The organism is Polynucleobacter sp. KF022, from assembly GCF_027924105.1.
In the GTDB taxonomy this organism is placed as follows: Bacteria; Pseudomonadota; Gammaproteobacteria; order Burkholderiales; family Burkholderiaceae; genus Polynucleobacter.
Genome location: NZ_AP026972.1, coordinates 1,310,997 through 1,423,507, shown reverse-complemented (window position 1 = coordinate 1,423,507; position 112,511 = coordinate 1,310,997). Strand labels below are relative to the sequence as shown.

Annotated in this window: 119 protein-coding genes, 1 other RNA gene and 2 pseudogenes (2 of these 122 cut by a window edge); 81 read left to right on the top strand and 41 right to left on the bottom strand. The window is 45.4% G+C overall.

The features are described 5' to 3' along the window. The 4 genes in view from PKF022_RS07395 to ccmI are tightly spaced (each overlapping or abutting the next) and all read left to right on the top strand, a layout consistent with a single transcriptional unit that may run on beyond the window. Positions 1-1,130, top strand: partial view of a heme lyase CcmF/NrfE family subunit gene (locus tag PKF022_RS07395; protein WP_281776421.1) — the 3' portion only. It extends 790 nt beyond the left edge of the window; the window shows 1,130 of its 1,920 coding nt (coding positions 791-1,920); its start codon lies off the left edge, out of view; the stop codon is at positions 1,128-1,130. Beyond that, positions 1,127-1,657 (top strand): DsbE family thiol:disulfide interchange protein, encoded by a 531-nt coding sequence (locus PKF022_RS07390; protein ID WP_281776420.1) that lies wholly within the window; start codon positions 1,127-1,129, stop codon positions 1,655-1,657. Before PKF022_RS07395 ends, PKF022_RS07390 begins: the two co-directional genes overlap by 4 nt. Continuing rightward, positions 1,654-2,124 (top strand): cytochrome c-type biogenesis protein, encoded by a 471-nt coding sequence (locus PKF022_RS07385; RefSeq protein ID WP_216230728.1) that lies wholly within the window; start codon positions 1,654-1,656, stop codon positions 2,122-2,124. The genes PKF022_RS07390 and PKF022_RS07385 overlap by 4 nt, the downstream gene beginning before the upstream one ends. Continuing rightward, positions 2,121-3,320: a c-type cytochrome biogenesis protein CcmI gene (ccmI, locus tag PKF022_RS07380; protein WP_281776419.1), complete on the top strand. Its 1,200-nt coding sequence runs from the start codon at positions 2,121-2,123 to the stop codon at positions 3,318-3,320. The genes PKF022_RS07385 and ccmI overlap by 4 nt, the downstream gene beginning before the upstream one ends. A 4-nt stretch (positions 3,321-3,324) precedes the next feature. On the opposite strand, the gene PKF022_RS07375 is transcribed toward ccmI, so the two are convergent. Next, on the bottom strand, positions 3,325-4,089 hold the full coding sequence (locus PKF022_RS07375; RefSeq protein ID WP_281776418.1) for an SDR family oxidoreductase: 765 nt from the start codon (positions 4,087-4,089) through the stop codon (positions 3,325-3,327). 112 nt (positions 4,090-4,201) lie between these two features. Here PKF022_RS07375 and PKF022_RS07370 point away from each other — a divergent pair, with 112 nt between their 5' ends. The 4 genes from PKF022_RS07370 to PKF022_RS07355 are packed head-to-tail and all read left to right on the top strand — an operon-like array spanning position 4,202 to position 8,016. Next, complete coding sequence (locus PKF022_RS07370; RefSeq protein WP_281776417.1) at positions 4,202-5,503, top strand: TAXI family TRAP transporter solute-binding subunit; 1,302 nt, start codon at positions 4,202-4,204, stop codon at positions 5,501-5,503. A gap of 53 nt (positions 5,504-5,556) precedes the next feature. Next, a complete protein-coding gene (locus PKF022_RS07365) occupies positions 5,557-6,312 on the top strand; it encodes a 2OG-Fe dioxygenase family protein (RefSeq protein WP_281776416.1) in 756 nt (251 codons plus the stop codon). Positions 6,313-6,324: 12 nt separating this feature from the next. Further along, on the top strand, positions 6,325-7,683 hold the full coding sequence (locus PKF022_RS07360) for an acyclic terpene utilization AtuA family protein (protein ID WP_281776415.1): 1,359 nt from the start codon (positions 6,325-6,327) through the stop codon (positions 7,681-7,683). 9 nt (positions 7,684-7,692) lie between these two features. Further along, positions 7,693-8,016: a hypothetical protein gene (locus PKF022_RS07355; protein WP_281776414.1), complete on the top strand. Its 324-nt coding sequence runs from the start codon at positions 7,693-7,695 to the stop codon at positions 8,014-8,016. A gap of 12 nt (positions 8,017-8,028) precedes the next feature. On the opposite strand, the gene PKF022_RS07350 is transcribed toward PKF022_RS07355, so the two are convergent. Beyond that, positions 8,029-9,012, bottom strand: coding sequence for a tripartite tricarboxylate transporter substrate binding protein (locus PKF022_RS07350; protein ID WP_281776413.1), 984 nt, complete (start codon positions 9,010-9,012; stop codon positions 8,029-8,031). Between the two features lie 85 nt (positions 9,013-9,097). Between PKF022_RS07350 and PKF022_RS07345 the strand changes: the two genes are divergently transcribed. The 10 genes from PKF022_RS07345 (at position 9,098) to PKF022_RS07300 (ending at position 18,315) form a co-directional block, all read left to right on the top strand. Beyond that, positions 9,098-10,333 carry an MFS transporter gene (locus tag PKF022_RS07345; RefSeq protein ID WP_281776412.1) on the top strand — a complete coding sequence of 412 codons (1,236 nt, stop codon included), beginning with the start codon at positions 9,098-9,100 and terminating at the stop codon, positions 10,331-10,333. An 8-nt stretch (positions 10,334-10,341) separates the two neighbouring features. Beyond that, positions 10,342-12,774 (top strand): heavy metal translocating P-type ATPase, encoded by a 2,433-nt coding sequence (locus PKF022_RS07340; RefSeq protein WP_281776411.1) that lies wholly within the window; start codon positions 10,342-10,344, stop codon positions 12,772-12,774. Positions 12,775-12,783: 9 nt separating this feature from the next. Then, entirely contained in the window at positions 12,784-12,939 is a 156-nt protein-coding gene (gene ccoS, locus PKF022_RS07335) for a cbb3-type cytochrome oxidase assembly protein CcoS (RefSeq protein WP_216223553.1), read from the top strand. 189 nt (positions 12,940-13,128) lie between these two features. Continuing rightward, positions 13,129-14,568: a cytochrome-c oxidase, cbb3-type subunit I gene (gene ccoN / locus PKF022_RS07330; protein ID WP_281776410.1), complete on the top strand. Its 1,440-nt coding sequence runs from the start codon at positions 13,129-13,131 to the stop codon at positions 14,566-14,568. 12 nt (positions 14,569-14,580) lie between these two features. Beyond that, positions 14,581-15,231 (top strand): cytochrome-c oxidase, cbb3-type subunit II, encoded by a 651-nt coding sequence (gene ccoO / locus PKF022_RS07325; RefSeq protein ID WP_216230720.1) that lies wholly within the window; start codon positions 14,581-14,583, stop codon positions 15,229-15,231. Between the two features lie 34 nt (positions 15,232-15,265). After that, positions 15,266-15,433, top strand: coding sequence for a CcoQ/FixQ family Cbb3-type cytochrome c oxidase assembly chaperone (locus tag PKF022_RS07320; RefSeq protein ID WP_068324448.1), 168 nt, complete (start codon positions 15,266-15,268; stop codon positions 15,431-15,433). Then, positions 15,430-16,356 carry a cytochrome-c oxidase, cbb3-type subunit III gene (gene ccoP / locus PKF022_RS07315; protein WP_281776409.1) on the top strand — a complete coding sequence of 309 codons (927 nt, stop codon included), beginning with the start codon at positions 15,430-15,432 and terminating at the stop codon, positions 16,354-16,356. The genes PKF022_RS07320 and ccoP overlap by 4 nt, the downstream gene beginning before the upstream one ends. Before the next feature lie 12 nt (positions 16,357-16,368). Then, a complete protein-coding gene (ccoG, locus tag PKF022_RS07310) occupies positions 16,369-17,826 on the top strand; it encodes a cytochrome c oxidase accessory protein CcoG (RefSeq protein WP_216230718.1) in 1,458 nt (485 codons plus the stop codon). 25 nt (positions 17,827-17,851) lie between these two features. Then, positions 17,852-18,058, top strand: coding sequence for a FixH family protein (locus tag PKF022_RS07305; protein WP_216230717.1), 207 nt, complete (start codon positions 17,852-17,854; stop codon positions 18,056-18,058). Next, a complete protein-coding gene (locus PKF022_RS07300) occupies positions 18,055-18,315 on the top strand; it encodes a hypothetical protein (protein ID WP_216230716.1) in 261 nt (86 codons plus the stop codon). The genes PKF022_RS07305 and PKF022_RS07300 overlap by 4 nt, the downstream gene beginning before the upstream one ends. On the opposite strand, the gene fnr is transcribed toward PKF022_RS07300, so the two are convergent. Continuing rightward, positions 18,312-19,082, bottom strand: a complete 771-nt coding sequence (fnr, locus tag PKF022_RS07295) for a fumarate/nitrate reduction transcriptional regulator Fnr (protein WP_281776408.1) — start codon at positions 19,080-19,082, stop codon at positions 18,312-18,314. The genes PKF022_RS07300 and fnr overlap by 4 nt on opposite strands. A 54-nt stretch (positions 19,083-19,136) precedes the next feature. Beyond that, on the bottom strand, positions 19,137-19,271 hold the full coding sequence (locus tag PKF022_RS07290; RefSeq protein ID WP_281777508.1) for a hypothetical protein: 135 nt from the start codon (positions 19,269-19,271) through the stop codon (positions 19,137-19,139). On the opposite strand from PKF022_RS07290, the gene PKF022_RS07285 reads away from it, so the two are divergent. Continuing rightward, entirely contained in the window at positions 19,228-19,878 is a 651-nt protein-coding gene (locus PKF022_RS07285; RefSeq protein ID WP_281777487.1) for a sulfite exporter TauE/SafE family protein, read from the top strand. The genes PKF022_RS07290 and PKF022_RS07285 overlap by 44 nt on opposite strands. A gap of 7 nt (positions 19,879-19,885) precedes the next feature. On the opposite strand, the gene PKF022_RS07280 is transcribed toward PKF022_RS07285, so the two are convergent. Both PKF022_RS07280 and PKF022_RS07275 read right to left on the bottom strand, forming a co-directional pair. After that, positions 19,886-21,511, bottom strand: a complete 1,626-nt coding sequence (locus tag PKF022_RS07280) for a SulP family inorganic anion transporter (RefSeq protein ID WP_281776407.1) — start codon at positions 21,509-21,511, stop codon at positions 19,886-19,888. An 18-nt stretch (positions 21,512-21,529) separates the two neighbouring features. Then, positions 21,530-21,931 carry a DUF2177 family protein gene (locus PKF022_RS07275; RefSeq protein WP_281776406.1) on the bottom strand — a complete coding sequence of 134 codons (402 nt, stop codon included), beginning with the start codon at positions 21,929-21,931 and terminating at the stop codon, positions 21,530-21,532. Positions 21,932-22,017: 86 nt separating this feature from the next. Between PKF022_RS07275 and PKF022_RS07270 the strand changes: the two genes are divergently transcribed. Further along, complete coding sequence (locus tag PKF022_RS07270) at positions 22,018-22,458, top strand: universal stress protein (protein WP_281776405.1); 441 nt, start codon at positions 22,018-22,020, stop codon at positions 22,456-22,458. An 89-nt stretch (positions 22,459-22,547) separates the two neighbouring features. Here PKF022_RS07270 and PKF022_RS07265 read toward each other — a convergent pair whose 3' ends face one another. Both PKF022_RS07265 and PKF022_RS07260 read right to left on the bottom strand, forming a co-directional pair. Beyond that, positions 22,548-24,002 (bottom strand): M23 family metallopeptidase, encoded by a 1,455-nt coding sequence (locus PKF022_RS07265; protein WP_281776404.1) that lies wholly within the window; start codon positions 24,000-24,002, stop codon positions 22,548-22,550. Between the two features lie 64 nt (positions 24,003-24,066). Then, complete coding sequence (locus PKF022_RS07260) at positions 24,067-24,993, bottom strand: 3-hydroxyacyl-CoA dehydrogenase NAD-binding domain-containing protein (RefSeq protein ID WP_281776403.1); 927 nt, start codon at positions 24,991-24,993, stop codon at positions 24,067-24,069. Between the two features lie 105 nt (positions 24,994-25,098). Here PKF022_RS07260 and PKF022_RS07255 point away from each other — a divergent pair, with 105 nt between their 5' ends. After that, complete coding sequence (locus PKF022_RS07255) at positions 25,099-26,232, top strand: mandelate racemase/muconate lactonizing enzyme family protein (RefSeq protein WP_281776402.1); 1,134 nt, start codon at positions 25,099-25,101, stop codon at positions 26,230-26,232. A gap of 90 nt (positions 26,233-26,322) precedes the next feature. Here PKF022_RS07255 and PKF022_RS07250 read toward each other — a convergent pair whose 3' ends face one another. The 4 genes from PKF022_RS07250 to PKF022_RS07235 all read right to left on the bottom strand — a co-directional run bounded on the left by PKF022_RS07250 (position 26,323) and on the right by PKF022_RS07235 (position 31,274). Next, on the bottom strand, positions 26,323-28,335 hold the full coding sequence (locus PKF022_RS07250; protein ID WP_281776401.1) for a TRAP transporter fused permease subunit: 2,013 nt from the start codon (positions 28,333-28,335) through the stop codon (positions 26,323-26,325). A gap of 84 nt (positions 28,336-28,419) precedes the next feature. Continuing rightward, positions 28,420-29,370: a TAXI family TRAP transporter solute-binding subunit gene (locus tag PKF022_RS07245; protein WP_216230707.1), complete on the bottom strand. Its 951-nt coding sequence runs from the start codon at positions 29,368-29,370 to the stop codon at positions 28,420-28,422. A gap of 32 nt (positions 29,371-29,402) precedes the next feature. Further along, positions 29,403-30,329 (bottom strand): dihydrodipicolinate synthase family protein, encoded by a 927-nt coding sequence (locus PKF022_RS07240; RefSeq protein ID WP_281776400.1) that lies wholly within the window; start codon positions 30,327-30,329, stop codon positions 29,403-29,405. 15 nt (positions 30,330-30,344) lie between these two features. Further along, positions 30,345-31,274 carry a 2-hydroxyacid dehydrogenase gene (locus PKF022_RS07235; protein WP_281776399.1) on the bottom strand — a complete coding sequence of 310 codons (930 nt, stop codon included), beginning with the start codon at positions 31,272-31,274 and terminating at the stop codon, positions 30,345-30,347. Positions 31,275-31,358: 84 nt separating this feature from the next. On the opposite strand from PKF022_RS07235, the gene PKF022_RS07230 reads away from it, so the two are divergent. Beyond that, positions 31,359-32,300 carry a 3-hydroxyacyl-CoA dehydrogenase NAD-binding domain-containing protein gene (locus tag PKF022_RS07230; RefSeq protein WP_281776398.1) on the top strand — a complete coding sequence of 314 codons (942 nt, stop codon included), beginning with the start codon at positions 31,359-31,361 and terminating at the stop codon, positions 32,298-32,300. A gap of 20 nt (positions 32,301-32,320) precedes the next feature. On the opposite strand, the gene PKF022_RS07225 is transcribed toward PKF022_RS07230, so the two are convergent. Continuing rightward, the gene (locus tag PKF022_RS07225; RefSeq protein ID WP_281776397.1) at positions 32,321-33,526 is read right to left on the bottom strand and encodes an MFS transporter; all 1,206 of its coding nucleotides are present in this window, start codon (positions 33,524-33,526) and stop codon (positions 32,321-32,323) included. A 43-nt stretch (positions 33,527-33,569) separates the two neighbouring features. Here PKF022_RS07225 and PKF022_RS07220 point away from each other — a divergent pair, with 43 nt between their 5' ends. After that, a complete protein-coding gene (locus PKF022_RS07220) occupies positions 33,570-34,250 on the top strand; it encodes a cytochrome b/b6 domain-containing protein (protein WP_281776396.1) in 681 nt (226 codons plus the stop codon). A 17-nt stretch (positions 34,251-34,267) separates the two neighbouring features. On the opposite strand, the gene PKF022_RS07215 is transcribed toward PKF022_RS07220, so the two are convergent. Continuing rightward, entirely contained in the window at positions 34,268-34,720 is a 453-nt protein-coding gene (locus PKF022_RS07215; protein WP_281776395.1) for a cytochrome c, read from the bottom strand. 69 nt (positions 34,721-34,789) lie between these two features. Further along, positions 34,790-35,452 (bottom strand): site-2 protease family protein, encoded by a 663-nt coding sequence (locus PKF022_RS07210; protein WP_281776394.1) that lies wholly within the window; start codon positions 35,450-35,452, stop codon positions 34,790-34,792. A gap of 28 nt (positions 35,453-35,480) precedes the next feature. On the opposite strand from PKF022_RS07210, the gene PKF022_RS07205 reads away from it, so the two are divergent. The 4 genes from PKF022_RS07205 to crcB are packed head-to-tail and all read left to right on the top strand — an operon-like array spanning position 35,481 to position 37,007. After that, positions 35,481-35,648, top strand: a complete 168-nt coding sequence (locus tag PKF022_RS07205) for a hypothetical protein (protein ID WP_216212126.1) — start codon at positions 35,481-35,483, stop codon at positions 35,646-35,648. A 44-nt stretch (positions 35,649-35,692) separates the two neighbouring features. Continuing rightward, positions 35,693-35,830, top strand: coding sequence for a hypothetical protein (locus tag PKF022_RS07200; RefSeq protein ID WP_012358215.1), 138 nt, complete (start codon positions 35,693-35,695; stop codon positions 35,828-35,830). A gap of 9 nt (positions 35,831-35,839) precedes the next feature. After that, positions 35,840-36,619 carry a 4,5-DOPA dioxygenase extradiol gene (gene ygiD, locus PKF022_RS07195; protein ID WP_281776393.1) on the top strand — a complete coding sequence of 260 codons (780 nt, stop codon included), beginning with the start codon at positions 35,840-35,842 and terminating at the stop codon, positions 36,617-36,619. Positions 36,620-36,629: 10 nt separating this feature from the next. Next, on the top strand, positions 36,630-37,007 hold the full coding sequence (crcB, locus tag PKF022_RS07190; protein WP_281776392.1) for a fluoride efflux transporter CrcB: 378 nt from the start codon (positions 36,630-36,632) through the stop codon (positions 37,005-37,007). A gap of 41 nt (positions 37,008-37,048) precedes the next feature. Here crcB and PKF022_RS07185 read toward each other — a convergent pair whose 3' ends face one another. From PKF022_RS07185 to PKF022_RS07165, 5 genes are read right to left on the bottom strand one after another with little or no spacing between them, the layout of a single operon-like run. After that, entirely contained in the window at positions 37,049-38,026 is a 978-nt protein-coding gene (locus tag PKF022_RS07185; RefSeq protein WP_281776391.1) for a tripartite tricarboxylate transporter substrate binding protein, read from the bottom strand. A 15-nt stretch (positions 38,027-38,041) separates the two neighbouring features. Continuing rightward, a complete protein-coding gene (locus tag PKF022_RS07180) occupies positions 38,042-38,563 on the bottom strand; it encodes a chromate transporter (RefSeq protein WP_281776390.1) in 522 nt (173 codons plus the stop codon). Continuing rightward, positions 38,560-39,105, bottom strand: coding sequence for a chromate transporter (locus PKF022_RS07175; protein ID WP_216230694.1), 546 nt, complete (start codon positions 39,103-39,105; stop codon positions 38,560-38,562). Before PKF022_RS07175 ends, PKF022_RS07180 begins: the two co-directional genes overlap by 4 nt. Before the next feature lie 14 nt (positions 39,106-39,119). Further along, complete coding sequence (locus tag PKF022_RS07170) at positions 39,120-40,097, bottom strand: D-2-hydroxyacid dehydrogenase family protein (RefSeq protein ID WP_216230693.1); 978 nt, start codon at positions 40,095-40,097, stop codon at positions 39,120-39,122. A gap of 23 nt (positions 40,098-40,120) precedes the next feature. Next, a complete protein-coding gene (locus PKF022_RS07165) occupies positions 40,121-40,903 on the bottom strand; it encodes a sulfurtransferase (RefSeq protein WP_281776389.1) in 783 nt (260 codons plus the stop codon). 89 nt (positions 40,904-40,992) lie between these two features. Between PKF022_RS07165 and PKF022_RS07160 the strand changes: the two genes are divergently transcribed. From PKF022_RS07160 to PKF022_RS07140, 5 genes are read left to right on the top strand one after another with little or no spacing between them, the layout of a single operon-like run. Continuing rightward, positions 40,993-42,006, top strand: a complete 1,014-nt coding sequence (locus PKF022_RS07160; RefSeq protein WP_281776388.1) for a tripartite tricarboxylate transporter substrate binding protein — start codon at positions 40,993-40,995, stop codon at positions 42,004-42,006. Positions 42,007-42,028: 22 nt separating this feature from the next. Then, positions 42,029-42,580 carry a carboxymuconolactone decarboxylase family protein gene (locus tag PKF022_RS07155; protein ID WP_281776387.1) on the top strand — a complete coding sequence of 184 codons (552 nt, stop codon included), beginning with the start codon at positions 42,029-42,031 and terminating at the stop codon, positions 42,578-42,580. Positions 42,581-42,601: 21 nt separating this feature from the next. After that, positions 42,602-43,456 (top strand): pirin family protein, encoded by an 855-nt coding sequence (locus tag PKF022_RS07150; protein ID WP_281776386.1) that lies wholly within the window; start codon positions 42,602-42,604, stop codon positions 43,454-43,456. Then, a complete protein-coding gene (locus PKF022_RS07145) occupies positions 43,457-44,638 on the top strand; it encodes a class I SAM-dependent methyltransferase (RefSeq protein ID WP_281776385.1) in 1,182 nt (393 codons plus the stop codon). It abuts the gene before it with no gap. 31 nt (positions 44,639-44,669) lie between these two features. Continuing rightward, positions 44,670-46,532: a tetratricopeptide repeat protein gene (locus PKF022_RS07140; protein ID WP_281776384.1), complete on the top strand. Its 1,863-nt coding sequence runs from the start codon at positions 44,670-44,672 to the stop codon at positions 46,530-46,532. 67 nt (positions 46,533-46,599) lie between these two features. On the opposite strand, the gene ssrA is transcribed toward PKF022_RS07140, so the two are convergent. The 4 genes from ssrA to ompA form a co-directional block, all read right to left on the bottom strand. Then, positions 46,600-46,958: a transfer-messenger RNA gene (gene ssrA, locus PKF022_RS07135) on the bottom strand. A gap of 65 nt (positions 46,959-47,023) precedes the next feature. Beyond that, positions 47,024-47,704, bottom strand: coding sequence for an HAD-IA family hydrolase (locus tag PKF022_RS07130; protein ID WP_281776383.1), 681 nt, complete (start codon positions 47,702-47,704; stop codon positions 47,024-47,026). An 8-nt stretch (positions 47,705-47,712) separates the two neighbouring features. Further along, on the bottom strand, positions 47,713-48,402 hold the full coding sequence (gene ubiG, locus PKF022_RS07125) for a bifunctional 2-polyprenyl-6-hydroxyphenol methylase/3-demethylubiquinol 3-O-methyltransferase UbiG (protein ID WP_281776382.1): 690 nt from the start codon (positions 48,400-48,402) through the stop codon (positions 47,713-47,715). A 96-nt stretch (positions 48,403-48,498) separates the two neighbouring features. Continuing rightward, the gene (gene ompA, locus PKF022_RS07120; RefSeq protein ID WP_216230685.1) at positions 48,499-49,068 is read right to left on the bottom strand and encodes an outer membrane protein OmpA; all 570 of its coding nucleotides are present in this window, start codon (positions 49,066-49,068) and stop codon (positions 48,499-48,501) included. Between the two features lie 159 nt (positions 49,069-49,227). Between ompA and gyrA the strand changes: the two genes are divergently transcribed. The 19 genes and pseudogenes from gyrA to cysM all read left to right on the top strand — a co-directional run bounded on the left by gyrA (position 49,228) and on the right by cysM (position 71,846). Continuing rightward, entirely contained in the window at positions 49,228-51,936 is a 2,709-nt protein-coding gene (gyrA, locus tag PKF022_RS07115) for a DNA gyrase subunit A (protein WP_281776381.1), read from the top strand. A gap of 26 nt (positions 51,937-51,962) precedes the next feature. After that, positions 51,963-53,060 carry a 3-phosphoserine/phosphohydroxythreonine transaminase gene (gene serC, locus PKF022_RS07110; protein ID WP_281776380.1) on the top strand — a complete coding sequence of 366 codons (1,098 nt, stop codon included), beginning with the start codon at positions 51,963-51,965 and terminating at the stop codon, positions 53,058-53,060. Next, positions 53,060-54,139 carry a prephenate dehydratase gene (gene pheA / locus PKF022_RS07105; RefSeq protein WP_281776379.1) on the top strand — a complete coding sequence of 360 codons (1,080 nt, stop codon included), beginning with the start codon at positions 53,060-53,062 and terminating at the stop codon, positions 54,137-54,139. Before serC ends, pheA begins: the two co-directional genes overlap by 1 nt. 66 nt (positions 54,140-54,205) lie before the next feature. After that, complete coding sequence (gene hisC, locus PKF022_RS07100; protein ID WP_281776378.1) at positions 54,206-55,324, top strand: histidinol-phosphate transaminase; 1,119 nt, start codon at positions 54,206-54,208, stop codon at positions 55,322-55,324. Further along, entirely contained in the window at positions 55,324-56,205 is an 882-nt protein-coding gene (locus PKF022_RS07095; protein ID WP_281776377.1) for a prephenate dehydrogenase/arogenate dehydrogenase family protein, read from the top strand. Before hisC ends, PKF022_RS07095 begins: the two co-directional genes overlap by 1 nt. Positions 56,206-56,213: 8 nt before the next feature. Then, positions 56,214-57,533 carry a 3-phosphoshikimate 1-carboxyvinyltransferase gene (gene aroA, locus PKF022_RS07090; RefSeq protein ID WP_281777486.1) on the top strand — a complete coding sequence of 440 codons (1,320 nt, stop codon included), beginning with the start codon at positions 56,214-56,216 and terminating at the stop codon, positions 57,531-57,533. A gap of 4 nt (positions 57,534-57,537) precedes the next feature. Next, a complete protein-coding gene (cmk, locus tag PKF022_RS07085; RefSeq protein ID WP_281776376.1) occupies positions 57,538-58,200 on the top strand; it encodes a (d)CMP kinase in 663 nt (220 codons plus the stop codon). Between the two features lie 143 nt (positions 58,201-58,343). Continuing rightward, complete coding sequence (gene rpsA / locus PKF022_RS07080; RefSeq protein WP_068324328.1) at positions 58,344-60,017, top strand: 30S ribosomal protein S1; 1,674 nt, start codon at positions 58,344-58,346, stop codon at positions 60,015-60,017. Between the two features lie 52 nt (positions 60,018-60,069). After that, a pseudogene (locus tag PKF022_RS07075) lies at positions 60,070-60,366 on the top strand (integration host factor subunit beta); the annotation flags it as partial. Positions 60,367-60,474: 108 nt separating this feature from the next. Further along, positions 60,475-61,686 carry a lipopolysaccharide assembly protein LapB gene (lapB, locus tag PKF022_RS07070; RefSeq protein ID WP_281776375.1) on the top strand — a complete coding sequence of 404 codons (1,212 nt, stop codon included), beginning with the start codon at positions 60,475-60,477 and terminating at the stop codon, positions 61,684-61,686. 19 nt (positions 61,687-61,705) lie between these two features. After that, positions 61,706-63,070 carry a UDP-glucose/GDP-mannose dehydrogenase family protein gene (locus PKF022_RS07065; protein WP_281776374.1) on the top strand — a complete coding sequence of 455 codons (1,365 nt, stop codon included), beginning with the start codon at positions 61,706-61,708 and terminating at the stop codon, positions 63,068-63,070. Between the two features lie 40 nt (positions 63,071-63,110). Beyond that, a complete protein-coding gene (gene rfaE1, locus PKF022_RS07060) occupies positions 63,111-64,040 on the top strand; it encodes a D-glycero-beta-D-manno-heptose-7-phosphate kinase (RefSeq protein ID WP_281776373.1) in 930 nt (309 codons plus the stop codon). Further along, positions 64,037-65,056, top strand: coding sequence for an ADP-glyceromanno-heptose 6-epimerase (gene rfaD / locus PKF022_RS07055; protein ID WP_281776372.1), 1,020 nt, complete (start codon positions 64,037-64,039; stop codon positions 65,054-65,056). The genes rfaE1 and rfaD overlap by 4 nt, the downstream gene beginning before the upstream one ends. Before the next feature lie 115 nt (positions 65,057-65,171). Continuing rightward, the gene (locus PKF022_RS07050; RefSeq protein WP_281776371.1) at positions 65,172-68,336 is read left to right on the top strand and encodes a CHAT domain-containing tetratricopeptide repeat protein; all 3,165 of its coding nucleotides are present in this window, start codon (positions 65,172-65,174) and stop codon (positions 68,334-68,336) included. A 44-nt stretch (positions 68,337-68,380) separates the two neighbouring features. After that, the gene (locus tag PKF022_RS07045; RefSeq protein WP_281776370.1) at positions 68,381-68,818 is read left to right on the top strand and encodes a hypothetical protein; all 438 of its coding nucleotides are present in this window, start codon (positions 68,381-68,383) and stop codon (positions 68,816-68,818) included. Beyond that, positions 68,818-69,606 (top strand): hypothetical protein, encoded by a 789-nt coding sequence (locus tag PKF022_RS07040; protein ID WP_281776369.1) that lies wholly within the window; start codon positions 68,818-68,820, stop codon positions 69,604-69,606. Before PKF022_RS07045 ends, PKF022_RS07040 begins: the two co-directional genes overlap by 1 nt. Beyond that, positions 69,596-70,333 (top strand): hypothetical protein, encoded by a 738-nt coding sequence (locus PKF022_RS07035; protein ID WP_281776368.1) that lies wholly within the window; start codon positions 69,596-69,598, stop codon positions 70,331-70,333. Before PKF022_RS07040 ends, PKF022_RS07035 begins: the two co-directional genes overlap by 11 nt. A 134-nt stretch (positions 70,334-70,467) precedes the next feature. Beyond that, positions 70,468-70,893, top strand: a complete 426-nt coding sequence (locus tag PKF022_RS07030; RefSeq protein ID WP_255532677.1) for a helix-hairpin-helix domain-containing protein — start codon at positions 70,468-70,470, stop codon at positions 70,891-70,893. A 41-nt stretch (positions 70,894-70,934) separates the two neighbouring features. Then, positions 70,935-71,846 carry a cysteine synthase CysM gene (gene cysM, locus PKF022_RS07025; protein WP_216186269.1) on the top strand — a complete coding sequence of 304 codons (912 nt, stop codon included), beginning with the start codon at positions 70,935-70,937 and terminating at the stop codon, positions 71,844-71,846. Here the strand turns inward: cysM and PKF022_RS07020 are convergent. After that, positions 71,843-73,105, bottom strand: coding sequence for a lytic murein transglycosylase (locus PKF022_RS07020; RefSeq protein ID WP_281776367.1), 1,263 nt, complete (start codon positions 73,103-73,105; stop codon positions 71,843-71,845). The genes cysM and PKF022_RS07020 overlap by 4 nt on opposite strands. Positions 73,106-73,188: 83 nt before the next feature. On the opposite strand from PKF022_RS07020, the gene PKF022_RS07015 reads away from it, so the two are divergent. From PKF022_RS07015 to PKF022_RS06995, 5 genes are all read left to right on the top strand, one after another. Continuing rightward, entirely contained in the window at positions 73,189-74,109 is a 921-nt protein-coding gene (locus PKF022_RS07015; RefSeq protein WP_281776366.1) for a histone deacetylase family protein, read from the top strand. Positions 74,110-74,151: 42 nt separating this feature from the next. Beyond that, positions 74,152-75,804: an acyl-CoA synthetase gene (locus tag PKF022_RS07010; protein WP_281776365.1), complete on the top strand. Its 1,653-nt coding sequence runs from the start codon at positions 74,152-74,154 to the stop codon at positions 75,802-75,804. A 56-nt stretch (positions 75,805-75,860) separates the two neighbouring features. Further along, positions 75,861-76,616, top strand: a complete 756-nt coding sequence (locus PKF022_RS07005; protein ID WP_281776364.1) for an electron transfer flavoprotein subunit beta/FixA family protein — start codon at positions 75,861-75,863, stop codon at positions 76,614-76,616. Further along, positions 76,617-77,552, top strand: coding sequence for an electron transfer flavoprotein subunit alpha/FixB family protein (locus tag PKF022_RS07000; protein WP_281776363.1), 936 nt, complete (start codon positions 76,617-76,619; stop codon positions 77,550-77,552). Positions 77,553-77,614: 62 nt separating this feature from the next. Further along, on the top strand, positions 77,615-79,402 hold the full coding sequence (locus PKF022_RS06995; RefSeq protein ID WP_281776362.1) for an acyl-CoA dehydrogenase: 1,788 nt from the start codon (positions 77,615-77,617) through the stop codon (positions 79,400-79,402). A 68-nt stretch (positions 79,403-79,470) separates the two neighbouring features. Here PKF022_RS06995 and PKF022_RS06990 read toward each other — a convergent pair whose 3' ends face one another. Next, the gene (locus PKF022_RS06990; protein ID WP_216230668.1) at positions 79,471-79,917 is read right to left on the bottom strand and encodes a hypothetical protein; all 447 of its coding nucleotides are present in this window, start codon (positions 79,915-79,917) and stop codon (positions 79,471-79,473) included. Positions 79,918-79,943: 26 nt separating this feature from the next. Next, a complete protein-coding gene (locus PKF022_RS06985; RefSeq protein WP_281776361.1) occupies positions 79,944-80,468 on the bottom strand; it encodes an META domain-containing protein in 525 nt (174 codons plus the stop codon). Between the two features lie 224 nt (positions 80,469-80,692). Between PKF022_RS06985 and rpsP the strand changes: the two genes are divergently transcribed. The 6 genes from rpsP to PKF022_RS06955 all read left to right on the top strand — a co-directional run bounded on the left by rpsP (position 80,693) and on the right by PKF022_RS06955 (position 84,654). After that, complete coding sequence (gene rpsP / locus PKF022_RS06980) at positions 80,693-80,938, top strand: 30S ribosomal protein S16 (protein ID WP_011902362.1); 246 nt, start codon at positions 80,693-80,695, stop codon at positions 80,936-80,938. Positions 80,939-81,030: 92 nt separating this feature from the next. Next, positions 81,031-81,597, top strand: a complete 567-nt coding sequence (gene rimM / locus PKF022_RS06975) for a ribosome maturation factor RimM (RefSeq protein ID WP_281776360.1) — start codon at positions 81,031-81,033, stop codon at positions 81,595-81,597. A 25-nt stretch (positions 81,598-81,622) separates the two neighbouring features. Further along, positions 81,623-82,369 carry a tRNA (guanosine(37)-N1)-methyltransferase TrmD gene (trmD, locus tag PKF022_RS06970; RefSeq protein WP_281776359.1) on the top strand — a complete coding sequence of 249 codons (747 nt, stop codon included), beginning with the start codon at positions 81,623-81,625 and terminating at the stop codon, positions 82,367-82,369. Between the two features lie 133 nt (positions 82,370-82,502). Further along, positions 82,503-82,898 carry a 50S ribosomal protein L19 gene (gene rplS, locus PKF022_RS06965; RefSeq protein ID WP_068324277.1) on the top strand — a complete coding sequence of 132 codons (396 nt, stop codon included), beginning with the start codon at positions 82,503-82,505 and terminating at the stop codon, positions 82,896-82,898. A 62-nt stretch (positions 82,899-82,960) separates the two neighbouring features. Then, complete coding sequence (locus tag PKF022_RS06960) at positions 82,961-83,698, top strand: CoA pyrophosphatase (RefSeq protein ID WP_281776358.1); 738 nt, start codon at positions 82,961-82,963, stop codon at positions 83,696-83,698. Next, entirely contained in the window at positions 83,695-84,654 is a 960-nt protein-coding gene (locus PKF022_RS06955; protein WP_281776357.1) for a CobD/CbiB family protein, read from the top strand. Before PKF022_RS06960 ends, PKF022_RS06955 begins: the two co-directional genes overlap by 4 nt. On the opposite strand, the gene rsgA is transcribed toward PKF022_RS06955, so the two are convergent. Beyond that, the gene (gene rsgA / locus PKF022_RS06950; protein WP_281776356.1) at positions 84,599-85,612 is read right to left on the bottom strand and encodes a ribosome small subunit-dependent GTPase A; all 1,014 of its coding nucleotides are present in this window, start codon (positions 85,610-85,612) and stop codon (positions 84,599-84,601) included. The two genes, PKF022_RS06955 and rsgA, sit on opposite strands and share 56 nt — an antisense overlap. A gap of 2 nt (positions 85,613-85,614) precedes the next feature. Continuing rightward, positions 85,615-86,868 (bottom strand): M48 family metallopeptidase, encoded by a 1,254-nt coding sequence (locus tag PKF022_RS06945; RefSeq protein ID WP_281776355.1) that lies wholly within the window; start codon positions 86,866-86,868, stop codon positions 85,615-85,617. Positions 86,869-86,883: 15 nt separating this feature from the next. Between PKF022_RS06945 and orn the strand changes: the two genes are divergently transcribed. Continuing rightward, entirely contained in the window at positions 86,884-87,480 is a 597-nt protein-coding gene (gene orn, locus PKF022_RS06940) for an oligoribonuclease (RefSeq protein WP_281776354.1), read from the top strand. A gap of 79 nt (positions 87,481-87,559) precedes the next feature. Here the strand turns inward: orn and mog are convergent, their stop codons facing one another. Further along, positions 87,560-88,183 (bottom strand): molybdopterin adenylyltransferase, encoded by a 624-nt coding sequence (mog, locus tag PKF022_RS06935; RefSeq protein ID WP_281776353.1) that lies wholly within the window; start codon positions 88,181-88,183, stop codon positions 87,560-87,562. 26 nt (positions 88,184-88,209) lie between these two features. Between mog and pmbA the strand changes: the two genes are divergently transcribed. The 3 genes from pmbA to PKF022_RS06920 all read left to right on the top strand — a co-directional run bounded on the left by pmbA (position 88,210) and on the right by PKF022_RS06920 (position 91,572). After that, positions 88,210-89,556, top strand: coding sequence for a metalloprotease PmbA (gene pmbA, locus PKF022_RS06930; protein ID WP_281776352.1), 1,347 nt, complete (start codon positions 88,210-88,212; stop codon positions 89,554-89,556). Positions 89,557-89,625: 69 nt separating this feature from the next. After that, on the top strand, positions 89,626-90,708 hold the full coding sequence (dctP, locus tag PKF022_RS06925) for a TRAP transporter substrate-binding protein DctP (protein WP_281776351.1): 1,083 nt from the start codon (positions 89,626-89,628) through the stop codon (positions 90,706-90,708). A 78-nt stretch (positions 90,709-90,786) separates the two neighbouring features. Further along, positions 90,787-91,572 (top strand): sulfite exporter TauE/SafE family protein, encoded by a 786-nt coding sequence (locus tag PKF022_RS06920; protein WP_281776350.1) that lies wholly within the window; start codon positions 90,787-90,789, stop codon positions 91,570-91,572. On the opposite strand, the gene PKF022_RS06915 is transcribed toward PKF022_RS06920, so the two are convergent. Continuing rightward, positions 91,565-92,230, bottom strand: coding sequence for an alpha/beta hydrolase (locus PKF022_RS06915; protein WP_281776349.1), 666 nt, complete (start codon positions 92,228-92,230; stop codon positions 91,565-91,567). The genes PKF022_RS06920 and PKF022_RS06915 overlap by 8 nt on opposite strands. A gap of 33 nt (positions 92,231-92,263) precedes the next feature. Next, the gene (locus PKF022_RS06910; RefSeq protein WP_281776348.1) at positions 92,264-92,905 is read right to left on the bottom strand and encodes a hypothetical protein; all 642 of its coding nucleotides are present in this window, start codon (positions 92,903-92,905) and stop codon (positions 92,264-92,266) included. A 180-nt stretch (positions 92,906-93,085) separates the two neighbouring features. Here PKF022_RS06910 and PKF022_RS06905 point away from each other — a divergent pair, with 180 nt between their 5' ends. Further along, the gene (locus tag PKF022_RS06905) at positions 93,086-93,313 is read left to right on the top strand and encodes a hypothetical protein (RefSeq protein WP_281776347.1); all 228 of its coding nucleotides are present in this window, start codon (positions 93,086-93,088) and stop codon (positions 93,311-93,313) included. Further along, complete coding sequence (locus PKF022_RS06900; protein WP_281776346.1) at positions 93,313-93,687, top strand: hypothetical protein; 375 nt, start codon at positions 93,313-93,315, stop codon at positions 93,685-93,687. Before PKF022_RS06905 ends, PKF022_RS06900 begins: the two co-directional genes overlap by 1 nt. Positions 93,688-93,696: 9 nt before the next feature. Here the strand turns inward: PKF022_RS06900 and PKF022_RS06895 are convergent, their stop codons facing one another. Then, the gene (locus PKF022_RS06895; RefSeq protein ID WP_216230652.1) at positions 93,697-93,915 is read right to left on the bottom strand and encodes a hypothetical protein; all 219 of its coding nucleotides are present in this window, start codon (positions 93,913-93,915) and stop codon (positions 93,697-93,699) included. A gap of 125 nt (positions 93,916-94,040) precedes the next feature. After that, complete coding sequence (locus PKF022_RS06890) at positions 94,041-94,391, bottom strand: HNH endonuclease signature motif containing protein (RefSeq protein WP_281776345.1); 351 nt, start codon at positions 94,389-94,391, stop codon at positions 94,041-94,043. Positions 94,392-94,467: 76 nt separating this feature from the next. Between PKF022_RS06890 and PKF022_RS06885 the strand changes: the two genes are divergently transcribed. Genes PKF022_RS06885 through PKF022_RS06870 form a run of 4 tightly spaced genes read left to right on the top strand, consistent with a single transcriptional unit; the run spans position 94,468 to position 97,039 of the window. Further along, positions 94,468-94,731 (top strand): TIGR03643 family protein, encoded by a 264-nt coding sequence (locus PKF022_RS06885; protein WP_281776344.1) that lies wholly within the window; start codon positions 94,468-94,470, stop codon positions 94,729-94,731. Next, complete coding sequence (locus PKF022_RS06880; protein ID WP_281776343.1) at positions 94,728-96,263, top strand: cryptochrome/photolyase family protein; 1,536 nt, start codon at positions 94,728-94,730, stop codon at positions 96,261-96,263. The genes PKF022_RS06885 and PKF022_RS06880 overlap by 4 nt, the downstream gene beginning before the upstream one ends. 5 nt (positions 96,264-96,268) lie before the next feature. Continuing rightward, entirely contained in the window at positions 96,269-96,424 is a 156-nt protein-coding gene (locus tag PKF022_RS06875) for a DUF2256 domain-containing protein (protein ID WP_281776342.1), read from the top strand. 12 nt (positions 96,425-96,436) lie between these two features. Next, the gene (locus tag PKF022_RS06870) at positions 96,437-97,039 is read left to right on the top strand and encodes a glutathione S-transferase (RefSeq protein ID WP_281776341.1); all 603 of its coding nucleotides are present in this window, start codon (positions 96,437-96,439) and stop codon (positions 97,037-97,039) included. Between the two features lie 17 nt (positions 97,040-97,056). Here the strand turns inward: PKF022_RS06870 and PKF022_RS06865 are convergent, their stop codons facing one another. The 3 genes from PKF022_RS06865 to PKF022_RS06855 are packed head-to-tail and all read right to left on the bottom strand — an operon-like array spanning position 97,057 to position 99,796. Continuing rightward, the gene (locus PKF022_RS06865; protein ID WP_281776340.1) at positions 97,057-97,899 is read right to left on the bottom strand and encodes a DUF6671 family protein; all 843 of its coding nucleotides are present in this window, start codon (positions 97,897-97,899) and stop codon (positions 97,057-97,059) included. Between the two features lie 29 nt (positions 97,900-97,928). Then, positions 97,929-98,897 (bottom strand): sodium-dependent bicarbonate transport family permease, encoded by a 969-nt coding sequence (locus tag PKF022_RS06860; RefSeq protein ID WP_281776339.1) that lies wholly within the window; start codon positions 98,895-98,897, stop codon positions 97,929-97,931. 20 nt (positions 98,898-98,917) lie between these two features. After that, positions 98,918-99,796 carry a LysR family transcriptional regulator gene (locus PKF022_RS06855; RefSeq protein WP_281776338.1) on the bottom strand — a complete coding sequence of 293 codons (879 nt, stop codon included), beginning with the start codon at positions 99,794-99,796 and terminating at the stop codon, positions 98,918-98,920. A 134-nt stretch (positions 99,797-99,930) separates the two neighbouring features. On the opposite strand from PKF022_RS06855, the pseudogene PKF022_RS06850 reads away from it, so the two are divergent. The 7 genes and pseudogenes from PKF022_RS06850 to PKF022_RS06820 all read left to right on the top strand — a co-directional run. Next, positions 99,931-100,500, top strand: a pseudogene (locus PKF022_RS06850) (TerC family protein); the annotation flags it as partial. Next, positions 100,474-101,187: a universal stress protein gene (locus PKF022_RS06845; protein WP_348773182.1), complete on the top strand. Its 714-nt coding sequence runs from the start codon at positions 100,474-100,476 to the stop codon at positions 101,185-101,187. The pseudogene PKF022_RS06850 and the gene PKF022_RS06845, both read left to right, overlap by 27 nt. Before the next feature lie 158 nt (positions 101,188-101,345). Next, entirely contained in the window at positions 101,346-101,678 is a 333-nt protein-coding gene (locus tag PKF022_RS06840) for a hypothetical protein (RefSeq protein WP_281776337.1), read from the top strand. A 294-nt stretch (positions 101,679-101,972) separates the two neighbouring features. Further along, positions 101,973-103,238 carry a TolC family protein gene (locus PKF022_RS06835; RefSeq protein ID WP_281776336.1) on the top strand — a complete coding sequence of 422 codons (1,266 nt, stop codon included), beginning with the start codon at positions 101,973-101,975 and terminating at the stop codon, positions 103,236-103,238. Further along, positions 103,235-104,581: an efflux RND transporter periplasmic adaptor subunit gene (locus PKF022_RS06830; protein WP_281776335.1), complete on the top strand. Its 1,347-nt coding sequence runs from the start codon at positions 103,235-103,237 to the stop codon at positions 104,579-104,581. Before PKF022_RS06835 ends, PKF022_RS06830 begins: the two co-directional genes overlap by 4 nt. Before the next feature lie 4 nt (positions 104,582-104,585). After that, positions 104,586-107,681, top strand: a complete 3,096-nt coding sequence (locus tag PKF022_RS06825; protein ID WP_281776334.1) for a CusA/CzcA family heavy metal efflux RND transporter — start codon at positions 104,586-104,588, stop codon at positions 107,679-107,681. Beyond that, the gene (locus PKF022_RS06820) at positions 107,678-108,001 is read left to right on the top strand and encodes a P-II family nitrogen regulator (protein ID WP_216230638.1); all 324 of its coding nucleotides are present in this window, start codon (positions 107,678-107,680) and stop codon (positions 107,999-108,001) included. Before PKF022_RS06825 ends, PKF022_RS06820 begins: the two co-directional genes overlap by 4 nt. Positions 108,002-108,027: 26 nt before the next feature. On the opposite strand, the gene PKF022_RS06815 is transcribed toward PKF022_RS06820, so the two are convergent. The 4 genes from PKF022_RS06815 to PKF022_RS06800 all read right to left on the bottom strand — a co-directional run bounded on the left by PKF022_RS06815 (position 108,028) and on the right by PKF022_RS06800 (position 110,402). After that, the gene (locus PKF022_RS06815; protein WP_281776333.1) at positions 108,028-108,564 is read right to left on the bottom strand and encodes an isochorismatase family protein; all 537 of its coding nucleotides are present in this window, start codon (positions 108,562-108,564) and stop codon (positions 108,028-108,030) included. A 111-nt stretch (positions 108,565-108,675) separates the two neighbouring features. Then, a complete protein-coding gene (locus PKF022_RS06810; protein WP_281776332.1) occupies positions 108,676-109,101 on the bottom strand; it encodes a universal stress protein in 426 nt (141 codons plus the stop codon). Positions 109,102-109,179: 78 nt separating this feature from the next. Then, positions 109,180-109,416 carry a hypothetical protein gene (locus PKF022_RS06805; protein WP_281776331.1) on the bottom strand — a complete coding sequence of 79 codons (237 nt, stop codon included), beginning with the start codon at positions 109,414-109,416 and terminating at the stop codon, positions 109,180-109,182. Positions 109,417-109,499: 83 nt separating this feature from the next. Next, positions 109,500-110,402, bottom strand: a complete 903-nt coding sequence (locus tag PKF022_RS06800) for a LysR family transcriptional regulator (protein ID WP_281776330.1) — start codon at positions 110,400-110,402, stop codon at positions 109,500-109,502. A gap of 112 nt (positions 110,403-110,514) precedes the next feature. Here PKF022_RS06800 and PKF022_RS06795 point away from each other — a divergent pair, with 112 nt between their 5' ends. Further along, positions 110,515-111,708, top strand: a complete 1,194-nt coding sequence (locus tag PKF022_RS06795) for a CaiB/BaiF CoA-transferase family protein (RefSeq protein ID WP_281776329.1) — start codon at positions 110,515-110,517, stop codon at positions 111,706-111,708. A 72-nt stretch (positions 111,709-111,780) separates the two neighbouring features. Continuing rightward, positions 111,781-112,511, top strand: partial view of a hydroxymethylglutaryl-CoA lyase gene (locus PKF022_RS06790; RefSeq protein ID WP_281776328.1) — the 5' portion only. 205 nt of this gene lie beyond the right edge of the window; the window shows 731 of its 936 coding nt (coding positions 1-731); it begins with the start codon at positions 111,781-111,783; its stop codon lies beyond the right edge, outside the window.

Here is a 112,511-nt window from a genome sequence, read left to right as displayed (position 1 = left end):
TTACTGAAAAGCGTGGTGGGTTCAAGAGTTGGACTGTGCTTTTGGCAATTACAGCATTCTCTTTATCGTTGCTGGGCACCTTCTTAGTTCGCTCCGGTGTATTGACCTCGGTGCATGCGTTTGCAACTGATCCTCGGCGCGGTATTTTCATCCTGATCTTTTTATCGCTAGTAGTTGGATCTTCTCTGGTGCTTTACGCGTGGCGCGCACCTAAAAGTACGATGGGCGGTAAATTTAATCTCAGTTCAAGAGAGACATTTATCTTGCTTGGGAATGTTTTTCTGGTCGTCTCAGCTGGATCTGTCTTACTGGGCACACTCTATCCTTTATTAATTGATGCTTTGCATCTGGGTAAGATTTCTGTAGGCCCTCCGTATTTCAATAGCGTCTTTGTTCCCATCATGGTTCCTTTATTGGTGTTGATGGGCATTGGCCCTTGGGCAAGCTGGAAACAGAGCAACTTGCTCAGCATCATCAAGCGTCTTTGGCTTGCAGGTGCCGTTGCTTTAGTGGCTGGCGTTGCGATTCCATTAGTCATGGGGCAATTTACTTGGCTTGCAGGTATGGGCTTCATGTTGGCTTTTTGGGTCATCGCGTCAGGCTGCATGCAAATTGTTCGTCAAGCAAAGGCTGGTAAGCCTACTCGCTCCTTTATTGGCATGCAGGTAGCGCATTTAGGTATTGCGGTGTTTGTAATTGGCGTCACGATGGTGGGCGCTTATCAGGAAGAGAAAGATGTACGTATGTCAGCTGGTGACACGGTCACGGTTGGCGGCTATCAAATTCAGTTGCAAGGTGTTAATCCTGCTCGCGGCCCTAATTACCAGGCAATGCGCGGTACCTTCTTGCTGTCAAAAGATGGTGGTTCGCCCACCAGTCTTTATCCTGAAAAGAGAAGTTACTTCTCATCTACGATGCCGATGACTGAGGCGGCAATTGACGCAGGACTGACTCGCGATATTTATGTATCTTTGGGTGAAGAGTTGGGAGATCAATCCTGGGCGGTGCGTGTCTACTACAAGCCTTTTGTTGATTGGATCTGGGGTGGCTGTTTACTGATGGCTTTGGGCGGAGTATTGGCTATTTCGGATAAGCGTTATCGAATGAAGTTAAAGAGCAAGCTCTCATGAAAGCAAAATTCTTAATTCCGCTTGTATTGTTTATAGGCTTGGTAGTTTTCTTAGCTATTGGTCTCAATCGTGATCCTCATGAAGTACCTTCACCATTAATCAACAAGGCCGCCCCGGCGTTTGAAGTTGCTCAACTTTCTGAACCCAATAAAACATTCTCACCAGAAAGCATGAAGGGTCAAGTGTGGGTCCTGAATGTTTGGGCCTCATGGTGTGTGGCTTGTCGTGAAGAACATCCCGTATTGGTTGAGCTGGCTAAGTCTCAAATAGCACCAGTCATTGGCTTAGATTACAAAGATAAGCGTGAAGATGCACTGGCTATGTTGGCAAAACAGGGCAACCCTTATGTACTCTCTGCCTTTGATGGCAATGGTCGCGTTGGCATTGATTACGGAGTGTATGGTGTGCCTGAGACCTACATTATTGATAAAGCAGGCGTGATTCGCTTTAAGCATATTGGCCCATTGACGATCAATTTATTGAATCAAAAAATCTACCCTATCCTCAGCGAGCTTAAAAAATCATGAAGCAGATTTTTCTAGCTATATTGTTTGCATTAAGTCTTGGTAGTGGATATGCCAAGGATGCAGCGCCTCTTGCGGATGATCCTGTAACAGAGCAGCGCCTCATCAGCATTTCAGAAGAAATGCGTTGCTTAGTTTGTCAGAATGAATCATTGGCTGGCTCACGTTCTGATTTAGCGAATGATTTGCGCCGTGAAATTCGTATTCTGATTAGTGAAGGCAAGACTGATGATCAAATTCGCTCATTCATGGTTGAGCGTTATGGTGATTTTGTACTCTATCGTCCGCCAGTCAAGCCATTGACTTGGTTGCTTTGGATTGGACCGTTCATCATTCTCGGCATTGGTATTGCGGGTCTCTTAATGTATTTGCGACGCAGAAACAGTAGCGTTCCTACCGTCATACTGACGGATGCTGACAATCAAAAAATCGACGCATTGTTAAATGCGGCTGATAAGAAAGAGGGATGAATTTAGTGACTAGCTTTTTGATTCCTGCTTTTTTGCTCTTGGTTCTGGTATTGGTATTGGTTCTAAGACCTTTTATATTTCCTGCAAAGAGTGCGGCAACATCACGTCGCCAGATGAATGCTGCTATTTATCGAGAAGAGCTTGAAAAGTTGGAAGCAGAACATCTTGCAGGAACAATTAATTCTGCTGACTATGAAATTGCCCATGCTGAAATGCGCCAGCGTCTTTTTCAAGATACGATCGTAGAAGATGATCACGAAGTAGCGGGTTCTGCGAAAAAAACAGCTATTGGATTGTGCATATTTATTGTTTTGCTTTCATCCGTCCTCTATTTTTCTTTGGGGGATGTGGTTCGGATAGCGCAAAAAAATTCAGAGACACCGGTTACCCAAGAAGGTGTTGAAAAAATGGTTGCTGAATTTGCTGCCAAGATGGAGAGGGATCCAGGTAATCTGAAGGGCTGGGCGATGTTGGCTCGCTCTTACCGAATCTTGGGCCGTAATGAGGATGCGGCTAAAGCTTACGCCCGTGCTGGAGACTTCATCAATTCGGATCCGCAATTATTAGCTGATTACGCAGATGTATTGGCTACTAATGCAAACGGTAACTTTGCTGGAAAACCTTTGCAGTTAATCAATCAAGCCTTAAAACTGGATCCTGATAATTTGATGGCGCTATGGCTTTCAGGAACTGCAGCGTATAGCGCTGGTAATTACAAGGCTGCGGTTCAAACTTGGGAAAAATTAGCAAAGCAGATTCCATCAGATACTGATGAGGCACGCGCTATTCAGGGATCAATTGCTGAGGCTCGTTCTAAAGGCGGCCTTTCTTCTTCCGCTCCCGCTTCGATGGCCGGCAAAGCGATTAGTGGCAAGATTGAACTGTCTGCTGATTTGAGGTCTAAGGTTAAGCCGGGAGACATCGTAATGGTGATTGCTCGTAAGCCTGGTGAGCGCATGCCAGTAGCAGTTCTAAAGTCGGCAGCTAGCGATTTTCCAATGAGCTTCACTTTGAATGACGCCTTGGCAATGAATCCAAGTGCGCCACTTTCTCAATTATCTGAGGTAAGTGTAGAGGTACGCATCTCGAAAACTGGAATGGCAAAGCCCGAAGCAGGAGATCTCATCTCATCGGTGCAGACAGTTAAAGTTGGCGCAAGCAATGTTCGCCTGCTGATCGATCAAGTACGTCAGTAAAGTTTTAGCCTCTACCTACAAATGGCATATTGGTTGCCATAATTGTCATCGACAGAATATTGCTCTCCAGTGGCAGTTGAGCCATATGAAGTACTGCTTCCCCAACGTGATCAACGTCCATGCGGGGTTCTACCTTAATTGATTGATCGGCCTGCAGAATTCCAGCAGCCATGCGCTCAGTCATCTCGGTTGCTGCATTCCCAATATCAATTTGACCGCAGGCAATATTAAAAGGGCGCCCATCCAATGCAATTGTTTTGGTTAAGCCGCTGATGGCATGTTTTGTGGCGGTATATGGTGCTGACATAGGCCGTGGTGCATGAGCAGAGATTGAGCCATTATTAATAATTCTGCCTCCTTGAGGTGATTGTGCTTTCATCATGCGAATCGCTTCTTGTGAGCAGAGGAATGCACCGCAAAGATTGGCATTCACAACGTTCATCCACTGTTCATAGCTCAAGTCTTCCATAGGGATTGCAGGAGCGCCCATGCCGGCATTGTTAAATAAAACATCGATGCGACCAAACTTATTACTAAGGGCTGTAAATAGCTTTTTGACCGCATCAGGTTTGCCAACATCACAAGCAACCGCCAAACAATTGCTTTGGTCGCCGCCAATATCGGTAATAGCCTTTTCTAATTTATCAATACTGCGCCCCGTCAACACTACGCAATAGCCCCCCTTAAGCAGGGCCTTGGCCGCAGCCTTACCAATTCCAGTTCCCGCTCCGGTGACTAGGGCTACCTTAGTTTTTGCTGAATTCTTCATAGTTTCTGGGGCGTCTAAAAAGCCTCATCTTATCTTGATTTGCATGAATGGTTTTGAAACCTTTTCCTAATGCCATGCACGGGGCATAATGCAAAAAACATAAGAGGCTTCAATGAATTTCATCAAAAGACAAATATACAATCCACTGGCTTTGGCAGCATCCTTTATTGCGCTGCTAATCATTCTTTTTGGGGTGCTATGGATCTTGGTGCCTCCACCACCAAAGTCTATCGATGTAGCCACAGGATTTCCTACCGGTCTGTACTACCAATTTGGAGAGCGTTTAAAAGCAGAGTTATCTAAAGATGGTGTTGATCTTAAAGTGCGCTCTACGGGTGGAACTATCGATAACTTGGCCCTCTTAAATGATCCAAAATCTGGAGTAGATTTTGCGATGGTACAAGGTGGGGTCGCTAACATTAGCGAATATCCCAATTTAGTTTCGATAGCGGGCATGTTTTACGAGCCAATTTGGGTTTGGTATCGCGAAGGTACTTTTAAAAGTGATGGTGGTCAACTAAAAATATTGAGTCAGCTAAAAGGAAAAAGAGTCTCTATTGGCAACGAAGGAAGTGGCACGCTGGCGCTCACTAGGGATTTATTACAGGTTAGCGGCATTACTGATAAGGAAATAGATGCGCAAAAACTGAAGCCTGATGATGCGATTGCAAAGTTCAGTGCTGGTGAGTTGGATGCCGTATTTATTGTGGCGGCAGCAGAAGCGCCAATTTTGAGAAAGTTTTATTCTATTCCCGGTGTTCGTTTGATGAACTTTGATCAGGCAGATGCTTACACTCGAAATCTTCCCTATTTATCCAAAGTTACTGTGCCCAGAGGATTGTTGAGCATTCAATATGATCAGCCTCGACAAGATATTCAGGTGATGGCCGCCACTGCGACTTTGGTAGCACATAACAATGTGAGTCCCGCACTAATATCTCTCTTGCTTGGTGCTTCTTACGATATTTTGAAATCGTATTCACGCCTGCAAAAGACTGGAGAGTTTCCATCGGGCACTGGATTGGATTTTCCTTTGGATGTGGATGCAGAGATCTATCTAAAAGATGGTCCTTCATTCCTGCATCGCCACCTTCCCTTTTGGACTGCAGTTTGGGCGGGACGTTTTGTCAAGATTGTTATTCCGCTTTTAGTGATTTTGATCCCCTTATTTACTTACATCCCAACTACGAAAAATTTCTTATTGCGCTTGAAGTTGGCTCAGGTGTATGAGGAGCTCAAGGTGATTGAGAGGAATGCTCAAAATCCAGCGCTTAAAGAGAAGAATTTTAAAGATCTAGAGGCTATCGAAAAGCGGGTTGGCAATATCAAGGTATCAATGTTGGACGCCAAAGAACTATATGACCTTAAAGGGCATGTGGGTGAGGTGCGTGTACGTTTAAATCTAGTTCATTAAGGTAAGGTATATAAAAGTAAAACTGCTTTTGCTTACTGTCCTAAAATAAACCTATGACGATTGCCGGCCTTGCGCCTCCATTGACCCCTTTAAAGCAGATAGATCAAGCTTTACGCGATGACGGCTTTGCGGTGGTATCTGCTGAGACTGTAGCTCAATTTAGTCATGTCGCTCTGGCCAAACTGCAAGGCCTCACCAAGTTTTGGGAAGACTTGCCCCGGGACCCTTATTTAAAGGATGGCGGTCGCTATCGTTTCCGTCGTCATGCTAGTTATCAAATCAAGGGCGATGAACTTACGCTAGTTCCGCATCGCGCACATTGGCAATCACTTGATTACAACGCGCTTCACGGCGGCATTGAGCGCTGGTTTGAGCCTATTCAAAATGACTTGTTGATTAATCCTGCTTGGCAATCGGTATTGCTTGGGCTTGCTCATATCTTAAATGGCTTAAAGCCTGTTAATACTTGGTTTGTAGAAGCGCATCAATTTCGGATTGATACAACCGATGGTATTGGTCGCCCGACTCCTGAGGGGGCACATCGCGACGGTGTAGATTTTGTAGCAGTCTTCTTATTGGACCGTTCTGGTATCAAGGGTGGTGAGACGAGAATATTTGATGCCTCTGGCTCGTCGGGTTTGCGCTTTACTTTGACACAACCTTGGTCTTTATTGCTAATGAATGATCAGCGCATGATTCATGAATCAACGCCTATTCAGCCGCTAACAAAATACGGCTATCGAGATACCTTGGTATTAACCTACCGCTCTAACGGTTTCCAAGACTCTCCCAACAGTCACCAGCAATAATCTTTCTCAAACGTGACTGATATCTATCGTATTGCCTGTGCAGCAGGATTTTCTGGTGATCGCACTGATGTTGCCAGGCCATTGGTTGATGAGCTTTTAAAACACAGTGGCTCAAAATGCCTTATTTTTGAAAGTCTTGCCGAAAGAACGTTAGCTCTGGCGCAATTAGAGAGACGGCAAAATTCTGCTTTGGGTTATGAGCCTCTACTTTCAGAAATGCTATCGCCAATATTGGCTGATTGTATTAAGGGTGGTATTCCAATTATTGGAAATTTTGGAGCAGCTAATCCAGAGGGCGCTGCAAAACTAATTACTTCCATTGCAAAACAACAAGGCTTACCGGACATCAGGGTTGCGATTGTTAGGGGCGATGATATTTCAGGCAAAGAGTATCGTGACAAGATAGATGCTTTACTTTCTCCAGAAGATAAAAAATCCTTTTCGCAAGGTAAATTAATTAGCGCTAATGTTTACATAGGGGCAAAAGAAATTGCTGATGCCCTTAACGCGGGGGCGCAAGTGGTAGTAACAGGGCGAGTATCAGACCCCTCACTAACAGTTGGCCCTTTAATGGCGCACTTCAAAAAAGACTGGAACGATTGGGCTTTTTTAGGCGCCGCTACCATGGCTGGGCATCTTCTGGAATGTGGCGCTCAGGTTACGGGTGGCTATTTTGCAGATCCTGGAATTAAGGATGTGCCATGCCTAGCTACAGTTGGATTTCCAATTGTGGAATTTGATTCACAAGGAATAATTTGTGTCACTAAGCCCCCTGGCACGGGTGGGTTAGTTAACCGTATGACGGTAACAGAGCAACTCTTGTATGAACTGCATGATCCCGCTCAGTATTTGACGCCTGATGTTATAGCGGATATTAGTCAAGCTCAAATTATTGATTTAGGGGAAAACCGTGTGCGACTGACTGGCATAAGTGGACATCCAAAACCTGCCACGTTAAAAGCTAATGTATGTGTTGATGGTGGCTGGTTGGCTGAGGCTGAAATTTCGTATGCTGGTTTTAATGCGCTTGCACGTGCACAGCTAGCCGCTCAAATTATTCAAGAGCGATTAAGTGGATTAAATATACGTTTTGATTTCATTGGTTCTTCCAGCATATTTTCTAGCGATACTGGAGCGGGCCCCCAATATCAATTAACAGATGGTTTTGAGGATATTCGTTTGAGGGCAGCTGTTGCTCATAACGATCGGAATCAGGCACTGAAAGTGTGTAGGGAGGTCACTGCGCTCTATACCTGTGGGCCAGCAGGCGGTGGCGGAGTGCGGACTAGCTTGAAGCCCCGTTTAAATACTATTGCCTGCCTTATGCCGCGCGAATTAGTGAATTCATCTTTTGAGTTTTTTGAGGGCTAGGGTCAGGTCATGAATAAAACATTACCTCTATACCGCCTTGCTCATGCTAGAACGGGTGATAAAGGCAATCGATCTAATATCAGTGTGATTGCTTATAAGTCAGAAGACTTTTCTCTACTGCAAAAAGAGTTAACCGAAGAAAAAGTGAAAAATCATTTTGGATTTAGAAATCCAACTGCAGTTAGGCGATATGAATTGCCAAACTTGATGGCTTTTAATTTTGTTATTGATGATGTGCTGGATGGCGGAGTGAATCTCTCGTTGAATTTAGATTCCCATGGCAAGAGCCTTTCATATTGGCTCTTGGCAATGGAAATCAATTTAGATGCTTAATTCCTGTAAAACTTATTCTGGTTCCATTCCTGCTTCTTTAATAGCCTTAGCCCACTTTACTGTCTCCAGTTTTATTTTTTGACCTAGGGCCTCAGGAGTACCGGGTTGTGTCTCAAATCCCATGGCAGAAAAGCGCTCAACTAAATCTTTTGATTTAGCAGCATCATTGATTGCCTTATTAAGCTTGGTTACCGCATCTTTTGGCATTCCAGCAGGGCCAAATGCAGCAAAGAATGCAATTAGCTCATAGCCTTTAATGCCAAGTGCTTCATTGACAGTTGGTAATTCTGGGATAGCTGGTGAGCGCTTAAGAGAGGTCACTGCAAGGCCGCGAATTTTTCCTGCCTGCACTTGGGGCAGAGTTACCGCAAAGTCGGCCGTAAACATATTGACTTGACCACCTATTAGATCAGTCATTGCGTTAGGGCCACTCTTATAAGACACGCCAGTCATTTTGATGCCGGCCACACTTGATAGCATCTCAGAGGAAACTCGCTGCGATGTACTTGCATAAGCAAAAGTCATTTTTCCTGGATCTGCTTTGGCGAGAGTAACAAAGCCATTTAAAGATTTTGCCGGTACATCATTATTGATAGCAACAATGAGCGGCACTGATCCGAAGTATCCAATTGGAGTAAATGCAGTATCTTGGTTATATGGCAGATTCTTTACTAAGCTTTTCAGGGCAGCATTGGTGCTGTTCGTCCCGAAGAGTAGGGTGTAACCATCGGCTGGCGATTTTGCAACCAAATCTGCACCAATCATTCCATTGGCTCCCGGGCGATTTTCTATGACAACTGGTTGACCAAGTGATTCAGCCATCTTGGCAGCAAAGGCTCTTCCAATTTGGTCGGTTGCGCTTCCAGGGGCAAATGGAACAATTGCCTTGATTGGTTTGGATGGGTAGTTATCGGCCATAGCTAGAGGGCTTACTAGGCCAATGACTAGGCTGGTTCCGATTTTTAATAGGGTGCTGGCGATTGATTTGCTTTTCATGCGGTCTCCTTCATGTTTTTAGTAGTGTAACGGGTCTATTTTGTTCTGGGCGAGTAGAATGAGTTCACGTTTCTACTGACTATTTATGCGTATTCGTTCTGCTGGCTATACCCCTCTTATGCTGATGGCACAAACCTGTGCCTTATTGGGTTTTGCCTGTTACGCCGTAGTTCTCACCACCCTCCAAGAGGAATGGCATCTCACAAATTTACAGTCAGGCTTGATTGCCAGTGCTTTTTTCTTTGGTTACATGCTTGCTGTTCCATTGGCTACCGCTCTGACCGATCGAGTGGATGCTCGTAAGGTATATTTAGTAGGCGGACTTTCTGCTGCCTGCGGTTTGTTGGGTATGAGCCTATTAGCTTATAACTTTTGGACAGCGCTGATATTCATGGCTTTAAATGGCGCCGGACTTGCTGGCACGTATATGCCGGGCCTCAAAATTTTGTCTGATCGTATTCAGTCAGGCGAGCTAACACGACACATTGCTTTTTATACCGCTTTCTTTGGTATTGGTACTGGCTTTTCTTATTTATGCTCTGGTTGGATTCTGAGCGCACTAGGATGGCATTACGTTTTTGGCCTCATCGCCTTAGGACCACTTGCTGCATTTCTACTTGTTTTACTATTTATCCCAGCATTGCAGCATGAGAAGTGGAAAGGTCCAATCAATATACGTCTGCATGATATCTTTCCAGTTGATAAATGGAAGCTAGTTTTGCAAGATAAAAATGCTGCAGGATTTATTTTTGGCTATACCGCTCACACATTGGAACTCTTTGCCTCAAGGAGCTGGATTGTTGCCTTCTTTGCTTTTTGCGCTGTAGCATCAGGAGAATCTTTTTTTCTGGCTGCTACGACTCTAGCCGGAGTAATTAATTTCTTTGGCGTGCCCGCTTCAATACTGGGTAATGAAATTGCTTTAAGAGTGGGTCGTCAGAAGTGGGTTTGTATTGTGATGCTGACCAGTGCTGTATTAGGCATTGCATTTGCTTGCTCAACAGGCCAATCATGGTGGTTAATTGTTGCTCTAGCTATTGGACATGCTATTTTCATCATGGCAGATTCCTCAACACTTACTGCGGGCCTGGTGATTAGCGCACAAGAAAATATTAAAGGAGCTGCCATGGGCCTTCACTCATTGATGGGCTTTGGCGGCGGCTTATTGGGCCCTGCAATTTTTGGCTTTGTTCTGGATATCTCTGGTTCGCGTACCTCACAAGTAGCTTGGGTCTGGGCATATGTTGCTGTCGTGATATGGGGTGTTCTATTTGTCATCTACGAGCGACGAAGAGGTTGGGGTAGCGCAGTACGTGCTTGAGTAACCAAATGGATAAAACAAATTCTCTGGTTTGTTATCACTGCTCAAGCCATATTCTCCCAGGTGATTTAATCGAGGCAGAATTAGGGGGTGAGCCTCGATCATTTTGCTGCCCAGGCTGCATGGCTATTGCACAAACGATTCATGGTGAGGGTCTTGAGGTTTTTTACGCCCGACGATCACAGGCTGGTGATAAGCCGGCAGCCTATCTTGCTAGCAATGAAATCCCAGAAAAGCTGAAGCCTTATGACGATCCTTCTTTGCGGGGCCGCTTTACTCGTTCATCTGAAGGCGAGGACAGTCTAGAGACCACTCTGCGATTAGAAAAAATTCGATGTGCAGCTTGTGTGTGGTTATGTGAACAACATTTGTGTCGTAATGCTGGCGTTCAAGATGTGCAAATTAATTACGTTACTCAAAAAGTGATGGTGCGTTTCTCACCAGAAAAAACAAGCTTAGCAAGACTCCTTTTTGAAATTGAACGGATTGGCTACGAAGCTTGGCCATTCGAACCATCTCAATCATTGGATAGGGCGAAAAAAGAGAGGCGACAGCTTCTGTCACGTCTTGGCGTAGCCATGTTGGGCATGATGCAAGTCATGATGTATGCATGGCCAACCTATGTGGACGCTGACATCACCCCTGAGTTTGAAGTGCTTTTAGGTTGGACTAGTTGGATACTAACCGTACCGGTTATGGTGTATTCAGCAGGGCCAATATTTCAAGCAGCTTGGCGCAGTGTCCAGTCCTTTAGGCAAACGCATATGCTGGGTATGGATGTACCAATTGCATTAGCGCTTGCATTGGCTTTCATCGCCGGCACAATTAACTTAATCAATGGCTCTAGTCAAAGTTATTTTGATTCAATCACAATGTTTGTAGCATTTATCTTGGCTGCAAGATATGTTGAATTACTAGCTAGACAAGATGCGCAGGGTGGGGCGGAGGCTTTGGCAAAACAGTTACCTGCTACCTGCGAGCGTGCAATCGATTACCCAGCTTCACAAGAGATAGAGGTTGTTCCAGTAGTAAATTGCGATTCTGGTCAGATATTACGAGTATCCCCTGGAGAGGTGGTGCCTGCTGATGGTGTTTTGGTTGAAAATTTGAGCGCTTTGGATGAGTCCTTATTGACCGGTGAATCTAAACCAGTTGATAAGAAAATTGGTGATCGCGTGTATGCAGGTACACATAACATTCTTAATCCATTCTTTATGAAAATTGATGCGGTAGGTCAATCCACTCGTATCGCAGGAATTGCATCTCTACTGGATCAAGCATTACTTGCAAAGCCAGTGATGGTTAGTCTTGCTGAAAAGTGGGCCGCCTATTTCGTTGCGTTCCTATTATTCAGTGCATTTGCTTCATCAGCGATTTGGCTTTACTTTGATCCTGCTCGCGCATGGACTGTTTTAGTTTCGGTACTAGTTGCGAGTTGCCCTTGTGCTTTATCACTTGCAGTTCCAACAGCCATGGCAGCAGCTCAAGGCGCTGTAACTAAATTAGGTTTACTGATCGTGCGTGGCCATGTGATGGAGGGTTTAGTGAAGGCTACGGATTTGGTTCTTGATAAAACCGGTACTCTAACAATGGGTCAGCCAGAGCTGCAGGAAGTTATCAATCTTCGTGCGGGTTATCGGCGTGAGGATGCGCTTGCTTTAGCGGCGGCCTTGGAGTCAGGGCAAAGGCATCCATTGGCGCTTTCTTTATTGCGTGCTACTGAAAAAGAAAATCTTTCGATACCTTTATTGAGTGAGCCTGTCATTAATCTTTTAGGTCGAGGCTTAAGTTCTGGATCTTATAGGCTCGGAAGTGCTTTATGGCTGGGTGTAGAGCAGAGCTCTCAGTTAGGTCAATATGGTCAAGTGCATTTGGCCGACGAGCAAGGATTGATCGCCAGCTTTGTATTCTTGGACACACCAAGAGTTGGTTTGGAGGAATTCTTAAAAGTGGTGAAGTCTAGAAATATTGCCATACATTTAGTTTCAGGCGATGATCGTGATACGGTTGCTTGGTGGGCTCATCATGTTGGTATTGAATCCCACAGAGGTGGCTGCACTCCCGAAGATAAGTATGATTACATTGAACGCTTGCAAAAAGAAGGACGTTTTATTTGGGCTATTGGTGATGGCGTAAACGATGCTCCATTGCTGGCGCGAGCAGATATCTCAATTGCCGTTGGTGCGGGTGCACCATTAGCTGCTGCAGGCGCTGATGCCATTTTGACAGCTGTCTCTCTAGAGCCCTTAGCAAAAACGCTTTTATTAGCAGATAAAACCCAAGCCATTATTAAGGAAAACTTATTATGGGCTTTGATTTACAACTTGTTAGCTATTCCGGCGGCAATGATGGGTTGGGTTAATCCTTGGGTTGCGGGAATCGGTATGTCGCTTTCTTCGCTTGCGGTGACCTTAAATGCCTGGCGTTTGCGAAAAGCTTAGACTATAGGGATGGAAAGCCTTTTTCTACTCATTCCTATTTCGCTGGTTCTGATTGGCCTATTGGTCTGGATTTTGAACTGGTCCATTAAGAGCGGTCAGTTTGATGATTTGGATGGTCCAGGCGAAGCCATTCTGATGGATGATGATACTCCGAAGTCTAAATAAGTTAGTAGGCACTATCAATTAAAGTCATATATTAAATATGATTTAGAAAATAAAGCATTTTCTTTCCCAGGGGCTCCAATTTGCCCCATCCTTTTTGACATAGATCAAACTCCCTTAATGACCTTACTTTGATAATCGATCCAATCTATTTGGATTATGTCGTTGTTTGGTCACAAAAAAGGAGAGACCATGGGACTTACCGTGGGGAGTAATCAAGATACCTTCAATTACAAGGTTGTCAGTCAATTTGCGATTGTTACTGTGCTCTGGGGAATTGTTGGCATGCTGGTGGGTGTTATCCTTGCAGCCCAGCTGATCTGGCCTGAGATCACTTTTAATATTCCCTGGCTGAGCTATGGTCGCTTGCGTCCATTGCACACCAATGCGGTAATTTTTGCCTTTGGCGGCTCAGCGTTGTTCGCAACGTCCTATTACATCGTGCAGCGTACAAGTCAGGCGCGCTTGTTTTGTGACAAATTAGCAGCATTTACTTTTTGGGGTTGGCAGGCAGTTATTGTTTTAGCTGCCGTGACATTGCCATTAGGTATTTCAACATCAAAAGAATACGCTGAACTAGAGTGGCCAATCGATATCTTGATCACCTTAGTTTGGGTGGCCTATGCAGTTGTGTTCTTCGGCACGATCATGAAGCGTAAGACGAAACATATCTATGTTTCTAATTGGTTCTTTGGCGCATACATTCTGACGATTGCTATTCTGCATATTTTCAATAACTTGGAAATGCCTGCGACATTGTGGAAGTCTTATTCTGCATATGCTGGCGTACAAGATGCGATGGTGCAGTGGTGGTATGGTCACAACGCGGTAGGCTTCTTCTTGACTACAAGCTTCTTGGGCATGATGTACTACTTCATCCCTAAGCAAGCAGAGCGCCCAATTTATTCATACCGTTTGTCCATTGTTCACTTCTGGGCTTTGAACTTTACCTATATGTGGGCAGGTCCTCACCATTTGCAACACACCTCTTTGCCTGACTGGACGCAGTCTCTTGGTACTGTGTTCTCCTTAATCTTGTTGGCGCCATCTTGGGGTGGAATGATCAACGGCATCATGACTTTATCTGGCGCTTGGTATAAATTGCGTCGTGACCCAATCTTGAAATTCTTAGTTGTAGCTCTGTCCTTCTACGGTATGTCTACCTTCGAAGGCTCGATGATGTCAATCAAGACTGTGAATAGCTTGTCTCATTACACAGACTGGACTATTGGGCACGTTCACTCAGGTGCTTTGGGTTGGGTTGCCATGATTACGATCGGCTCTCTCTACTACTTGATCCCACGCTTGGTAGGGCAAAAAGAGATGTACAGCACTAAGTGGATTGAGTTGCATTTCTGGATTGCCACTATCGGTGTTGTTCTATACATCGCTGCTATGTGGATTGCTGGCGTGATGCAGGGTCTGATGTGGAGAGCATTCGAGCCAGACGGAACATTGACATATAGCTTTGTTGAGTCTGTTAAAGCGACCTATCCTTTCTACATGATTCGCTTGTTGGGCGGCTTGTGCTACCTCAGCGGCATGTTCTTGATGGCATACAACGTCTTCAAGACTGTGCAGGGTAAAACTTTTGTAAATGCGCCTATTCCAACGGCCGTTGCTGAACACTAAAAGGAGAAGAAAATGTCTAGCGAAAATAAATTCTTTTCCCACGGAACGCTTGAGAAAAACGTTGGCTGGTTAATTATTGCCACGATCATTGTGGTATCGATTGCAGGCCTAGTACAAATCGTACCTCTCTTTTTCCAGCACACTACAACTGAGCCAAGTCCTGGTGTAGAGCCATATACAGCTTTGCGCTTGGCTGGACGTGATATCTATCAGCGCGAAGGGTGCGTTGGTTGTCATTCACAACAGATCCGTACTTTGCGTTCAGAAGTAGAACGTTATGGTCCTTACTCTTTGGCTGGCGAGTCTGTATATGACCATCCATTCTTATGGGGTAGCAAACGTACTGGTCCGGATTTGGCTCGCGTTGGTGCTCGTTACTCTGATGATTGGCATCGTATTCACTTGCGCAATCCTCGTGATGTAGTTCCCGAGTCAAATATGCCTGGATATCCTTGGTTGCAGAAGAATGCTGCTAACGCTTCCACAATTCAAGCTCATATGATTGCGATGACCCGTTTAGGCGTTCCTTACACCGAGGAAATGATTGCTAATGCGCCTAAAGAGTTAGAAGGTAAAACCGAAGAGGATGCATTGATTGCCTATCTTCAGGGTCTTGGCGTAAATCGCAGATACATCGTTGTTGATGAAGTGGTGGCCAAGTAAAGGCTGGGATTTTAATTAGAACGACATAAATCAAATGGAACAGATCACACCCTACCTCTCGGCTTTTTCTACAGTAATTGGACTTATTTTCTTTGTAGGAATTGTTTGGTGGGCTTGGTCTCCTGGTAGAAAAGAAGCAAACCAGGAATCAGCAGAACTTCCATTTGATCTTCCGGATGAATTCAGTAAGGATAAATCATGAGTGACTTTTTTAGCAGCGGTTGGAGTAGCTACATCGCCCTAGTTTCATTGGTAGGCATTGTTTGGTGTGTATGGCTATTGTTTTCACAGCGTAAAGCTAAAGTAGTGCATACGGCTGATGGCGCAGTTGCTGATACAGGTCACGTCTGGGATGGTGACTTACGCGAACTGAACAATCCGCTTCCACGCTGGTGGATGTGGATGTTCTTGCTATCTTGTGTGTTTGGATTGGTTTATTTAGTTCTATTCCCCGGCCTCGGATCTTTCCCTGGTGTGTTGGGTTACAGTACTGACGGTTCTCTCATGAAATCCATGACAACTGCCAATGAAGAGTTAAAGCCCGTTTATGCTAAATACGTCACTATGGATATTGAGCAAGTTGCTGCCGATCCAAAAGCTCGTGAAATGGGTCAGCGCTTGTTCTTAAATTCTTGTGCGCAGTGCCATGGTTCAGATGCTGGCGGCGCTAAAGGCTTCCCGAATTTGACTGATGGTGACTGGCTCTATGGCGGCTCACCAGAAAATATCAAGACGACTCTTATTAATGGCCGTGCAGGTGTAATGCCTCCATTCCCGCAATTGGAGAGCAAACAAATTGTTGATGTTGCTAACTATGTTCGCAGCCTTTCTGGTTTGCCAGCCGATGATCTCAAAGCAGCTCGCGGTGCTGATGTCTATAAATCGAATTGCGCTGCATGCCATGGTCCCGAAGGTAAAGGCAATATTGCATTAGGCGCACCTAACTTAACTGACAAAGTATGGTTATATGGTGGCTCAGAGGCAACGATTGTTGAGACTGTAACTAAAGGCCGTATGGCAATGATGCCTGCTCAAGATAAAGTCTTAAGTCCTGAAAAAATTCATTTATTAACTGCATATGTTTGGGGTTTATCTAACAATAAACAGCCAGCAGCAGCTAAATAAGAAAAGTATTTAGTGGCAGATCTTCCGCCGGGTGGAAAACCTATCCCCATAGAGGTTATTGAGGAGTCTCTTTACGAGGTCCGGCGAAAGATTTACCCACGTTCAGTATCGGGCCTCTTTGCCCGTTGGCGTTTTATCCTCGTTTTTGCAACCCAGCTACTGTTTTATGGTTTGCCATGGGTTAGCTGGAATGGTCGTCAGGCCGTACTCTTTGATTTAATTCAGCGTAAGTTTTATATCTTCGGCATTGTTTTATGGCCGCAGGATGTGATCTATCTCACGCTCCTATTAATTCTTTCCGCGTTAGCGCTCTTTTTATTTACAGCTATTGCAGGTCGTCTCTTCTGCGGCTATGCCTGTCCGCAAACGGTATATACCGAGATCTTTATGTGGATCGAGCGCAAGGTGGAAGGGGATCGCTTTGCACGCATTCGTTTAGACGGCGAGGAGTGGCCTTGGGGCTTTAGAAAGTGGCGCCTTAAGATCACCAAGCATTTCCTTTGGTTATTGATCGCATTCTGGACTGGTTTTACTTTCATTGGTTATTTCACACCAATTACCACTTTAGGCTCTGCGCTAATTCATCTGTCTTTAGGTCCTTGGCAGACTTTCTGGTTATGTTTTTATGCCTTTGCTACTTGGGGTAACGCGGGTTTTATGCGTGAACAAGTTTGTAAGTACATGTGTCCATATGCACGCTTCCAAAGTGTGATGGTCGATAAAGATACTTTCTTGGTAACTTATGACAAAGTACGCGGAGAGCCTAGAGGTAGTCGTAGCAAGTCGGCTGATCATGAGTCTCTAGGTTTGGGCGACTGCGTTGACTGCAGTATTTGCGTGCAAGTTTGTCCTACTGGTATTGATATTCGTGATGGCTTGCAATACATGTGCATTGGTTGTGGCGCCTGTATTGATGCATGCGATCAGGTAATGGAAAAAGTGGATTATCCAAAAGGATTGATTCGATATACAACTGAGCGAGCAATCGAAGATCGTGAGTCGAATCAAAGCGCCATTCGTCATATCTTGCGCCCACGCGTATTAATCTACACAGCTTTCATTACCGTTCTTACGGCTGCATTCCTAGTCTCTCTAGCTACACGTAATCCATTGAGGGTAGATGTGATGCGCGATCGCGGTGCATTGGCACGCGAGGTAGAGGGTGTGAGGATTGAAAATATTTATCGTATTCAGATCATGAATGCATCTGAAAATAATATGAACGTGCAAGTGAAGGCTCTTGGTTTAGATGGTCTAAAGGTGCTGAATTCTCAAGGTCAGGTCGTCACTGAGATTGAGGTGGCGCCGGCAAGTAATTTGCTGATGCCGATCAAGGTAAGTGCTGATACGGGCGTAAATCAGCCAGGCAATTACCCAATTCATTTTGATGTGATTGCTCACGAAATGTCTGGAAATGAGATGATTACCAGAACGCGTGATGAAAAATCGACTTTTATTATTCCCCGTTAAGCTAAAAGCAATGGAGAGGATGTATATGACAGAACAGAAAACTAGTAAACCTTGGTTTAAGCAATTATGGCCGTGGTTATTAATTAGCGGCCCTGCAGTTGCAATGATCGGTTGCATCATCACCATTTATTTGGCGATTAATTATCAGGCTGATAAACCATTGCGTGATGGTGTAGTTAAACGTGGTTTAAAGGTTGAGCAGCAGATTAAAGATGTGCAGGTTCAAAAATGAAGTACCGCTTGCTAATCTGGATTTTGTGGCCATCCTTTTTGGTGGCTGGCATGGCAGAAGGCTTGTTATTCACCATTGTGCACCCCCAGGATTTGCTATTTTTTGGGCATCATCCAGATATTTCGGATGAGGGTATTTACACCATTGGATTTTTTGCAATTTGGGTATTTTGTGCGGCCTCAAGCGCTCTTACAGCCTATATCCTGCCTGGTATTGAGTCGCCGGATAGCAAGGAAGTAGATCGCGGCTTAATTTAAGCCTCTTTGATTGGGATTTCTGGGGTTGAGCAGCCTTGGCGATCTGGATTGGGAATGCCTGCCAGCTCGTATAGACCATTCATGTCGATCAGTTTGATATGGCGTTGCTTAATTTGAATTAAACCGGATTCAGCAAAGCGCGAGAGCATACGACTGACAGTTTCAATTTGGATGCCAAGGTAGCTACCAATGTCATTGCGGCTCATGCGCAAATCAAATTCATTATTCAGATAACCGCGTGCTGCTAAGCGTTGGGAAAGACTCAATAAAAATGCAGCCAATCTTTCTTCTGCGCGCATTGTGCCCAGTGATAGTAGGTGACGTTGGTCTTGAGTCAGCTCACGACTCATAATTTTGTGAAACTGATTTTGCAGCATTGGAATTTGGCGTGCTAAATCTTCAAAGGCTTCGTAGCGAATGATACAAACTTCACTCTCTTCTAATGCAATCGCATCCGACTGATAATGACCCTCGCCAATCCCATCCAATCCCAAGATTTCACCGGGAAGGTGAAAGCCAATGACCTGTTGTCGACCATCTTGCAGGCAAAATTCGGTTTTGAGGGTGCCAAAGCGGACGCTGTAAACAGAGCTGAGTGGATCACCATGTCGGTAGAGGTTTTCGCCTTTTTGAAGATGAACACGCTCTTTGACAAGTGAGTCAATTTTTGAAACTTCGCTACTGTTAAGGCCAACCGGTAGGCAAAATTGACCCAGTACACATACTGAGCATTTGCTGGTTGGGGTGTCGGTAGGCTTGTAATTCATACTAGAGCTAATTATGCAGTCAGTTTATTCTATACGGACAATGAATCATGTTTTTTAACCTTTATTTCGATAGCGGATGTTAACTTCTAGCCTTCTCATTGCCGTTTTTTTGAGCGCCCTTGTAAGTGGTTGGCACTGCGCTCTGATGTGCGGAGGCATAGCGGCAGCCATCGAACGACCAATCGCCATAGAGACCCCTTTAAGGGCCAAATCAGAGCTTTTTTACCTGCAACTGATCATGCATTTGGGACGTGTAACCACTTATGTTCTTTTGGGTTCTCTTGCCGCTGCCGTGGGAGTGGTGGTTTGGCAGCAAAATCTCATTCCAATTCAGCGACCCTTATTTACTCTAACTTCTCTCATTTTGATCTTGATGGGAATTCGTCTTTTAAAGGCGGGTTCATCAGAAGGCTTGTTGGGGGGTAAGTGGATCAGCTCCAAGATTGCCGCTTACTGGGCTAAATACTTAGGACGTATGGCTAGTGGTCCATCGCGTTGGTTCAGTGGCATGCTCTGGGGTTTAGTGCCCTGCGGATTGGTTTATAGCGTCTTGCCGCTCGCATTTTTATCGGGAGATGTGATAACTGGTGCCGCACTCATGTTGGCATTTGGTTTAGGCACTTTGCCGAATTTATTGCTGATCTCTAAATTTTCTGCAGCACTCACCCAGTTTGGACAATATCTGTGGGTGCGGTATTTGGCTGCATCGCTGCTGCTGATTGCAGGCGGCTTTGGTTTATACCGCGCTTGGGTTTTGCCAGAAGCATTATTAAAAGGCGGCTTCTGTATTTCTTAAGCTGCCTTTAAGTTGTCGCCGCTTCAATCCCAGAAATTAGGTCAAGGTAGAAAGAGTCTGGCGGAAGCGTGACAATGAAGTTGCTGCGTTCAGCCATCTCCAGTGGTTGATGTGCCAAGCCGCAAATTAGCAGGCGGATATTACGAATCTTACAGAGATGTGCAAGCTCCATGATCGTATCCATGCCGGAAGTATCAATATAGATTACATTCTTTAAATCAAGTAACAGGGTATGTGAAGGTAATTTTGCCTCTATCTTTTCTAGCAGCTTCACTGCGCCAAAAAAGATAGCGCCATGAATGCGGTACGCATCAATACGGCCTTGCTGGTTGCTTAGTCTAGGGAAGTCACTCGCTAAAGCAATCTCGCAGCGCGATAAGCTAGAGATCCGGTAAATAAAAGTTATAAAAGCAAGCAGTAAACCCACCTGAACTGCGATGGTGAGATCCAGGACAACGGTCAAAATAAAGACGCTTAAAATAGTAATGCGATATGGAAGGCGAAATTGTTTGAGGTCTATAAACTTTCTCCACTCTCCCATATTCCAGGCAACATACATCAAAATGGCAGCAAGACTAGCCAGTGGAATATTTTTGGCAAGAGGCGCCCCAAATAAAACAATGATGAGCAAAGTGACTGCATGTACAAGGCCAGCAATCGGAGTAGATGCGCCACTTTCTACATTGGTAACGGTGCGCGCAATTGTGCCTGTGGCTGGCATGCCACCAAAGAATGGAATCGTGAAATTCGCAATACCTTGGGCCATTAGTTCTTGATTGGATTCATGACGATCATGAATGAGGCCGTCAGCAATGCGTGCACAGAGCAAGGATTCAATGGCACCTAGCAATGCGAGTGTTAAGGCTGGTGCAATCATATATTGGGCGCTATCCCAGTTAATAGGAAGCCATTCAAACGAAGGAAGTCCAGAAGGGATGCCGCCAAAGCGACTGCCGATAGTTTCGACCGGTAAGCTAAAAATGCTTGTAACCATGGTTGCCAAAACCATTGTTACTACTGTGCCTGGAAGATGCGATAGCCATCCTAGGCGACTCTGAAATAACTTCCAAAAAATTAATAAAGTGAGACTGCCAGAAGCCACCCCAAGTGCTATTGGATTAAAAGTATCAGCAGCTAAATACAGCGCATGAACGGCCTCAAAAAAATGGGCGGGCATTTTTTCAATCTGAAGCCCAAAGAAGTCTTTGATTTGAGACAGGCCAATCAAAAAGGCGATGCCATTCGTGAAGCCAATAATGACGGCGATAGGAATGAAGCGTACTAAGGTACCAAGACGAAACATGCCCATCAGAAATAGAAATACACCAGACATGGCAGTTGCTAGCAATAAATTGGGTACGCCATAACGCTCAACAATGCCGTACACGATGACAATGAAGGCGCCTGCTGGACCGCCAATTTGAACGCGGCTACCACCAAGAAGCGAAATAAGACCGCCAGCAATGATGGCAGTGAAAATACCCGCCTCAGGTTTTAGTCCACTGGCAATCGCAAAAGCCATAGCCAGTGGAAGTGCAACAACGCCAACCGTCAATCCAGCCAAAACATCCTTTGTGAAAAGGGTGCGGTTATAGCCGTTAAATGAATCTAATAATCGTGGGCGAAAAAACATAGATTAAATATTAATATGCTATGAGATGCGGTTACCAACCCAGTATGCGATTCCTGAACATACGGCTGTAACAAAGCTACCCCATGCGATGTCAATCAAAGCAAGTTGTGTTGGAAAGTTTCTAATGACTGCAAGATTGGTGAGGTCGTACGTCATATAGCAGAACAACCCAAAAAGGGCACCATATTGCAGCGCATATAGCCAAGACTGTTTTGAGAGCGCTGGAACAATAACAAAAATGCAGACCCCAAGGGTATAGAGAAGGTAGAAAGCAAGTCCAGCCATAAGCTTGGGTTCACTAGCCATTAAGTCACCCATTTGATCTCGATAGAGATTCTTTGCAACACCCAAAAGCCATACCAAATCAATTGCGATTAGGGCGACTAAAAATGAGGCGTAGATAGCAAAATTCTTGAGCAATTAAGTTACCTTTATTCTTTTATAGGCTAATAATAAGCATTATGATGGAAAGAGTAGTCGAGTAGTTCAATTTGAAGGGAGTAAACATGTTTAAGCATTTATTGGTACCCGTAGATGGTTCAGATGTCAGCAAAAAATCCTTGAAGAAAGTTGCTGCACTTGCTAAGGCTGATGGCGCGGCAGTAACGCTAGTGTATGTTTCCGATCCTTTGCCCCCAATGGTCTATTCTGATAGCACTATGGGTTATGGAATCACGCAAAAGGAGCACTCCAAGGTTTGTGAGGCTTATGCGAAAGACGTATTTAAGAAAGCAACGACTGCGCTTGGTACTAGCCTGAAAGTCAAAAGCCTGCACATCGCTAATAGCAATTTATCCGAAGGTATTTTGGACGGCGCCAAAAAAGCGAAGGCCGATGTGATTGTCATGGCCTCCCATAAGCGCACGGGAATTAAAAGCGTCTTGTTAGGTAGCGAGACGCACGAAGTGATCGTGCATTCAAAACTGCCAGTATTGGTTTTGGGTTAATTCCTTAGTGCTCAGTAAAAAGGGTCCAAGCGGACCCTTTTTTATTTCTAAGTGAAGAAGAAATTCAAATAACTGACTAGCAATGGGCCTTAGTTATTTTTGATTGGGCTGCCAAGTAACAGTATTTCTTTAGTCAGCTGACCACTTTCGTTATCACGCATAGACCACAAATCGAGTTGAGTCTTGGGCGCATAAGGATCTATATAGATACCATTTTTTCTCAATTCATAATGAAGATGTGGTCCAGTGGATCTACCGGTTGATCCTACATAACCAATTTCTAATCCGCGTCGCACTTCATTACCCAATCCAAGTTCTACGTTATAGCCGCTTAAGTGTGCGTAGTAGGTATGGTAATTGCCTGGATGCTCCAAAATAATCAGGTTTCCAAATGCGCCGCTGTAGCTAATATGAGCCACCCTACCATTGGCAACACTAAACACGGGCGTGCCAGTTGGCGCAGAGTAATCGATGCCCATATGGGCGCGATAACGCTGTTTGGTCTGAGGGGGTGGGGTTGTGGGCGCCGTCGTGGCTGCCGCTGCAGGTGCCTTGCCACGCTTGCCAGAAGAGGCTTTGACCATGCCAACACCCCGCGAAATACGGCGATAGCTTAATGGGTTGGTCCAGAAAGAGCGCTCAAGGGATTCGCCGGATCCAGTAAAGAAACCGCCCGGAATGTCATTGCGCTCAAGCCAAAAAGCATTCGCATATACCTCTTTAGTGGCGGGATCAATAATTTCTGCTGCCCAAATTTGCGCCCATTTTTCACGATCACCAAAGTCGACTATCAAGCGTACGACGCTATTGGTATTTTCAAGAGAATTATTTTCTTCTGGATAAATTTGCTTAATCAAAGAGTTCAATTCCCAAACAAGCTCTACAGGCAATTGATCATTTACTTTGCGCGGATCATATAGAACATCTCTCAATGGAATGCGAATTTCAGTGAGACGCTTAGATTCATCTCGCAGAAAGTCTTGTTGAATTAAAAATCCACCAACTGCTGAAGGTGTAAATGTCCAGACTTCAGTTTTACTGTCTTGTATTGGGCCATTCATGATGCTCAGTGAATCAAATCGATTACGACTTCCGAAGGCAACTGCATACGGAATGCAATCTCCACGCATATGATCAAAAAAAGTTTTCGTCTGATTTTTAAAAAACTCGGCAAACTGGGGGTTATTGATGCCAATGCTTGCGGGTAGGCTATCTTCACTAAAGCTTCGCCGTAGACAGCCTTGATTGATTCGATAGTCAAGGTTCGAGTCGTTATTGAGTATGAGTTCATCTGGCGCTTTTTTCTGAAAGAGCGCCGGATTTAGACTCATGCTGCTCGTTTTGGCGTTAGAACCCGCAGACTTATCTTTCAAGCCAACTTGTTTGGTGGTTTGTACGGTGATCTTGTTGCGTGCTTGGTTGGCATTTTGGGCTTGATTGCTTTGCGCGTAAACCAAGCCTGGGGTTGTGCTCAGAAAGGCGCAGCCAGACAAAATAATTACAGCCCTACTGAACAGGGATCTAAAAGATACTTTTGTATTCACCCCTCAATTATCTAATAATGTGAAAGCCCAGACGAATAAATATGTTGTGCTGCAGCAAATATATCTATTCCTGGTCAGGCGCAATCTTGAGAACTTCAAAAGCCGCCTTTAGTCTTTGCTCGTAGTTCTGTTTCATCAGTGCCGCTTCATAAGCTGGCCAGACCTTAAAACCCGCGCCTTTGGCAATACCAGTTTTGCCACTTTTAACTAAATTAGTTACGCAACTTGGGGGCTGGGTGATGTTGGATAAAGAGGGGTATATCAATTCTGCGGCTAAGGTCATACCTTCCCAACCGGAAATTTCCTTTTGAGTCATAGGTCCAACTGCGGCATAGCGAAACCCAAAGCTATAGCGAACTGCGGTATCAATATCGTCAGGCGTGGCTATGCCCTCCTCAACAAGGGAGAGTGCTTCACGCATTAATGCATGTTGAATGCGGTTTGCTAAAAATCCTGGAATATCTTTTTTAACGAGTACAGGTTTTTTTCCATGATCACGATAAAACTGGCAGAGTTTTTCTGCTAAGGCTAAATCAGAATGTTGCCCAGCAACAATTTCTACTAGCGGTACGATATGCGCTGGCATGAAGTAGTGAGCATTAAACATGCGATGCGCTGTTGGAAGATCTTTAGCAATATCGCTAATTGGGAAGCCCGAGCTATTGCTGCCAATCGGAATATGAGGTGGCACTCTCTGATCTAGTGAAGTAAAGATGTCTTGCTTTAGTTGCAACTGTTCGGATACTGTTTCAATTACAAAATCGACATCATTCCAGTCTTGCCAGGCTGTAATAGTGTCGCTTTGTAGTGATGGGCTTTGCTTAGGCCATTCAGAAATAATTGAATTTGCACATAACTGAATGGATTCGAGGCAGGCTGCAGCCTTTTCTGCGCTGCGACCAAGCATAACAATGTTGGTTCCGCTAGCCAAGAACCCAGCAGCAATACCAACTCCCATGGTCCCAGTTCCGATGACAACTACTTTGCTCATTTTTAACCTACTTGCGCTGAAAGGAATGGGTTGATTATTCCTTATTTGCGCTCCTGCCGGCAATTTAAATTCTGGATACAATCATTTTTTGATTAAGGAGTTTAGATGCCGATTATTGAATCCATCCAAGTTGCTTCTGTGGCGGTTCCGTTGGATAAAGTCACTTCATTTTCTACTCGTACCGTTTCTGAGCGTCACTATTGCCTAGTCAAAGTGCGCGGTAAAGATGGCAACGAAGGTATCGGCTTTTGCTATGTTGGTAGTGCCGGTGGAGACATCGCTAAGGTTGCTGTAGAGCAATTATTGGCCCCTAAACTCATTGGTCAAAATAGCCACCGCAGTGAAGGCCTATGGATGGATATGTATAACGAATCTATCTTGCAGGGCCGCACAGGTGCAGTCATGCGTGGGATTTCTATTTTGGATACCGCTTTATGGGATCTCAATGCACGTTCCGTAGGTTTGCCTTTGCATCAATACCTCGGATCAGTTGTAGACGATCGAGTGCCGGCCTATGCTAGCGGCGGCTACTACCTTGAGGGTAAGACTCCTGCCAAGCTTGGCAAAGAGATGGAGTCATACGTAAAGCAGGGCTTTAAAGCTGTGAAGATGAAGGTGGGTCGCTTGTCTCCATCCGAAGAGGAGGCCCGAGTTAAGGCTGCCCGCAAGGCGGTAGGTGAGGATGTATTGCTCACATTGGATGCCAATAATGCCTGGCGCGATCTACCAACTGCTCTTGAGTATGTGCGTCGCTTTGAGGCTTACAACCCGTATTGGATTGAAGAACCTTTCTCACCAGATGCGATTGATTTGCATGCCGCATTAGCACGTCAAACCAAGATTAATGTTGCCACTGGCGAAATGGAAGCGGGACGTTGGCGCTTTAGAGAGTTAATTGATGCTGGTGGCGCTGCTATTTTGCAATCTGATGCCGCGGTCTGCGGTGGTATTACCGAGTGGAGACGCATTTCTGCATACGCTGATTTAAAAGGGGTAATAGTTTGTCCACACTGGATGCATGACCTGCATGCACCATTAGTAGCCGCTACTCCTAATGCGCGCTTTGTTGAATTTTTCTTGGATGACCAAGTGCTCAACTTCCGCAGATTGATTAATAAGCAACTCGCCTTTAAGAATGGCGATTTGATATTGCATAAAACCCCTGGTTTAGGGTTTGAGTTTGATGAGGCGGCTGTGAAAAAGTACGCAGGTAAGACTGCATGGAGCAAGATCTCTTAAGTTCACTTTTGCATAGAAACAATAAAGCCCGCAGTTGCGGGCTTTATTGTTTATGGGAACTACCTTTTTCCATTAGGATAAAAATACTGCCTAAGAGGATCTTGGATTGAGTTTGAAATGCGTAATAGTTTGAGTGACTAGAACCAAGCCAAATCCGACGAAGCCGATTAAGTCTGCTTCGGTAGAGGGGTAGGCAAGGGCAACCCCAGAGATCACCATAATGACGCGTTCAAAGATTTTGGTTTTCTCGATGAACCAGCCCTGTAACCCTCCAGCCAAGCAAATGATTCCAACTACGGCTGTAAATGAGACCCAGGCAATTTGTGACCAGTCTGCCTGTTCAAGCGCGGTAGTGGATCCCATCAGCAACAAGCTCACACCAGATTTATCTAATACAAACATGAATGGAACCAGGATTGCTGGCGCAACATACTTCCAGGTTTGTAAAGTGGTCTTATAGGGGTTGCCTTTGCAAATTGCAGCCGCCGCAAATGGGGAGAGTGCAGTCGGTGGCGATACTTCAGAAAGTACTGCGTAATAGAAAATAAACATATGAGCGGCAAAAGCAGGCACGCCTAAATTAATGAGTGCAGGTGCTGCGATCACCGCGCAAATAATGTATGAAGCTGTCACTGGAACGGCTAGGCCAACCACCCAAACTACTAAAGCAGTAAAGATGGTTGTTAATAAAAGTGATCCGCCTGCGTACTGAATCACAATCGAGCTAAATTTAAGACCAAGACCGGTCAAGGTAACGGTTCCTACGATCAAGCCAGCGCCTGCGCAGGTGGCGGCAATTGCCAACACGCCGGTTGATCCTGAGGCAAGCGCCTTTGTCAGATTCGAGTTGTAAAGCCCTTTGACGATGGGCTCTTTACCTTTAAACCATGCCCAAGGAATGATGGCAGTGTCTTCGCGCAACATGCTGGAGAGGGCGGATACAACGGTTGCCCAAAATACCGACATGACAGGAGAGAAGCCCATCAACATAAAGACAACGATGGAGATCAATGAGAAAAAGTGGAACCAATATTTTTTAGTGAGTTGCCACGCTGTTTCAGCTGATGAGAACTGAATGCTCTTCATGCCATATTTGCGAACATCAATTTCTACCATGACAAACAAGCCAAGATAAAAAAGAATCGTAGGAATGGTTGCCATCAACAACACATCTAAATAGGAAATCTTTAAAAAGTCCGCAATCAAGAAAGCTGCTGCACCTAATACCGGCGGAGAAATAATGGCACCTAGACCACCTGCCGCTAAAAGACCGCCAGCTGCATTCTTTTCGTAACCCACTTTATCTAGCATTGGGGCGGCGACTGAGCCAACAGTCACTGTAGTAGCAACGCCTGAGCCTGATGGTCCGCCAAGCAGGAATGAGGACATCACAATAGTTCTACCTACACCAGAGGATTTTCCGCCCATAGCAGCGAATGAGAAATCAATAAAGAATTTACCTGCGCCTGTGAATTGCAAGAAGGCGCCAAAAATAGTGAAGAGAATAATGAGGGTTGCGGAGACATCTACAGCAGTGCCGTAAATACCTTCAAGAGTCATATACATATAACCCACTAAGCGATCTAGACCATAACCTTTATGAGTCCAGGGCGCTGGTAAGTAGTTACCAAATAAGGCGTACAGCAAAAATAGAACAGTAACGGTCACTAATACCATGCCATTCGTTCTGCGGACACTTTCAAGAATCAACAAAATCAAACCAATACCAATCATCACATCAGTAGAGTTGGGCGCGGTATTTCTGTCCATGAAATCATCGCCGCCACCAAGGATGTAATAAGCAATTGCTACAGAGCCTAAAGCGAATATCACATCCCAGATCATGAGACGATTTTTGAAACGTGCCGCTATCGGAAAACTTAAGAAAACCAGAAATAGTACGAGCGCAACGTGAATAACGCGGAGCTGTTGAGTTGGAACGATAGAGTAAGCAGCATAAAGATGAAATAAAGACATGCCCACTGCAACTAGAGTAATGAGCTTGGCTAGTAGGCCTTTGTAATCGTTAGAGTCGCCTTCTTCTTGCTTGATAAAAGCGTCTAATTTTTCCTGGGTCTCGTTATCGATAACGTTTTGATTCATGTCTCAACCTATTTATTTATATTTATGCGCTACTTTAAAGCAAAAAGGGGTGAGTTTGACTCACCCCTGACTACAAATACTTACTTAATTTACTTTGATTCCTTTTTCCTTAAAGTACTTTAAGGCGCCTGGATGGTATGGAACTGGTGTTGCATTTGCTTTTTGAGCATCCAGTTTGACATTGCGGTATTCAGCATGTGAACGAACTAACTCGAGTTGATTGTCAAAGACGGCCTTCACGATTTTGTAAGCCTCATCATCTGACATCGAAGCATTTACAACCAATAGGTTTGCAACTGCAGCAACATTATTGTCTTTGGCCATACCGCTATAGGTCTGTTTAGTAATGAGGGATGGGAAATACAAGTTACCGTATTTCTTATTCATTGCTGGCACTTCAGCTGATGTATCCACCATGACAATCTTCATGCCAGGGCTATTCGCTAAATCAGTTACCGCTGCAGTTGGTAAACCACCAACCCAGAAGAATGCATCAATCTTGCGATCCTTTACTGCATTTACAGATTCAGCAACGCTCAAGCGCTCGCGCTTGATGTCCTTGGTTGGATCTAGACCGGCTGCCTCAAGAAGACGGAATGCCATGACTTCTGTGGCGCTACCAGGAGATCCAGTGCTGACGCGTTTGCCTTTGAGGTCAGCCATGGTTTTAATACCAGTGGACTCTACTGTTGCAACGTGCATCAAGTTTGGATAAAGAATCAGCAATGTGCGTACTTCAATTGGCTTATCTTTGAATTTATCAACACCGCTAGTTGCGTCCTTGGCGGCATCAGCCATAGAGAAGCCAACATAAGGCTTGCCTGTGCCAATCAATTTCAAGTTATCTACTGAGCCACCTGTAACCTCAGCTGTAGCAGACATTCCAGGAACTTTGCTAGAGAGTACTGAGGCAAGTCCACCACCCATAGGGTAGTAAACTCCGCCTGTACCACCGGTTGCAATAGAAATATTTTGAGCGTTCACGCTCGCGCAAAGAAAACTGAGCGATAAAGCAATGACTTTAAGTAGTTTCATTTTTGTCTCCTAATAAATTTTATATTTTTAAATTACAGGCCCGGCATACTAAAGTTAATCTGTTGAAGTTCACTGAGTAACTGAGCTTGTTGCTCAGCGGTTAATTGCATGAGTGGTGGACGCACTCTGAGCCACTCTGGATCTTTGCTGTAATGTGCAACTGCAGTCTTCATGCCAGCAATCATTTGGTATTTAGCAAAAATTCCGCGTACTTGGTCTAGACCGGCTTGACGCTCATCAGCATTAGACTCTCTCCAGTGCGCCGCTAAATCAGCAATTGCTTTCGGGTTCACGTTAGCGGTGGCGGAGATGCAACCTACACCACCAGCACGTAAGGCGCGCATTAAGAATACTTCGCTACCAGCATATACACGGAAGCCGTGCGGCGCTAATAATTTAATGACGGATTCTGTATAAGACCAATCACCAGAGCTATCTTTCATACCAACAATGGTCTTTGGATACTCTTTTGTTAAGCGCTCTAATAAAGAGAGACTTAAATTAATTTTGGTAACAGGTGGGATGTTGTAGATGTAAATCTGCAGCGCTGCACTGCCGACCTTTTGAATCACTTCAGAGAAGTAAGCAAATAGGCCGTCATCAGAAACGTCTTTGTAATAGAAAGGTGGCAACATTAATACGCCGGCACATTTGTGGTTCACTGCGTGGCGTGTCATGTTGACGGTAGCATCAATCGATGTAGCGCCAGTACCTGGCATGAGGTGATCGGGACTTAAGCCGCCCTCAATAAGTGTTGTCAGGGTACTCATCTTCTGCGGAGCTGACATAGAGTTGGCTTCAGAGTTTGTACCAAAGATGGCTTGGCCAACGCCATTGGCCTCTAGCCATTTACATTGCTTTAATAACTTGGGAGCATCCGGGCTGCCATCTACCTTAAATGGCGTCAGAACAGGGGATAGCACCGCGGGTAAGGTGGATGGGTGCAGGGAAATCGTCATGCTGGCTCCGTTTTTCTAGTTATTCACTTCCGATGGAAGTGGTTGTTGTTTAAAGAAAGCTTCTAAATTATCTACAGCTAAGTTGGTCATGGCTATCCGTGTTTCCGAGGTAGCACTACCAATATGTGGTGTTAACAATACATTATCAAGATTTAAAAAAGCTTTGTTTGGAGTGGGTTCATTTTCAAAAACATCCAAAGCAGCGCCGGCAATCTTTTTATGCTGCAGCGCATATAAAAGTGCATCCTCATCAACCACGCTGCCTCGGGCAATGTTAATTAAAAAGCCAGTAGGCCCCAAAGCCTCGAGCACCTCAGCGCTGACCATCTTGTTAGTCTCGGGAGTAGCCGGGCATGCTAAAAATAGGATGTCACAGGCTTTAGCTAAATCCTTGATTTCTCGATGGTAGGTATAAGGGAGCACCTTTTTATTGGGCCCTGAATACGCAATTTCCACCTTAAAAGGCTTCAAGCGTTCGGCTAAATCTTGGCCAATTCGACCCATGCCTGCAATGCCTACGCGTTTTCCAGCCAAGGTGGTGGTGATTCTGAAAGGTGCTTTTGACCAAGCAGCGCTTTTTACGTATTCCTGTGCTTCTGGAATTTGCCGCAACAAGGCGAGCATCATGCCAATAGCAAGTTCGCAGACAGCATCATTTAATACACCTGGGGTATTGCTTGCCTTGATGCCATTAGCCTTTAGATAGTCCAAGGGCAGATTGTCATAACCAACCCCACAGGTTGCAACCATGCGAATACTGGGAATTTGCCGAACCAATGCTTCTGGAAGCTTGGTATTTGAGCGAATCAAAATAGCCTGAAAGTTTCCGGCAGGAGCTGGCGCCTGTGGATCGGGGTGATAAGTGGGGGTAAAGCGCCGATCAACCTCTGCTTGCATAATTTCAGGGAAATGGCCGACCTGCAGCACCGAATTGACGGGGATCATGTCTCACTAGCTTTTTTATTGAAATAATGACCCCATTGTAAGAGGATTTTTCAGATAAAGTCGGCAGCCTTTAGGAGAGTATTCATGTTATTTACGCCAGCCGAAACCAAGGTGGTGATTGTTGGTGGTGGCACGATGGGTGCAGACGTTGCGGCGGTATGTGCACGAGGCGGTTGTGCCGTACGGGTAGTTGAGCCAACAACCGAGAGACGAGCCCTCCTTCCCGATTACTTTGCAAACACCATGGCTGAACTTGGCTATGAGCATCGTACTCATTTACTCTCTATTGCCGGCACCCTTGAAGAGGTCGATTGGTCCGATATTGATTTGGTGATTGAGTGCGTGCCTGAGCGTTTAGATATCAAGCGAGAGTTATTTGCCAAGCTTGAGCAGTATGCGAAGCCCGAAGCAGTGTTAGCGAGTAATAGTACGAGTTTTCCTATAAGCGAAATCGCAAGCGGTCTTAGGACGTCTGCTCGAATGATAGGCCTACATTTTTTTATGCCCGCACATTTAGTGCCTTGTGTAGAAGTGGTCTATGGTCAAAAAACTTCTCCAATGGTTGGTGAAAGCCTCTCACGATTAATGACTGCTTGTGGCATGGTGCCAGTGACTGTCAAAAAGGATCTTCCTGGATTTTTGGCTAATCGTTTGCAGCATGCCTTATCGCGTGAGGCCTTCGCCATGGTTGACGAGGGAATATGTACACCTGAAGATATCGATAAAGCAGTGCGCTTTGGTTTTGGATTTCGCTATATCGCGGCTGGTCCAGCCATGCAAAGAGATCATGCGGGTCTTGAGGTGCATGGCGCTGGTGGAACAACCATTTACCCTACGCTCAATAACTCCCCAACGATCGCAAAGTGTCTAAGCGATCGCATTGCTAGCGGTAAGTTTGGGATGAAAACTGGCGAAGGCTTTTTCACATGGACCGCTGAAACTATTAAAGTAGAGCGTGAGCGTTATCAAAATGCCTTGCGCGCTGGACTAAAGATTATTCAGAAAGACTTGCCTGAAATTAAATAATGGCAATTTAGCAAATTGCTTTAAGAGATATCTTGTAAATGTAGTTTACTAAGGTGCGGGGCAAGGCGATGCGTAATCAAAACGATTGCAATCGTCGCTACCCCGCCAAATACGATGGATGGCACTAAGCCCATCATGCTAGCTGCAATGCCAGACTCAAGAGCACCCAATTCATTGGATGAGCCAATAAATATCCCATTGATGGCACTAATTCTGCCGCGCATATGATCGGGTGTCGTGAGCTGCATGATGCTACCCCGGATCACGACTGAAACAGAATCAAAGCATCCAGAGATAAACAAGAAAAGAGCGCATAACCATAAATTGTTGGAGATCCCAAAGGCAATGATGGCTGCACCAAATCCAGCAACTGAGATTAGCAAGTGCTTTCCTGAATCTGTCAGGATTGGGCGTCGAGCTAAGTAGATGCCGGTAATCACAGCGCCAGCTGCAGGTGCGGCTCGCAATATTCCCAGTGTCTCCGGTCCTGCATTGAGCACTTCTTTAACAAAGGCGGGCAATATGGAAACAGCTCCACCAAATAAAACAGCAAACATGTCGAGTGCCATGATGCTCAAGATGAGTTCATGTTTTCTGACGTAATGAAAGCCTTCTAAAAAACTCTTTAAGAAGTGACCGGATAAATTGCTCGACTTCTCTTGTACGGCAGTGATAAAAGTGATTCCGTATAAGCCAATTGCTCCACATAATACAGCGAGCAAGTAGGTCCATTCGAGACCTGCAAGGCCTATCATCAGGCCGCCCAGTCCCGGACCAGTCACTACACAAATCTGAAACGCAGAAGATGCATAGGCCGTGTAACGAGGAAGCTGATCTCTTGGAATGATCTGGCCAAACAGTGCTTGGTAGGACGGCCTTAACAGTGCTCGCCCAACACCGATAAAGGCAACAGCGGTATAGATCAAGGGCACTGGCGGAGACAGCCAGTTCAGAGCGATGGCGGTTAAAAATAAACCTACCGCAATATGAATGAGGCAGGCGATTGCTGCAATCCATTTGCGCGAGTAATGATCAACCGCATGGCCTGAATATAAGGCGAGCGCAAAGTAGGGTACTAGCTCCGCAAGACCAATGAGTCCCAGCGAAACTACGCTATTGGTAATTTCATAAAGATGCCAGCCTACCGCCACCATCGTAATTTGATAGCTCAGTGTTGCACCAATGCGGTACAGCAGTAAGGTTCTAAAGGCTTTGCCGGGATTCATGAATTCTCAGCATTTTAAGGGAGAAGCGAGTTATCCTTTAAATATGAAAAAAACTATTCGCGTATGGGATTTGCCAATCCGTTTATTTCACTGGTTGTTAGTGCTTTGCATTTTGGGGAGTTTTATTAGTGTCAATATAGGTGGCAATGCCATTCAATGGCATGCGTATTTTGGCTATAGTGTTTTAACTTTATTGATCTTCAGAATCATTTGGGGTTTTGTAGGCTCTACTCATGCACGTTTTGCCTCTTTCTTGCCTAATAAAAAATCTATCCTGGATTATCTGCAAGGTAAATCACCTCGTGTCCTTGGCCATAACCCCGTGGGCGCATTGTCTGTGTTTGCATTGCTTTTTGTATTGTGCATACAAGTGACAACAGGTTTATTTGTGGATGATGAAATCGCATTTCAAGGGCCACTGGCAAAGTATGTATCGAGCTCAGTGAGTTCGTTTTTGTCTGAAATTCATGAAGGTAATCAAGTGGTGATTCTTGCCTTAATTACCATCCATATTGCTGCTATCTGGTTCTACAAAAAATTTAAAGGTGAAAATCTTATTAAGCCAATGATTAGCGGCGATAAAGAAATTGACCCAAGCGAGGAGGCTAAATACCTGCCTACTGACTTGGGTCGGATCTCCAAGGATGGAGGGCTACAGCGCGGTTTTGCTTTACTGCTTTTAAGCTTAATCGCGGTAGTGGTGGGTTACTTTATTACGAAGTAACTATCAATAAAGTTAGGTTATTTCTTCTTGAAATCGTCATGGCAACCTTTGCAAGTTGCACCTGCTGCGCCAAAGGCTTTCTTAATGCTCTCAAGATCGCCAGACTGAGCGGCAGTATTTAAGTTGGCGACGGCTAGCTGCATTTTCTCTCCTGCAGCTTTGAACTTGGCGTTGTCAGACCAAACGCCTGGTTGGGCTTTACCACCCTCAGTACCTGGACCAAAGGCTTGCCATGGCAAAGTGGACATCATTGCAACGATTGCAGCATTCTTGGCAACTTCATCTTTGTTGTATGGCGCTTCGCCTTTTACAACTGCACCAATTTTCCCGAAGGAATTAGCCATTACTGTAAATGCACTTTGGCGGTACTTAATAGCATCTTCTGGTTTTTGAAATTGCGCAAATGCCACTCCTGCGCCAATCGCTAAAGCAGCCGCGGTACTTGCTAAGACGAATTTTTGTAGTTTCATGATTGTTCTCCTGGGGTGAGGTGCACTAAGTGGATTCAGGATATCGCAGAACAGTCTTTTCCGCTCGTTTTAAAAGATCATTCTTAAGGGGCTTGTGAGCAAAAGGATGAGCCATTCAAAAAAGCTCATCAGGGGAGCCATCCATAAAGCACTAATGACCCCAGTAAATACCAGTCCCAACACAATAAAAAAGCCCCAAGGCTCTAGCTTCCCTAGAGCAATTGATTGGCGGGCAGGTAGTAGGCTTGCTAGTACGCGACCTCCATCCAGAGGAGGAAGTGGGAATAGGTTAAACACGAGTAAACCCAAATTCCAGGTAATGCCCGCTTGAGACATGGAAATCAGAAATTTCTCATTGATCCCAAAACCTACCAAGCCAATTAATAGAATGAGCCAAATCAGTGCCTGAATGAAATTGGATCCTGGTCCTGCCAAGGCAACCCAGATCGAGTCAATTCGGGGGTTTCTGAGGCGCCCAAAATTCACAGGCACTGGCTTGGCATAGCCGACTAAAAAGGGTGATCCAGTCAGAAGCAAGACTAAGGGGATCAAGATGGTTCCTACGGGATCTATATGTTTGGCAGGGTTTAGGCTGACTCGTCCCAGCATGTATGCCGTGTTATCCCCAAATCTACGGGCGGCGTAGCCATGGGCTGCCTCGTGAATAGTGATGGCAAAAATCAGGGGAATCGCATTAATGGCGATAGCTTGGATAGAATAGTCGGTAATCATGGCAATATGATATCCATAGGAGCTCAAAGTGACTGACGAAAAGAAACCCGATTCAAAGACCCCGGCTAAGGCAGTAATTGCTAAGCCGCCAGCACGTCCACCCGTCCCAAAAGGCCCATCTGGACCTGCTGGAAGGCCTCAGGCAGGCTTTGGTGGGGGAAAAGGCATGATGCGTAAGGCTGGTCGCGGTCGATAGTGGATAATTACCCCACTCATTAATGTGTTTACAGAGGATTTAGCATGAACGAATGGCATAACGAATCAAAAGAAGAAATCAACAAAAAGATCATTACATTGATCGTGATGTTGGGCGCCGCTACTAGCTTGGCTATTTTGTTTGCTTTGGTTGCAGCACACACAGGTTACGTATTCGGTTAATCTGCATTAATGACTAGCCATCGCCAACCTGCAGTATTTGCTGGCCATGGTAGTCCGATGTACGCCATAGAGCCCAACCGCTTTACTGCGGCATGGTCCGCTCTAGGAAAAACATTCAAACGCCCAGACGCTATATTGGTGATCTCGGCTCATTGGGTAACCCGAGGTGTTTGGGTTACTGCAATGCCTAAGCCTAAAACAATTCACGACTTCGGCGGGTTCCCACAAGCCCTTTTCGATATTCAATATCCCGCACCAGGCAGTCCTGCCTTAGCTGATCGCATACAAGAATTATTGAGTGTGCCTGTAGTGCTTGAAGAAAACGAATGGGGGATTGACCATGGTGCGTGGTCAGTTCTTAAATATCTCTACCCAGATGCGGATGTACCAGTGGTGCAGTTGAGTTTAGACGGATCAATGTCAGCGCGCGAGCATTACGAGTTGGCTAAGCAATTGCGTCCATTACGTGATGAAAACATTCTCATCCTATCCAGCGGTAACGTAGTGCATAACTTGCGTACCATTCACTGGCAAGAAGATGCTGAACCTTATCCTTGGGCAAAAGATTTCAACGACTTTTTTGTCTCAGAAATACGTGCCAATCACCATGAGCCTTTGATTGATTGGGAGCGCTACGGTGACGCAGCTCACATGTCGATACCAACCGCTGAACACTATTGGCCCGCTCTATATACCCTAGCTTTACAAGAGAAGGGTGAGCAAGTGACAATCTACTCTGATGGTATCGAGATGAGTTCAATCAGTATGTTGGGTTTCTCCATTCAATAAAGAACAGATTATGTGGCTATCTATTTTTGCAATTTTCTTTGGAGCCGGTTTAGGTGCTCTATTAAGGGCTGGCTTTAATTTCCTAACGGTTGGCGTTGGATCTGTATTGCCTCTAGGAACCTTTACCTCCAATATGGTCGGTGGTTATTTAATTGGTATTGCGGTAGCATTTTTTGGCAATAACCCACACCTCTCGCCAGAGTGGAAGCTTTTAGTGGTTACTGGCTTTTTGGGCGGCCTGACCACTTTCTCCAGTTTTTCTGCTGAGGTTGTTGGCTTTATGCAGCGCGGTGAATTTACTTGGGCCTTAGGCACCGCATTATTGAATTTAGTTGGCTCACTGGTTCTCACCTTTTTAGGTATTCTGACCTATCAAGCGCTGAAATAAATAAAGGGGCCTAGAGCCCCTTTATTGTCATTACATCCTTTTTACTCTGGCTTGATGTTTGCGCTTTTCACTACTGCGCTCCATTTACTTGCTTCGGATTTGACGAGGGCGGCAAATTCCGCAGGACTCCCGCCGCCAATCTCATTCCCTTGCGAGAGCATCAGTTCGCGCAACTGAGGATCCTTCAGGGCTTCATTCGCAGCGGCATTGAGCTTATCAATAATGGCTTTAGGCGTTCCTTTGGGCGCAATGAGACCTTGCCAATTAAGTACCTCTACTTTGGGATAGCCTAATTCAGCAAAGCTGGGTACGTTAGGAAGTAGGGGCGAGCGTTTCTTACTAGTAATGGCAAGCGGACGAATCTTATCGGCCTTAATACTGGGTACGGCTGAATACATTTGATCAAACATCAGATCAACATTACCGGCCATTAGATCTGTTAATGCAGCAGAGCCGCTTTTATATGGCACATGAATCATCTGAATACCAGCATTGAGTTCAAAAAGTTCTGCCGAGAGTTGATGGCTGCCTCCAATACCGCCAGAGGAAAACGTGAGAACGCCCGGCTTTGCTTTTGCTGCCGTGACAATATCTTGAACCGTTTTAAATGGTGAGTTGGGATTGACCACCAAGACTAATGGGCCTTTTTCTACAAGGATGATCGGTATTAAATCTGTCTCAGGGTCATAACGTAAATTGCCGAAGAGTGTTTTATTGACTGCCATTGGCGCAAAGTTACCCATGCCGATGGTGTATCCATCGGGAGCAGCACGAGCAATCATCTCTGTACCAATGTTTCCGCCTGCACCTGGTTTGTTATCCACCACAATTGGTTGCTTTAGGGTGAGACTCATCTTCTGAGCGAGTTGACGGCTTCTGGAGTCTGCACTTCCGCCCGCTCCATAAGGAACAATAAAGTTAATCGGCTTGGTGGGATAAGTGCTTTGAGCAAAAGCTGCTGTAGAGATAAATGAGAGTAGGCACAGTAAGTGGGTAAAGAGCTGTTGAATGATTCGCATATCTTTTTTGATCAATTAAATAAATCCTAGAACGCCCAAAACTCCACCCACAGCAATTAAATAGAGTGGGTGCCAGCGAGTAAACACAGTAAGTCCAATGGTGGCAATGGTCAAGATGTATGCGGCAGTCCCATGGTTAATTTGTAGGGCGATTTCCCAAGCAGAAGATAAAACTAGTCCAATCGCTAGTGCTGCTGCTGCGTATTGAATGGCTTTCTTTTTAATAGGGTCTTTAATTCCCAAGATGAAACGCTGTAAGAAAAAAATCAAGATAGAAGATGGCCATACTATGGCAAAGGTGGCAACGAGCGCACCAATAATGCCGTAGATGTGCCAGCCCAATAGGGTCACCGTCATAAAATTCGGTCCCGGGGCTGCTTGGGCTATTGCAAAGTAATCTGAGAAAGTTTGTAGATCAATCCATCGCTCTTGATTGACGGCTAAATTTAATAGCTCTGGCAAAAGCGCATTGACACCACCAAATGCAATCATGGAGAAGACGGAGAGCTTTAAAAATAGGCTCAACAGCATACTCATATTCTGAGAGCCTTTTTACGCGCCAAGAAGATGGCTAATGGTGATGCAGTTAATACGACCCAGCCTAAGCCCAAATGAAAATAGGTGGCTGAAAGAACTGTGACCAAGACAACCAATAACATCGCGGGATAACGAAACTCATCGCGCAGCATCTTTAATCCGGTGGAGGCAATCAGGCCCACACCCACTGCAGAAATGCCACGCAAGATTCCTTGGACGGTATCAAGATGACTGTAGTGCTTATAAAGCGTAGCCAATAACATCACAATTGCAATCGGTCCAAGCGTAAGGCCAAGTACAGCCGCAACCGCACCTCTTGCTCCGCCAAATCGGGATCCAACACAAACAGCTAGATTTACGACATTTGGACCAGGAACGATTTGGCATATACCAAGGATGGCGCTAAATTCTTCTGAAGTCAGAATTTTTTCACGCTCAACTAAGGTTCGTCTGGCCCAGGGAAGTACGCCTCCAAACCCAGAGAGGCCAATCTTGCTAAAGCTAATAAATAATTGAAGAGAGGTTAGTCGAGTGGACGGCATTTATCAATAATGACTTATTGAGGCTTAAAGGGGTGTGGTACTGGCCTATTCTCCAACCATGCTTCTAGAGTCTCAGTAATGCCTTTTGAGAAGGTGGCAAAAATAGGTTCAGCAATAAACCCAAGATGTGGCGTCACAAGTAAATTTGGAGTGTTGCGCAACCCATCTTTTTCTGGAAGAGGTTCAATATCAAAAACATCTACCGCAGCTTGACCTGGCCGGCCGACAGATAATGCTTTTTGTAAATCTGACATATTGATCAGCGCAGATCGTGAGGTGTTCACCAAAATAGAATCTGGACGCATGAGTGCTAGTTGATCAGCGCTAATTAAACCTTTTGTGCCGGGGCCGGCTACCAAATGCATGGACACTACTTTAGAGGTCTTTAGAAGCTCATCAAGACTTACTGCCGTTGCGTTTTCGGCTGCAGCGCGTTCCGGGGTCATGCGTGGACTCCATGCTACAACCTCCATACCAAATGCAGCGCCCACACGAGCCACGCGGCTGCCGATGGCACCCAGCCCCATAATGCCTAGGCGCTCACCCGAAAGCATGGGCAACACAGACATCGCGTCACGCCATCCACCAGATGCAATCAATTTATTTTCTTCAATCAATCGCTTAGATGCACCAAGAATTAATGCCCAAGTCAGCTCTGCCGTAGTTTCTTTAGAAGGTCCGCCAGGAGTGCAGGCCATTGGAATGTTTCTGGAAACCAAGGCAGATGCCTCTAGAGTGCCATTACGTTCGCCGGTAAACATTAAAAACTTGAGCTTAGGTAAGCGTGCAATCATGGCTTCATTAAAAGGGGATCGATCTCTGACAATGGCGATCGCATCTGCGTCCTTAACGGCTTCGTATAAGGCTTCATCACGTAAAGGCTCATGATAGATAGTGAGCTTTGCTTGTTGATCTAATTTATCCCAATTGGAAAAGCGGCGTAGAGCACGCTCATAGTCACCGAGAACAACGATATTAGGTAATGAGGCCATGAATAAAGAATACTTTCAGTAAGTTAATCTGTTGAAGAGTCCATGCGGAGTTTTTTTCGAATAGAGCGCTCTACGGGAATAGAGTCCAGGTTGGGCTCAAGGGCCTCACGCTCATCAAAGACAAAGCAGCTACCTTGATAATGAGCAGAGCCTACTTCCTCAAAGTACTTTAGTATTCCCCCCTCCAATTGGTAGCTATGTTGCATCCCAATCTCTCGCATGTAGAGGCCTGATTTCTCACAGCGAATTCCGCCGGTACAAAAGCTCACTAACGTTTTATCTGCCAGCTCATCCTTATGAGCAGAAATTGCTGCAGGAAATTCTGTAAATTTTTCAATATTGAAATGCAAAGCATTCTCAAAAGTGCCGTAGTCGACTTCAAAGGCATTACGTGTATCAACCATCACAACTGGTCGACCTAGATCATCAGTGCCGCGATCCAACCACTCCTGTAATTTTTTAGGGCTAATGAAGTTGGCACGACCTTCTTCTGGACGAATGGCTGGATGGTTCATGCGAATAATTTCATTTTTGAGTTTAATGAGCATCTTTTTGAAAGGTTGATCATCAGACCAGCTTTCTTTTGCTTGGAGTGGTTCAAATCGAGGATCAAGACGTAGCCAATCTAAAAATCCACGAAGTGCATCGGCCTTGCCAGCCAGGAACATATTGATACCTTCACCCGTTAACAGGATGGTGCCTTTCAGTTGACGTACATTGCATTCATCGAGCATTTTGGCGCGAAGCTCTGGCAAGCCATCTAGGCTGACAAATAAATAGGCGGCAATATTTAGAATCGACTTCATTTTTCTCTCACTTGGCTACCCCAGCATTATCGAGCAAATAGGCTGCGGGGGTGTTAACCTTGAGGTCTTATTAATAGGAGACAAATCCCATGATGGATTTAGCAAAATTGGCCAAAAGAGTCTTTAAAAACACCTTATTAAGCGTATTAATGGCCTTAGGGGTCAGTGGGTTTGCATTAGCCCAAACTGCTGCAGTGGGCGCTTGGCCCACCCAAAAGCCAATTCGTTTAATCGCAGTATTTCCTCCGGGCGGTTCGGTTGACCAGGTTGCCCGTGTGCTGGCACCGGCCCTACAGTCAGAATTAAAGCAAAACGTGATTGTTGAGAATATTGGTGGAGCCTCTGGTGTCATTGGCACTTCCGCGATGACGCGTTCCGATCCAGATGGTTATACCTTTGCAGTGGTATTTGACACTCACGGTGTGAATCCTAGCCTCAAAGACAAGCTTCCCTACGACACGATTAAAGATATTGCTCCTGTGGTGTTAATTGGAACATCGCCAATGGTTTTGGTTGCCAGTAAAAAATCGGGCATCACAAGCTTTAAACAGTTAGTAGATCTTTCTAAGACCGGCAAGCAATTCAGTTACGGCTCTATCGGTATCGGCAGCTTAGGCCACTTGGCAATGGCTCGTCTCGCAAAACAGGCCGGCTTTGATTGGAATCACATTCCCTATCGTGGTGGTGGTCCCTTGATGCAAGATGCATTAGGTGGTCAAGTAGAGTTAGCGGTAGGCTCCGAATTTTTGGTGAAGCCACACGTTGATAGTGGTGGCGTTATTCCTCTGGTTATTACTACCGCTAAGAGATCACCATCTCTACCTAACGTGCCAACTATTTCAGAGAGTGGCTTTCCTGGATTTAGTGCGCCTGCATGGTGGGCAGTATTGGCTCCCGGTAAGACTCCACCAGCAGTAGTGGATGCGATGAATAAGGCTTTGAATAAGGCATTGAAAACCCCTGCTGTTGCTGAGAAATTTAAGGCTCAAGGCATTCAAATTGTTGGAGGCACTCCGGAAGCCGCCCAAGAGTTCATTGGTAAGCAAATTGGTATCTGGGGTAAGTTCGTCATTGAAAACAACATTAAAGAAACTGCTCAGTAAAAAGAGTTGATAAGAGGCAACTATGTCCGAACGTTTAATTCCGTATCAGCCAATGGACTTGGCTGAGCCAGCTGAGTTGGTGGCCGCCATTCGCAAAAGACGTGGTGGTCAATTTATCAATTTAGACCGTATGCTCCTGCACAGCATCCCTATTGCTGAAGGCTGGAATCATTTTATTGGCGAGATTCGGAATAATTTATCTTTAGATCCCAAGTTGCGCGAGTTAGCGATGTGTGGCGTAGCAGTTCTCAACGGTGCTGAGTATGAATTCTTTCACCATGCGCCGCCCTTTAAGAAAGCGGGCGGCACTGAGGAGCAGGTTCAAGGCTTACGTCTGATCGGACAACCGAATTTCCCGAAAGAGTTGTATTCGCCTTTAGAAAATGATGCCGTTGATTTAACCTTTCAGATGACGCGCAATATCAAGGTAGATCCTGAGTTGATGAAGCGTTTACAAAAGGCGTTAGGAAGTACCGATACGGTAGAGTTGGTAACGGTCATTGCCGCTTACAACATGGTGTCTCGCTTCTTAATTGCGCTAGATGTTAATCCTGAAGATCATCCTCCCGCTTAAAAGAAATATAAGCCTTCGAACATGATCCGTAACATTCAAACTATTATTCCTGGCATTGCCACTTCTGATGGTGCGGGTGTGAAATTGCGACGTAGTCTTGGTGGACAGAATCAAGTGAGGCTAGATCCCTTTTTGATGCTCGATGAATTTTCTTCAAACGATCCGAATGATTACGTGGCAGGCTTTCCAGCCCACCCGCATCGAGGATTTGAGACAGTGACCTATATGCTTGAAGGTCACATGTTGCATGAGGATCACCTGGGAAACCAAGGCCATCTCAAAACGGGCGGCGTTCAGTGGATGACTGCCGGAAGAGGCATTATTCATTCGGAGATGCCGCAACAGGTTAATGGTGCCATGCGCGGCTTTCAGCTGTGGATTAACTTGCCTGCCAAAGAAAAGATGAAGGCGGCGGGATATAAAGATATTCAGGTAGAGGATATTCCTAAGGTTGATTTGGAGAATGGCGGCACAGTGAAAGTGATTGCTGGCACTTACAGTCAAGAGAGCAAAGAAGTTAAGGGACCGATTCAGGGCATTACTACGGCCCCTTTATTTTTAGATGTGCACTTACTGCCTGATTCAGAATTTGAGCACCGCATCCCTAAAGAGCTCAATGCATTTATTTATGTATATGAAGGCGATTTAGAAATTGGCGGCCCTATGAGGTCAGTTCCAAAGCAGGCGGCGATCGTGCTTGGCGATGGCGATCGCCTAAAGGCTAAGACAGGATCCGTTGGCGCTCAATTCATTGTCCTTGCCGCTTTACCTCTGCATGAACCGATTGTTCAATATGGCCCCTTTGTCATGAATACACGTGCCGAGATTGAGCAAGCAATCGATGATTATCAAAACAATCGTTTTGTGGTTTCTTAGGTGACTCAGTTATCAATTCTTCAATGGGAAGAAGGCGGACAAACGCATAGCGCTAGTTGGCATTCAGAGAATGGTATTGCCCCGCATAAAAAGATTCAAATCGTTGATGACACGATGACTGCTGATATTGCTTATCGCTTGGCTTGCGAGGGCACGGCGATGCTTTATCGGGGGGATTTTCAGAATGCCCGACAGCTTCTACAGGCCTTGGTAAGAAGGGTGGATAAACCTTCCAAAAAGTCTACTCGAGCTGACAGAGTGGCAAAAGAGAAAACTAAAAGCCCCTTAGACACATTTAATTTGCATCGTCTTGCCCAATCTCAGCGCGCCCGTATTCTGGGAATGATTTTGATACAGGTAAATCCAGACCATAGCATCTCTCTCAGGCGCGCTCCCGATGTGGCTCAAGCCTGCTCCGAGGTTTATGGAGGCCGGAATGACTCGTATGTAATCTCTTTGCGTGAATTACTTGGAGTCATCAGCGCTCATGAGTGGCGCAAGAATGGTGTTCAAGTATTAATCAGGGATGATGAGGAGGTTCGTATTCATCCGCATTATGGCGTGTTCTCGCCTGTGCGTGGCGAGTACATTGAATTAATTTTAAAAACTCCGTTACCCGAAGTTATTCAAAAATCTTCAACCGCTTTTGATATTGGTGTTGGTACTGGTGTGCTCTCAGTAGTTTTGGCTTTGAGAGGAATCCAGAAAATTGTTTCTACAGATTTGGATGATCGCGCCATTACATGCGCACAAGAAAATATTGATCGCTTGGGTTTGCAATCTCAAATAGAGGTGCTCAAGACTCATTTATTTCCAACAGGTAAAGCCGCGCTTATTATTTGCAATCCACCATGGCTACCAGCTCGACCAAGTTCCTCACTTGAGCATTCGGTATATGACCCTGAGAGTCAGATGCTGAAAGGATTTTTGCTTCATTTAAAGAATCACCTGCTTGATGGTGGCGAGGGGTGGCTCATTCTCTCTGACTTGGCAGAGCATCTGGGCTTGAGGACGAGAGATGAGCTTCTCCAATGGATCGAGCAAGCTGGGTTGCGGGTTTTGGGTCGAATAGATACCAAGCCAACCCATAACAAGGCATTTGATAAGGCTGATGCATTGCATGTGGCCCGATCCAAGGAAATTACCTCCCTATGGCGTCTTGCTGCCCAAGCCAAGATTTAAGATTGAATCCCGATTAATTTATATTCTTGGTATGTTCCAAAACGTTTTTGAGGCTCTGCAAAATAATCAATTTCTTGAGGCTGAATCTTTGCTTGAGAAAATGGTTATTGCCAATCCAGGAAACCCAGATGTCTTGCATTTGATGGGCGTTGTTTGTGGAATGCAACATCGTCCAATTGATGCTTTGGTATTTTTTGAGCAAACGTTACAGGTCACCCCTGATAATCCAGCACTCCTTTTTAACGCCGCAAAAGCTTTGTCCACTCTACAAAGAGATGCTGAAGCACTTGAGTACCACCGGAGAGCAATCAGTTTAGATCCCGAAAATCCTGATATCTGGCTGAATTACGGTAGAAGTTTAGATAATCTTCGGCAGCGAGAAGAGGCTTTGGTTTGTTACGAAAAAGCAGTTGCCTTACAGCCCAATATGACTGAGGGATGGTTCAACAAGGGAAAGATTTTTGGTGAACTCAAGCGCTATGAAGAGGCTTTGCATGCCTATATCGCTGCATATCACCTGCGACCTACCGAACCATTTTTACTCGGCATTATTTTGCATTACAAAATGCTCATTTGTGATTGGGCAGACCTGGAAGGCATGTATTTAAAGGTTCAGGAGGATTTACGTGCCCATCAGTTGGTAGCTGAGCCTTTTGGTTTTCAGGGAATTTCAGATTCTGAGAAGGATCTTTTGGAGACAGCAAAGATATTTGCTAAACAACGCTTTCCTGCAAAAGAAAATATCTCCGCAGAGTCTCCCGTTAAGAGAAAAAACGAAAAAATACGTATTGCCTATTTGTGTGGGGAGTTTAGGGATCAGGCAACATCCGTATTAATGACTGGTGTTTATGAATGCCATGACCAAAAATATTTTGAAATCTATGCTTTAGATAATGGCTGGGATGATGGCGGCGTTCTGAGGCCGCGCATGAAAAACGCATTTAAGGAAATCATCGACATCAGCCAGAAAACGGATCACCAAGTGATTCAATTAATTCAGGAATTGAATATCGATATTTTGGTAAACCTCAATGGTTATTTTGGGGAGGGGCGTCAAAATATCTTTGCATCTCATCCAGCACCTATTCAGGTTAATTATTTGGGTTTCCCAGGAACCTTGGGCGCTGACTATATGGATTATTTGATTGCAGATCCTATAGTGATTCCACCGGATAGCCGCCAGCATTATGTGGAGAAAATTGCGTATATGCCGCATAGTTATCAGGCCAATGATGCAAAGCGCATCATTTCTAAAAGACAATTTTCCAGAGCAGAGTTAGGTTTGCCAGAAAATGCTTTCGTCTACTGCTGCTTTAACAATAATTACAAGATTACCCCCGAAACTTTTGATCGTTGGATGCGTATTCTGAAGGCCGTCGATGGAAGTGTCCTGTGGTTGATTCAGGACAATGAGGCTGCTGAAAAAAACCTGCAGGCTGAAGCACTAAAAAGAGGTATTTCCTCCGACCGCATTATTTTTGCGAAAAGATTGCCCCTTCCAGAGCATTTGGCTCGCCACAAAATGGCAGATCTGTTTTTGGATACGCTTCCCTACAATGCCCACACAACTGCTAGTGATGCGTTATGGGCTGGAGTGCCGGTATTAACCCTCCCTGGCAAAACTTTTCCGGGTAGGGTCTCAGCAAGCCTTCTGGGTGCGTTGGGAATAGAGGGGTTAATTGCTAAAACACCTGAAGAGTATGAGCAACGTGCAATTGAATTGGCGCGCGACAAGTCGGCCTTACAGGCAATCAAGGAGCGTCTTGCTGAGAATCGCTTGGTGAAGCCTTTATTTGATACGCCACGGTTTACTCAGAATTTAGAAGCCCTCTATAAAAAAATGTACGAGCGTCATGAAGCTGGGTTGGCGCCCGATCATATTTCTGAGCTTTAAAAACAACAAAACCTTTCCTCAAAATGAAAGAAAGGTTTTGGTGCAGCCATTTAATGCTGGCTTTGATTGGTGGAGTCGGCGGGAATCGAACCCGCGTCCGCAAATCCTCCACAACAAGTTCTACATACTTAGTCATATCATTTGATTTAATCAGTTAAGCACGGACTGACACGTTCTTCGCTGACGATTCACTAGGTTTTCGAATCATTCCCCGTGACATGAAATGATCTTATCTCTTGTAAATGACCCTGATCTAGCTTGCGCTAGCTGACCCAAGAGAGAATCAGTTCAGGGGCAACCGCAATTAAGCGGCTAGTGCGAAACGTTCGTCGTTTGCAGTTAAAACATTCCCATTGATTTACGAGATAACGGGTCCTCGGTATGCCCTTGATGCTTTGTAATCCACGTCGAAACCATGTCGACCCCGGAGTTCATGCATAGGAAGCCCTATTTTAAGGCCGTCGACCCTAAATTGCCGAATATCTTTTGGCTTATTCCCTGTTGGGGAAGATGATTTGCAGTAAATCGAGCGGTGTATTGATGATGTAGTCTGCTCCCCAGGCTTCAGGAGGCTCTTTGCAGCCACAGTAACCATAGGCGGCGGCTACGGTCTTCATTCCCGCTGCTTTACCTGCCAGAACGTCTCTAATGTCATCTCCAACATAGATTGATTTGGTGGGGTTAATGTTGGTAGTTCTGGCTGCATGCAAGATGGGTTCTGGATGCGGCTTTGAATAAGGTGTGGTGTCACCAGAAACGGTGGAAACGGCTCGCTGGCGCAGACCCATGAGATCAGTTAAGGGATTGGTAAAGCGCTCACTTTTATTGGTAATGATTCCCCAAGGGAGTTTTGCAGCATCCATTTGATCAAGTAAATGATCAATTCCATCAAACAGCTTGCTCTCTACTAGCAAGGCTTTTTCGTAATTACTGAAAAATTCATCGCGCAATAGGTTGAAGTCTGCGTGGTCAGGACTGATTCCAAAGGCGCCCTCAAGCAAGCCACGAGCTCCTGCCGAGGCGTAAGGACGCAGAAATTCATAAGGCTTGGGTGCAAGATTGCGCGCCACGAGCAATTTATTGGTCGCTGCCACTAAATCTGGAGCGGTATCGGCTAGAGTGCCATCTAAATCAAAAAAGATGCCTGCATAGGGGCTGGAAAGATTACTCACGTTTCAGATCACTTTCTGACGGCAATCATGTAGTTCACATCCACATCATCGCCAAGGCTATACACCTGCGTAAATGGGTTGTAACTCAGGCCCTTGATTCCGATCATCTCTAGACCGGCTTGACGCGTAAACGCAACTAGCTCAGAGGGTTTGATGAATTTGGCGTATTCATGGGTACCCTTAGGGAGTAATTTGAGAATGTACTCAGCACCGATAATCGCAAATAAGTAGGACTTAGGACTGCGATTGAGGGTGCTAAAAAATAAAGTGCCACCTGGTTTGCAGAGTTTGGCGCAAGCGCGTACTACTGATGCGGGATCGGGTACGTGCTCCAACATTTCCATACAAGTCACTACGTCATATTGTTCTGGCTGTTCATCAGCAAGTGCTTCTGCTGAGATGGAGCGATAAGTCAGGTTGGCACCCACTTCAAGCGCGTGCAACTCAGCAACTTTGAGTGCTTTTTCAGATAAATCGATACCAGTAGTGTCTGCGCCTGATTGGCAAATCGATTCAGCCAATATGCCACCACCACAACCAATATCCACTACTTTTTTACCCTCTAAATTCACGAAGGATTTGATCCAATTTAGGCGTAGAGGATTGATGGCGTGCAGCGGCTTGAATTCGCTATTAGGATCCCACCAGCGATGGGCTAGGGCGCTAAATTTGGCGATTTCTGACTGGTCGACGTTCATGGTGATTGGCTGTTTGTAGGGCTATTGAAGAAGTTTATGAATATAGCGGAAATAAAAAAGCCCGCTAGAAGCGGGCTTTTTTACAAGTAAAGTGAATTACTTAGCTGCTGTACCAACAACTTCGATGTCAGTACGGCGGTTCTTAGCGCGGCCTTCAGCAGTTGCGTTTGATGCAACTGGATTGCTCTTGCCTTTAGATTCTGTGTAGATACGGCTACCGTCAACACCCTTGCTTACTAAGTATGTCTTAACAGATTGCGCACGACGCTGACCGAGGGCCATGTTGTATGCATCTGTACCAACGCTGTCAGTGTTACCAACAGCGATGATTACTTCTAACTTGATCTTGCTCAAATCTTTAGCGATCTTGTCCAAAGTAGCTTTACCTTCTGGTTTCAAGTCAGATTTGTTGAAGTCATAAAGTGTGTCAGCTTGCAAAGTGATCTTGCTTTGGCTTACACCAGAAGCTGCTGCTTTAGGAGCCAATGCACCGTCACAACCTTTAGCTGCAGTAGCAGGTGTCCAGTTGTTATCGCGCCAGCACAATGTGCCGTCGTTGTTTTTCCAATTCAAGCCAGAGCTGTTTTCCCAGTTATCAGATGCAATTGCTGCAGTAGCAGAAACAGTGATAACAGAAGCCAGCAACACTTTTAGGGTTTTGTTCATTTTTAGTCCTCAAAAATCTCTTTTTTAATTAAAGTCAAACTTAAATGTAATTCGCCCTACCTTGATGCAAAAACTGCAAAGCGACACATCTCAATTTCGTACAAACTGACAGAATCTTAGCATAGGGCCTACCTGTCATCAAAATGATATTATTTCCAGATGGAACAAGCCGCTAAAGAAACACTACCAATATCCCTCGAAGACGAAATGCGGCGGTCCTATTTGGACTACGCAATGAGCGTCATCGTCGGCAGAGCCCTGCCAGACGTGCGTGATGGCCTCAAACCGGTTCACCGCCGGGTCTTATTCGCGATGTATGAATTAAACAACGATTGGAACCGAGCTTACAAAAAATCTGCCCGTATAGTTGGCGATGTAATCGGTAAATACCACCCGCACGGTGATTCTGCGGTGTATGACACGATCGTTCGGATGGCCCAGGACTTCTCTCTGCGCTATATGCTGGTTGACGGGCAGGGTAACTTTGGCTCCGTAGACGGCGATAACGCTGCTGCGATGCGATATACCGAAATCCGCCTCCGTAAGATCGCCCATGAGCTTTTGGCCGATTTGGACAAGGAAACGGTCGATTTTGGGCCAAATTACGACGGTAGCGAGAAAGAACCCCTGATTCTGCCTGCCAAAGTGCCTAATTTGCTGATAAACGGCAGTTCTGGCATTGCTGTGGGTATGGCGACCAATATCCCTCCCCACAACCTGGATGAGGTGGTTTCAGCCTGTTTGCACGTCTTACACAACCCAGAATGTACGATTGATGAGCTGATTGAGATCATTCCAGCTCCGGATTTCCCTACCGCCGGCATCATTTATGGCGTTCAAGGGGTTCGCGAGGGCTATCGCACGGGTCGTGGACGCGTGGTTATGCGAGCAAAGACTCACTTCGAAGATTTGGATAAGGGCACGCGTCAAGCCATCATCGTTGATGAGTTGCCGTACCAAGTTAACAAAAAGAATTTGCTTGAGCGCATCGCTGAGTTAGTCAACGAGAAAAAAGTAGAAGGCATTTCTGATTTGCGTGATGAATCAGATAAATCCGGTATGCGCGTTGTGATTGAACTCAAACGTGGTGAAGTACCTGAAGTAGTGCTCAATAATTTGTATAAGAGCACTCAACTGCAAGATAACTTCGGTATGAACATGGTGGCACTGGTAGATAACCAACCACGCTTGTTGAACCTTAAGCAAATGCTGGAGTACTTCTTACAACATCGTCGTGAAGTAGTGACACGTCGTACGATTTTTGAATTACGTAAAGCACGCGATCGTGGTCATGTCTTAGAAGGTTTAGCAGTTGCGTTGGCAAACATCGATGAGTTCATTGCAATTATTAAAGCTGCTGCGAACCCTGTGATTGCTAAGCAAGAGCTGATGGGCAAAGCATGGGATTCATCAATGGTGCGTGAGATGTTAGCGCGTGCTGAGACGGATACGCCAGGCGGCCGCAACGCTTATCGCCCAGAAGGTTTGTTGCCTGAGTACGGCATGCAAACGACAGGCTTATATCGTCTCTCTGATAGCCAAGCACAAGAAATTTTACAGATGCGTTTGCAACGCTTGACTGGCCTTGAGCAAGACAAAATTGTTAACGAATACAAAGAAGTTATGGCAGAGATTTCTGACTTACTTGATTTGTTAGCGAAGCCAGAGCGTGTTACTCAAGTGATTGAGTCTGAGTTGAAAGAAGTGCAATCTGAATTTGGTATTGCTGGTGGTGACACAGGTCGTCGTTCATTTATCGAAATGAATGCAACCGAACTCTTCACGGAAGATTTGATTACGCCACAAGATTTAGTGGTGACACTCTCAAATACTGGTTATATGAAGAGTCAGCCGCTGAGTGAATACCGTGCGCAAAAGCGTGGTGGACGCGGTAAGCAGGCAGCTGCTACTAAGAATGAAGATTGGATTGAAACACTCTTCGTAGCGAATACGCACGACACAATTCTTTGCTTCTCGGATCGTGGTCGCATGTACTGGCTCAAAGTTTGGGAAGTGCCGCAAGGAAGTCGCACTTCGCGCGGCAAGCCAATCGTCAATATGTTCCCGCTAATTGAAGGCGAGAAGATTACGGTGATTCTGCCGATTAAAGGCTACCAAGACGATCAGTATGTATTTATGGCTACTAGCTTGGGCACTGTGAAGAAGACACGTTTGTCTGACTTCTCTAACCCACGTAAGGCTGGCATTATTGCTGTTGATTTGAACGAAAACGACTTCTTAGTTGGCGCTGCGATTACTGATGGTCAGCACGATGTCATGTTGTTCTCTGATGCCGGTAAGGCAGTGCGCTTTGATGAGAATGACGTTCGTCCAATGGGCCGTACTGCACGCGGTGTGCGCGGTATGAATTTGGGTGAAGGTCATCAAGTGATTGCCATGTTGGTTGCTCCAGCAGAAGCTGCAGAAGGTGTTGAGGCAGCAGTGGTGGATGCGAACGGCGTATCAATTCCAAGTAGCGTATTAACTGCTACCGAGAATGGCTATGGCAAGCGTACGCCAATCGCTGAATACACTCGTCATGGTCGTGGTACTAAGGGCATGATCGCCATTCAGACTTCAGAACGAAACGGTAAAGTAGTTGCAGCCGCATTGGTGTCCCCAGAAGATCAGATTATGTTGATTACTACTGGTGGCGTTCTAGTGCGCACACGTGTTTCTGAAATTCGTGAGATGGGTCGCGCCACTCAAGGCGTTACTTTGATCAATGTGGATGAAGGTACTCGTTTGTCTGGCTTGCAACGTATTGCTGAAAGCGACTCTGATGATGACGCTGATGATGCAGAAGAAAGTGATGTATCTGCTGATCCAGCAACCGACTCTAATGACGATACGGCAGGTGATGCTTAAGCGTCACCACTAGACTAGAGTAGATCATGACTTTTGACCGCCGCATTTTTAATTTCGCTGCGGGGCCTGCTACCTTGCCTGAAGAGGTGCTAAAGCAGGCTGCCGCTGAAATGCTCAACTGGCGTGGGCTCGGCACGAGCGTGATGGAAATCAGTCATCGCAGTAAAGAGTTCATGGAAGTGTATGAAGAGGTCATTCAGGACCTTCGTACGCTCATGAATATTCCGGATTCTTATGAGGTCTTGCTTTTGCAGGGCGGTGGTCTAGGTCAGAATGCTGCGATTCCCATGAACCTCATGCCTTTGGCTAAGAATGGCCCTAAGGCGGATTTCTTGGTAACCGGCGTTTGGTCAGAAAAATCATTTAAAGAAGCGCAAAAATACGGCACAGCAAATTTGGCCGCATCTTCTGCTGCTGAAAAATTTAATACGATTCCTGCTAGATCCACTTGGCAGCTATCAAGTGATGCGGCTTACGTGCATTACTGCGCGAATGAAACCATAGGCGGCGTTGAGTTTCCGGATGCGCCTGATGTTGGCGATATTCCACTGGTTGCTGACATCTCTAGCAACATTCTCTCTAAAGAGATGGATGTGAATAAGTGCGCTGTTTGGTTTGGTGGAGCGCAAAAAAATATTGGCCCATCTGGCGTAACGATTGTGATTGTGCGCAAAGATTTAATTGGTCACAGTATGGGTATTACCCCAACGATTTGGGATTGGGCGGTGCAAGCCAATACTCAGTCCATGATTAATACGCCACCTACATTTTCGATTTATATGGCTGGCTTAGGTTTTAAATGGTTGCTCAAGCAGGGCGGTGTTAAAGCGATTGAGAAGCGGAATCAAGAAAAAGCTGATTTGCTCTATAACTTCTTGGATCAAAGCAGTTTGTATGAAAATCGCGTCACAAAAGAATATCGCTCACGCATGAACGTGACTTTCTTCTTAAAAGATGAGAACCTAAACGCAGAGTTTTTAGCCCAATCAAATGCAGCTGGTTTAGTTGCCTTGCGGGGTCATAAAGCTGCAGGTGGCATGCGTGCAAGTATCTATAACGCTATGCCAATAGAAGGCGTAAAAGCCTTGGTTGAATTCATGCGTGATTTTGAAAGGCGGGCTTAATGAGTACTGAAGAACAGCGCTTAGCTCCCCTGCGTGAAAAAATTGACGCATTGGATGCACAAATTTTAGATTTACTGACTCAGCGTGCAAAAGCTGCGCAAGAAGTTGGTCATGTCAAAGGTGGATTCGCTTCACCAGTCTTCCGTCCTGAGCGTGAGCGTCAAGTGGTTGCTCGTTTACAAGAGATTAATAAGGGCCCTTTACTTCCAGATGGCATTGCCGCAATTTGGCGTGAAGTGATGTCGGCTTGCAGAGCCTTAGAGGCTCGCCAAACAATTGCTTACCTTGGTCCAGTTGGAACGTTTTCGGAGCAAGCAGCGCAAACCTATTTTGGTCACTCTATTGCAGGTTTGCCTTGCGCAAGTTTGGATGAAGTATTTAAAGCGGTAGAGAAGGGCGCGGCGCAATTTGGCGTGGTGCCGGTGGAAAACTCTAGCGAGGGCGCTATCTCACGTACCTTGGATTTGCTGCTTGATTCCTCAATGCGCATCAGCGGTGAAGTGGTGTTGCCTATTCGTCATCATCTTTTGACCAAGAGCGGCAATTTGGATGGTGTAACAACCGTGTGCGCACATGCTCAGGCATTAGCGCAGTGCCAGCAATGGCTGAGCGTCCATGCTCCGCAGCTCAAGCGTCAAGCGGTGAGTAGTAATGCCGAGGCTGCTCGTATGGCGGCTGCGGATCCAACGTTAGCTGCTATTGCAGGTGATCCTGCGCAAGAAGCTTATGGCCTTCAGGCCGTGGCTGCGCAAATTCAGGATGACCCACATAATCGCACTCGTTTTGTGGTGGTGGGTAACTATGCCTGTCAATCAACTGGCAAAGATCAAACTTCTTTAGTTCTTTCTGTAGATAACCAGCCTGGTGCTGTACATCGCTTGTTAGCGCCTTTGGCCAAGCATGGCGTCTCTATGAATCGCTTTGAATCACGTCCTGCGCGCAAGGGTACTTGGGAGTATCACTTCTACATTGATATTGCTGGTCATGCCGATGACGATAAGGTAGTGAAGGCGCTTGAAGAGCTGAAAGGTGTTGCCGCTTTCTATAAGAATCTCGGTTCTTATCCGCACTCTGCATGATTGAGATTAAAAAAAATTAACTTCACTAGCAAATAAAAACTACCAAATCACTTTAGTAAAAATCGAATGACATCCAAGATTGGCTTAAAACATATTCATGCGATTGCCCCTTATGTAGGTGGGCGACCAATCAGTGAAGTTGCGCGTGAATACGGCTTGGATGAAAACAAGATTGTGAAATTGGCTTCCAATGAGAATCCATTGGGTATGCCAAAGTCTGCTCAGGATGCCATGCTTAAGGCGGCGAGTGATTTGGGTCGTTATCCGGATTCCAATGGGTTTGAGCTCAAGAATGTACTTGCTGCACGTTTGGGCGTGCCAGCTGACTGGATTACTTTGGGTAATGGCAGTAACGACATCTTAGAGTTAGCAGCACGCGCTGTTGCACAAGCTGGTGACGAGGTAATTTTTTCTAAACATGCTTTTGCAGTCTATCCACTGGCTACTCAGGCTGTGGGTGCAAAGGCGGTAGAGGTCGCAGCCACTGCTATTTATGGTCATGACTTGCCGGCGATGTTGGCGGCTATTAAGTTTTCTGGTGAAAAAGCGAAACTTGTTTTTGTTGCTAATCCAAATAATCCCACAGGCAGTTATTTGCCAGCTAAAGAAATTGAAGAATTTTTAGCAGCCGTACCATCTCATGTTGTGGTCGTGCTTGATGAAGCTTATAACGAGTACCTCAGTCCAGAGCAGCGCTACGATGCGATTGCTTGGGTAAAGCGTTTCCCCAATATGATTTTGTCGCGGAGCTTCTCTAAGGCCTACGGCTTGGCTGGCTTGCGAATTGGTTATGGTGTTTCGCAACCTCATCTGACTGATTTGCTCAATCGTATTCGTCAACCATTTAATGTGAATAGCCTTGCCCAAGCAGCAGCAATTGCCGCATTTCAGGATCAAGAATTTTTGCAACAAGGATTTGACCTCAATCGTGCCGGCTATGCTCAATTAACTAAAGCCTTTGATGAGTTGGGTCTGAAGTATTTACCATCCGCTGGAAATTTTGTTTTGGTGAAGGTGGGTGATGATGATCAGGCAGGCGCCCGTATTAACTTGGCATTACTCAAACGCGGCATCATTGTTCGTCCTGTAGGTAACTACGGATTACCGCAATGGTTGCGCATTTCCATTGGCTTGCCAGAAGAGAATGCTGCTTTTATTGTCGCTTTGAAAGAAATACTGTCCTAATGACCATCATTAATCCTGCGAGCAACTACGGTACCGTCACCATCGTTGGTGTTGGTTTGATTGGCGCCTCTTTGGGTTTAGCTCTTAAGCAAGCTGGCGTTGCTGCCAAGGTATTGGGCGTAGGTCGCAGCAAAGAAAATTTAGATCAAGCGCAAAAGATGGGTGCGATTGATGGTGTAGTGGATTTGGTTGAAGCAGCGAAGCAATCCGATGTGATTGTGCTTTGCGTGCCAGTGGCTCAAATGCGAGCAGCCTTTGAAGTGATTGAGCCACATCTTGAGTCTCGCACCATGATTACCGATGCGGGTAGCACCAAAGGTGATGTGATCGTGGCTGCCAAAGAAGTATTAGGCAAGAAGGCCTGTCAATTTGTACCGGCGCATCCCATTGCTGGGGGCGCTCAGCATGGAGCTGCTGCAGCTAAGGCTGATTTATTTCAGGGGAAGCAAACTATTATTTGCCCGCTTCAAGAAAACTCTCCAGAGGATATAGCTTTAATTACAGGCTTTTGGGAGTCAGTTGGTTCCGAGGTGAAAAAGATTGGTGTCGTGCAGCATGATGCGATCTATGCTGCTGTTTCTCATCTCCCACATCTTCTATCTTATGCATTAATGGCAAGCGTTGTGAACTCTGAGGATGCCGATCAGAAGTTAAGCCATGTTGGCGCAGGGTTTAAGGATTTCACGCGCATCGCCGCTTCCAGTCCAGAGATGTGGCGCGATATCTGCCTTGGCAATCGCACTGCAATCCTGAAAGAGCTAGATCAGTATTTGCTCATCGTGAATCACATGCGCAAACTCGTTGCCGAAAACGATGGCGCTGGTTTAGAAAAATTATTCAACAAGGCGAGCAAAGCACGTCAAAATTTGGACGCACTTTAATGAGTGGTTTGCCAGATATCAATATTGGGCCATTTAAACGAGCGCAAGGCTCGATTGTGTTGCCAGGATCCAAGAGTATTTCGAATCGCGCATTGTTACTAGCGGCTTTATCCACTGGTACAACCACCCTCAAGAACTTGTTGGATGCTGACGATACTCAGGTGATGCGTAATGCTTTACGTCAATTAGGCTTATCTGTTATCGATAAAGCTGACAAAGTGTGTGTCGTTGAGGGTTGTGGCGGTAAATTCCCCGTGCAGGAGGCAGACCTCTTTATGGGTAATGCAGGCACCGCAATTCGTCCGCTAACTGCCGCACTGGCCATGCAAGGTGGTAACTATCGCTTATCTGGCGTGGCACGCATGCATGAAAGACCCATTCGTGATTTGGTTGATGGCTTACGTCAGGTGGGCGCGAAGATTGAGTATGAATTACAAGAAGGCTATCCACCAATTAAGATATTGGCAGCGGATATTCAGATTAAAGATGTCGTCAAGGTACGTGGTGATGTCTCTAGTCAATTTTTAACCGCATTGTTAATGGCTTTACCATTGGTTGCAAATGAGTCAGTACGTATTGAAGTGATGGGTGAATTGATTTCTCGCCCCTACATTGATATCACTTTGAAGCTCATGGCTCGCTTTGGTGTGAACGTCGCCTGTCCTGACAAACAATCTTTTGTTATTCCGGCAAAAACATCAAACACTGTATACAAAAGCCCAGGCCAGCTATCCGTAGAGGGTGATGCTTCTTCAGCTTCATATTTCTTAGCTCTCGGGGCTATCGGTGGCGGCCCTGTGAAGGTATTGGGTGTTGGCAAGGACAGCATTCAGGGTGATGTGGCTTTTGCAGATGCGCTCGCTTTAATGGGTGCGAACATTAATGCTGGTGAAGATTGGATTGAAGTATCTGGCGTGAAAAATACCAGTGGCAAACTCAATGGCATCACCATTGATTGCACAGAAATTCCAGATGCAGCTATGACGCTTGCGGTCGCTGCATTATTTGCTGAGGGTCCAACTCGATTAAACAGCATTGCTAGTTGGCGCGTTAAAGAGACGGATCGTATTGCGGCAATGGCAAAAGAATTGAAAAAAGTTGGCGCCATTGTTGAAGAAGGGGCTGACTACATTGTTGTGCAGGCTCCAGCATCACAAGCTGATTGGAAATCGCCGGCTGAAGGTATCGATACTTATGATGACCATCGCATGGCGATGTGTTTCTCGCTTGCCGCCTTTGGTCCGAATGCACTCAAGATCAACGATCCGAATTGTGTAGCGAAAACATTCCCAGCTTATTTCGCTGAATTTGCGAAGGTAGTTGATTAATTCCATGAGCGCATTTCCGGTCATCGCGATTGATGGTCCTACTGCCTCAGGCAAGGGAACAGTTGCTTCACTGGTTGCTGAAAAGCTAGGATTTCATTATTTGGATAGCGGGGCCCTCTATCGCTTAGTGGCCTTAGCCAGTGAAAAACAGGGAATTGACGTTAAAAATGGCCCAGAACTAGGCCTTTTAGTTCCTAAGTTATTGATTTCATTCAAAAATAGTCAAATATTTCTCAATGGCGACGATGTCACTGACGCTATTCGGACTGAAAACATTGGTTTAAGGGCCTCAGCTTTAGCGGTCCATCCAGAGGTAAGGTCTGCTTTAGTTGGTCTGCAGCGCAGTTTTCGCCAATCCCCTGGCCTGGTGGCTGATGGCCGGGATATGGCCAGCGTCATATTCCCAGATGCAGTTTTGAAGGTTTTCTTGACTGCAACGGCCGCCGCCAGAGCCGAGCGTCGCTATAAGCAATTGATAGCTAAGGGAATTTCTGCTAAACTTCCGGACTTACTGCAAGATTTGCAGGAGCGCGATGCCAGAGACAGTAATCGAGGTACCGCACCCTTGTTAGTTGCAGATGGTGCAAAAGTGCTTGAAACATCAGATTTATCTATAGATCAAGCAGTTAAGACGGTTTTAGATTGGTATCAATCTGCAGTCGCCTAGTTTTGTATGTAGTTGCATTGAGTTGTAAGCAGTTGTTTTGGCGTCTTAAGAAACCCCACAACGCGACTTTTTCATTAGCGTGTTTCTTTAAGACTTTTTTAACCTAACCCGTCAGGCCTTCTGGCGGCAAAAAGTGAATACACATGTCTGAATCATTTGCAGAATTATTTGAAGAATCATTAACCCGATCGAATATGAAGACCGGCCAAGTTATTTCGGCTGAAGTTCTTCGCATCGACCATAACTTCGTCGTTGTTAACGCTGGCTTAAAGTCTGAAGCGTTTATTCCTGTTGAAGAATTCCATAACGACGCTGGCGAGATTGAAGTAGCTCCTGGCGATTTCGTTTCTGTTGCTATTGACGCTCTTGAGAACGGCTATGGCGACACCATCCTTTCCCGTGACAAAGCTAAGCGCTTGGCTTCATGGATGAACTTAGAGAAGGCTCTCGAGCAAGCTGAGATCGTTACCGGCACTGTTACTGGTAAGGTAAAAGGCGGCTTGACTGTGATGGTTAACGGTATCCGCGCATTCTTGCCTGGATCACTCGTTGATACACGCCCAATCAAAGACACCAGCCCTTACGAAGGTAAGACGATGGAGTTCAAGGTTATCAAGCTCGACCGTAAGCGTAACAACGTAGTGTTGTCACGTCGTGCAGTTGTTGAGGCTAGCCAAGGTGAAGAGCGTGCTAAGTTGATGTCTAACCTTAAAGAAGGCGCAGTGGTTACTGGCCTCGTTAAGAACATTACTGATTACGGCGCGTTCGTTGACCTCGGCGGTATCGATGGCCTCTTGCATATCACTGACTTGGCATGGCGTCGTGTGCGTCACCCAAGCGAGATGTTGACTGTCGGTCAAGAAGTTACCGCTAAGATTTTGAAGTTTGATCAAGAGAAGAACCGTGTTTCACTCGGTGTGAAGCAATTAGGTGATGATCCATGGGTTGGTATCGCTCGTCGTTACCCACCAAATACCCGTTTATTCGGTAAGGTAACTAACCTAACTGACTACGGTGCATTCGTTGAAATCGAATCTGGTATCGAAGGTTTGGTACACGTTTCTGAAATGGACTGGACTAACAAGAACGTTGCTCCAAGCAAAGCTACTGCATTAGGAACCGAAGTTGAAGTCATGGTTCTGGATATTGATGAAGACAAGCGTCGTATTAGCTTGGGCATCAAGCAGTGCAAAGCTAATCCATGGGAAGAGTTCTCACGTGCCCAACAAAAAGGCGATAAGCTCACTGGCGCAATCAAGTCAATCACTGACTTTGGTGTGTTCATTGGCTTGCCTGGTGGTATCGACGGTTTAGTTCACCTCTCAGACCTCTCATGGAATGAGCCAGGCGAAGAAGCTGTTAAGAAATACAAAAAAGGTGATGAAGTTGAAGCCACTGTATTGGCAATTGATGTTGAGAAAGAGCGCATCTCTCTCGGTATCAAGCAATTGTCTGGCGACCCATTCAACAACTACACATCTGTCAGTGACAAGGGTAGCCTCGTTACTGGTACTGTGAAAGCGGTTGATGCTAAGGGTGCAACAATTCACTTGGCTGATGAAGTTGAAGCTTACTTGCGTGCTTCTGAGATCTCAACAGATCGCGTTGAAGATGCACGTAATGTATTGAAAGAAGGTGATAGCGTAACCGCAATGATCATCAACATTGATCGCAAGTCACGTGTTATCAATCTTTCAATCAAAGCAAAAGACAGCTCTGATCAACAAGATGCAATGAGCAAGCTCCAAGGTGATGCGCAGTCTGGCACTACCAATTTGGGCGCTTTGTTAAAAGCAAAATTGGACAATCAAGGCTAAATCAATATCGCCGCTTTCCATTGGGGGAGCGGCGATTTTTTATTGATAGATCATGACAGATCAAGAGCAACAAGCAATTACCCGCTCCGAACTAGTGGAGAGTCTTGCGGAACAGTTTCCGCAGCTTCTGCCTAGGGATGTGGAGTTGGCGGTAAAAACTTTGCTGGACACAATGACTCATGCTTTGGCTGAGGGTAAGCGTATCGAGTTGCGTGGCGTGGGAAGTTTTGTGCTTCATCATCGTCCTGCACGCACTGGTCGCAATCCGAAGTCTGGTGAGAAAGTATTGATTCCAGAAAAACGCGTTCCGCACTTTAAGCCTGGCAAAGAGTTGCGTGAGCGAGTAGATTACAAGCCCTTGAAACAGGCGGGCCCCAAAGAGGGTTCTGGTGCCTAAGATTCAGGCTAAACCTCAGTGGTCCATTCGGGCCATTTTTTTATTTAAATTCTGCACGCCATGATTCAGATAGCGACATCTTGGCTATTGTTGCTGCCAGTCATGTTTGGTATTGGTTGGTTGGCTTCGCGTTGGGATCTACGACTTGAGAATCGTATGGATGAGCGCGAACGTATGCGTCAGCAGCGTTCAACATTCAAAGGTTTAAGTCTTTTGCTAAATGAGCAGCCCGATCAAGCGATTGAAACGCTGGTCAAAATTGCACAACTAGACCCTGAAACTATTGAACTGCATTTTTCATTAGGCAATTTATTTCGTCGCCGTGGTGAGACTGAGCGCGCTATCAAAGTGCATCAGCATTTAGCTAATCGTGATGACCTAAAGCCTCGTGATCGTGATCATGCTGCCTATGAGTTAGGCCGTGACTTTTTGCGCGCTGGTTTATTAGATCGGGCCGAGGCATCACTCAATCGTGTAGGTGCTGGAAAGTATGCCGAACCAGCAAAAGAAAGTTTGTTGGAGATGTATCAAATTGAGCATGATTGGAAAAAAGCCATCATTGCTGCAACTGAACTTGAGACTCTGCAAGGTAAGTCGCACCATACTGAAATTGCTCAGTTTCACTGTGAATTAGGTCAAGAGGCATTGCGTCGTAAAGACTTAGTAGAAGCTGAGCAATCAATACAACGGGCTTTACAAGCCGTTCCCAATCATGCGAGAGCGCTAATATTGCAGGGCGACTATTTAATGGCAATCGATCGTCCTACTCAAGCAATTGAAGCTTGGAGTCTAGTAGCTAGCTCTCATCCAGCATATATGCATTTATTGGCAGACCGCTGGATGTTGGCGCATGCAGCTATCGATAAAGAGAGCGAAGGCTTAGATCGTCTTTGTGAATTACTTAAAACCCAAGCTACTGGCGAATTGCTAGATATCGTACATAAGCACCTCATGAAAATTCGAGGTCCTCAAGCTGCAAACATGATGTTATCTGAGGTGATGCAACATTCACCTACTTTGATTGCTTTATCGAAGTTAGCTGAAACTCGTCTTGCCCTGGAAGAGGGTAGTGCTAATCCTGAGAGATTATTGGAGCTGCAATCCATTCTGACTTTGTTGCGCCAGCGCACAACAAGCTTGGCTCGCTACACTTGTGGCAATTGCGGATTTAGAGCGAGAAGATTTTATTGGCAGTGTCCTGGTTGTAATCATTGGGAGGCATACTCCCCAAGACGTAGCGAGGGTGCCGCTCCAAGCGGTCCTTCAATGTAAAGAAATTTGGAGAGAAAGATTGAAAGTCACCATCATTGGTAGCGGTTACGTTGGTCTTGTTACGGGAGCCTGCCTTGCGGAACAAGGCAATAATATTTTTTGCGTAGACGTTGATCCCAAAAAGATTGAGATTCTCAATTCTGGTGGCGTTCCTATTTATGAGCCTGGTCTCAAAGAAATGATTGAGCGTAATAGAGCGGCAGGTCGTTTACAGTTCTCCACGGATATTGCAGCTTCGGTTGCTCATGGTGATATTCAGTTCATCGCAGTAGGTACACCCCCTGATGAAGATGGTTCAGCTGATTTGCAATACGTCGTAGCTGCTGCCCGCAATATTGGTCGTCACATGACTACGCCTAAGGTGATTGTCGATAAATCGACTGTTCCAGTGGGAACTGCTGACAAAGTTTCTGCAGCCATTACTGAAGAATTGGAAAAAAGAGGTTTATCTCCAGAGCTATGCTCGGTAGTTTCTAATCCAGAGTTTCTCAAAGAGGGCGCTGCCGTAGAAGACTTTATGCGCCCCGATCGTATTGTGATTGGCACTGAAAATACACCAGCAGGCCTTAGAGCAAAAGAGCAAATGCGTAAACTCTACGCGCCCTTTAATCGTCACCATGAGCGCACCTACTACATGGATGTGAGAAGTGCTGAGTTAACTAAATACGCAGCCAACGCTATGCTAGCTACCCGCATCTCCTTTATGAATGAATTGGCGAATTTAGCTGACTTGGTGGGCGCAGATATTGAAGCAGTTCGTCAGGGCATTGGATCAGATTCACGTATTGGCTTTGGCTTTTTATACCCAGGCACTGGTTATGGCGGCTCATGCTTTCCAAAGGACGTGTCTGCGTTATCGAAGACCGCCAAAGAGCATGGTAGAGATCTCAAGATCCTGGATGCTGTAGAAGCCGTGAACGAATTACAAAAGTACACCTTAGTTCAAAAGATCGAAAAGCGTTTTGGTAAAGATCTTAAGGGGATGAAGTTTGCACTGTGGGGTTTAGCTTTTAAACCCAATACTGACGATATGCGTGAAGCACCTAGCCGCGTGATCATTCAAGAATTGGTTAAGCGTGGTGCCCAGGTGGTGGCTCATGACCCTGTTGCTATGCCTGAAGCTAAACATGCTCTAGAGCTTGACTTTAAAGATAACCCAACCGGTCTTGCGCAAGTGTTGATGACCTCTGACCCTATGAGCGCCTTAGATGGGGCTGATGCCCTAGTCATCGTGACTGAGTGGAAAGCCTTTAGAAGCCCAGACTTTGATCAAGTGATGCAAAAGCTTAAGCGTCCAATCATTTTTGATGGTCGTAACCTATATGAGCCAGCTTCTATGCAAGAATTAGGTATTGAGTACCATGGCATCGGGCGACATAATTAAGTAGATTTGAAAATAAAGAAAAAATACATAAAGTATTCAAATGGAAAAAGCTAATCGAGAACAGTTTTCTAAAGCCCGCTTGCTAGTGGTGGGTGATGTCATGCTGGATCGTTATTGGTTCGGTGATACCAATCGCATTTCTCCAGAAGCACCTGTGCCTGTAGTTCAGGTTGGAAAGATCGATGAGCGTCTTGGCGGCGCCGCCAACGTAGCGCGCAACGTAGCTGCGCTCGATGCTAAGGCAACTATTCTTGGAATCGTAGGTAATGATGAGCCTGGTAAGCGTGTAGTGGAGTTGTTAAAAGCGGGCGGTGTCGATAGTCAATTAGAGGTTGATTCTGATGTCCCAACGATTGTGAAGTTGCGCGTGATTGCTCGCCAACAGCAATTGATCCGTTTGGATTTTGAAGAAACCCCTAGTGCAAAAGCGCTCGCTCATAAGCTAGAGCGTTTTGAAAATCTGGTTGGTGATGCAGATGTGGTTATTCTGTCTGATTACGGCAAAGGCGCTTTGGGTCAAGTGGCTCATATGATTGAGCAAGCGAGAGCCCAAAACAAAATGATCTTGGTTGACCCTAAGGGTGAAGACTATGAAAAATATCGAGGCGCCACTGTTTTGACGCCTAATCGCAGCGAGTTACGCCAAGTAGTTGGTAAGTGGACTAGCGAAGAAGATTTAACCAAGAAAGCGCAAGACTTGAGAAAGTCTCTCGACTTACAGGCGCTTCTCCTTACGCGCTCTGAAGAGGGTATGAGTCTATATACCGACGAAGGTGTAAGTCATGTAAAAGCTCAGGCACGCGAGGTATTCGATGTATCGGGTGCTGGCGATACCGTGATTGCTACGCTAGCAGTTGCTTTAGCTGCTAAGTGGCCTCTGGAAAAAGCAATGGCCCTTGCAAACCGTGCAGGTAGTATCGTAGTTGGCAAGTTAGGTACTGCAACCGTTACTTCAGAGGAATTACAGTGACTATTATCGTAACCGGCGCTGCTGGATTTATTGGCGCAAACATTGTTCAAGCACTCAATGCTCGTGGTGAGAAAAATATTATCGCCGTTGATGATCTTCGTCCTGCGGATAAATACCGTAACCTCGCTGATTTGGATATCGTTGACTATCTTGATAAAGATGAATTTCTGGAAGCCTTTAGGAGCGGTCGCTTTGGCAAGGTTAAAGCAGTTTTTCATGAGGGTGCTTGTTCAGACACTATGGAGACCGATGGTATTTTCATGATGGCGAATAACTATCGCTATACGATGGATTTATTGGATATCTGCACCGAGCAAAAAGTGCAGTTGCTCTACGCTTCTTCAGCTGCAACTTACGGTGGTTCTGATGTTTTTGTTGAAAGCCGTGAGCATGAGAAGCCTCTTAATATTTACGGCTACTCCAAGTTCTTATTTGATCAAGTGATGCGTAAGCGCTTTGCTGAAAAAGCGAATACAGCACAGGTCGTTGGCTTCCGTTATTTCAACGTATATGGTCCTCGCGAGTCACATAAAGGTCGCATGGCATCTGTTGCGTTCCATCAATATCATCAGTACAAAGCCAATGGGCATGTGAAACTTTTTGGTGAATATGGCGGTTACGGCCCTGGCGAGCAAAGTCGTGATTTTGTATCGGTTGAAGATGTGGTGAAGGTAAACCTATTTTTTCTGGATCATCCAGAAATTAGCGGCATCTTTAATTTAGGCAGTGGTCGTGCGCAGCCATTTAATGATGTTGCTCATGCAGTAGCAAACGCAATGCGTAAGCTTGATAAAGCAGCACCAGCATCCTTGCAAGAGCTTGTAAAAGAAAAGGCTATTGAGTACATTCCATTTCCGGAGGCACTCAAAGGAAAATATCAGTGCTTTACCCAAGCAGATCTCACTAAGCTCAGAGCTGCCGGCTACGCAGAGCCCTTCCTCACTGTTGAGCAGGGTGTAGGAAGATATATCGAGTGGTTGGAAGCCAATTCTGGATTTTTAGCTAATCCCCTATAGGCTAATCTTTAATCCATTTTGGATGTGATTTGCTAGGTAGCACTACTAGGTTGGGAGCTCCTAAAAGCCTTAGTTTTTGCTCTACTATATTCCTTATAAAAATTAGGAGTTTCTTATGCGTAAGCTTGTTTTTATTCCATCGTTATTAATAAGCTTCAGCATTCTGTTTTTTTCAAGTCATTCCTATGCAGTGTCCGCAAAAGATGAGGTGGATGTTGAAAATATTAAAGCACCCCCAAGGGATGTTAAAGATATCCTAAAGCTTGTAGAGCAAACCAAGCCAGACTTAGCGATTGTCGAGCGCGCACAAAAGATAGTAGCAACCCCACTGCCAACTTCTCAAGATAATGAGGTTTTAAATCATTTTTATACAAGACGTTCTGCGGCGTTTGAGGATTTAGGAAATAGTGGCGAGGCTTTAAAAAACCTCGAAATCGCAGTTAATAAATACCCCTCTACCAATCCTCGACTTCATCTAAATGATTTGATTAATTTAAGCGTCTTAGAAAATTCTGCCGGGAAACAGTCTGCAGCTATTGCGCTAATTCAAAAAGCTCAGGCATATCAACTATCTGCATTGCCAAACTTGAATGGCTACCAAATAACGATGGGTAGGCTGTTGACTACTTATTATGTTAATTCTGGAAATTTTGATGCTGCCAAAAAAGCACTCGATGCCATGGAGGGTACGTTAAGTGTTTTAAAAAGGTCTCGTGGTTATATGGAATATGGCCCTATTTGGGAAAGCGGGTACGAGAGTGCTCGCGGAATTTATTTTTCGGGGCAAGGCCAATGGCTTGAGAGTGAGCGTGCTCTTAGAAAAACCTTGCATATACTTGAGACTCAATATCAAATAGTTAAAAATAGTTCAAAAAAAATTGATGTTGTCGGAGATGATGTTAGAGCTCCTACAGATGCAACAAATAATCCACGTGTTTATGTCACGCAAATTTCGAATCGTGAGTTGAATTTAGCCAATGTCTTGCTGAGACAGAGAAAATTAATTGATGCGGAGTTCTACGCCAGAAAATCAATTACGCTTTCTTTATCCAGCTTTGGCTCAAACTCAATTGAAGTTGCCCGTGGTCTTAGAAGTCTTGCGACTATAGTCAATGAGCAGGGAAGGTATTCTGAGGCAGTTCTTTTATCTAGATTGGCCGTTAGTACCGTTAAAGCTGCTGGCGCAACAGGCGCCAATAGCACTCTCGCATCAGCGCAAAAGTCTCTTGGTTCAGCGCTTGTCGCGGATGGAAAATATGCAGAGGCCAATCAAGTCTTTGATGAGATGGCTGCCGCCATTAAAACAGACCCAGAAATGGCAAAAAGCTATCAATTTGGAGATCTTGATTGGGTTTTGGCGATGTTAAAAACCGGTAAGGCTAATCAAGCCAATGAGATGGTGGGTAACATGCTTCAGCGGCAGGAACTCACTGCTGATAAGAGTTCTCCACGATTGGCTATGATTCGGGCATTTGATGCTGCAAGTTTGCAGGCAGACAATAAATGGAGTGAAGCGGATGCTGCTTATAAGTTATCTATGCCCATTTTGATTGATCAAGCGCGAAATGATGCGGAGAATGACACAACCAGTATCAAACAGCAACAAAGAATGACTTTTTTATTAGAAAGTTATTTGGCTTTATTGGCTCACACAGCAAAAACCGATCCTAGTCAGGCACCATTAGCTGCAGCTCAAGCTTTTCAGGTCGCAGATATTGCTCGGGGTAGCGGTGTTCAAAGGGCGCTTACTGCTAGCGCTGCTCGAGCAAGTATTAAAGACCCTCAGTTGGCTAGCCTTGCAAGGCAGGAACAGGATCTACAAAGGCGCATTAATACTCTTTCTGAATTATTGACTGGCTTACGTTCGGCTTCACCCGATCAACAACTACCGGCTGTTCAAGCAAAAATTCGTTCAGATTTAGAAACATTTAAATCTCAACGTGAATCTCTTAAAAAAGAGATTGAGAAAAAATTCCCTGATTATGCAGAGCTTGTTGAGCCAAAGCCGGCATCTATTGAGCGAACTCAAAGACTTTTAAAGGCTGATGAAGTTTTGATATCTTGGTATTTCGCAGAAAATGTGGGATACGTATGGGCGATAAGCAAACAAGGCACACCTAAATTTTCTCAGTTAGCCATTGGCAGAAAGCAAATGGCAAAAGAAGTATCTCAATTACGCAAGGCACTTGATCCTGGTGTATCGACAATCGATGAGATTCCACCATTTGATGTTGCTTTGGCATACAAACTTTATCAGCAGATTTTGGCGCCCGTAGAGGATGGATTTAAAGGTAAAAAAGTGATGTTGGTAGTGCCGCATGCTGAGCTCGGTCAGCTGCCAATATCCCTGCTGGTTACACAGGCAACAGCTCAACCAAGCAAGGGCGGCCCAATTGCCTTTGTGGGATACAAGACTGTCCCATGGTTAACAAGGGATATTGCGGTGGCGCAGGTACCATCCGTTACTGCATTAACTGCCCTTCGTAGTCTTCCAGAGGGAAATCCTAACCGTAAAAATTTTATTGGCTTTGGAGACCCTTACTTTAGTGGCGCGCAAGAGAAAAGTGCGCAAAAAAATAACGCTACACAGTTGGCTACTCGTGGGATACCGTTGAAATTACGAAGTGCTCCAAAGACTGCTGGCGTTAGTTCAGCAGAGTTGGCTCTTCTCCCGCGCTTGCCAGACACTAGTTTGGAAATTCAAGAAATTGGTAGAGCGGTCGGCGCTCAACCTGAAGATATCTTTTTGCATAAGCAAGCTAGCGTCAAGCAAGTAACATCTATGGATTTATCGGATCGTAAAGTGATTATGTTTTCTACTCACGGTTTAGTCCCCGGTGAATTAAATGGTTTGACTCAGCCCGCATTGGCAATGTCTTCACCAGAGGTTACTGGCGACCAAGATGATGGTCTGTTAACAATGGATAAGGTCATTGCCTTGAAGTTGGATGCTGATTGGGTTGTACTATCTGCCTGCAACACCGCAGCTGGAGAGGGGTCAGGATCTGAGGCGGTATCTGGCCTAGGAAGGGCTTTCTTCTTTGCGGGTGCTAAAGCACTTTTAGTATCCAATTGGCCGGTTGATTCAGTTGCTTCCAGGACAATGATGACTGATTTATTTAAAAATCAGCAAAAGGCCCAGGGCACTAGCAAGGCTGAGCTGTTGAGACAAGCCATGCTCAATCAAATTGATCAAGGCGGCATGAAAGAGGGCGGTAATATGAAGTACGCCTATGCCCACCCTTTATTTTGGGCTCCGTTTGTAGTGGTTGGCGATTGATTTAAGATCTATCCATTGAGTAACTCTAATTATTTAAGGCACTTATGAAATTAACCCAGCTTCTTTTTGCGGTCCTCCTCTTAATCACTTCTCAGTTAGTGATCGCTGCGCCTTTGATTACTGCAAAAGAGGCAGCGCTACCACCAGCTGCAGGAACTTTGGCTACGCGCGGGATTTCTCGTGGACCTGCGATTAAATTGGCATCCCCTGAGGCGGATACTCCGGTAGTGGCGCCATTTGATTTCAAAGTGAACTTTGAGCCACGTGGTGATGCGAAGATTGATCCAGGCTCGGTAAAAGTCGTGTATATGAAGTCTCCATTTGTGGACCTCACTCCTCGTCTTAAAAGCGCGATTTCTGCTAATGGCATTGATTTCGCTAAAGCAGACGTTCCTCCTGGCACTCACACAATTCGAGTGACCGTTAAAGACTCCGAAGGTCGTGAGACTAATTCAGTCCTCAACCTGGTGGTTAATAAATAATGAACTGCCCATATTGCCTGTCGGAGGTTTCTGAAGAGGCTCACGTTTGCAAAACCTGCAGTCGTGATCTCTATTTATTTAAGCCGATGATGGCAAAGGTGGCTGATTTAGAGGGTAAGCTGGCTGCAGTGGTTAGCCCTGAGTTCTATGAGCTCAGGATAGCTGAATTGGAAGATCAACTGGAAGAGCAAAGCCAAAAGTTGGAGAGAAGATCTTCGCTGCAGTGGCTCACTGACATTTCTATATATCTCATCATTCCTCTCTTGTTGTTGCTCCTAGCGCATTGGTTAATTGCGGTGGTGTATGACACCAAAATGATTTATCTGCGCATTATTTCGATGGTGTTGCCACTACCATTTGCCTATGCATTATTTAAGAAGCACCCTCATAAAGTAATGCCCTGGTTTGCTGGAGTCATTTTTTTAGCGATTGCTTCTGTTATTGGTATGAGTTGGATTACGAGCTTGGTTGATCACTCCCCAATCTTTCCGCAAAACTTATTTGAATGGAAAGAGGTTTTAGAGTATTCAGCTAGTATTGCATTTAGCTTTTTAACAGGCATGTTGCTTGGCGGTGTGACTTACGCTGCAAAGCAAAGAGCTCGCAGGACCGGCTTAATGAGCTCAATGATGAAGGTGGCTGCATTGAACTTTAAAGACGGCGGTGCCTCGCTTAAAAATGTCCATGGCTTAATGAAGACATTACAGGAATACGGCGGCACCGTTGTGGCTCTGGGAACTACAGCCGTGTCTATTTACACCGGTCTTAAGGGAATCATTGGTAGCTAAGTCCTTATTGACTGTTTGCTTGTGCTTTGCGGCTGTGACTGCGCAGGCGCAAGTATTAGATATCCCACATCAGCAAGATCAGCCAACAAGAACTCTTTTGCTGCCGACACCAAATGCAAAGGCTATAGTGCTGTTATTCCCCGGGGGTGGAGGTATGCTACGCCTTAAAGATGATGGCTCCACTAAGAATCAACATACTTTTGTCCGCTCAGCAAGCCTTTGGTCTCAATATCAAATTGATGCGGTATTAGTCGATACTCCATATGACTTAGGGGACCTCAGAAGAGGTGATCGACGCGACCGCGCAGATCACCTTGCAAGAGTGGGCGAGGTTATTGAGTTCTACAAGAAAAAATTTAATCTCCCTGTTTGGATATTTGGACATAGCATGGGTACATCGACTGCTACCTATTTTTCAAATAAAGTAAAAACGAATTCACTTGCTGGGATCATCATTGCTGGAACTGTCAGGACTGCAAGCTTGGATGATGATGTGAAATTTCCAGTATTGGCAATTCATCACTTAAATGATCAGTGCTTAGGCACTCCACTATCTGCTTCTGAAAACATCATTTCCTCTAGACCAATAAATACTGTTTCGCGTCTAGAGATTATTGAGGGCGGTATAAGCGAGGGTAATGTGTGCGACTCCTTTGCTTATCATGGGTTTAACCAGACCGAGCCAGAACTTGTTAAACGTGCGGCCCAGTTTATCTTGAGCCATTAAATTTAATTATTGTCAGTATTTACTGATTAATTTGCTGTCCTATAAAACTAGTCAACCACCTCTATCCTGAATCGTTGTACATGATCCATGCGCACTTTGTGTCCGTGGATTTTTTATTTTCTAGAGGAGAAGAAATGACTCAATATTTGAACTTAGGTAGATTTAACAGATTATTCAAGGCGCTTGCTGTGTCCACAGTATTGGCTGCGAGTTCTCTATCAGCTTATGCCTCACCGATTAATGTCAACACCGCTACTCAATCAGAATTGGAGAGTATTAAGGGAATTGGCCCTTCTAAAGCCAAAACCATCATTGCTGAACGTTTAGATGGCGGACACTTTCAAGATGCTAATGATTTGCAAAAGCGTGTTCGTGGTATCGGCATGAAATCCGTGGAGAAAATGGTGGATAACGGTTTGACGATCGAAGCCCCAAGCTCTTTTCGGGAGCCGAATGGCCGAACCAAAAAGGAGGGTAGCACCTCTAGCAGACGTCATTCTCGTAATCAAGCTGGTCATCGCAATCAGCCGGAGCGTGCGGGAGCAGGTCGCAGAAATTAAGCCCTATCGCGTGTAAGGCGGCTTATGGCTAAAATGGCCTTATGAGCAAACCTTCCTACCTAACTATTTCACAGACAGTGGGCAATACGCCTTTGGTTCGTTTACAGCGTATTCCTGGTCTGGAAAACGAGAATCGCAACAATGTCATTCTGGGTAAGTTAGAGGGGAATAATCCAGCGGGGTCGGTTAAAGACCGACCTGCGCTGTCGATGATCTCTCGCGCACAAGAGCGTGGCGAAATTAAACCTGGCGATACATTAATCGAAGCCACTAGCGGCAACACCGGAATTGCATTGGCAATGACTGCAGCGATGCTGGGTTACAAAATGATTTTAGTGATGCCAGAAAACCAAAGCATTGAGCGCCGTCAAAGTATGGCGGCTTATGGCGCTGAACTCATTTTGACGGCAGCTTCTGGTGGTATGGAGTTTGCTAGAGATTACGCTCTGCAATTGCAACGAGAAGGTCGAGGCAGATTGCTTGATCAGTTTGCTAATCCAGATAATCCAAGAGCACATATTGAAACTACTGGCCCAGAAATTTGGCGCGATACCGATGGTCAGGTTACTCATTTTGTTTCAGCGATGGGGACTACCGGCACCATTACTGGAGTGTCAACGTATCTGAAGTCTATGAATCCTGCGATTCAGATCATCGGAGCACAGCCTGAGGATGGTTCACAAATTCCGGGAATTCGTAAATGGGCTCCTGAGTATTTACCCAAGATCTATCAAGGCGATAAGGTTGATCTTATTGAATATGTGTCTCAAGCAGATGCTGAAGAGATGGCGCGTCGTCTCGCTGTTGAGGAGGGAATCTTCTGTGGTATCTCTGCCGGCGGCGCCCTAGTAGTCGCCTTGCGCATTGCGCGTCAAGTTGAAAATGCCACGATCGTATTTATTGTTTGCGACCGCGGAGACCGCTACCTATCTACTGGGGTGTTTCCTGCTTAAGTAGATTTAGCTTTTTTCTTTTGGCTTGATTTCTTAGCCTTGGATTTTTCGGTAGCAGCTTTAGCCCCTACATTTTTGCTTAGGCTTTCTACTGGTACTGCACTCTGATTTTTGTATCCCAAGGCCTCTGCAAACTCAGCAACGCTTTGCGCATAAAAATAACTACGGTTGTATTGAACAATCGTCAGAAAATTATTTAAGCCAACAAAATATTGCACTTGGTCAGTGCCATCTTTATCAGGGTATGGCAAGTCAATAATGAAGGCTTTGCTTTGCGGTTCTACGCCACCACTTTGTAGGTCGCCTTGTTGTTTGGTTAGGATGCCCTTATCAATTAATTCCTGCACAGTGAATTTCAATTGGGGCTCGCCATCAGCCAACTGCTTGGCGGCTTCAATGCCATTGACTTGAACTGGAAATGAAATCGGCATACCTGCTTGCCAGCCATGTTTTTTCATGAAGCTGGCAACGCTAGCAATGGCATCTTTGGGACTATTTTTAAGATCAATCCGTCCATCACCATCGCCATCTATTGCAAAGTTGCGAATACTTCCGGGCATGAACTGCGGCAGACCAATTGCGCCAGCATAAGAACTATTTTGGTTTAAGCAGCTGCTAAAGCGCGCACTATTGACACCTTGACTGCTATTTTTAGAAGGTAGTTTGCCGCCTGCCTCGGTCCAGCAAAGCAAAATGAGTTCTTTGAGTTGGTCCTTAAAAAGCTGTTCACGTGCTGGTTTGTTAGGGGTCTCGGGGTAGCTAAAGGCGAGAGTGGAAAGTACGTCTTTCACCCTGAAGTTACCGGTTTGGCGCCCATAGATAGTTTCGATTCCAATAATGGCCACAATAATTTCTGCAGGCACCCCTGAGTCTTGCTCGACTTGACTCAAAAAGGCCTGATTTTGGTCCCAAAATGCCTTGCCAGCCTTGAGGCGGACTGGCTCAATAAAGCGCTTCCGGTAAGCCAGCCAATTTTTCTTGAAGGTTCCCGATGGGGGTAATACCAATTTGCGAATCGAGGGAATCGTTTTAGCATCAAGGAGGCCCATTTCTAGTGCTGAAAGCGGTATTTCTTGGTTTTGCGAGATCTGCCCCAGTAATTCGTTGAGGTTTTGACTAAAACGCGCTTCAGTGACTGCATCATCAGTCTGGTTTAGGATAGGCTGGTGTGGCTGTATAGGCTGTGTAGGCTGTGTGGGGGTGCTGGAACAGCCCGCCAGAGCAAGAATTAAGAGTAAGAGGGAGATGCGAAAGTTCATGCTAAAGGTATTGGATTTTCGAGTGTTGAGCACGTTTTATCAGATTATAAAAATTATAAATTTGTGATTAAGGATTTTGAGTAATGACAACAGGATACATAACTCATCCAGACTTTCTGAAACATGAGATGGGAAGCCATCATCCAGAGTGTCCAGAACGAATTCAAGCGATTAATGACCAGTTAATTCGTAGTGGTGTTGATCGCCTCCTGCATCACTTGGATGCACCATTAGCAACCGAAGAACAGCTTGAGTTAGTGCATAGCCCTGATCACGTTTCTTTTGTGAGAGATCGCGCTCCTGAGAGTGGGTATTTCATGCTCGATGGTGACACCATCATGAATCCCCATACTTATAGAGTGGCGCTCAGAGCTGCTGGTGCAGCGATTGCTGGTGTTGATGCTGTGATGAAGGGCGAAGTTGAGAATGTCTTTTGTGCGGTAAGGCCGCCAGGGCATCATGCCGAGCCAACCCGTTCAATGGGATTTTGTTTATTTGATAACGTGGCGATTGCCGCAAGATATGCCATGGAAACCTATGGCATTGAGCGCGTAGCGATTATTGATTTTGATGTGCATCACGGTAATGGTACTGAAGCTGCTTTTTTCAATGACCCTAATGTCTTGATGTGCAGCTTCTTCCAGCATCCTTTTTATCCCTACAGCGGCCTGGATCCTGCTGATAATATGGTCAATGTGCCTTTGCCTGCATCCACTCGTGGCGATGTGGTTCGCTCGATTGTGGAAGAGAGATGGTTGCCTGCTTTGCGTAACTTTGAGCCCGAGCTCGTGATTATTTCAGCAGGCTTCGATGCTCATCGTGAGGATGATCTTGGTCAGATGGGTTTAGTCGAAGATGACTATGCTTGGATCACGAAGCGCTTAAAAGAAATTGCGAATGATTATGCGCAGGGTCGCATCGTGAGCTGCCTAGAGGGAGGTTACAACCTCTCAGCATTAGGGCGAAGTGTTGTGGCTCACGTTAAGGCATTGGCAGACATTTAATTCAGTAACTGTAATTTAGTAAAACGAAATCGAAAGTTGAAGATGGTAAATATTTATGAACAAGGCTTGGATCGCAATCCTGCCAATTACACTCCAATTACTCCGCTCCTCTTTTTAGAGCGCTCAGCAGAGATTTACCCTAATAAAACCGCCATTATTCATGGCAAGTTGCGCCAGACTTGGCAGCAAACGTACGAGCGTTGCCGTCGCTTAGCAAGCGCTTTGCAAAAGCATGGCATTGGCTTGGGCGATACGGTAGCGGTAATGTTGCCTAATACTCCTCCAATGGTAGAGGCTCACTTTGGTATTCCGATGGCGGGCGCGGTATTAAATGCTCTCAACACCCGTTTAGATGCCGAATCAATTGCCTTTATGCTCAACCACGGCGAAGCAAAAGTAGTCATCGTTGACCCTGAGTTTTCAGCTGTAATGAAGAAGGCTTTGGAGATTGCAAAAAAAGAATCAGGGCGTGAATTATTGGTAATCGATGTAGAAGAAAAAGAGTTTGATGTTCCTGGTGAGAAGTTGGGCAGGTTGACTTACGAAAGCTTACTTTCTGAAGGTGATCCCAATTTTGCGTGGCAAGTCCCGGCAGATGAGTGGCAAGCTATTTGCTTGAACTACACCTCTGGCACTACTGGTAATCCAAAAGGAGTGGTTTATCACCATCGTGGTGCTGCCATTAATGCGGTATCAAATGTGTTGGATTGGGATATCAATAAGCACCCTGTGTACTTATGGACTCTCCCTATGTTCCACTGTAATGGCTGGTGTTTCCCGTGGACCATTGCTGCTCGCGCAGGTGTAAACGTATGCTTACGTCGTGTCGATGCACAGCATATTTTTGCTGCTATTAAAGAGCATGGTGTGACTCACTATTGCGCCGCCCCAATTGTTCATAACTTGCTGGTGAATGCCTCTGATGAATTGAAGGCCGGCGTGCCTGCGGGCGTCAAAGGCTTGATTGCAGGCGCTGCGCCACCTGCATCCATTATTGAGGGCATGGAAAAGTTAGGTTTTGACTTAACTCACGTATATGGCTTGACTGAGGTTTATGGTCCGGCCTCAGTATGCGTTAAGCAAGACGAGTGGAATGATTTGGATATCGGTGAGCGTGCTCGTTTGAATGCTCGTCAAGGTGTGCGCTATCACATGCAGCAAGCAATTGCAGTGCTGGATCCAGAAACGATGAAACCAGTTCCTGCTGATGGTGAAACCATGGGCGAAATTATGTTCAAAGGTAACATCGCCATGAAGGGTTACTTGAAGAATGAAAAAGCTACTCAAGAAGCGTTTGAGGGTGGCTGGTTCCATTCAGGTGACTTAGCTGTAATGAATCCTGATGGCTACGTCAAGATGAAAGACCGTAGCAAAGACATCATTATTTCTGGTGGGGAGAATATTTCCTCTGTTGAAGTGGAAGATGTTCTCTATCGCCATCCTGCAGTGAATGCAGCTGCCGTGGTTGCTAAACCAGATCCAAAGTGGGGCGAAACCCCTTGCGCCTTCCTGGAGATTAAGCCAGGGTCAGAGGTAACTCCAGAGGAGATCATTGCCCATTGCAAGCAGCATTTGGCAGGCTTCAAGGTTCCTAGGGCGATTGTGTTCTGCGAACTACCCAAGACCTCTACTGGCAAGATTCAGAAGTTTGAGTTACGCAAGCAGGCTGGATCTGCCACTGCTATTGATGTCTAGGGTAGGGTGCCCTAGGGCGGATAAAATAGATCATTAATCTTTATTGAGAATTCCAAATGAAAATCTTAGTAGCTGTAAAGCGCGTTGTTGATTACAACGTCAAAATTCGAGTGAAGTCAGATAACTCCGGCGTAGATTTGGCTAACGTCAAAATGAGCATGAACCCCTTTGATGAAATTGCTGTTGAAGAAGCGGTGCGCTTAAAGGAAGCAGGCGTAGCAACTGAAGTGGTGGTGGTGACTGCAGGTGCCACTCAATGCCAAGAAACATTGCGTACTGCTTTAGCTATTGGCGCTGATCGCGCTATCTTGGTTGAAACAGCTCCTGATGCCGACTTGCAGCCTTTGGCGGTTGCAAAGATTCTCAAGGCACTCTCAGATAAAGAGCAAGCGCAAATCATCATTCTTGGCAAGCAAGCGATTGATGACGATAGCAATCAAACTGGTCAGATGTTGGCAAGCCTGATGGATATTCCACAAGCAACATTCGCATCTAAGGTAGTTGTGGCTGACGGTAAAGCTACCGTGACACGCGAAGTGGATGGCGGTTTAGAGACGGTTGCTCTCACCTTGCCTGCAGTCATTACTACTGACTTACGTTTGAATGAACCACGTTATGTCACTTTGCCAAACATTATGAAGGCTAAGAAAAAGACAATCGATATTGTGAAGCCTGAAGAGTTGGGTGTTGATATTGCCCCACGTCTGAAAACAATCAAAGTTGAAGAGCCGCCTAAGCGTAGCGCAGGTGTGATGGTTGCCGATGTGGCAGCCTTGGTAGAAAAACTTAAAAATGAAGCGAAGGTGATCTAAATGGCTGCTCTTGTTATTGCTGAACACGACAATCAATCTTTAAAGGCTGCCACACTGAATACTGTAGCGGCTGCTTTGCAGTGCTCTCCAGAGGTAGATGTGCTCGTTGCTGGTAGTGGTGCTGATGCCGCAGTAGTTGCGGCATCACAAATTGCTGGTGTACGAAAGGTCATTCAAATTGATGCGGCAAATTTAGCTGATCAATTGGCTGAACCATTGGCGGCACAAATTCTCTCAATTGCAAATGGCTATAACCATATCCTTGCTCCTGCAACTGCAAATGGTAAGAACGTATTGCCTCGCGTTGCAGCCAAGCTCGATGTGGCTCAGTTATCCGACATCACTAAAGTGGTTTCAATAGATACTTTTGAGCGTCCAATTTATGCAGGTAATGCGATTGCCACTGTGCAATCTACCGATCCAGTTAAAGTGATTACTGTACGTACTACCGGTTTTGATCCAGTTGCTGCGACTGGTGGTTCAGCTGCCATTGAGAAAGCAGCGGCTGCTGATAGCAAAGCTCAATCTTCTTTTGTTGGTCGTGAGTTAACTAAATCTGATCGTCCAGAGTTAACTGCTGCCAAGATCATTGTGTCTGGTGGTCGTGGTTTAGGTTCTGGCGAGAAATATCAAGAGCTCATTACACCTTTGGCTGACAAGCTTGGTGCAGCCTTGGGCGCCTCTCGCGCAGCCGTTGATGCGGGTTATGTTCCAAATGACTACCAAGTGGGCCAAACCGGCAAGATAGTTGCACCACAGCTCTATATTGCTGTGGGTATCTCTGGTGCCATCCAGCATTTAGCTGGCATGAAAGATTCCAAAGTCATCGTCGCAATTAATAAAGATCCTGAAGCCCCAATCTTCAGTGTTGCAGATTATGGCTTGGTTGCCGATCTAAATACGGCAGTTCCAGAATTAACAAAAGCATTGGGATAAGTTGTGAATAGCAGTGCCCAGTAGGTATTTGAGTTATTCAATTTGAATTAAGAGGAGTTGTAATGCCATACGTAGCCCCAGTAAAAGACATGTTGTTTGTGATGAATGAACTTGCTGGATTATCGGAGGTTGTTGCCTATCCTTCTTATATGGAAGCTGGTGCGGACGTTGATTTAGCCCCTGCTATTTTGGAAGAGTCTGCAAAATTTAATCAAGATGTAGTCGCCCCCCTGAACTGGGTTGGCGATCAAAATCCAAGTTCTTTAAAAGATGGTGTGGTCACCACCACTAAAGGATTCAAAGAGGCCTTTGAACAGTTTGGCGCAGCTGGTTGGCAAGGCGTTGTACATCCTGCAGAATTTGGCGGTCAAGGCCTGCCTAAGCTAATTGCTACTGCGTGCTTTGAGATGGTTCACTCAGCTAGCTTGTCATTTGCATTGTGCCCAATGCTTACTGATGGGGCGATTGAAGCGCTTTTGACAGCCGCTGACCCAGAACTTCAAGAGCGTTTTGTGCCGAATATGATTTCTGGTGAGTGGACTGGCTCAATGTGTTTAACAGAGCCACAAGCGGGCTCTGATTTATCGATGGTGCGTGCTCGCGCCGTTCCTGAGGGTGATGGTACTTATAAGATTTTTGGGACCAAAATTTATATCACCTATGGTGAGCACGATATGGCCAAGAATATTGTTCATCTAGTGCTGGCAAGAACACCTGATGCCCCAGAGGGCGTCAAAGGAATTTCTTTATTTGTAGTGCCTAAATTTTTGGTGAAGCCTGATGGTTCATTGGGTGAGCGCAATGATGTGCATTGCGTTTCGATTGAACATAAGCTTGGCATTAAAGCTAGCCCAACAGCAGTTCTGCAGTTTGGCGATCATGGTGGTGCTATTGGCTACTTAGTCGGCGAAGAAAATCGTGGCCTGGAATACATGTTTGTCATGATGAATGCAGCTCGCTTTGCGGTAGGCATGCAAGGCATTGCTGTAGCAGAGCGCGCTTATCAAAAGGCAGTTCAATATGCGAAAGACCGAGTGCAAAGTCGTGATCTAACGGGCTCACCTGGTCCTGTTGCCATTATTCATCAGCCTGATGTAAAGCGCATGCTTATGACAATGCGTGCTTACACAGAGGCGTCACGCGCATTAGCTTACTATGCCGCCTCTGCATATGATGCACAACACGCAGCGCCTGATGAGGCTGATCGTAAATCTAATCAAGCTATTTATGAGTTCTTGGTGCCAATTGTTAAGGGCTTCTCTACAGAAATGTCGATTGAGGTTGCCAGTCTGGGTGTTCAAGTGCATGGTGGTATGGGCTTCATTGAAGAGACCGGGGCCGCCCAGCATTATCGTGATGCCCGTATCTTGACGATTTATGAAGGCACTACTGCAATACAGGCAAATGATTTGGTTGGCAGAAAAACAGTGCGTGATGGTGGAGCTGTTGCAAAAGAGCTTTCTCAGTGCATTGCTGCTACCGAAAAAGAATTAGCAGCAAGCGGGTCTGCTGATGCTAAAGCGGTGCTTAAACAATTGACTGCAGCCCGCGCAGCTTTTGAGCAGGCTGTTGCTTATATTGTTGCGAATGCAAAGACTGACATCAAGGCTGTTTATGCTGGCAGCTTTGCATATTTGCGTTTATCGGGCTTGGTATTGGGTGGTTGGCAAATGGCTAGAGCGCTTTTGGCGGCTGAGCGTTTGCGTGATGGCGATCCCAGCTTTTATGATGCCAAGATTGCAACTGCGCGCTTCTTTGCAGAAAATCTAATGCCCCAAGCCCAAGCACTCGCTACCTCGATTGTGGAAAGTGGCCACTCTACAAATGCATTAGAAGTAGAACAGTTCTAAAGAGAGTTAAAAGAGAATAAAAAAACCGCTCCTAAGAGCGGCTCTTGCAAAAGAAAAGCTATCTGCAATTATTGGGATAGCTTTTTTGCTTCATAGATCTGTGAGATGAAAAATTGCTCAAAAGCAACGGCAAAAAAAGTCATCATGACACCAGCCCCAAATACAAGGGAGAAGATGACCGTCAAGATTACCAACCAGCCAGAGCGACTGCGCCGATGCTCTTCAATACCGGGATTAAATTGTGCATCCCACTTTTCATCTAGGCGAAGACCGAAAGCAATCGTCGTTAACCAACTTGCTTCAATCGCGATAAATCCAAAAGTCACAAGAACCCATCCCGGAGCAGAATGAAAATGAGCATTTTTTAAAATCACCCAGCCAGCAGCGCCGCCAATGAATGCAAATAGCTGTACCCATGCCCAAAAGGATTTCAAGCCCTGAAGGTAAAAGCAGTTGAGTCCGCTTCCAGGTAGGATTAATCCGAGTGCACAAAATAAGAGTTTCGATTTTTTCATATGAATGTCTGTAGCGATGCTGAAAGTTATTTAATTGGTTTTTGAGTAAAGCTCAATACTTCGCGATCAGCGCCAATCATGAGTAGTTGGTCGCCATTGCGCACAATGCTGCGATAGTCGTTTAGCTGATAAAGAAAATCATTTTCTAATTCCATGCGCTGCGGACTGCAAGCCATTTTGGTGCTGGCGATTTGTTTGAGGGTGAAACCACGGGCATCTTCGTCGAGTGTTGCAGTGAAGCGATTGCAGCCCGTCGACCCACTGAGGCGCTGACCATTGGCATCGAAAATGATTTGAATGGGGTTGCTGGCATCGCCCTGAGGAATTTGGCGGGCACGTACCTCGCCGTTGTCTTTAGGAGGCAAGTTCCAGCGAGTAAGCTCCCATTTGGTATTTTTGAGCTCACTACTTGGTGGGCTGGTTTTAGCGCCACAAGGCGGGATGACATTGGCGCAGCCAGTTAAAAGACCTAAGCCCAAGCAAGAAAGCGCTAGAAACAGTCTATTTAGACGGCCTCTGAGAGGGGCTGAAACGCTATATTTAAAGGGCATATTTATCTAAGTTATTGTTTTTAATGTATTTTTTACATCTGGCTGCATTCTATTCTACTGGCTTGACTGCTTAAATAGGTGGAAGAAGTAGGGGTTTTCGTCTAGAATATGAGGTTTTCCGCTCTACCGTATCTGTATTTGGTGAGCTGGAGCCCAAGATTTTTTGTAGAAATTTCATTGGGTTGTAATCAACCTGTTTTCATTTTAGATTTTAAGGAATAAGTATGGTCGTCATTCGACTGGCACGCGGCGGTTCTAAGAAGCGCCCTTTTTACAGCATCGTTGCTACTGATAAGCGCAACCGTCGTGACTCGAACTTTATCGAGCGTATTGGTTACTTCAATCCACAAGCAGCGGCTACTGAGCAAGCAATGCGTATTGCTCAAGACCGTTTAACTTACTGGACTGGTGTTGGCGCGCAAATCTCTCCAACAGTAGTTCGTTTGATTAAAAACAATCCAGCTGTTTAATGTTCGATTGCTAAAAACTTCATCTAGTTGGTGGAGTTTTTAGTGGCAGGATTTCTAGTAGTTTTATTTTGGGAAAACAAGGTGTCTTACAAATGAGCGCACCTTCCCTGAATGATTTGATTGAACTTGGTGCCATATCTGAGGCACAAGGCTTACAGGGTCAAGTGAAGGTTAGGCCTCACTCTTCTGAGCCAGTAGCACTTCTCTCATCAAAATTGGTTTGGCTTTCTCTGATCCCGCGTAGGGATGCAGGTGTTTCTGCGTCGACTGAACAAGCCTCTTTGACTCAATACAAAGTGAAGAGCGCCAAGATGCACAGCGGTAATGTCGTGATGGCGCTTGAGGGTGTTAGTGATCGCGATCAAGCGCTTACATTAAAGGGCGCCCGAATATTAGTTGCACGTGATGCTTTTCCTAAAGTGGAAAGTGATTCGTATTACTGGGTGGATCTGATTGGGTGTAACGCCATCAATTTGCAAGATGAAATTCTTGGTGAAGTGATTGATGTTACTGAGAATGGTGCGCATGGTGTGATTGCAATTGGCGACGCACAAACAAAGACAATTAAATATTTAGTGCCTTTTGTAAAAGAGGTAGTGCAAAACGTCGACCTGCCAAATAAAACGATTACGCTTGACTGGCAATCTGACTGGCAATAAAGCTCAAAGATAATGCGAGATAGATATGCGCTTTGATGTTGTGACCTTATTTCCGGAAATGTTCTCTGCTTTAACGCAGTGGGGTATTACTGGGCGCGCATGTGAACAATCTTTGGCAAGCGTCCATTTATGGAATCCCAGAGATTTTTGTTCTGACCCTCGTAAAACAGTAGATGATCGCGCGTATGGCGGCGGCCCTGGAATGGTCATGATGGCCAAGCCGCTGGAAGATACTGTTGCTGGTATCAAGGCATCCCATGAGGCTGCTGGCATTAAAAGCGGCCCAATTTGCTTATTGGCACCCCAGGGCGAGCGTTTTTCTCAGAAAATAGCGACAGATATCCTCAATTACGGAAATTTAAGCTTCATTTGTGGTCGATATGAAGCTGTAGACCAGCGTTTTGTAGACCGAAATGTCGATTTACAGCTTTCTATTGGGGATTTTGTGGTTTCAGGGGGTGAAATACCCGCTATGGCCATGATGGATGCGGTGATTAGGCTTATTCCTGGGGCTCTTGGAGACGGCGAATCTGCTACCCAAGATAGCTTTATGAATGGTCTTTTAGACTACCCGCACTACACCCGGCCTGAAATATATGAAAATTTATCGGTTCCGGACGTGCTTTTAGGCGGACATCACGCTAAAATAGCAGATTGGCGTCGGCAGAAGTCTTTAGAGCTGACGTTCAGGTTAAGGCCGGACTTAATTGAATCGGCTAGAGCCAAAGGGTTACTAACCCGAGAAGATGAACAATTTCTTCGCTCTCTGTAAATACTTTTAGTGTGCAGTAGTGAATAGGTGGTTTGGTTTTTGGTTTAGTGAAATTGTTTTAACTGCATCCTCTATTAGGTCCGTTAACTTTGGTTTCGGGATTAAACGCTAATACGATGTTTAAGGATTAAAAATGAATTTAATTGAAAAAATTGAGCAAGAAGAAATTGCTCGCTTAAGTGCTAACAAAGTATTGCCAAGCTTTGCTCCTGGCGACACAGTAGTTGTTAGCGTAAACGTAGTTGAGGGTACACGTAAGCGTGCCCAGGCCTTTGAAGGCGTCGTGATTGCTAAGCGCAATCGCGGACTCAATTCCAGCTTTATCGTTCGCAAGATTTCATCTGGCGAAGGTGTAGAGCGTACATTCCAAACTTACTCACCATTGATCGCTGGTATTGAAGTGAAGCGACGCGGTGATGTACGTCGTGCGAAGTTGTACTACTTGCGCGATCGTTCAGGTAAGTCTGCACGTATTAAAGAGAAGTTGCCTGCACGTAAGACTGCAGCAGCAGCTCCGGCCGCAGAATAAATGTCGGCTTGAAGTAAAAAAGGCGGCCTCGGTCGCCTTTTTTGTTGCCTTAGAATATGAATATGCCCAAGACACCAAGCCCTGAAGACTACGCAATGAATGTTGCTGCGCCTCTAGGATTTGATGCGCAAGCGGTTCCGATTCATCAAGTGTGTGCTGATGAAAAGAGGGTGGCAAAAGAATTCCTTGAGCCAGCCGGTTTAAAGCTGCGTTTGCAATCTCCACCAGAGTGGCAGCCAGAGATTACCGATGAAAACCGTCATGTGATTGCGGCAGACATTATTACCAAGCGACAGGCCGCCGGAAAAGTGACTCAAGCAGCAGTACTAATCCCTCTCCTAGTAAAAGAAGAGGGATTGTCAGTGTTGCTTACTCAAAGAACCAATCATTTGCATGATCACGCGGGGCAGATTAGTTTTCCAGGGGGTCGGATGGATCCTGAAGATCGGAGTCCAAATGACACTGCCTTACGGGAGAGTCAGGAAGAAATTGGTTTGGACCCCAATCGAGTAGAGATTATTGGGCACTTGCCTCAGTATTTGACGGTATCTGGCTATAGCGTGACCCCAGTAGTAGGATTGGTCCAGGCTCAGGCAGAATATGTCTTGGATGAGTTTGAAGTAGCTGATGTCTTTGAAGTGCCCCTGAGTTTTTTGCTTGATCCTGCTAATCATCAGGTTAGACTGTGGCAAAGTGAGCAGGGTGGACGACGTTTTTATTCGATGCCTTATGAGAACCGCTTTATTTGGGGTGCTACTGCGGGAATGTTGCGTAACCTTTATCATTTATTAAAAGTATGACTTTCTTTTCTATTCTCTTTGCCCTTATTGCTGAGCAATATCGCCCAGTAACTTCAAGCCATTGGATTGCGCGTGTTTGTGCCCGCTGGTTAGATTGGGTTGCCGCTGAATTCGGTGGCAAGACTGAAGAAGGCGCAAGCCCTGTAGGTGCGCGCATGGCTTGTTTAGTTGCTTTCATCTTGCCAACCTTCTTAGTCTTCATGGTGTATGTCGTTTGCATGGTGACTTACCCCATTCTTGGATTTCTTTGGAACATCGTCATCGCGTATTTGTTTTTTGGCTTTCGTCAGTTCAGCCATTCCTTTACTGCTGTGCATGAAGCGATTGAAGCGCATGACTTGCCAGGAGCGCGTGCTGCCTTAGGTGAGTGGTATGGCCCCGAATTAGATACTTCTAACCTCACTGAGACTGAAGTGATTTCTTTGGCGCTTGAGCGTGCCATTATCGGCTCACATCATCACGTCTTTGGTGTGCTGTTCTGGTTCATGATGCCAATGGGTCCTGCAGGTGTTGTTCTCTATCGCTTGGCAGATATTGCTGCACAGCGTTGGTCTGAGCGCGGCGACTTCAACTTGAGTGAAGCGGCACGCCATTTCTTCTACGTCTTGGATTGGGTTCCTGCACGCATTACCGCCATGGGCTTTGCGATTGTTGGTAACTTTGAAGGCGCTGTTTATGGTTGGCGTTACCTGACACAAAAATGGTCTGATTCTTTATCGGCAGTGATCTTGGCTGCAGGTAGTGGAGCTCTAGGTGTTCGCTTAGGTGAGCCAATGAGCGAGCCTAATAGTGATGAAGCATTGCGCATGGCTGAGGCAGGTGAGCCTGTAGTTTATGAAGTAGGTCTTGAGCCTACTGAGCGCACCATGCGCTCTGCAGTGGGATTAGTATGGCGCCTCGTTATCGCTTGGATGGCTTTGTTGCTAATGCTGACCATCGCTCTTTGGCTTGGCTAATTCCCTGAATTTGAACATCCGCTGTTTTTGAGTCGGAGTGTAGTTGTCTAAATAGCGCTAGTCTTTCTGGCGCTATTTCGTTTCTGTCTACTGCATCTCGCACCGCACATTCAGGCTCTGATAAATGCGCGCAATTATGAAAGCGGCACTTTCCCAGTAAGTCTTTAAATTCTCTAAAAGCGTGCTGTAATTCGCTCACAGACATATGTGCTAAACCAAACTCCTGAAAGCCTGGCGAATCTATCAGGGCACCCAACTTACCAGTCTCATCTCTACCCCAGGCTTCTGGCAGCTCAAAGTAACGACAGGCGGTGGTGGTATGTTTACCGGTATCCAAGCGCACTGAATATTCTTGGGTCAACGCTGCGGCGTTGGGTATCCAGGCATTGAGTAGGCTGGATTTACCCATGCCGGATTGCCCAACAAAAACAGAAACCTTTCCTTGTAAGGTTGTGCGTAATGCATTAATTGAGGTTGGATCAAATTTGGCAGATACCTCACTTACTTGGTAGCCCATGCGCGCATAGGGCGCGATAATTTTGCGAGCATGCTCCAAGTTATCTTTGAGATCGCATTTATTAAGTAGGATATGTAAGCCAATTTGATTGGCTTCTGCAGCGACAACTGCTCTACCCAACAAATCTGGTGAGAAAGCAGGTTGAGTTGCAAGCACTACCAAGATTTGATCCACGTTTGAAGCAATGAGTTTGCTCTTAAAAGCATCTGAGCGATAGAGAAGATTTTCTCGAGGCTCAATTTGAATAATGCGCGCTTGATCTGCCGAAGTCATTTCTAGTAACATGCGATCACCTACTGCGCCGATATGTTGCTTGGCTGGCGTACTAACCTGAATGAGTGGACCATCAGGCGACTCATTACCATGGGCGTCTGCAATCAAACGCTGCGCTAAATAATGCCTTCCGTAGGAGGCGATCAGTAGCGCGTGAAACTGTTCCATCGTTATGAGCTAAACCGTTGCAAGTTGGCAATGCGTAATGGCGCAGGCGGATGCGAGCTGTAGAAAGCGGTGTAAATCGGATCTGGCGTAAGGGTTGATGCGTTATCTTGATATAGCTTCACTAGTGCGGTCACTAAATCTTTTGCAGAAGATTTTTCAGCAGCAAAGCCATCAGCTTCGTACTCGTGTTTGCGCGATGCTAGGCTAGAGAGTGGTGTGAAGAAAAAGCTAAATACGGGTGAGACCAACATAAAGAGCGCTAATGCAAGGCCGCCGTTATAGCCATTCAGGTTAGGCATAACACCTAAGTCTGTATAGAACCAGACTTTCGTGCTAATCCAGCCTAAGAGGGCAAACATAGCAAAGCTCAGCGCAAAGGAAACCAAGAGTCGCTTACGAATATGGTTGCATTTGTAATGACCAAGCTCGTGAGCGAGTACTGCCTCTACTTCGCCTGGGTTGAGTTTCTCAATGAGGGTGTCAAAAAATACAATGCGTTTAGCCTTGCCCATGCCAGCAAAAAATGCATTGCCATGAGCACTGCGCTTACTGCCATCCATAACAAATAGACCTTGGCTTGCGAAGTCGCAGCGCTTCAGGAGCGATTCAATCTGCGTCTTTAATGGACCTTCATCGAGGGCTTGGAATTTATTAAACATTGGTGCAATAAAAGTAGGGAAGACCCACTGCATCAGCAGGCTAAATACAGTTAATACAGCCCATGCCCACAACCACCATAAATCTCCTGCTTTTTCCATCAAGGACAAAATGACCCAGAGTAGTGGCACGCCAATCGCACTCCCTACTGAGATCCCTTTAAACATATCTGAGAAGAACAGTTTTTTGGTCATCCGATTAAAGCCAAAGCGCTCTTCTAGATGGAATTGCTTGTACCAAGAAAATGGAATATCGAGCACTCCAGAAATGAGCACAATAGAAACAAGCAGAGCCATTTGTTGGGGGATGCCCTCACCCAAAAGTTGCAGTAATGCCATGTTCAGAATTTGCAAACCGCCCAGGAGGGTGAAGCCAATTAAAATGATTGCGCTGACCCCATTTTCTATAATGCCTAGACGTAATTTAGCAATGGTGTAGTCAGCCGCTTTTTGATGTTCGGCTAATGTCACTTTTTCAGCGAATTCAGCGGGCACGGTATTTCGATGCTTTGCTACGTAGCGAATTTGACGTTGGGACAGCCAGTGGCGCAAGCCAAAACTAGCAATAAAGGCGATTAGAAAAATAATTGTGAATGTCATGAGATCATTATAGATATGAGCGAGCAAACTAACATAGCAGCAACACCCGGAGCCAAAGTGGCGCCAGCCAATGAGCACCTCATTTGGGTGGATATGGAGATGTCGGGTCTAAACCCTGAAACTGAGCGAATTTTAGAGATTGCCATTATTGTTACGGATGCCCACCTCAATACCATCGCCACGGCACCCGTCTGGGTGGTACATCAAGAGGATGCGGTTTTGGATGCGATGGACGCTTGGAATAAGGGTACCCATGGCCGCTCCGGTTTAATCGACAAGGTAAAAGCATCTACCTTGGATGAGGCTACTGTCGAAGCGCAATGCATTGCATTTCTGAAGAAATATATTAAAGCGGGTATTGCGCCAATGTGTGGCAATACGATTGGTCAAGACAGACGTTTTATGGCTAAGTACATGCCAAAGTTAGAGGCTTACTTTCATTATCGGAATATCGATGTTTCTACTTTGAAAGAGTTATGTAAGCGTTGGCATCCCGAGTTAGTCAAAGGTTTTACTAAGAAGCAAGCGCATACAGCCTTGGCTGATATCGAGGAGTCGATAGAAGAGCTCAAGTACTACCGTGAGAAATTTATCGTACCGCTGCCTCAATAAGAAAATCTAAGGCAGGAATAAAAAAGGTCCGCACTGCGGACCTTTTGTTTATTTGCTAACTACCAGATATTTTTTCTTCTTACTTTTTAATGGCACTCTTAGGTCTGAAGACCTTAATCACCGCTTCATCAGTTTCAATATAAGGCCCACCGATGAGGTCAATGCAGTAAGGCACGGCAGCAAAGATACCAGGAACAATCGACTTGCCGTTCTCATCTTTAAGGCCTTCTAGGGTTTCAGCAATCGCTTTAGGTTGGCCGGGCAGGTTAATTACCAAAGCTGCGTGACTATCAATTTCTCTGAGAACGGCAGTTTGTCTGGACAAAATTGCGGTGGGTACAAAGTTCAAGCTAATTTGACGCATCTGCTCACCAAAACCGGGCATTTCGCGGGTTCCAGCGTCGCGGGTAGCCTCAGGGGTGACATCTCTTCTTGAGGGGCCTGTGCCGCCTGTTGTTAGCACTAGATCGCAACCGAGCTCATCCACCAGCTCAACGATGGTTTCCGTAATGACTTCAGATTCATCGGCAATCAAGCGTTCATGAAAAGCGCAGGGATTGCTGATGGCTTTCATCAGCCAGGCTTGTAGTGCTGGGATACCTTCGTCTTGATAAATGCCTTTACTGGCGCGATCCGAGATGGAAATGAGGCCAATTTTGACCTCATTTGGGCTATTTCGTTTTAGGGCTTCGGTATGCTTCATGTTTCTATTCTAGCTATTATTAGGGTATGTTTACATACACATCCAATCAGTTTCAAGAAATCATCGATTTCATGCTTAAAGAGGCCAAAAGAAGGGGTGCCTCAGATGCCGTTGCTGAGGTGTCAGAAGGCCAGGGCCTCTCTGTAACCGTTCGCAAGGGCGAGGTTGAGACCATTGAGCAAAGTCTAGATAAGCAAGTGGGCGTGACATTGTTTTTGGGCCACCATCGTGGCAATGCCAGTACAAGTGACTTTTCTAAAGAATCATTAAAGGCAACAGTGGATGCTGCATTCCACATTGCTCAACACACGGCAGAAGATGTCTGCGCTGGTCCTGCAGAAGCTGAGCTCCTAGAAAAAAATCCATTAGATTTAGATTTGTTTCATCCATGGAATATTGATGCAGCTGCAGCTGTTGAGATCGCGCGTTCTGCAGAAGGTGCGGCATTTGCTGTCAGTAAGCAAATACAAAATAGTGACGGCGCATCTGTATCTGCCCATCATGCGCATTTTATGATGGGTACGTCTCACGGTTTTATGGGTGGTTATCCATTCTCACGCCACTACATTTCTTGTGCGCCCATAGCAAGCGAGGGCGGCAAGAAAGCGCATATGCAGCGGGATGATTGGTATTCCAGTTCACGCATTCCTGAGGAGTTAGCTGATCCAGCTGCGATTGGTAAATATGCAGCGCAGCGAGCCCTATCACGCCTCAAGGCAAGATCATTGACTACTCGACGTTGTCCGGTAATCTTCGAAGCCCCATTAGCTGCAGGATTATTGGGGGGCTTGGTGCAAGCAGTTTCGGGCGGCGCTTTATATCGTCGCTCCAGCTTTTTGCTTGATAGCCTTGGTAAACAAGTCCTTCCAAAGCATGTCAGCTTATTTGAAGACCCGCACTTAATGTCCATGACGGGTAGCGCTCCATTTGATGAAGAGGGTGTCAAAACATCCGCTCGTACTGTAGTAGACAAAGGGATGCTGGAAGGTTATTTCTTGTCAACCTATTCGGCCCGCAAATTAGGTATGAAAACTACCGGCAATGCCGGTGGCTCTCATCATCTGACTTTGCAGAGTAAAAAAACACCAAAGGGTGGTTTGCCTGCTTTGTTAAAAGAGATGGGCACTGGCTTGCTAGTCACTGAGCTAATGGGTCAGGGCGTCAATTATGTGACGGGTGATTATTCGCGCGGCGCATTTGGTTATTGGGTAGAAAATGGCGAGATTCAATATCCTGTTGAGGAAGTGACGATTGCCGGTAATTTGCGCGATATGCTGATGGATATTCAACTTATCGGTAGCGATACACTGATTCGTGGCACCAAGGAAACAGGGTCGATATTGCTGGGATCTATGACGGTTGGTGGAAAGTAAGCTGAGTAAGCATACGCAGAAGCTTGATACATTAATACAGACTGATGATTTTTTAAGAGGGAGACGAAGATGCAAAGACGTTCATTTTTAAAGAAAGCCACAATTGGTGCTGGTGCAGCAGCGCTTGCAGCGCCATCGATCGCGCAAAGCCTGCCAACCTTGAATTGGCGCCTAGTATCGAGTTTTCCTAAATCATTAGATACTTTGTTCGGCACTCCTGAAGTGTTCGCGAATGCTTTGCGTAAAGCAACAGATGGCAAATTTAATGTCAAAGTATTTGCAGCTGGCGAAGTAGTACCCGCACTTCAAGTGTTAGATGCGGTACAAAACGGCACAGTTGAGTGCGGACATACAGCGAGTTATTACTATCTTGGTAAGAATAGTGCGTTTATCTTTGATACAGCGGCTCCTTTTGGCATGACAGCTAGACAGCAGACGGCTTGGATGCTGCATGGCAATGGGATGAAGTTAATGCGTGAACTCTATGCTAGCTACAACATTGTCAATTTCCTCGGCGGTCAAACCGGTACACAAATGGGCGGATGGTTTCGTAAAGAAATTAAATCCACAGAAGACTTAAAGGGTCTGAAATTCCGTATCGCAGGCTTTGCCGGGCAAGTACTCGCAAAACTGGGGGTTGTTCCACAGCAGCTACCTGCTGGTGAGATTTATTCTGCTCTAGAAAAAGGAACCATTGATGCTGCAGAGTTTGTTGGTCCATACGACGATGAGAAGTTGGGTCTAGCCAAAGTGGCTAAAAATTATTATTACCCTGCTTTTTGGGAGGGTGCTGCCGGATTATCTTTCCTGGTGAATAAGAAGCAGTGGGATTCATTGCCACCGTCTTATCAAGCGGCATGGGAAGCAGCCTGTTTTGAGGCGCACACTGATATGTGCGCAAAGTATGATGCGCTCAATCCACCAGCATTACAACGTCTACTACAGAATGGGGCGGTACTCCGTAAGTTCAATACTACGATCTTGGAAGCCTGCTTTAAAGCGAGTCAAGAAACCTATGCGGAAGAGTCCGCAAAGAATCCACAATTCAAAAAGATTTTTGAAGACTATCGCGCCTTCAGAAACATGGAAGCTCAATGGTTTAATGTGGCTGAACAAGCATTTTCACAATACAGTTTTAATAAGAAACTTTGAAAAGAGTATCTTGCTGCGATGGGGCTCCTAGTGAGCCCTGTTTCTTTTTAAGGCGCCTACGTTTGTTGGTATCAAGCCATGTTTGATGTGATCCTACCTTCGATAATTCAATCGTTTCATGCACATGCATTCACATTTTTTGTGTTTGCAGTCATGAGCGTGATTATTGTTGGGGTATCAAAGAGTGGCTTTGGAGCTGGGCTTGGTATTCTGTCGCTACCCTTGATGGCAAGTCAATCCAGTATTAATGAAGCACTGGCTATTTTGCTACCACTGCTGATTGCAATCGATTTAGTTGGTATGCGCAGATTTATTCGCAATGCTAATTGGCGGATTTTGAAAATTATTTCTCCACCAGCGATTGTGGGACTTTTATTGGGAATGGTTTTCTTTACTGCTATTACTCCGCAGGTGCTGACGCTCTCAATCGGTATTTTTACCTTACTCTTTTTAATTCAGAACCTAGCTATGTCGCGCATGGATATGCAAGAGACCAAGTCTTATCCCTGGCTTGGGCGCGCAATGGGGTTGATCTCTGGCTTTACTTCTTTTGTTGCGCATATCGGTGGGCCGCCAATTACGGTCTACATGTTGAGAGAGAGGCTATTGCCAATGGCGTACACATCAACCTTGGGAATCTTTTTCACCATTATTAATTTTGGGAAGTTGGGGCCATATGCATATTTGGATCTGCTGAACTACCAGCAGCTAGCAACTTCCATCATCTTATTGCCTTGCGTGCCTATTGGTGTCTACTTTGGCTTTTATTTAGCAAAAAAAATCTCCATGAAATGGTATTACCGAACTGTGAGATTCTTTTTGCTGATTGCTAGTATTAAGTTGATTGCTGATGGGCTTATGTAGTTTTTAGAACTTGCTGTAAAAAGCGCGAGATATCCATAAGTTCTTCAGGATTGACGGAGTGCTCCATTGGATATTCGTTCCAGTCGACTTGATATCCCATCTTTTCAAGCAGAGCATGAGACGCTTGTGCTCGATCTAGGGTCACCACTGGGTCATAAGTCCCGTGTGCCATAAAAATAGGGGTGCTGGAATTGGCTGAATGTTTTTCTATATTGGCACTCATTGCAAGAGGTAAGTAACCTGACAAAGCGATGATGCCTGCCAACTTATGTGGAAAACGTAAACCAATATGTAAAGCCAGCGCACAGCCTTGTGAAAAGCCCGCAATCACAATTTTGTCGTATGCAATACCTCGGCTCGCTTCTTTTTCAATGAGCTCAACAATGGATGCTGCTGATTTTTGAATACCCGCTGCATCTTCTTGATCCATGAGATTTCTGCCGATGATGTCGTACCAAGCTGGCATCACATAGCCACCATTGACGGTGACGGGCATACTGGGTGCACTAGGAAATACAAAGCGAATCCCTGGGCATCCGGTGAGTTTTAATTCAGGAATGATGGGAACGAAATCATTGCCATCGGCACCAAGACCATGGAGCCAGATTACCGCTGCTGTTGGGTTTGGGCTGGTTTCTATTTCAATGCATGGGAGCATATTGATCTTCTCTCGATAAATTTAAATCGACAACTATCGACTCATATAAGCTTCTTCATTGTAGGTGGAAACCCAGTGTGGCCTGAAAATAAGCATGATTGCTAAAAGCATGCCAGACAAAGAACCTTCCATAAACGCAATAATAATTAGACCAAGTAACCAACCTTCAATATCTAGTTGACCCGCTTCTCCCATTAACATTTTGGCGACCAGTAAGAAAGTGCCAGACAGAATGACGCTCATAAACGCAGCCACATAGCCGTTTCCTAGAATGAGAACAAATAAATGCTTTGGTATGAAGCGTTGAATAATCTGGATGGATAGATAGGCAAAGAAAGTGGGTAATACGCAGACCATTAAGTAGTGCTGAGATGCTACCTCATAGTTTCCTTGAACTACATAGACCCCTAGAAATGCCACTGGAAATAATATGGAAAGGGCAATGGCTGGCCCAAACATTGCTGTTAATAATGAGGCTCCGTAAAAGTGAAAGATCAAGCCATAAAATTTTCCAGCAGGTTGGCCTGGAAGACTTGGTGAGATGTTCCAGGCGATTGCTAAAAACAGAATGACTGTAGGTGCCAGCCAGGTTAGGGGCGAGTTTTTGAATATATGGGGTGGGCTGACAATGAATGCACCCAGAAAAATAGCTACTGCAAGGCCTAACCAAATCATATTGTCTCAAGTTGCTAAGATAGGTAAAGACCTAGTCTAACCAAAGTAGAGATTAAGCCTATCGGCACTTTCACTAGGTGACGAGGGAGGGCTTAGCATCAGATCTTTAATTGTGTACACAAACCACAGAATGCAGGTGTAAGATCATTCCATAGCTTGATCTTGATAGAAGGGTTTGTTATGCGACCGTTTTATATCGATTACCCACAAGAAAAAATTGAAGAGCACCAGCATGCTTATCGATGCCTTCATTGCAAAATCCCTACAACTACTATTTTTGGCTTACTCGAGAATCATGCTAAAGATTGTGCCTATCGAATAAACCAAGGTAGATGGGCTCAGCTAGAGGCAAGCCTCAAGCCAACCCAAAAATATTTTGATGAACCGCATATTGATGAGGTGGATTAATGAAGACATATCCTATTGCCCTTGAATTAACCGTATGGATGGAGCTTGGTCTGAATCAATATGAAGTGACGATTGATGAGGTTTCTAAGATTTCCATCAAGAGAACAGACGATGTGCTGCGTACAAGAGAGTTAACAGGCAATGAGGTCAGCACTTTAATTGCCGCCATTGAGTCTTTGATGGTACCAGTTAGCGATGAGCATAAGGAGGGTGGCAATAAACCCTCAACCAGTTATGAGTTAATTGTGGAGTCTGCTCATTTCTCCCTCGAATTTAATTGGGAGGATTTGGATTTAAGTGGAGCCAGTGCAAAAGCTTTCACTTCGGTTGCTGCTTTGACGTCAGTGGTAGAAAGTTTGGATTTAACCCATTGATTTCTTGGCTTAGGCCTCCATCACAATAAATTCCCCAAGCGATACCTTCTCCCTAAATTGGGAGAAAGAGAAAAGGGCTTTAATTTTTCTGGTGTTAATTACTTCAATTTTTCCCTCTGGCGTGAGGTTGGCAAGGTAGTCACCTTCCGGAAACAGTGCTTCAGGAATGCTTTCAGTCTCGAGTATTTGGGCTGGCAACACCAGACTCTTTGTAATTTTGATGCGCATGCTTTATCTTAAGTTTTAAAAATAAGAACGATATTTGAGTTTGCACAGTTTCAAAATTACATGCACCAAAAGAGGATCGCTCTTGATGCCCTTGTGTAAAAACTTGCACTGAAGCGGTGCAATATCTATTTGCCTGATTTTAGGCGGGCACTTTTACGCGTCTTTTCATAAAAGTCATTGGGCTTGCTTGCCACCCATTGAATAAATTTCTTCATCTCCGAGTGCTCTCTTAGGATCTGGGCGTGATGGTACTGCTGGGCTAATTCAGTTTCGGTAAATAAAGCATGTATTTGCTTGTGGCAAATGCGGTGTAGATATTCAGTTATTTTGCCGCCCTTTGATTTGGGGACGAGATGATGTGCGTCCCTCTGGGATGCAGGGATTGGGCGGTCACAGATGGGGCAAATAATTTCCGGGGACTTTTGTACAACAGGCCGATCCAAGGCAATTAATTTTTGACGAATTTTTCCAATCATATGAGGGCTTTGGATGCGTTGTAGTGCAAAGTCATGGTCTCAAGCTAGTTTAGTAAATAAGTCTTAAACTTGCTGAGTGTCAAAATCCGTAACCCTCTCCGAACCTGATTTATCTCGCCTCATAGAAATGGCCTGGGAGGATCGCACCCCATTTGACGCTATTGAGAAAAGCTTTGGCCTTGGTGAGCCCCAAGTGATTGCCATTATGCGCAGAGAGCTCAAGCGAAGCTCATTTGAGCTCTGGCGCAAAAGAGTGACTGGGCGAGCAACCAAACATAGCGCTTTGCGCAGTGAAGATGTCACGCGAGCTTATTGCCCAACGCAATATAAAAGTAAATGAAGCATCCTAAGCGCCTCATTTTGATCTTGGGTGATCAGCTTGATTTGCAGAGCTCTGCCCTGAGGGATCTCGATTCACAAGCAGATCAAATCATCATGATCGAGTCGGCTAACGAGGCGCAGTATGTTTGGTCGCATAAAGCCAAAATTGCCTTATTTCTATCTGCAATGCGTCACTTTGCAGTTGAGCTAGAAAAGCAGGGCTATCCACTTACTTATATTAAAAGTTCCCCGCTGCCAATTGTTGAGGTCCTGAGAGAGCAAATCCTAAAAAATAAAGTGAAGTGCTTGGTTTGTATTGAGCCCGGCGAATGGCGTCTCAAGCAGGAGCTTGAGGCATTAGCTAAAGAACTTGGCATTGAATTAGAAATGCGGGAGGATGAGCATTTTTATTGTTCCCGCCAAGAGTTTGTAGAGTGGGCAGCAAATAAAAAAGAGTTCAGGCTGGAGTATTTCTATCGCCTGATGCGTAAGCGGCACAATATATTGGTGGACCGAGAGGGTAATCCTGATGGCGGGCAGTGGAACTTTGATCAAGATAACCGGAAGCCCTATCCAAAAAAGGGTCCGGGCATTATTGATGCTCCAGCATCATTTGCAGTTGATGCCATTACGCAAGAAGTGCTGGACTGGGTTCAAAAGACTTACCCAGATCATCCAGGATCCCTGGAGTCATTTCATTGGCCCGTGACGAGGGAGCAAGCGGTTCAGGCCCTGGAATATTTTGTGGAATACCGCTTAAGAAACTTCGGCGTTTATCAAGATGCAATGTGGACAGATACGCCATTTGGATGGCACTCTATTTTATCGAGTGCATTAAATCTCAAGTTGCTTAATCCTCGTGAAGTAGTAGATGCAGTTCTGCTTGCTTGGAGAAAGTATTCCCTAGACCTCTCGACGATTGAAGGCTTTATTCGTCAGATACTTGGCTGGCGTGAATTCGTGCGCGGTATGTATTACCTAGATATGCCAAAGATGGCACAAGATAACTTCTATCAGCATGAGCGTTCACTACCAAAGTGGTACTGGACCGGGCGGACACAAATGGCTTGCATGAAAGATGCGATTGGCCAAACCCTGCAATACGGCTATGCGCACCATATTCAGCGTTTAATGGTGACGGGCAACTTCGCGCTTTTGGCAGAAATTCTCCCGCAGGAAGTATGTGAGTGGTATTTAGCAATTTATGTCGATGCGATCGAATGGGTTGAGCTTCCCAATACAGCAGGCATGGCTTTGTTTGCTAATGGGGGTCGATTTACAAGCAAGCCGTATATAGCCAGTGGTGCCTATATCAAGCGCATGAGTAACTATTGCGGCTCCTGTAAATATAAGCCTGAGGTACGCTATGGAGAAGAGGCATGCCCAATCACCACTTTATATTGGAATTTTTTGATCAAGCATCGAGATCAGTTTGAGGCTAGCCCAAGGACGCGGCTAATGACAGCTAATCTGAAACGAATTAGTGATGAAGATCAAAAAGAAATTACGCTCCATGCTCAGAAAATATTAAACCAGCTTAATGACCTTTAAAAGCGATGACTAAGACATCATTCAAAGGAAATAAAAGTTTCCTCCCAAGCAAAGTTTGTGTTGTATGCAAAAAAGAGATGACCTGGAGAAAGTCTTGGGCAAAAAACTGGCAATCAGTAAAGTATTGTTCAGATGCCTGTAGAAATAAAAAAATTTCATAGGAACATCATTTAATGATTTTGTATTCCTATCGCAGATGCCCTTATGCAATGCGTGCTCGCATGACCTTAAAGTACGCGAACATTGAGTTTGAACACCGTGAAATTGAGTTGCGCAATAAGCCTCAATCCATGTTGCTGGTGTCTCCCAAGGGTACGGTGCCAGTTCTTTGTATGGGTGATGAGGTTCTGGATCAAAGTGTCGATATTATGCGATGGGCTATCGATCAATCTGACCCTGCTGGATGGGGAAATGTTGATGATGCTATTGCACAAGCTTGGATTGAAAAAAATGATGGGCCGTTTAAAGCTCTACTTGATCAATATAAGTATCCTAATCGCTTTCCAGAGCTAAACCAAGAAGCGGCTTTAGAACAGGCACTGCAAATTATGCTACTGCCCATGGAGCAATCCTTGCAAGCGACTGAATACTTGCTGGGCGATCAGATGACTTGGGTAGATATCGCGATCTTTCCCTTTGTGAGACAGTTTTCCATGGTGGATGTAAATCAATTTGAGCAATTGCCGATACCAGCCACTAAAAGATGGTTGGCTCAACATCTTGAATCTGAATTATTTAACTCGGTTATGCACAAGCACCCAGTCTGGCGGGATTAGCTTGACTTAAGAAGGGTCTAAGGATTGCAGTGCTTGCATTTTGAGGGGTCTGCAAACTTCAGAACTTTCATTCCCTCAGTTTCTTGATAGCCACATTTAAGGCAGCTCCAGATTTTGGCTATTTCTTCATCTGTTGCTAGTCCACAGGCGTTACATGGAAGCCCCCGTTTCACATCTGTGATCCAAAATCCGGGTGTACTGCATTCGGGACAGGCTGAATTCATTTTGTTTGCTAAATCAATCGCAGCTTTGCGTATGTTTTCCATGCGGGTTGGATTGGCAAACGCACGTAAATCATTTTCTACATACACAATACCCTTTGAAGACAGACCTTTCGCCCATTCAAAGGCATCTTTCAGCTCTGCTAAATCTTGAATCCCTTTTCTAGATTGGGGGTGATATTCATCGGTTGGCTTTACTACTAAATAATGCGAAGGAAAGAGTGCAGAGTCAGCAAATTTTGTGAGCTCTTCCCAGTGGCTTATATAGCCATTCTCATTTTGTGCTGGACCACTAGAAAAACCAGTAATTTCTAACTGGTGCTGCTGATCTACTAAAACTATCAATTCATTATTCCAGGGCATGATGCCAGCATAGGGATCATTAACAAACGCGCCTTCATTCGCCAAGCCTAAGTCCAGCTTCAGTAACTCCATTCCGATAGCGGCCTTTTTTCTAGCGGCATCAAGCTGCGAGCCGTATCGAGGAGTTTCTTGTGTAAAGGTGCCCAATAAATCAGTGTCATATGCGTCTGTTTGTATTACAAAACAAGAGGCTTGAGCACCGAGTACCTCAGCAATCACTTTTTCTTTGCCATGCTTCGTTAAAAGACTAACTGACCGTTTAGAAAAGATGCCCATAGCTTATCTCGGTTGCCTATAGAGAGCTTTTATAGCAATTGGGTGGCAATCAGGGTGTAAAGCGGAATGCCTAAAATAATATTGAACGGGAAAGTAATCCCCAAGGACATTCCCATATAGAGGGCAGGGTTCACTTCAGGTAAGGCATGACGTAAAACCGCTGGTACCGCAATATATGATGCGCTAGATGCCAGCACCATCAGCAATATAGTGTTGCCTAGCGGGAGTCCAATTAATTTGCAGAGCGCAAGCGCTAATAGGGCATGTGATAGTGGTGAGCCAATTGCGTAGAGTAAAGTAATTGGTGGCTTACCTCTTAAGCCCTTGAAGTTTCTGGCAGCCATGAGTCCCATGTCTAACAAAAAGAAAGCCAGCATCCCCTTAAAGAGATCAATTGAAAAAGGCGCCATTAACTTTTGCCCTGAGTCTCCACTCACCAGGGCCACTACCATTGATCCCAGTAGTAGTAATTGGGCTCCATCGGTGAAAGACTCATGCAGTATTTTAGATATACCGGTAGCCTCGTTTTTTATGCTCGAGCCTGTTGACATGGCTGCCCTGGCTTTATTGGCAAGGACAATGGCCAAAATAATGGCAGGGGACTCCATGAGCGCCATCGCTGCTGCCATATGACCACCATAAGCAATATTGAACTGATCTAAATATTGTGTAGCGGTAATAAAGGTAACGGCGCTTACCGAACCATAAGTGGCGGCAATTGCAGCAGCATCAAATGCGCTAAGCTTTCTTCTTAAAATCCAGTAGCCAATGATAGGGATGATGACGGCAAGAAATACTGCCAAGCCTAATGAGAAGGCGATCTCAGCGGTAAATCCGGACTTATGAAGTGCAAAGCCGCCTTTCAGTCCCAGAGCCATTAACAAATAAAGCGATAAAAACCGAGAAATCTGCGGAGGAATTTCGAGGTTAGACTTTACGGATCCTGCAAATACACCAAAGATAAAAAATAGGATCGCAGGGTCTAGAAAATTAGTCATGGTTAATGAATCTATTGGTTTTATTGCTTAATGATGGCCTGAACAAGAGGGTGCTGAATTTTCTTTTCTGAGCGAATGGCATAAAAGTATTCATATATGTCATCACAACTACCCAGGAGTTCAATGCCGTAGGTATCCTTAAGCTCTTTCTCAATTAACTTGCCCGCAGGAAAGACGCCTAGCCCACTAGCTGCAAAGGTCTTGAGTAGGGCACTATCCTCAAACTCTCCCACAATATTAGGAAGGATGTCATGCTTTTTTAGCCACTGATCAATGAGTGGACGTACCGTGGAGTGTGCTGTAGGTAACAGAACGGGCAGATCTTTTAAGCAATCAGGAAAATTCGCTTTTGCCTTCTTGGAGAGTTGCTTAGGGGCATACCAAGCAATAACACTTTTTGTTAACTCTTCACTGTAGACGTTGAGATTTTTATTATTTGGCGCAGGACGGTCGGCCAAGACGATATCTAATCGATGTAATGCAAGGTCAGCCAACAAATCATCAAATTCACCTTCATGAGCAATCAATTGAACATCTTTGTGTTTCAAGATAGGTTCTAGCATCTGTCTGGTAACAAATTTGGGAAGGCCATCAGAAACACCAACAGTAATTTTGGTTCTAGGGGATTTAGCTGCATCACGAACTGCTTCAGGTAGCTTCTCTCCGATAGAGAAAATTTGATCGGCAATTTCTAGGGCTGCAAACCCGGATTCTGTGAGGGCAATCCCTCGCCCAGCAGGTTTAAATAGCATGTAGCCCAGTGATTTCTCTAATTCATGCACTTGGGCGCTAATAGTTTGAATAGCCATATCCAGGCGCTCTGCCGCTTTAGACATGCTGCCCTCTTTGGCGACCACCCAGAAGTAGTAGAGGTGACGGTAATTATAGGTATTGGCCATATTCAGTTTTTTCCGAAATTACTATCAATATATATCTGCTTTTAGCTAAATACAAATAAGCCTACATTAACCCCATGGTTAGTCATGGCATTTCATGTGCTGCTTATTTAATTTAAACAAATAGAGGTATTCAATTGGAACTATTTAGCCCTGAGTTTTTTTCGGCACTACTAGCAATTGTGGTGATTGATTTGGTATTGGCTGGCGATAACGCGATCGTCATTGCGATGGCCGCCAGAAATTTGCCAGCCCATTTACAAAAGAAAGCGATTGTCTGGGGAGCGGTTGGCGCAATTGCAGTGAGAAGCGCAATGACGCTGGTAGTAGTGTATCTACTAAAGATACCTGGCTTGATGTTGATTGGTGGCCTGCTCCTGGTGTGGATTGCTTACAAGCTTCTAACCCCTGCAAAAGATGAAGATGGCGGTCATAACAATGCCTCTACTAGTTTTTGGGGTGCAATGAAGACCATTGTGATTGCTGATGCAGTTATGGGTCTAGATAACGTTTTGGCTGTGGCTGGCGCTTCTCACGGTAGCTATGTATTGGTAGTACTAGGCCTGCTCATTAGTATTCCAATCGTAATTTGGGGTTCAACACAAATTCTGAAGTTGGTTGAACGCTATCCATCGATTACTTATATAGGTGCTGGCGTATTGGCATGGACTGCGGCAAAGATGATGATCTCAGAGCCAATGGTTAAGGAAATGCAGTTATTCCAAAACTCTGCATTTGGGTATGCCGTCCAAGCCCTTGTGATATTTGGTGTTTTGTTTGGTGGTTTCATGAAGAGTAGGTTGGCGCTGGAGGAGACAATTGCGCCAGCTGTAGTTGATACAGAAGTATCCGATAAGCAGTCCAATAACGTAGGAGGTGAAGTAATGAATAAAGTTCTCATCCCGGTTGATGATTCGAATAATGCTTTGATAGCCTTAAAACATGCGGTGAACATGTATGGCAACGATCGTCAAACGCAGTTTCATATCTGCAATGTGCAGCCTACTCTGTACACGCACATACGTAAGTTTTTGAGTAAGCAAACAATCAATGAGTGGCAAGCAGATCGCGCTAAAACTGCGGCGAAGTCAGCAGCCGAATTTCTGGAAAAAGCAGGCGTGAATTTCTCCTTTACTTATGTGACTGGCGATAAGGGAGAGGCTTTACGAGATGAAGCGCAGCGCTTAGATTGCAATCGTATTGTGATTGGAACCTCTAAGAAAAATACGCTCAGCCGCTTATTTGAAAACTCGACGACAGCAAAATTACTGGAAATCAGTGATATTCCTGTTGAGGTAGTGACTGGCAAGTCTTTATCTACGCTCGAGCGTTGGGGCATCCCTGCCTTAGGGGCGGGTGCAGCAACTGCCTTAATGGCAGCTGTGATTGATTAGTTTTACAACCTGCGGTTCTCTTTATGCCCTCTACCCGAGGGCATTTTTTTAGGCTAATACTCAGTAAATAACAGAATTAAAATCAATTAATATCTGCTTTATTAAGACTAAAGATCGCCTTATATTGAATCTATGTTGTTCAACTAAGGAGACGAGACATGAATGTCATATTGGAAGCAAAAGAACAAATCGAGCCAGAATTTAAAACCTTCACTGAAAATCGCGTGAAATTTTCTCTCAAGCGACTCTTTTGGTTAGTGCGAAAAATTAAAGTGAAGTATTCCTCTGTAGCCCAGGCAAAAACTGGCTGCAATCAAAACTGCATTATTGAGTTGCAAACTTTTGATAATCGCCAGATTGAAGTCAGCATTACCGCAAGAGATCGAAGAACAGCGCTAGAGATGGGCTTAAAGAAGGTTTATAAGCACATGCAAAAAGCGCTTCATAAGGCTCAAAAATATGGTCGCCTCTCTAACCATGTGTATGCGTGAGTACGAACAGAGTGTTATTGCTAACTGTGATCTAATAAGATGAATAAACGGGGAGTAGCCTGCCCAGCAATGGGTCTCACATATCGTCATTACGGCCTTCAAGCCCGGTATGTGAGTAATTTTTAAGGCAAGACCATTTACTATTTTCTAAATGGCTAAATATTGACTTTCCATCTCAAAATCTTTCGTTCCGGCATTGTTTTGCCCTCTTGCGCCCCAAATTGGGGACATTTCCTTGCTCTTCCACATGGGTGGTTGGATAATTTGCGTTTAGATTCTTTGCAAGTTGGGCGTATGACGCGGTACCGATGGTTAGCGATTGCTTTTGTTAGCACCATGATGGTTGCAAATGTCAGCGCACAATCTAAAAAGTCATTCACTATGAATGACTTGATTTCCATCTCTTTAGAGTCCAGTCCTCAAGTCTTGGCTGCGCGAGATCAGTCCAGGGCAATTAAAGGACAGCTATCTACTGCAAGAGCCATCCCAAACCCAGAGTTTGAGATCAGCACTGGTCAGCAAAGATCCGCTACTGGACCTTTGACAGTAGGCAGCGTGTCTTCATGGGCGGTTACTCAGCCATTGGATATGCCCTACACCCGCTTCCCTCGAGTGAATGCAGCGGAGGCAAATTTACGTGCAGCCGAGGCAACACGTGTTGCATTTGAGGTTGAGACGATTTCCAGAGTTCAACAGCGCTTTTATGAATTAATGCGCCGTGAAGCAGAGCAAAAAGCTGCAGAAGAAGATATGAGTCTCACGAAGCAGATTCGGGATCGTATGCAAATTCGGTATGACGTTGGTGAGACAGCGCGCTTTGAATTAATTCGGGTGCAAACCGAATTTCTCAACGCACAAATTACAGCGGAGTCTAGTAAGTTGAGGGTAGAGCAGGCTCGTAGTCAATTACGCCAAGCAGTGGGTCATCAGTTACCTGCAGATTACACGGTGATAGCAGAGCAACCAAAGCCTGAGGTGTTGCCTTCACTAACACAGTTATTGAATGAGGTTCAAAGCCAGAGTCCTGAACTGCAAAAAGCAAAAGCAGAAGTAGAGGCTTCCGAGTCTAAGCTGAGCTTTGAAAAAAATTCTCGCTTACCTCGTTTAGCTTTCAAAGCCTCTCAATACAACGACCCAAACTTCACTGATCGTCTCTATGGTTTGCAAGTAAGTATTCCGATTTGGGACTTCAAAGGTGGACAGATTGCTGAGGCAGAAGCGAATGCTTCCAAAGCTAAAAACCAATTGAATGCGCAAAGCCAAACCTTAGATCAGCAAATGGAAACGGCTTACAAGCTGTACCAAATGACTAGCTATCAAGTAAAAGTTTTAAGTCAGGAAGTAGTGCAGTTGGCAGGCAGTGCGCAAAGGATTGCTGAGGTGTCTTATCGCTATGGCGAGCGCGGCATGTTGGAGTATTTAGATGCCCAAAGAACCTTTCGGGCAGCACGAAATGATTTGATTAAGGCACGTTTTGATTTAGCTTCTGTAGTCACTGAGATTCAAAGATTAAGAGCAAGTCCTGAGTGGCTTGCGAAGATAGAAAGTGGAATGCAATGAACCAAGAGTTAGCGGTGATTCTGAAAAAGATCAAGGTCTGGAAAACCTTTTTGGTCCGAAAGATTAAATTCCACTCAAAGGAATTGTTCGGCCAAGTTATTCAGACCCAAAACCAGCTATATGCTCAGGCCCATCAATGGCTTGGCGAGCATGTGCCTGCTATTACTGGTCGCTATGACAAATCCCCATCATGGTTTAAAAATGGGTTGTTTTATCTGCCTTGGTTCTGTGCGTTCACCATTGTTCTAAATTACTTCAACGTATTTGATAGAAGTCCTGCCATTAAATCTGTGCAAGATCCCAATGTGGTTATCGTCAATGAAGATTTACATAAGATGATTACGGACGGCAAAGCTCAGGTATCTCCGTTTGTTGAGGAGTTACGCGCCTCAGGCCGAATTGATTTTAATGAGCTTTATCTTTCTCGAATTGGCGCTAACGTTACTGGCCGAGTTTCAGAGATTCTGGCCGTACCTGGTCAGATCGTGAAGCAGGGCGATATCTTGGCAAAAATTACCTCTACTGAGTTGACTCAGTCCCAACTTTCGTATTTGAAAGCGAAGAGCGCCAGTCAGCTGGCTGATCAAGCTGCCAATCGTGCAAAAATTCTTTACAAAGAGGACGTGATTGCTCTGGCAGAACTGCAAAGGCGTGAAGCTGAGGCAAGTAGCGCAAAAGCAGAGTTCCGTGCCGCCAATGATCAATTACGAGTGCAGGGCATGGATCAAACTAGCATCGATCGACTTGCTAAATCCGGTGTGATTGAATCTATTAATAATGTGATTGCCACAATTCCTGGAGAAATCGTAGAGCGCAAGATTAATAAAGGTCAGGTAGTGCAACCTGCTGACGCCTTATTTACTGTTGCTGATCTCAGCTCGCTCTGGGCAATCTCTGAGGTGCCAGAAAGTAATTCATATTTAATCCGTAAGGGTCAAAAAGCTTCAGTCATTATTCCAGCACTGCGCAATCAAGATATTGAAGGCGTGGTCGCTCATGTGGATTCGATTGTTAATCCACAAACCCGTACTGTGGTGGTACGGATGGAGCTGGCAAATAAAGAAGGGCAAATTAAACCTGGCATGTTGGCAACCATGTTGATTGAGAGTCAGCCGGTGGATAAATTAGTAGTACCTTTGGGCGCCATTGTTCGCGAAGATAATCATGATCACGTTTTCGTGAGACTGGATGACGATACTTATCGCATGGTGCCCGTTAAGCTTGGTCCAGAAGGCAAGGGCTATCGCCCTGTGATTTCAGGGCTCAAAGAAGGTCAAGAAATTGCCATTACAGGCGCCTATCACTTAAACACAGAGCGTAAGCGTCAGCTGAGTGGCGGATAAATAAATGATTGAAAGAATCGTTCGCCTCTCGTTACAGCAACGCTTATTGGTAGTCATTATTGCCATCGTATTACTCGTTGCTGGACTATTAGCCACCAAACGATTGTCCGTTGATGCATTTCCGGATGTCACCAATGTACAGGTTCAGGTGGCTGCTGAGGCGCCTGGAAAATCTCCAGAAGAAGTAGAGCGCTTTGTCACAATTCCAGTTGAATTAGCGATGACTGGTTTGCCAGGTTTAACAGAAATGCGTTCTTTAAACCGCAATGGCCTCTCTGTTATTACTTTGGTATTTACAGAAAAAACCGATATTTACTTTGCCCGTCAATTAGTAACAGAGCGACTGATTGAAGTGGCCTCCAAAATGCCGGTTGGGATTACGCCTGTATTGGCGCCGCCATCCACTGGTCTGGGTGAGGTTTATCAGTACACTTTAGATCACCCATCAGATCGTCATCGTGAGTTATCGGTGGATGAGCTTTCTGATCGGCGTGCTGTACAAGATTGGATTGTGCGTCCGATGCTCCGCTCTATTCCTGGGGTGGCTGAAATTAATACACAAGGTGGTTATGCCAGGGAATATCAAGTATTAGTGAATCCTGAGCGCTTACGCCATTATCAGATTAGTTTGCATGAGGTTTATCAAGCGCTTGCAAGAAATAACGCTAACTCTGGTGGTGGTCAGTTACCAACATATGCAGAGCGTTACCTCATTCGTGGTTTAGGTCTGATTACTAAGCCAGAAGATATTGGCAAGATTATTCTGAAAGAAGTGAAAGGTATTCCGGTATACGTGAGGAACGTGGCCGAAGTTACTATTGGCAGCGAGATTCGTCAGGGTGCCGCCATTAAGAATGGTTATACCGAAAGCGTTGCCGGCATTATCCAGATGATTCGTGGCGGTAATGCACGAGATGTAGTGAACCGCATCAAGCTCAAGGTTGAAGAAATTAACGAAGGTAAGCTGTTGCCGGATGGCTTGCAGATTGTGCCTTTTTACGACCGAACCGATTTAGTGAACGCCGCCATGTTTAACGTGGCAAAAGTGCTGGTTGAAGGTGTCATTCTGGTCATTATTTTGCTTTTCCTCTTCTTAGGGGATGTGCGCTCATCACTGATTGTGGTTGCCACACTATTACTAACGCCACTACTCACATTCTTGGTGATGAATCGCTATGGTATTTCAGCAAACTTGATGTCTTTGGGCGGTCTTGCCATCGCGATTGGCATTATGGTGGACGGCTCTGTCGTGGTTGTAGAGAACACGTTTGCCAAATTAGGTGAACGTCTCAAAGGTGGTGAATCCAAAAACAGGATCATCTTGGAAGCGGCATCTGAAGTTGGTAAACCAGTGCTCTTTGGTGTTGGCATCATTATTTTGGTCTTTATGCCGCTGCTCTCGCTTGAGGGTATGGAAGGCAAGATGTTTGCACCGATGGCGATTACGATTGCGATTGCCTTAACCATCTCTTTGATTCTGTCGTTCACACTGTCGCCAGTCCTGTGCTCCTATATTTTAAAGGGTGGTGGCGAGGACGATACGAAGATCGTCAAAAAAATGCGCGCACCATATGAGCGCTGGTTGCATTGGTGTTTGGCAAATCCTAAATTAGTAGTCAAACGCGCCATCATTGCGCTAGGTATTAGCATGGTTGGATTTGTAATGCTTGGTAAAGCATTTATTCCAGTGATGCAAGAAGGCTCCATTACCCCAGTGATTGTCCGTGCGCCGAATATTTCTTTGGACGAGTCTATTAAATTAGAGTTTGAGGCAATTAAACGCATCATGACCATACCTGGTGTAGAGATGGCGGTATCTCGACTGGGTAAAGGTGAATCGCCTGCAGATCCGGGCCAGCCAAATGAATCAGACCCAATCGTGACACTCAAACCTTTGGGTGACCGTGATCTGAGTCAGGAAGAAATTGCACAACAAATTCGTGAAAAACTCAAAACTTTACCCGGAATTGAGTTAGCAATTTCTCAGCCGATTGCGGCCAGGGTGGATGAGATGGTATCTGGTGTGCGATCACAGGTAGCAGTCAAAATCTTTGGTGATGAGCTGCCTGTCTTGCAAAAGCTGGGCTCGCAAATTGGTCAAATCTTGACCAAGATGAAAGGTAGTAACGATTTACGTATTGAGCAAGCCTCTGGTCAAAACTATCTCAACATCAAAATTGATCGTGATGCGATTGCACGCTATGGCATTAATGTTTCAGATGTGAATGAAGTGATTGAAACGGCAATTGGCGGTAAGCAGGCCAGCACTATTTACGAGGGAGAGCGTCGCTTCCCCTTGGTACTGCGCTATCCGAGTTCCTATAGAAATAATATAGATTCAATCGAAAATATTATTTTGCATTCACCTGACGGGGCGCAGGTATTGATGCGAGACTTAGCTGAAGTGACCTTGGTAGAGGGTCCGGCCCAAATCTCTCGCGAGTCCGGTAGACGTCGCCTTGTAGTGGGTGTGAACGTAGAGGGTCGTGACTTGGGTGGCTTTGTAAAAGAGGCTCAAGAGTTAATCGCAAAGAATGTGGAATTGCCCCAGGGTTATACCTTGCAATGGGGTGGTCAGTTTGAAAATATGCAAAGAGCGATGGCACGCCTCATGATCATCATTCCTTTGACGGTCTTGGCAATATTCTTCTTATTATTTATGTTGTTTAAGTCGATACGTTTGGCGGGCCTCATTATTTTGGTACTACCATTTGCATCGATTGGTGGTGTTTTTGGTTTGTTTATTACAGGCGAGTATTTATCAGTTCCGGCGGCGGTAGGATTTATTAATTTATGGGGCATCGCCGTGCTTAATGGCGTAGTCTTGATCTCCTTTATTAAGCAGCTGCGTGAAGACGGATACAGCATGGAAGATGCTTTGCTTCATGGTTGCGGTCATCGCTTTAGACCAGTCATGATGACGGCTTCAGTAGCAATGCTTGCGCTGGTTCCTATGCTGTTTTCTGGAGGCCCTGGTTCAGAGGTGACTCGACCCTTGGCGGCCGTGGTAATTGCGGGTTTAATTACCTCAACAGCCTTGACCTTATTGGTATTGCCTGTCCTGTATAGATGGTTTGAAGATAAAGAGGTGGAAGCATGATGGAAGTCAAGGCGGTGATTCGCCCAAATAAATTACCTGCTCTCAGAACGGCTCTCATGGAGACTCCTGGGTTTCCGGGGATGACAGTTACTAAGGTAGAGGGCTGTAGCGCGCCTTCAAAAACCAGTAAGGCGAATATCAAAGATGAGTTAACTGACTACTCAGCAAAAGTGAGAGTAGAGATTATTTGCAATGATGAAGCTGCTGAAGTGCTTATGGATCGTATCGTCACGGTATGTCAGACGGGCCAAGTGGGTGATGGTGTCGTGTGGTGCACTCCAGTACCAAAAGCATTCTTTATTGCTAAGTCAACTGGCTAAATCGACCGACTTAATCAAATCTAAGCTTACGATTTAATAATCTCTAATGCTTTTTTAAATGATTCATTAGAGGCGCTTCCTAGCCATTCAAAAGCCAGCATCTCAACCGTAAGAAGAGAAGCTCCGGCTGAGCCAAGTCGATGCAGAGCAATATCTCGATCAAGAGAACGACGTGAGCCAATTGCATCAACCAAAATCGAAACCTTAAAGTTCTGCCGCAAGAGTTCTAGAGCAGTTTGCATGACGCATACGTGAGTCTCGCATCCCGCCAAAATCAGTTGCTCTCTATTTTTGGATAGCGCATTGATTAGTCCGTCTTGGCAAGCATCAAAATGCTCTTTCGCTACTGTCGTTTCGCAATATTGGGTAATTGCATCAACGTTGTGACCCAGGCTTTGGGGGCTTTGTTCAGTGCCAATGATGGGGATGTCTAATAGCTTGGCGATCTGAGCGATCCTGATGCATTGTTTGAGAACATCTTCCCTTTGATGAATAGCAGGCATTAATCGACTTTGTAAGTCAATGAAAACAAGCGTTGAACGGGTTGGGGAGATTTTCACCATCTGCTATGTGCGTAGAGTTTCTTGAGGGGCTAACGCTGTAGATGAATGGTGCGGTCAGTACAGTTGGTCGCCGCTGGCGACCAACTAAAATAGACATTCAACAAGCAGAAATTACTTTACTAATAAAACAGGCTGCTTTGCTGAGCTAGAAACACGCTGAGCAACTGAACCAACCAGAACATCCAAAATACCACTGCGACCTTTAACACCCATCACAATCATATCTACTTTGTCTTTATTAGCCAGGGTAATGATTTCTGATGAGATCTGACCGCGTTTAATAGCCATATTGTGTTTAACCCCAGCTGCATCCAATACTTTTTGCGCTGGTTTTAATTCTTTTTCGCTTACTTCGCGTAGGTAGTCATCAACTACGTTTTTGGCTACGAATTGTTTAACGTGGCCAAGACCAATGTCATCGTGAACGCTGACCAGAGTCACAGTTACAGAGCTGCGAGAGTTCTTGGCCATTTTGGCAACATATTTAGCGGCATTCAATGAGGATTTAGAGCCATCCACAGGAAGTAGTACTTTCATTTTTACCCTTTCTTTATTTAAATTACTTTTGTTCAGTTTAAGTCAAATAGGTCTAGTCAACAATGATTGTGGGCTGTTTTATGGCCTGTATGGCCGAACAATCGATTCAAGGCCAAAAGCATCTTTCTTTTCTTCCAATTCTTCAATTTGCTTACGAAGTTTGGTGACTTCCTTGCAACTTAATTTTCTGAGTTTTTTAGAGTCAATACCATAGGTATCTATAAGGCGCCTTCGGCGAGCGCTACAGATCTGAAATCGAACAATCCAGAACAAAGCAAATAATGCTGGAGAAAGTAGTAGAAATAAAATGGTCATAAGTTCATCTTATGCCTATTTAATGGCAGCGTCCTGAAAATAAGCGCTTGATAAATTCACTCAAGCATTTACAAGGAACTCTATTACCCCAGCAGGTGATGGCTGAGTAGTTTGGTTGCCGGGGAATGGTTAATTCCCGCCTTGGTTGCTACCAATAAGTTGCGTTTTGCCCATGCATCTTCTAATTGAACAGTCTTCAAGCCCATGGCTTTGATTTGAGCAGCGCATGCCTGAATAGGTAACACACCAATCCCTAGATTGACAGCAATCATCTGGCACATCGCATCGTAGCTACGAACCTGGATACGTAAACTCATTTGCTTGCCTAATTTCTCGGCGCTACGTGAAGTGAGTTCAAGAAGTGAGCTACCTCGATTAAGCCCTACAAAATCATATGCAAGACATTCTTCAAATGAAATACTTTTTCTTTTGCTTAAAGGATGATCCTTGCTGCAGGCAATCACCAGCTGATCTTTGCCCATGATGTGAGTTTCTAATCCGGTGGTGATGGGGCCTTCAGCAAATACACCGATATCCGCAATGCCATCCATCAGGGCTCTTACGATATCTCCGCTGAGTTGCTCTTCCACTTCAACCTGTATTTCTGGATAGTCTTTTAAAAAGCTTGCTAATGCTGATGGCAGAAACTCCGTTAAGGCGGACATATTGGCCCAAAGTCTTACATGACCCTTAACGCCTTTAGAGTATTCACTCAATTCATTGCTGAGTTGTTCAAAACCCTGAAACAAGCGCAAAGCATGTTGCATTACGGCGTGGCCTGCATGCGTCAGAGTGACGCCTTTGACGGATCGATCCAGAAGCGCCATGCCGACAGTTTCCTCAAACTCAGATATCCGTCTGCTGGCTGCTGACAGGGCTAGGTTGCACTCATTTGCGCCCTTAGTAATGCTGCCGGACTGGACGATGGCGCAGAAGAGCTTGAGGGTAACAAAGTCAACTCTGGCGGGGTTTAGCGGCGATTTCATGTGGTAATTCTACCCATACCTTCGCAAAATGAGAAGGTTAGACCTCAAAATAGCAATTTTCAGCTCTATTGAAGAAGGGTAACTTTCTATAAAACCGATTTGAGGGGAAGTAATGGAGCCGTTAGCAAAGTTAAAGGTGGTTGAAATGGGGCAGCTAATTGCTGGGCCATTTGCCGCTAAAACATTGGCTGATTTTGGGGCTGATGTCATTAAGATCGAGCCACCTAAAGTTGGAGATGCATTGCGTAAGTGGCGACTATTAAAAGATGGCACATCTGTTTGGTGGCAAGTGCAGTCACGTAATAAACGTTCCCTCTCTTTGGACTTAAGGCAAATAGAAGCGCAGGACATCGTCAGAACTTTAGTTAAAGAAGCGGATGTATTAATTGAAAACTTTCGTCCTGGAACATTAGAAGGTTGGGGTCTTGATCCGGAAAAATTACTTGAGCTCAATCCGAAGTTGATTGTTCTTCGTATTAGTGGTTACGGACAAACTGGTCCTTATAAAGATAAACCGGGCTTTGGTGTGGTAGCAGAAGCCATGGGTGGCTTACGTCATCTCACTGCTGAGCCTGGCAGGGTGCCAGTTCGTGTAGGTATCAGTATTGGCGATACCTTGGCCTCTTTGCATGGCGTGATTGGTATTTTGTTGGCGCTGCAAGAGCGACACATTAGTGGCAAAGGTCAAATTATTGATATCGCTTTATATGAGGCGGTATTTAACTGCATGGAGAGTCTCCTGCCTGAGTACAGTGCGTTTGGTGAAGTTCGACAAGCAGCAGGCAGTGCCTTGCCAGGCATAGCTCCAACCAACGCCTATCAGTGCGCAGACGGCGGCTACGTATTGGTTGCTGGGAACGGCGATAGTATTTTCAAACGCTTGATGACTGTGATTGGCCGCGATGATTTGGGCAATGATCCGCAATTAGAGAATAACGATGGTCGCGTGAAGCGAGTGGCTGAGTTGGATCATGCAATTGGTGAATGGACTAAAACAGTAAGCACTGCGCAGGCATTAGAGGCTCTCGATGCAGTGGCTGTGCCGGCGGGGCGGATTTATACCGTTGCTGATATCGCTAGCGATCCACATTACAAAGCCAGGGAGAATATTCAGACTATTCAGATGCAAGATGGATCTAAGCTTGATGTGCCTGGAGTTATTCCCAAGCTATCTCGCACACCAGGCTCTATTAAGACACTTGCTCCGGATATCGGTCAGAACACTGATGAGATCTTAAAGAGTATCGGTCTAACCAACGATCAAGTCGCTTCTTTAAAAGAGCGCGGCATTGCATTTACGAAATAAAAGAATAAAAAACAAAGTAAAAAGCAAAAACCAAAATGCAAAATGAAGAAATAGATAAGCAAAGCGAAAAATATGACCAGAATTTATTTTAATGACGTAGTAACCAGGGATGGCTTTCAGATTGAGCCTCACTTTATTCCGACTGATGACAAAGTGAAGTTAGTCAATGAGCTCAGTGATTGTGGTTTTGCCAAAATTGAAGTGACCTCATTTACTTCTCCCAAGGCAATCCCTATGCTGCGTGACGCTGAAGAGGTGATGGGTCGTATTAAACGAGTACCGGGAGTCGAGTACACCGTGCTAGTTCCTAATTTAAGAGGCGCAGAACGCGCCTTTGAATCTAAAGCCGATGAATTCAATCTTGTGATGTCTACATCTGAGACGCATAACTTGGCCAATCTCAGAATGGGAAGAGAAAAAAGCTTTGCGGGACTCGCAGAAGTCATTCAATATGTTGATGGCAGAACGCCTATTAATGTTTCGCTATCAACTTGCTTTGGATGCCCCATGGAGGGCGAAGTTCCTCAAACAGTAGTTGAGCAATTTGCACAACGCTTTGCTGATCTGGGCGTGAGAGGGCTAACCATTTGCGATACAACGGGGATGGCCAATCCTGATCAAGTTAAAAAGATGAGTGATGTATTGCAAAAACGTTTTCCTAATTTGCAGCTGACCTTGCATTTCCATAACACCAGAGGCATGGGCTTAGCCAATGTTCTAGCTGCAGTGCAATCTGGCATTGTGCGCTTTGATGGTTCCTTGGGCGGTCTTGGTGGCTGCCCATATGCGCCGGGAGCAAGTGG

Excerpts from the sequence above, each read along its gene's own strand:
- PKF022_RS07390 (WP_281776420.1), top strand. The coding sequence starts at position 1,127 with ATGAAAGCAAAATTCTTAATTCCGCTTGTATTGTTTATAGGCTTGGTA.
- PKF022_RS07385 (WP_216230728.1), top strand. The coding sequence starts at position 1,654 with ATGAAGCAGATTTTTCTAGCTATATTGTTTGCATTAAGTCTTGGTAGT.
- ccmI (WP_281776419.1), top strand. The coding sequence starts at position 2,121 with ATGAATTTAGTGACTAGCTTTTTGATTCCTGCTTTTTTGCTCTTGGTT.
- PKF022_RS07375 (WP_281776418.1), bottom strand. The coding sequence starts at position 4,089 with ATGAAGAATTCAGCAAAAACTAAGGTAGCCCTAGTCACCGGAGCGGGA.
- PKF022_RS07370 (WP_281776417.1), top strand. The coding sequence starts at position 4,202 with ATGAATTTCATCAAAAGACAAATATACAATCCACTGGCTTTGGCAGCA.
- PKF022_RS07365 (WP_281776416.1), top strand. The coding sequence starts at position 5,557 with ATGACGATTGCCGGCCTTGCGCCTCCATTGACCCCTTTAAAGCAGATA.
- PKF022_RS07355 (WP_281776414.1), top strand. The coding sequence starts at position 7,693 with ATGAATAAAACATTACCTCTATACCGCCTTGCTCATGCTAGAACGGGT.
- PKF022_RS07350 (WP_281776413.1), bottom strand. The coding sequence starts at position 9,012 with ATGAAAAGCAAATCAATCGCCAGCACCCTATTAAAAATCGGAACCAGC.
- PKF022_RS07345 (WP_281776412.1), top strand. The coding sequence starts at position 9,098 with ATGCGTATTCGTTCTGCTGGCTATACCCCTCTTATGCTGATGGCACAA.
- PKF022_RS07340 (WP_281776411.1), top strand. The coding sequence starts at position 10,342 with ATGGATAAAACAAATTCTCTGGTTTGTTATCACTGCTCAAGCCATATT.
- ccoS (WP_216223553.1), top strand. The coding sequence starts at position 12,784 with ATGGAAAGCCTTTTTCTACTCATTCCTATTTCGCTGGTTCTGATTGGC.
- ccoN (WP_281776410.1), top strand. The coding sequence starts at position 13,129 with ATGGGACTTACCGTGGGGAGTAATCAAGATACCTTCAATTACAAGGTT.
- ccoO (WP_216230720.1), top strand. The coding sequence starts at position 14,581 with ATGTCTAGCGAAAATAAATTCTTTTCCCACGGAACGCTTGAGAAAAAC.
- PKF022_RS07320 (WP_068324448.1), top strand. The coding sequence starts at position 15,266 with ATGGAACAGATCACACCCTACCTCTCGGCTTTTTCTACAGTAATTGGA.
- ccoP (WP_281776409.1), top strand. The coding sequence starts at position 15,430 with ATGAGTGACTTTTTTAGCAGCGGTTGGAGTAGCTACATCGCCCTAGTT.
- PKF022_RS07305 (WP_216230717.1), top strand. The coding sequence starts at position 17,852 with ATGACAGAACAGAAAACTAGTAAACCTTGGTTTAAGCAATTATGGCCG.
- PKF022_RS07300 (WP_216230716.1), top strand. The coding sequence starts at position 18,055 with ATGAAGTACCGCTTGCTAATCTGGATTTTGTGGCCATCCTTTTTGGTG.
- fnr (WP_281776408.1), bottom strand. The coding sequence starts at position 19,082 with ATGAATTACAAGCCTACCGACACCCCAACCAGCAAATGCTCAGTATGT.
- PKF022_RS07285 (WP_281777487.1), top strand. The coding sequence starts at position 19,228 with ATGTGCGGAGGCATAGCGGCAGCCATCGAACGACCAATCGCCATAGAG.
- PKF022_RS07290 (WP_281777508.1), bottom strand. The coding sequence starts at position 19,271 with ATGGCGATTGGTCGTTCGATGGCTGCCGCTATGCCTCCGCACATCAGA.
- PKF022_RS07280 (WP_281776407.1), bottom strand. The coding sequence starts at position 21,511 with ATGTTTTTTCGCCCACGATTATTAGATTCATTTAACGGCTATAACCGC.
- PKF022_RS07270 (WP_281776405.1), top strand. The coding sequence starts at position 22,018 with ATGTTTAAGCATTTATTGGTACCCGTAGATGGTTCAGATGTCAGCAAA.
- PKF022_RS07260 (WP_281776403.1), bottom strand. The coding sequence starts at position 24,993 with ATGAGCAAAGTAGTTGTCATCGGAACTGGGACCATGGGAGTTGGTATT.
- PKF022_RS07255 (WP_281776402.1), top strand. The coding sequence starts at position 25,099 with ATGCCGATTATTGAATCCATCCAAGTTGCTTCTGTGGCGGTTCCGTTG.
- PKF022_RS07250 (WP_281776401.1), bottom strand. The coding sequence starts at position 28,335 with ATGAATCAAAACGTTATCGATAACGAGACCCAGGAAAAATTAGACGCT.
- PKF022_RS07245 (WP_216230707.1), bottom strand. The coding sequence starts at position 29,370 with ATGAAACTACTTAAAGTCATTGCTTTATCGCTCAGTTTTCTTTGCGCG.
- PKF022_RS07240 (WP_281776400.1), bottom strand. The coding sequence starts at position 30,329 with ATGACGATTTCCCTGCACCCATCCACCTTACCCGCGGTGCTATCCCCT.
- PKF022_RS07235 (WP_281776399.1), bottom strand. The coding sequence starts at position 31,274 with ATGATCCCCGTCAATTCGGTGCTGCAGGTCGGCCATTTCCCTGAAATT.
- PKF022_RS07230 (WP_281776398.1), top strand. The coding sequence starts at position 31,359 with ATGTTATTTACGCCAGCCGAAACCAAGGTGGTGATTGTTGGTGGTGGC.
- PKF022_RS07225 (WP_281776397.1), bottom strand. The coding sequence starts at position 33,526 with ATGAATCCCGGCAAAGCCTTTAGAACCTTACTGCTGTACCGCATTGGT.
- PKF022_RS07220 (WP_281776396.1), top strand. The coding sequence starts at position 33,570 with ATGAAAAAAACTATTCGCGTATGGGATTTGCCAATCCGTTTATTTCAC.
- PKF022_RS07215 (WP_281776395.1), bottom strand. The coding sequence starts at position 34,720 with ATGAAACTACAAAAATTCGTCTTAGCAAGTACCGCGGCTGCTTTAGCG.
- PKF022_RS07210 (WP_281776394.1), bottom strand. The coding sequence starts at position 35,452 with ATGATTACCGACTATTCTATCCAAGCTATCGCCATTAATGCGATTCCC.
- PKF022_RS07200 (WP_012358215.1), top strand. The coding sequence starts at position 35,693 with ATGAACGAATGGCATAACGAATCAAAAGAAGAAATCAACAAAAAGATC.
- ygiD (WP_281776393.1), top strand. The coding sequence starts at position 35,840 with ATGACTAGCCATCGCCAACCTGCAGTATTTGCTGGCCATGGTAGTCCG.
- crcB (WP_281776392.1), top strand. The coding sequence starts at position 36,630 with ATGTGGCTATCTATTTTTGCAATTTTCTTTGGAGCCGGTTTAGGTGCT.
- PKF022_RS07185 (WP_281776391.1), bottom strand. The coding sequence starts at position 38,026 with ATGCGAATCATTCAACAGCTCTTTACCCACTTACTGTGCCTACTCTCA.
- PKF022_RS07180 (WP_281776390.1), bottom strand. The coding sequence starts at position 38,563 with ATGAGTATGCTGTTGAGCCTATTTTTAAAGCTCTCCGTCTTCTCCATG.
- PKF022_RS07175 (WP_216230694.1), bottom strand. The coding sequence starts at position 39,105 with ATGCCGTCCACTCGACTAACCTCTCTTCAATTATTTATTAGCTTTAGC.
- PKF022_RS07170 (WP_216230693.1), bottom strand. The coding sequence starts at position 40,097 with ATGGCCTCATTACCTAATATCGTTGTTCTCGGTGACTATGAGCGTGCT.
- PKF022_RS07165 (WP_281776389.1), bottom strand. The coding sequence starts at position 40,903 with ATGAAGTCGATTCTAAATATTGCCGCCTATTTATTTGTCAGCCTAGAT.
- PKF022_RS07160 (WP_281776388.1), top strand. The coding sequence starts at position 40,993 with ATGATGGATTTAGCAAAATTGGCCAAAAGAGTCTTTAAAAACACCTTA.
- PKF022_RS07155 (WP_281776387.1), top strand. The coding sequence starts at position 42,029 with ATGTCCGAACGTTTAATTCCGTATCAGCCAATGGACTTGGCTGAGCCA.
- PKF022_RS07150 (WP_281776386.1), top strand. The coding sequence starts at position 42,602 with ATGATCCGTAACATTCAAACTATTATTCCTGGCATTGCCACTTCTGAT.
- PKF022_RS07140 (WP_281776384.1), top strand. The coding sequence starts at position 44,670 with ATGTTCCAAAACGTTTTTGAGGCTCTGCAAAATAATCAATTTCTTGAG.
- ubiG (WP_281776382.1), bottom strand. The coding sequence starts at position 48,402 with ATGAACGTCGACCAGTCAGAAATCGCCAAATTTAGCGCCCTAGCCCAT.
- ompA (WP_216230685.1), bottom strand. The coding sequence starts at position 49,068 with ATGAACAAAACCCTAAAAGTGTTGCTGGCTTCTGTTATCACTGTTTCT.
- gyrA (WP_281776381.1), top strand. The coding sequence starts at position 49,228 with ATGGAACAAGCCGCTAAAGAAACACTACCAATATCCCTCGAAGACGAA.
- serC (WP_281776380.1), top strand. The coding sequence starts at position 51,963 with ATGACTTTTGACCGCCGCATTTTTAATTTCGCTGCGGGGCCTGCTACC.
- pheA (WP_281776379.1), top strand. The coding sequence starts at position 53,060 with ATGAGTACTGAAGAACAGCGCTTAGCTCCCCTGCGTGAAAAAATTGAC.
- hisC (WP_281776378.1), top strand. The coding sequence starts at position 54,206 with ATGACATCCAAGATTGGCTTAAAACATATTCATGCGATTGCCCCTTAT.
- PKF022_RS07095 (WP_281776377.1), top strand. The coding sequence starts at position 55,324 with ATGACCATCATTAATCCTGCGAGCAACTACGGTACCGTCACCATCGTT.
- cmk (WP_281776376.1), top strand. The coding sequence starts at position 57,538 with ATGAGCGCATTTCCGGTCATCGCGATTGATGGTCCTACTGCCTCAGGC.
- rpsA (WP_068324328.1), top strand. The coding sequence starts at position 58,344 with ATGTCTGAATCATTTGCAGAATTATTTGAAGAATCATTAACCCGATCG.
- lapB (WP_281776375.1), top strand. The coding sequence starts at position 60,475 with ATGATTCAGATAGCGACATCTTGGCTATTGTTGCTGCCAGTCATGTTT.
- rfaE1 (WP_281776373.1), top strand. The coding sequence starts at position 63,111 with ATGGAAAAAGCTAATCGAGAACAGTTTTCTAAAGCCCGCTTGCTAGTG.
- PKF022_RS07050 (WP_281776371.1), top strand. The coding sequence starts at position 65,172 with ATGCGTAAGCTTGTTTTTATTCCATCGTTATTAATAAGCTTCAGCATT.
- PKF022_RS07045 (WP_281776370.1), top strand. The coding sequence starts at position 68,381 with ATGAAATTAACCCAGCTTCTTTTTGCGGTCCTCCTCTTAATCACTTCT.
- PKF022_RS07040 (WP_281776369.1), top strand. The coding sequence starts at position 68,818 with ATGAACTGCCCATATTGCCTGTCGGAGGTTTCTGAAGAGGCTCACGTT.
- PKF022_RS07030 (WP_255532677.1), top strand. The coding sequence starts at position 70,468 with ATGACTCAATATTTGAACTTAGGTAGATTTAACAGATTATTCAAGGCG.
- cysM (WP_216186269.1), top strand. The coding sequence starts at position 70,935 with ATGAGCAAACCTTCCTACCTAACTATTTCACAGACAGTGGGCAATACG.
- PKF022_RS07020 (WP_281776367.1), bottom strand. The coding sequence starts at position 73,105 with ATGAACTTTCGCATCTCCCTCTTACTCTTAATTCTTGCTCTGGCGGGC.
- PKF022_RS07015 (WP_281776366.1), top strand. The coding sequence starts at position 73,189 with ATGACAACAGGATACATAACTCATCCAGACTTTCTGAAACATGAGATG.
- PKF022_RS07010 (WP_281776365.1), top strand. The coding sequence starts at position 74,152 with ATGGTAAATATTTATGAACAAGGCTTGGATCGCAATCCTGCCAATTAC.
- PKF022_RS07005 (WP_281776364.1), top strand. The coding sequence starts at position 75,861 with ATGAAAATCTTAGTAGCTGTAAAGCGCGTTGTTGATTACAACGTCAAA.
- PKF022_RS07000 (WP_281776363.1), top strand. The coding sequence starts at position 76,617 with ATGGCTGCTCTTGTTATTGCTGAACACGACAATCAATCTTTAAAGGCT.
- PKF022_RS06995 (WP_281776362.1), top strand. The coding sequence starts at position 77,615 with ATGCCATACGTAGCCCCAGTAAAAGACATGTTGTTTGTGATGAATGAA.
- PKF022_RS06990 (WP_216230668.1), bottom strand. The coding sequence starts at position 79,917 with ATGAAAAAATCGAAACTCTTATTTTGTGCACTCGGATTAATCCTACCT.
- PKF022_RS06985 (WP_281776361.1), bottom strand. The coding sequence starts at position 80,468 with ATGCCCTTTAAATATAGCGTTTCAGCCCCTCTCAGAGGCCGTCTAAAT.
- rpsP (WP_011902362.1), top strand. The coding sequence starts at position 80,693 with ATGGTCGTCATTCGACTGGCACGCGGCGGTTCTAAGAAGCGCCCTTTT.
- rimM (WP_281776360.1), top strand. The coding sequence starts at position 81,031 with ATGAGCGCACCTTCCCTGAATGATTTGATTGAACTTGGTGCCATATCT.
- trmD (WP_281776359.1), top strand. The coding sequence starts at position 81,623 with ATGCGCTTTGATGTTGTGACCTTATTTCCGGAAATGTTCTCTGCTTTA.
- rplS (WP_068324277.1), top strand. The coding sequence starts at position 82,503 with ATGAATTTAATTGAAAAAATTGAGCAAGAAGAAATTGCTCGCTTAAGT.
- PKF022_RS06960 (WP_281776358.1), top strand. The coding sequence starts at position 82,961 with ATGCCCAAGACACCAAGCCCTGAAGACTACGCAATGAATGTTGCTGCG.
- PKF022_RS06955 (WP_281776357.1), top strand. The coding sequence starts at position 83,695 with ATGACTTTCTTTTCTATTCTCTTTGCCCTTATTGCTGAGCAATATCGC.
- rsgA (WP_281776356.1), bottom strand. The coding sequence starts at position 85,612 with ATGGAACAGTTTCACGCGCTACTGATCGCCTCCTACGGAAGGCATTAT.
- PKF022_RS06945 (WP_281776355.1), bottom strand. The coding sequence starts at position 86,868 with ATGACATTCACAATTATTTTTCTAATCGCCTTTATTGCTAGTTTTGGC.
- orn (WP_281776354.1), top strand. The coding sequence starts at position 86,884 with ATGAGCGAGCAAACTAACATAGCAGCAACACCCGGAGCCAAAGTGGCG.
- mog (WP_281776353.1), bottom strand. The coding sequence starts at position 88,183 with ATGAAGCATACCGAAGCCCTAAAACGAAATAGCCCAAATGAGGTCAAA.
- pmbA (WP_281776352.1), top strand. The coding sequence starts at position 88,210 with ATGTTTACATACACATCCAATCAGTTTCAAGAAATCATCGATTTCATG.
- dctP (WP_281776351.1), top strand. The coding sequence starts at position 89,626 with ATGCAAAGACGTTCATTTTTAAAGAAAGCCACAATTGGTGCTGGTGCA.
- PKF022_RS06920 (WP_281776350.1), top strand. The coding sequence starts at position 90,787 with ATGTTTGATGTGATCCTACCTTCGATAATTCAATCGTTTCATGCACAT.
- PKF022_RS06915 (WP_281776349.1), bottom strand. The coding sequence starts at position 92,230 with ATGCTCCCATGCATTGAAATAGAAACCAGCCCAAACCCAACAGCAGCG.
- PKF022_RS06910 (WP_281776348.1), bottom strand. The coding sequence starts at position 92,905 with ATGATTTGGTTAGGCCTTGCAGTAGCTATTTTTCTGGGTGCATTCATT.
- PKF022_RS06905 (WP_281776347.1), top strand. The coding sequence starts at position 93,086 with ATGCGACCGTTTTATATCGATTACCCACAAGAAAAAATTGAAGAGCAC.
- PKF022_RS06900 (WP_281776346.1), top strand. The coding sequence starts at position 93,313 with ATGAAGACATATCCTATTGCCCTTGAATTAACCGTATGGATGGAGCTT.
- PKF022_RS06895 (WP_216230652.1), bottom strand. The coding sequence starts at position 93,915 with ATGCGCATCAAAATTACAAAGAGTCTGGTGTTGCCAGCCCAAATACTC.
- PKF022_RS06890 (WP_281776345.1), bottom strand. The coding sequence starts at position 94,391 with ATGATTGGAAAAATTCGTCAAAAATTAATTGCCTTGGATCGGCCTGTT.
- PKF022_RS06880 (WP_281776343.1), top strand. The coding sequence starts at position 94,728 with ATGAAGCATCCTAAGCGCCTCATTTTGATCTTGGGTGATCAGCTTGAT.
- PKF022_RS06875 (WP_281776342.1), top strand. The coding sequence starts at position 96,269 with ATGACTAAGACATCATTCAAAGGAAATAAAAGTTTCCTCCCAAGCAAA.
- PKF022_RS06870 (WP_281776341.1), top strand. The coding sequence starts at position 96,437 with ATGATTTTGTATTCCTATCGCAGATGCCCTTATGCAATGCGTGCTCGC.
- PKF022_RS06865 (WP_281776340.1), bottom strand. The coding sequence starts at position 97,899 with ATGGGCATCTTTTCTAAACGGTCAGTTAGTCTTTTAACGAAGCATGGC.
- PKF022_RS06860 (WP_281776339.1), bottom strand. The coding sequence starts at position 98,897 with ATGACTAATTTTCTAGACCCTGCGATCCTATTTTTTATCTTTGGTGTA.
- PKF022_RS06855 (WP_281776338.1), bottom strand. The coding sequence starts at position 99,796 with ATGGCCAATACCTATAATTACCGTCACCTCTACTACTTCTGGGTGGTC.
- PKF022_RS06845 (WP_348773182.1), top strand. The coding sequence starts at position 100,474 with ATGATGATCTCAGAGCCAATGGTTAAGGAAATGCAGTTATTCCAAAAC.
- PKF022_RS06840 (WP_281776337.1), top strand. The coding sequence starts at position 101,346 with ATGAATGTCATATTGGAAGCAAAAGAACAAATCGAGCCAGAATTTAAA.
- PKF022_RS06835 (WP_281776336.1), top strand. The coding sequence starts at position 101,973 with ATGACGCGGTACCGATGGTTAGCGATTGCTTTTGTTAGCACCATGATG.
- PKF022_RS06830 (WP_281776335.1), top strand. The coding sequence starts at position 103,235 with ATGAACCAAGAGTTAGCGGTGATTCTGAAAAAGATCAAGGTCTGGAAA.
- PKF022_RS06825 (WP_281776334.1), top strand. The coding sequence starts at position 104,586 with ATGATTGAAAGAATCGTTCGCCTCTCGTTACAGCAACGCTTATTGGTA.
- PKF022_RS06820 (WP_216230638.1), top strand. The coding sequence starts at position 107,678 with ATGATGGAAGTCAAGGCGGTGATTCGCCCAAATAAATTACCTGCTCTC.
- PKF022_RS06815 (WP_281776333.1), bottom strand. The coding sequence starts at position 108,564 with ATGGTGAAAATCTCCCCAACCCGTTCAACGCTTGTTTTCATTGACTTA.
- PKF022_RS06810 (WP_281776332.1), bottom strand. The coding sequence starts at position 109,101 with ATGAAAGTACTACTTCCTGTGGATGGCTCTAAATCCTCATTGAATGCC.
- PKF022_RS06805 (WP_281776331.1), bottom strand. The coding sequence starts at position 109,416 with ATGACCATTTTATTTCTACTACTTTCTCCAGCATTATTTGCTTTGTTC.
- PKF022_RS06800 (WP_281776330.1), bottom strand. The coding sequence starts at position 110,402 with ATGAAATCGCCGCTAAACCCCGCCAGAGTTGACTTTGTTACCCTCAAG.
- PKF022_RS06795 (WP_281776329.1), top strand. The coding sequence starts at position 110,515 with ATGGAGCCGTTAGCAAAGTTAAAGGTGGTTGAAATGGGGCAGCTAATT.